The 109,048-nt window shown below is 65.8% G+C and carries 113 protein-coding genes and 1 pseudogene (1 of these 114 cut by a window edge); 45 read left to right on the forward strand and 69 right to left on the reverse strand.

The window, feature by feature from the left end:
• Positions 1-1,188: gamma-aminobutyraldehyde dehydrogenase (locus E8F12_RS13190; protein WP_280324903.1), on the forward strand; the 1,188-nt coding region annotated here is incomplete at its 5' end.
• Between the two features lie 168 nt (positions 1,189-1,356).
• Complete coding sequence (locus E8F12_RS13195) at positions 1,357-1,833, forward strand: ester cyclase (protein ID WP_280325703.1); 477 nt, start codon at positions 1,357-1,359, stop codon at positions 1,831-1,833.
• A 99-nt stretch (positions 1,834-1,932) separates the two neighbouring features.
• On the opposite strand, the gene E8F12_RS13200 is transcribed toward E8F12_RS13195, so the two are convergent.
• The 8 genes from E8F12_RS13200 to E8F12_RS13235 all read right to left on the reverse strand — a co-directional run bounded on the left by E8F12_RS13200 (position 1,933) and on the right by E8F12_RS13235 (position 10,087).
• Positions 1,933-2,925: a cysteine synthase A gene (locus tag E8F12_RS13200; protein ID WP_280325704.1), complete on the reverse strand. Its 993-nt coding sequence runs from the start codon at positions 2,923-2,925 to the stop codon at positions 1,933-1,935.
• A gap of 60 nt (positions 2,926-2,985) precedes the next feature.
• Positions 2,986-3,423, reverse strand: a complete 438-nt coding sequence (locus E8F12_RS13205) for a nucleoside deaminase (protein ID WP_280325705.1) — start codon at positions 3,421-3,423, stop codon at positions 2,986-2,988.
• 34 nt (positions 3,424-3,457) lie between these two features.
• Entirely contained in the window at positions 3,458-5,173 is a 1,716-nt protein-coding gene (locus E8F12_RS13210; protein WP_280325706.1) for a SulP family inorganic anion transporter, read from the reverse strand.
• Between the two features lie 83 nt (positions 5,174-5,256).
• Positions 5,257-5,670 (reverse strand): VOC family protein, encoded by a 414-nt coding sequence (locus E8F12_RS13215; RefSeq protein ID WP_280325707.1) that lies wholly within the window; start codon positions 5,668-5,670, stop codon positions 5,257-5,259.
• 29 nt (positions 5,671-5,699) lie between these two features.
• Entirely contained in the window at positions 5,700-6,122 is a 423-nt protein-coding gene (locus tag E8F12_RS13220; protein ID WP_280325708.1) for a YciI family protein, read from the reverse strand.
• 376 nt (positions 6,123-6,498) lie between these two features.
• On the reverse strand, positions 6,499-8,214 hold the full coding sequence (gene recJ / locus E8F12_RS13225; RefSeq protein ID WP_280325709.1) for a single-stranded-DNA-specific exonuclease RecJ: 1,716 nt from the start codon (positions 8,212-8,214) through the stop codon (positions 6,499-6,501).
• A gap of 98 nt (positions 8,215-8,312) precedes the next feature.
• Positions 8,313-8,852: a YaeQ family protein gene (locus E8F12_RS13230; protein ID WP_280325710.1), complete on the reverse strand. Its 540-nt coding sequence runs from the start codon at positions 8,850-8,852 to the stop codon at positions 8,313-8,315.
• 80 nt (positions 8,853-8,932) lie between these two features.
• Positions 8,933-10,087 (reverse strand): GGDEF domain-containing protein, encoded by a 1,155-nt coding sequence (locus E8F12_RS13235; protein ID WP_280325711.1) that lies wholly within the window; start codon positions 10,085-10,087, stop codon positions 8,933-8,935.
• 200 nt (positions 10,088-10,287) lie between these two features.
• Between E8F12_RS13235 and E8F12_RS13240 the strand changes: the two genes are divergently transcribed.
• Entirely contained in the window at positions 10,288-11,487 is a 1,200-nt protein-coding gene (locus E8F12_RS13240) for a CaiB/BaiF CoA-transferase family protein (protein ID WP_280325712.1), read from the forward strand.
• A 196-nt stretch (positions 11,488-11,683) separates the two neighbouring features.
• On the opposite strand, the gene thrC is transcribed toward E8F12_RS13240, so the two are convergent.
• The 4 genes from thrC to xerD form a co-directional block, all read right to left on the reverse strand.
• Positions 11,684-13,093 carry a threonine synthase gene (gene thrC / locus E8F12_RS13245; RefSeq protein WP_280325713.1) on the reverse strand — a complete coding sequence of 470 codons (1,410 nt, stop codon included), beginning with the start codon at positions 13,091-13,093 and terminating at the stop codon, positions 11,684-11,686.
• 88 nt (positions 13,094-13,181) lie between these two features.
• A complete protein-coding gene (locus E8F12_RS13250; RefSeq protein ID WP_280325714.1) occupies positions 13,182-14,486 on the reverse strand; it encodes a homoserine dehydrogenase in 1,305 nt (434 codons plus the stop codon).
• A gap of 110 nt (positions 14,487-14,596) precedes the next feature.
• Positions 14,597-15,325, reverse strand: coding sequence for a thioredoxin fold domain-containing protein (locus tag E8F12_RS13255; protein ID WP_280325715.1), 729 nt, complete (start codon positions 15,323-15,325; stop codon positions 14,597-14,599).
• A 250-nt stretch (positions 15,326-15,575) separates the two neighbouring features.
• Positions 15,576-16,472, reverse strand: coding sequence for a site-specific tyrosine recombinase XerD (xerD, locus tag E8F12_RS13260; protein ID WP_280325716.1), 897 nt, complete (start codon positions 16,470-16,472; stop codon positions 15,576-15,578).
• 278 nt (positions 16,473-16,750) lie between these two features.
• Here xerD and E8F12_RS13265 point away from each other — a divergent pair, with 278 nt between their 5' ends.
• A complete protein-coding gene (locus E8F12_RS13265; protein ID WP_280325717.1) occupies positions 16,751-17,431 on the forward strand; it encodes a hypothetical protein in 681 nt (226 codons plus the stop codon).
• Between the two features lie 62 nt (positions 17,432-17,493).
• On the opposite strand, the gene E8F12_RS13270 is transcribed toward E8F12_RS13265, so the two are convergent.
• From E8F12_RS13270 to E8F12_RS13300, 7 genes are all read right to left on the reverse strand, one after another.
• Positions 17,494-17,925 carry an acyl-CoA thioesterase gene (locus E8F12_RS13270; protein ID WP_280325718.1) on the reverse strand — a complete coding sequence of 144 codons (432 nt, stop codon included), beginning with the start codon at positions 17,923-17,925 and terminating at the stop codon, positions 17,494-17,496.
• A gap of 193 nt (positions 17,926-18,118) precedes the next feature.
• On the reverse strand, positions 18,119-18,469 hold the full coding sequence (gene rplS, locus E8F12_RS13275; protein WP_077526761.1) for a 50S ribosomal protein L19: 351 nt from the start codon (positions 18,467-18,469) through the stop codon (positions 18,119-18,121).
• A gap of 44 nt (positions 18,470-18,513) precedes the next feature.
• Positions 18,514-19,266 (reverse strand): tRNA (guanosine(37)-N1)-methyltransferase TrmD, encoded by a 753-nt coding sequence (gene trmD, locus E8F12_RS13280; RefSeq protein ID WP_280290416.1) that lies wholly within the window; start codon positions 19,264-19,266, stop codon positions 18,514-18,516.
• Positions 19,267-19,275: 9 nt separating this feature from the next.
• Positions 19,276-19,812 (reverse strand): ribosome maturation factor RimM, encoded by a 537-nt coding sequence (gene rimM, locus E8F12_RS13285; RefSeq protein WP_280325719.1) that lies wholly within the window; start codon positions 19,810-19,812, stop codon positions 19,276-19,278.
• 8 nt (positions 19,813-19,820) lie between these two features.
• Positions 19,821-20,072 carry a 30S ribosomal protein S16 gene (gene rpsP, locus E8F12_RS13290; protein WP_280325720.1) on the reverse strand — a complete coding sequence of 84 codons (252 nt, stop codon included), beginning with the start codon at positions 20,070-20,072 and terminating at the stop codon, positions 19,821-19,823.
• A 148-nt stretch (positions 20,073-20,220) separates the two neighbouring features.
• The gene (gene ffh, locus E8F12_RS13295; RefSeq protein ID WP_280325721.1) at positions 20,221-21,594 is read right to left on the reverse strand and encodes a signal recognition particle protein; all 1,374 of its coding nucleotides are present in this window, start codon (positions 21,592-21,594) and stop codon (positions 20,221-20,223) included.
• 126 nt (positions 21,595-21,720) lie between these two features.
• Entirely contained in the window at positions 21,721-21,861 is a 141-nt protein-coding gene (locus E8F12_RS13300; protein WP_280325722.1) for a hypothetical protein, read from the reverse strand.
• Positions 21,862-22,120: 259 nt separating this feature from the next.
• On the opposite strand from E8F12_RS13300, the gene ccsA reads away from it, so the two are divergent.
• The 3 genes and pseudogenes from ccsA (at position 22,121) to E8F12_RS13315 (ending at position 25,322) form a co-directional block, all read left to right on the forward strand.
• Positions 22,121-22,921, forward strand: a complete 801-nt coding sequence (gene ccsA / locus E8F12_RS13305) for a cytochrome c biogenesis protein CcsA (RefSeq protein ID WP_280325723.1) — start codon at positions 22,121-22,123, stop codon at positions 22,919-22,921.
• A gap of 151 nt (positions 22,922-23,072) precedes the next feature.
• Positions 23,073-23,753 (forward strand): annotated as a pseudogene (locus E8F12_RS13310) (transporter associated domain-containing protein); the annotation flags it as partial.
• A 255-nt stretch (positions 23,754-24,008) separates the two neighbouring features.
• The gene (locus E8F12_RS13315; protein ID WP_280325725.1) at positions 24,009-25,322 is read left to right on the forward strand and encodes an MFS transporter; all 1,314 of its coding nucleotides are present in this window, start codon (positions 24,009-24,011) and stop codon (positions 25,320-25,322) included.
• Here E8F12_RS13315 and E8F12_RS13320 read toward each other — a convergent pair.
• Genes E8F12_RS13320 through E8F12_RS13340 form a run of 5 tightly spaced genes read right to left on the reverse strand, consistent with a single transcriptional unit; the run spans position 25,312 to position 28,637 of the window.
• Positions 25,312-26,085: an SGNH/GDSL hydrolase family protein gene (locus E8F12_RS13320; protein WP_280325726.1), complete on the reverse strand. Its 774-nt coding sequence runs from the start codon at positions 26,083-26,085 to the stop codon at positions 25,312-25,314. The genes E8F12_RS13315 and E8F12_RS13320 overlap by 11 nt on opposite strands.
• The gene (purT, locus tag E8F12_RS13325; protein WP_280325727.1) at positions 26,082-27,263 is read right to left on the reverse strand and encodes a formate-dependent phosphoribosylglycinamide formyltransferase; all 1,182 of its coding nucleotides are present in this window, start codon (positions 27,261-27,263) and stop codon (positions 26,082-26,084) included. Before purT ends, E8F12_RS13320 begins: the two co-directional genes overlap by 4 nt.
• Before the next feature lie 16 nt (positions 27,264-27,279).
• Positions 27,280-27,489, reverse strand: coding sequence for a DUF1289 domain-containing protein (locus tag E8F12_RS13330; protein ID WP_280325728.1), 210 nt, complete (start codon positions 27,487-27,489; stop codon positions 27,280-27,282).
• Positions 27,489-28,013: a gamma carbonic anhydrase family protein gene (locus tag E8F12_RS13335; protein ID WP_280325729.1), complete on the reverse strand. Its 525-nt coding sequence runs from the start codon at positions 28,011-28,013 to the stop codon at positions 27,489-27,491. The genes E8F12_RS13330 and E8F12_RS13335 overlap by 1 nt, the downstream gene beginning before the upstream one ends.
• A gap of 21 nt (positions 28,014-28,034) precedes the next feature.
• Complete coding sequence (locus E8F12_RS13340; protein WP_280325730.1) at positions 28,035-28,637, reverse strand: CoA pyrophosphatase; 603 nt, start codon at positions 28,635-28,637, stop codon at positions 28,035-28,037.
• Positions 28,638-28,806: 169 nt separating this feature from the next.
• On the opposite strand from E8F12_RS13340, the gene E8F12_RS13345 reads away from it, so the two are divergent.
• Together E8F12_RS13345 and E8F12_RS13350 are read left to right on the forward strand one after the other, a co-directional pair.
• The gene (locus E8F12_RS13345) at positions 28,807-29,361 is read left to right on the forward strand and encodes an NUDIX hydrolase (RefSeq protein WP_280325731.1); all 555 of its coding nucleotides are present in this window, start codon (positions 28,807-28,809) and stop codon (positions 29,359-29,361) included.
• 42 nt (positions 29,362-29,403) lie between these two features.
• Entirely contained in the window at positions 29,404-29,907 is a 504-nt protein-coding gene (locus E8F12_RS13350) for a L,D-transpeptidase family protein (RefSeq protein WP_280325732.1), read from the forward strand.
• 171 nt (positions 29,908-30,078) lie between these two features.
• Here E8F12_RS13350 and E8F12_RS13355 read toward each other — a convergent pair whose 3' ends face one another.
• The 3 genes from E8F12_RS13355 to E8F12_RS13365 all read right to left on the reverse strand — a co-directional run bounded on the left by E8F12_RS13355 (position 30,079) and on the right by E8F12_RS13365 (position 31,376).
• Complete coding sequence (locus tag E8F12_RS13355) at positions 30,079-30,438, reverse strand: PilZ domain-containing protein (RefSeq protein ID WP_280325733.1); 360 nt, start codon at positions 30,436-30,438, stop codon at positions 30,079-30,081.
• A gap of 60 nt (positions 30,439-30,498) precedes the next feature.
• The gene (locus tag E8F12_RS13360) at positions 30,499-30,921 is read right to left on the reverse strand and encodes a DUF4124 domain-containing protein (RefSeq protein ID WP_280325734.1); all 423 of its coding nucleotides are present in this window, start codon (positions 30,919-30,921) and stop codon (positions 30,499-30,501) included.
• Between the two features lie 83 nt (positions 30,922-31,004).
• On the reverse strand, positions 31,005-31,376 hold the full coding sequence (locus E8F12_RS13365; protein WP_280325735.1) for a tetratricopeptide repeat protein: 372 nt from the start codon (positions 31,374-31,376) through the stop codon (positions 31,005-31,007).
• 168 nt (positions 31,377-31,544) lie between these two features.
• Between E8F12_RS13365 and E8F12_RS13370 the strand changes: the two genes are divergently transcribed.
• Positions 31,545-32,348 carry a tetratricopeptide repeat protein gene (locus E8F12_RS13370; RefSeq protein ID WP_280325736.1) on the forward strand — a complete coding sequence of 268 codons (804 nt, stop codon included), beginning with the start codon at positions 31,545-31,547 and terminating at the stop codon, positions 32,346-32,348.
• 110 nt (positions 32,349-32,458) lie between these two features.
• The gene (pyk, locus tag E8F12_RS13375) at positions 32,459-33,910 is read left to right on the forward strand and encodes a pyruvate kinase (RefSeq protein ID WP_280325737.1); all 1,452 of its coding nucleotides are present in this window, start codon (positions 32,459-32,461) and stop codon (positions 33,908-33,910) included.
• Positions 33,911-34,102: 192 nt separating this feature from the next.
• On the opposite strand, the gene E8F12_RS13380 is transcribed toward pyk, so the two are convergent.
• The 3 genes from E8F12_RS13380 to E8F12_RS13390 are packed head-to-tail and all read right to left on the reverse strand — an operon-like array spanning position 34,103 to position 36,965.
• The gene (locus tag E8F12_RS13380) at positions 34,103-34,876 is read right to left on the reverse strand and encodes an enoyl-CoA hydratase (protein ID WP_280325738.1); all 774 of its coding nucleotides are present in this window, start codon (positions 34,874-34,876) and stop codon (positions 34,103-34,105) included.
• A 27-nt stretch (positions 34,877-34,903) separates the two neighbouring features.
• Positions 34,904-35,845 carry an iron-sulfur-binding ferredoxin reductase gene (locus E8F12_RS13385; RefSeq protein WP_280325740.1) on the reverse strand — a complete coding sequence of 314 codons (942 nt, stop codon included), beginning with the start codon at positions 35,843-35,845 and terminating at the stop codon, positions 34,904-34,906.
• Positions 35,838-36,965, reverse strand: coding sequence for a GGDEF domain-containing protein (locus E8F12_RS13390; protein ID WP_280325741.1), 1,128 nt, complete (start codon positions 36,963-36,965; stop codon positions 35,838-35,840). The genes E8F12_RS13385 and E8F12_RS13390 overlap by 8 nt, the downstream gene beginning before the upstream one ends.
• 214 nt (positions 36,966-37,179) lie before the next feature.
• On the opposite strand from E8F12_RS13390, the gene E8F12_RS13395 reads away from it, so the two are divergent.
• Together E8F12_RS13395 and E8F12_RS13400 are read left to right on the forward strand one after the other, a co-directional pair.
• On the forward strand, positions 37,180-38,703 hold the full coding sequence (locus E8F12_RS13395) for a fumarate hydratase (protein ID WP_280325742.1): 1,524 nt from the start codon (positions 37,180-37,182) through the stop codon (positions 38,701-38,703).
• 124 nt (positions 38,704-38,827) lie between these two features.
• Positions 38,828-40,717, forward strand: coding sequence for an acyltransferase family protein (locus tag E8F12_RS13400; RefSeq protein ID WP_280325743.1), 1,890 nt, complete (start codon positions 38,828-38,830; stop codon positions 40,715-40,717).
• A gap of 45 nt (positions 40,718-40,762) precedes the next feature.
• Here E8F12_RS13400 and E8F12_RS13405 read toward each other — a convergent pair whose 3' ends face one another.
• The gene (locus E8F12_RS13405; RefSeq protein ID WP_280325744.1) at positions 40,763-41,647 is read right to left on the reverse strand and encodes a carbon-nitrogen hydrolase family protein; all 885 of its coding nucleotides are present in this window, start codon (positions 41,645-41,647) and stop codon (positions 40,763-40,765) included.
• A complete protein-coding gene (locus tag E8F12_RS13410) occupies positions 41,644-42,234 on the reverse strand; it encodes a GNAT family N-acetyltransferase (protein WP_280325746.1) in 591 nt (196 codons plus the stop codon). Before E8F12_RS13410 ends, E8F12_RS13405 begins: the two co-directional genes overlap by 4 nt.
• A 113-nt stretch (positions 42,235-42,347) precedes the next feature.
• On the opposite strand from E8F12_RS13410, the gene E8F12_RS13415 reads away from it, so the two are divergent.
• Positions 42,348-42,746 carry a nuclear transport factor 2 family protein gene (locus E8F12_RS13415; protein WP_280325747.1) on the forward strand — a complete coding sequence of 133 codons (399 nt, stop codon included), beginning with the start codon at positions 42,348-42,350 and terminating at the stop codon, positions 42,744-42,746.
• On the opposite strand, the gene E8F12_RS13420 is transcribed toward E8F12_RS13415, so the two are convergent.
• From E8F12_RS13420 to E8F12_RS13455, 8 genes are all read right to left on the reverse strand, one after another.
• Complete coding sequence (locus E8F12_RS13420; RefSeq protein WP_280325748.1) at positions 42,747-43,049, reverse strand: ribbon-helix-helix domain-containing protein; 303 nt, start codon at positions 43,047-43,049, stop codon at positions 42,747-42,749. It lies immediately after the preceding gene.
• 138 nt (positions 43,050-43,187) lie between these two features.
• Positions 43,188-43,769 carry a DJ-1/PfpI family protein gene (locus E8F12_RS13425; RefSeq protein WP_280325749.1) on the reverse strand — a complete coding sequence of 194 codons (582 nt, stop codon included), beginning with the start codon at positions 43,767-43,769 and terminating at the stop codon, positions 43,188-43,190.
• Between the two features lie 110 nt (positions 43,770-43,879).
• Complete coding sequence (locus E8F12_RS13430) at positions 43,880-44,491, reverse strand: DUF2846 domain-containing protein (RefSeq protein WP_280325750.1); 612 nt, start codon at positions 44,489-44,491, stop codon at positions 43,880-43,882.
• Between the two features lie 91 nt (positions 44,492-44,582).
• Positions 44,583-45,740 carry a phosphatidylserine/phosphatidylglycerophosphate/cardiolipin synthase family protein gene (locus tag E8F12_RS13435; RefSeq protein WP_280325920.1) on the reverse strand — a complete coding sequence of 386 codons (1,158 nt, stop codon included), beginning with the start codon at positions 45,738-45,740 and terminating at the stop codon, positions 44,583-44,585.
• Positions 45,737-46,318 (reverse strand): YceI family protein, encoded by a 582-nt coding sequence (locus tag E8F12_RS13440; protein ID WP_280325752.1) that lies wholly within the window; start codon positions 46,316-46,318, stop codon positions 45,737-45,739. The genes E8F12_RS13435 and E8F12_RS13440 overlap by 4 nt, the downstream gene beginning before the upstream one ends.
• A gap of 345 nt (positions 46,319-46,663) precedes the next feature.
• The gene (locus tag E8F12_RS13445) at positions 46,664-47,713 is read right to left on the reverse strand and encodes an alkene reductase (RefSeq protein ID WP_280325753.1); all 1,050 of its coding nucleotides are present in this window, start codon (positions 47,711-47,713) and stop codon (positions 46,664-46,666) included.
• Positions 47,714-47,728: 15 nt separating this feature from the next.
• Complete coding sequence (locus tag E8F12_RS13450) at positions 47,729-48,892, reverse strand: MFS transporter (protein ID WP_280325754.1); 1,164 nt, start codon at positions 48,890-48,892, stop codon at positions 47,729-47,731.
• Between the two features lie 44 nt (positions 48,893-48,936).
• Positions 48,937-49,245 (reverse strand): helix-turn-helix transcriptional regulator, encoded by a 309-nt coding sequence (locus E8F12_RS13455; protein WP_280325755.1) that lies wholly within the window; start codon positions 49,243-49,245, stop codon positions 48,937-48,939.
• 122 nt (positions 49,246-49,367) lie between these two features.
• Here E8F12_RS13455 and E8F12_RS13460 point away from each other — a divergent pair, with 122 nt between their 5' ends.
• Both E8F12_RS13460 and E8F12_RS13465 read left to right on the forward strand, forming a co-directional pair.
• Entirely contained in the window at positions 49,368-49,949 is a 582-nt protein-coding gene (locus E8F12_RS13460) for an ACP phosphodiesterase (protein WP_280325756.1), read from the forward strand.
• A gap of 69 nt (positions 49,950-50,018) precedes the next feature.
• Positions 50,019-50,900 (forward strand): universal stress protein, encoded by an 882-nt coding sequence (locus tag E8F12_RS13465; protein WP_280325757.1) that lies wholly within the window; start codon positions 50,019-50,021, stop codon positions 50,898-50,900.
• A gap of 26 nt (positions 50,901-50,926) precedes the next feature.
• Here the strand turns inward: E8F12_RS13465 and E8F12_RS13470 are convergent, their stop codons facing one another.
• Positions 50,927-51,697 carry a lysophospholipid acyltransferase family protein gene (locus E8F12_RS13470; RefSeq protein ID WP_280325758.1) on the reverse strand — a complete coding sequence of 257 codons (771 nt, stop codon included), beginning with the start codon at positions 51,695-51,697 and terminating at the stop codon, positions 50,927-50,929.
• A gap of 8 nt (positions 51,698-51,705) precedes the next feature.
• A complete protein-coding gene (gene olsB / locus E8F12_RS13475; protein WP_280325759.1) occupies positions 51,706-52,476 on the reverse strand; it encodes an L-ornithine N(alpha)-acyltransferase in 771 nt (256 codons plus the stop codon).
• Positions 52,477-52,612: 136 nt separating this feature from the next.
• Here olsB and E8F12_RS13480 point away from each other — a divergent pair, with 136 nt between their 5' ends.
• From E8F12_RS13480 to E8F12_RS13495, 4 genes are all read left to right on the forward strand, one after another.
• On the forward strand, positions 52,613-53,500 hold the full coding sequence (locus tag E8F12_RS13480) for an acyl-CoA dehydrogenase family protein (RefSeq protein ID WP_280325760.1): 888 nt from the start codon (positions 52,613-52,615) through the stop codon (positions 53,498-53,500).
• A gap of 179 nt (positions 53,501-53,679) precedes the next feature.
• The gene (locus tag E8F12_RS13485) at positions 53,680-54,465 is read left to right on the forward strand and encodes an MBL fold metallo-hydrolase (RefSeq protein ID WP_280325761.1); all 786 of its coding nucleotides are present in this window, start codon (positions 53,680-53,682) and stop codon (positions 54,463-54,465) included.
• A gap of 108 nt (positions 54,466-54,573) precedes the next feature.
• Positions 54,574-55,686 (forward strand): serine hydrolase, encoded by a 1,113-nt coding sequence (locus E8F12_RS13490; RefSeq protein WP_280325762.1) that lies wholly within the window; start codon positions 54,574-54,576, stop codon positions 55,684-55,686.
• Positions 55,683-56,015 carry an amidase gene (locus E8F12_RS13495; protein WP_280325763.1) on the forward strand — a complete coding sequence of 111 codons (333 nt, stop codon included), beginning with the start codon at positions 55,683-55,685 and terminating at the stop codon, positions 56,013-56,015. The genes E8F12_RS13490 and E8F12_RS13495 overlap by 4 nt, the downstream gene beginning before the upstream one ends.
• A gap of 25 nt (positions 56,016-56,040) precedes the next feature.
• Here E8F12_RS13495 and E8F12_RS13500 read toward each other — a convergent pair whose 3' ends face one another.
• The 4 genes from E8F12_RS13500 to E8F12_RS13515 form a co-directional block, all read right to left on the reverse strand.
• Positions 56,041-56,673 (reverse strand): PAS domain-containing protein, encoded by a 633-nt coding sequence (locus E8F12_RS13500; protein WP_280325764.1) that lies wholly within the window; start codon positions 56,671-56,673, stop codon positions 56,041-56,043.
• A gap of 80 nt (positions 56,674-56,753) precedes the next feature.
• Positions 56,754-57,878 carry an FAD-binding oxidoreductase gene (locus E8F12_RS13505; RefSeq protein ID WP_280325765.1) on the reverse strand — a complete coding sequence of 375 codons (1,125 nt, stop codon included), beginning with the start codon at positions 57,876-57,878 and terminating at the stop codon, positions 56,754-56,756.
• An 8-nt stretch (positions 57,879-57,886) separates the two neighbouring features.
• The gene (locus E8F12_RS13510) at positions 57,887-58,843 is read right to left on the reverse strand and encodes an ornithine cyclodeaminase family protein (protein ID WP_280325766.1); all 957 of its coding nucleotides are present in this window, start codon (positions 58,841-58,843) and stop codon (positions 57,887-57,889) included.
• Positions 58,844-59,023: 180 nt separating this feature from the next.
• A complete protein-coding gene (locus tag E8F12_RS13515) occupies positions 59,024-59,878 on the reverse strand; it encodes an ATPase (RefSeq protein ID WP_280325767.1) in 855 nt (284 codons plus the stop codon).
• 305 nt (positions 59,879-60,183) lie between these two features.
• Here E8F12_RS13515 and E8F12_RS13520 point away from each other — a divergent pair, with 305 nt between their 5' ends.
• Positions 60,184-60,447 (forward strand): hypothetical protein, encoded by a 264-nt coding sequence (locus E8F12_RS13520; protein WP_280325768.1) that lies wholly within the window; start codon positions 60,184-60,186, stop codon positions 60,445-60,447.
• Here E8F12_RS13520 and E8F12_RS13525 read toward each other — a convergent pair.
• Positions 60,444-61,433, reverse strand: a complete 990-nt coding sequence (locus E8F12_RS13525) for an NAD-dependent epimerase/dehydratase family protein (protein WP_280325769.1) — start codon at positions 61,431-61,433, stop codon at positions 60,444-60,446. The genes E8F12_RS13520 and E8F12_RS13525 overlap by 4 nt on opposite strands.
• 194 nt (positions 61,434-61,627) lie before the next feature.
• On the opposite strand from E8F12_RS13525, the gene E8F12_RS13530 reads away from it, so the two are divergent.
• Positions 61,628-62,671, forward strand: a complete 1,044-nt coding sequence (locus E8F12_RS13530) for a saccharopine dehydrogenase NADP-binding domain-containing protein (protein ID WP_280325921.1) — start codon at positions 61,628-61,630, stop codon at positions 62,669-62,671.
• 33 nt (positions 62,672-62,704) lie between these two features.
• Here the strand turns inward: E8F12_RS13530 and E8F12_RS13535 are convergent, their stop codons facing one another.
• The gene (locus tag E8F12_RS13535) at positions 62,705-63,601 is read right to left on the reverse strand and encodes a LysR family transcriptional regulator ArgP (RefSeq protein ID WP_280325770.1); all 897 of its coding nucleotides are present in this window, start codon (positions 63,599-63,601) and stop codon (positions 62,705-62,707) included.
• A gap of 99 nt (positions 63,602-63,700) precedes the next feature.
• Here E8F12_RS13535 and E8F12_RS13540 point away from each other — a divergent pair, with 99 nt between their 5' ends.
• From E8F12_RS13540 to E8F12_RS13555, 4 genes are all read left to right on the forward strand, one after another.
• Positions 63,701-64,108, forward strand: coding sequence for an ACT domain-containing protein (locus E8F12_RS13540; RefSeq protein WP_280325771.1), 408 nt, complete (start codon positions 63,701-63,703; stop codon positions 64,106-64,108).
• A gap of 5 nt (positions 64,109-64,113) precedes the next feature.
• Positions 64,114-64,716 carry a LysE/ArgO family amino acid transporter gene (locus E8F12_RS13545; RefSeq protein ID WP_280325772.1) on the forward strand — a complete coding sequence of 201 codons (603 nt, stop codon included), beginning with the start codon at positions 64,114-64,116 and terminating at the stop codon, positions 64,714-64,716.
• 204 nt (positions 64,717-64,920) lie between these two features.
• Entirely contained in the window at positions 64,921-65,502 is a 582-nt protein-coding gene (gene sodB, locus E8F12_RS13550; RefSeq protein WP_280290364.1) for a superoxide dismutase [Fe], read from the forward strand.
• A 285-nt stretch (positions 65,503-65,787) separates the two neighbouring features.
• On the forward strand, positions 65,788-67,854 hold the full coding sequence (locus E8F12_RS13555; RefSeq protein ID WP_280325773.1) for a GGDEF domain-containing phosphodiesterase: 2,067 nt from the start codon (positions 65,788-65,790) through the stop codon (positions 67,852-67,854).
• Between the two features lie 48 nt (positions 67,855-67,902).
• Here the strand turns inward: E8F12_RS13555 and E8F12_RS13560 are convergent, their stop codons facing one another.
• Entirely contained in the window at positions 67,903-68,805 is a 903-nt protein-coding gene (locus tag E8F12_RS13560; protein WP_280325774.1) for a GIDE domain-containing protein, read from the reverse strand.
• A gap of 1 nt (position 68,806) precedes the next feature.
• Positions 68,807-69,379 carry a LemA family protein gene (locus tag E8F12_RS13565; protein ID WP_280325775.1) on the reverse strand — a complete coding sequence of 191 codons (573 nt, stop codon included), beginning with the start codon at positions 69,377-69,379 and terminating at the stop codon, positions 68,807-68,809.
• Positions 69,380-69,580: 201 nt separating this feature from the next.
• Between E8F12_RS13565 and E8F12_RS13570 the strand changes: the two genes are divergently transcribed.
• The 7 genes from E8F12_RS13570 to E8F12_RS13600 all read left to right on the forward strand — a co-directional run bounded on the left by E8F12_RS13570 (position 69,581) and on the right by E8F12_RS13600 (position 79,779).
• On the forward strand, positions 69,581-70,918 hold the full coding sequence (locus E8F12_RS13570; RefSeq protein ID WP_280325776.1) for an imelysin family protein: 1,338 nt from the start codon (positions 69,581-69,583) through the stop codon (positions 70,916-70,918).
• A 246-nt stretch (positions 70,919-71,164) separates the two neighbouring features.
• Positions 71,165-72,592 carry a di-heme oxidoredictase family protein gene (locus E8F12_RS13575; protein WP_280325778.1) on the forward strand — a complete coding sequence of 476 codons (1,428 nt, stop codon included), beginning with the start codon at positions 71,165-71,167 and terminating at the stop codon, positions 72,590-72,592.
• Between the two features lie 10 nt (positions 72,593-72,602).
• Positions 72,603-73,667: an imelysin family protein gene (locus E8F12_RS13580; protein ID WP_280325779.1), complete on the forward strand. Its 1,065-nt coding sequence runs from the start codon at positions 72,603-72,605 to the stop codon at positions 73,665-73,667.
• Between the two features lies 1 nt (position 73,668).
• A complete protein-coding gene (locus tag E8F12_RS13585; RefSeq protein WP_280325780.1) occupies positions 73,669-74,766 on the forward strand; it encodes a DUF1513 domain-containing protein in 1,098 nt (365 codons plus the stop codon).
• A gap of 293 nt (positions 74,767-75,059) precedes the next feature.
• A complete protein-coding gene (locus tag E8F12_RS13590; protein WP_280325926.1) occupies positions 75,060-75,305 on the forward strand; it encodes a hypothetical protein in 246 nt (81 codons plus the stop codon).
• Between the two features lie 242 nt (positions 75,306-75,547).
• Positions 75,548-76,702 (forward strand): efflux RND transporter periplasmic adaptor subunit, encoded by a 1,155-nt coding sequence (locus E8F12_RS13595; RefSeq protein ID WP_280325781.1) that lies wholly within the window; start codon positions 75,548-75,550, stop codon positions 76,700-76,702.
• 23 nt (positions 76,703-76,725) lie between these two features.
• Positions 76,726-79,779 (forward strand): multidrug efflux RND transporter permease subunit, encoded by a 3,054-nt coding sequence (locus tag E8F12_RS13600; protein ID WP_280325782.1) that lies wholly within the window; start codon positions 76,726-76,728, stop codon positions 79,777-79,779.
• Positions 79,780-80,004: 225 nt separating this feature from the next.
• On the opposite strand, the gene E8F12_RS13605 is transcribed toward E8F12_RS13600, so the two are convergent.
• The 7 genes from E8F12_RS13605 to E8F12_RS13635 form a co-directional block, all read right to left on the reverse strand.
• The gene (locus E8F12_RS13605) at positions 80,005-80,229 is read right to left on the reverse strand and encodes a hypothetical protein (RefSeq protein ID WP_280325783.1); all 225 of its coding nucleotides are present in this window, start codon (positions 80,227-80,229) and stop codon (positions 80,005-80,007) included.
• Between the two features lie 345 nt (positions 80,230-80,574).
• Positions 80,575-81,864: a HAMP domain-containing sensor histidine kinase gene (locus E8F12_RS13610; protein ID WP_280325784.1), complete on the reverse strand. Its 1,290-nt coding sequence runs from the start codon at positions 81,862-81,864 to the stop codon at positions 80,575-80,577.
• A complete protein-coding gene (locus E8F12_RS13615; protein ID WP_280325785.1) occupies positions 81,854-82,537 on the reverse strand; it encodes a response regulator transcription factor in 684 nt (227 codons plus the stop codon). The genes E8F12_RS13610 and E8F12_RS13615 overlap by 11 nt, the downstream gene beginning before the upstream one ends.
• Before the next feature lie 192 nt (positions 82,538-82,729).
• Entirely contained in the window at positions 82,730-84,370 is a 1,641-nt protein-coding gene (groL, locus tag E8F12_RS13620; protein ID WP_280325786.1) for a chaperonin GroEL, read from the reverse strand.
• A 48-nt stretch (positions 84,371-84,418) separates the two neighbouring features.
• Positions 84,419-84,712, reverse strand: coding sequence for a co-chaperone GroES (locus tag E8F12_RS13625; protein WP_028628402.1), 294 nt, complete (start codon positions 84,710-84,712; stop codon positions 84,419-84,421).
• A gap of 198 nt (positions 84,713-84,910) precedes the next feature.
• Complete coding sequence (locus E8F12_RS13630; RefSeq protein WP_280290350.1) at positions 84,911-85,363, reverse strand: FxsA family protein; 453 nt, start codon at positions 85,361-85,363, stop codon at positions 84,911-84,913.
• Positions 85,364-85,428: 65 nt separating this feature from the next.
• Positions 85,429-86,160, reverse strand: coding sequence for a HugZ family protein (locus E8F12_RS13635; RefSeq protein ID WP_280325787.1), 732 nt, complete (start codon positions 86,158-86,160; stop codon positions 85,429-85,431).
• A 104-nt stretch (positions 86,161-86,264) separates the two neighbouring features.
• On the opposite strand from E8F12_RS13635, the gene E8F12_RS13640 reads away from it, so the two are divergent.
• Positions 86,265-87,023 carry an SDR family oxidoreductase gene (locus E8F12_RS13640; protein ID WP_280325788.1) on the forward strand — a complete coding sequence of 253 codons (759 nt, stop codon included), beginning with the start codon at positions 86,265-86,267 and terminating at the stop codon, positions 87,021-87,023.
• A 203-nt stretch (positions 87,024-87,226) separates the two neighbouring features.
• Here E8F12_RS13640 and E8F12_RS13645 read toward each other — a convergent pair whose 3' ends face one another.
• Positions 87,227-88,189 carry a PA2778 family cysteine peptidase gene (locus tag E8F12_RS13645; protein WP_280325789.1) on the reverse strand — a complete coding sequence of 321 codons (963 nt, stop codon included), beginning with the start codon at positions 88,187-88,189 and terminating at the stop codon, positions 87,227-87,229.
• Positions 88,189-88,596, reverse strand: a complete 408-nt coding sequence (locus E8F12_RS13650) for a PA2779 family protein (RefSeq protein WP_280290346.1) — start codon at positions 88,594-88,596, stop codon at positions 88,189-88,191. The genes E8F12_RS13645 and E8F12_RS13650 overlap by 1 nt, the downstream gene beginning before the upstream one ends.
• Before the next feature lie 167 nt (positions 88,597-88,763).
• On the opposite strand from E8F12_RS13650, the gene E8F12_RS13655 reads away from it, so the two are divergent.
• The 3 genes from E8F12_RS13655 to E8F12_RS13665 all read left to right on the forward strand — a co-directional run bounded on the left by E8F12_RS13655 (position 88,764) and on the right by E8F12_RS13665 (position 92,975).
• Entirely contained in the window at positions 88,764-89,285 is a 522-nt protein-coding gene (locus E8F12_RS13655; protein ID WP_280325790.1) for a sigma-70 family RNA polymerase sigma factor, read from the forward strand.
• A gap of 1 nt (position 89,286) precedes the next feature.
• Positions 89,287-90,249, forward strand: coding sequence for a FecR family protein (locus E8F12_RS13660; RefSeq protein WP_280325791.1), 963 nt, complete (start codon positions 89,287-89,289; stop codon positions 90,247-90,249).
• Between the two features lie 179 nt (positions 90,250-90,428).
• Positions 90,429-92,975, forward strand: a complete 2,547-nt coding sequence (locus E8F12_RS13665) for a TonB-dependent receptor (RefSeq protein WP_280325792.1) — start codon at positions 90,429-90,431, stop codon at positions 92,973-92,975.
• A 148-nt stretch (positions 92,976-93,123) separates the two neighbouring features.
• Here the strand turns inward: E8F12_RS13665 and E8F12_RS13670 are convergent, their stop codons facing one another.
• The 4 genes from E8F12_RS13670 to E8F12_RS13685 all read right to left on the reverse strand — a co-directional run bounded on the left by E8F12_RS13670 (position 93,124) and on the right by E8F12_RS13685 (position 95,919).
• Positions 93,124-93,633 carry a DUF3016 domain-containing protein gene (locus E8F12_RS13670; protein ID WP_280325794.1) on the reverse strand — a complete coding sequence of 170 codons (510 nt, stop codon included), beginning with the start codon at positions 93,631-93,633 and terminating at the stop codon, positions 93,124-93,126.
• Between the two features lie 143 nt (positions 93,634-93,776).
• Complete coding sequence (locus tag E8F12_RS13675; RefSeq protein WP_280325795.1) at positions 93,777-94,103, reverse strand: DUF3325 domain-containing protein; 327 nt, start codon at positions 94,101-94,103, stop codon at positions 93,777-93,779.
• Positions 94,103-95,626 carry a PepSY-associated TM helix domain-containing protein gene (locus E8F12_RS13680; RefSeq protein ID WP_280325796.1) on the reverse strand — a complete coding sequence of 508 codons (1,524 nt, stop codon included), beginning with the start codon at positions 95,624-95,626 and terminating at the stop codon, positions 94,103-94,105. Before E8F12_RS13680 ends, E8F12_RS13675 begins: the two co-directional genes overlap by 1 nt.
• Complete coding sequence (locus E8F12_RS13685) at positions 95,623-95,919, reverse strand: DUF3649 domain-containing protein (RefSeq protein WP_280325797.1); 297 nt, start codon at positions 95,917-95,919, stop codon at positions 95,623-95,625. Before E8F12_RS13685 ends, E8F12_RS13680 begins: the two co-directional genes overlap by 4 nt.
• Before the next feature lie 284 nt (positions 95,920-96,203).
• Here E8F12_RS13685 and E8F12_RS13690 point away from each other — a divergent pair, with 284 nt between their 5' ends.
• A complete protein-coding gene (locus E8F12_RS13690) occupies positions 96,204-96,515 on the forward strand; it encodes a DUF3509 domain-containing protein (RefSeq protein ID WP_280325798.1) in 312 nt (103 codons plus the stop codon).
• Positions 96,516-96,537: 22 nt separating this feature from the next.
• On the opposite strand, the gene E8F12_RS13695 is transcribed toward E8F12_RS13690, so the two are convergent.
• Positions 96,538-97,029 carry a phosphate-starvation-inducible PsiE family protein gene (locus tag E8F12_RS13695; protein ID WP_280290339.1) on the reverse strand — a complete coding sequence of 164 codons (492 nt, stop codon included), beginning with the start codon at positions 97,027-97,029 and terminating at the stop codon, positions 96,538-96,540.
• A 458-nt stretch (positions 97,030-97,487) separates the two neighbouring features.
• On the opposite strand from E8F12_RS13695, the gene E8F12_RS13700 reads away from it, so the two are divergent.
• Both E8F12_RS13700 and E8F12_RS13705 read left to right on the forward strand, forming a co-directional pair.
• Positions 97,488-97,751: a YebG family protein gene (locus tag E8F12_RS13700; RefSeq protein ID WP_280290337.1), complete on the forward strand. Its 264-nt coding sequence runs from the start codon at positions 97,488-97,490 to the stop codon at positions 97,749-97,751.
• Between the two features lie 121 nt (positions 97,752-97,872).
• A complete protein-coding gene (locus E8F12_RS13705; RefSeq protein ID WP_280325799.1) occupies positions 97,873-98,769 on the forward strand; it encodes a sterol desaturase family protein in 897 nt (298 codons plus the stop codon).
• On the opposite strand, the gene E8F12_RS13710 is transcribed toward E8F12_RS13705, so the two are convergent.
• Positions 98,752-99,429, reverse strand: coding sequence for a helix-turn-helix domain-containing protein (locus tag E8F12_RS13710; RefSeq protein WP_280325800.1), 678 nt, complete (start codon positions 99,427-99,429; stop codon positions 98,752-98,754). The genes E8F12_RS13705 and E8F12_RS13710 overlap by 18 nt on opposite strands.
• Positions 99,430-99,964: 535 nt before the next feature.
• Here E8F12_RS13710 and E8F12_RS13715 point away from each other — a divergent pair.
• Positions 99,965-100,774, forward strand: a complete 810-nt coding sequence (locus tag E8F12_RS13715; RefSeq protein WP_348532423.1) for a DMT family transporter — start codon at positions 99,965-99,967, stop codon at positions 100,772-100,774.
• Between the two features lie 129 nt (positions 100,775-100,903).
• Here E8F12_RS13715 and E8F12_RS13720 read toward each other — a convergent pair whose 3' ends face one another.
• From E8F12_RS13720 to E8F12_RS13735, 4 genes are all read right to left on the reverse strand, one after another.
• Positions 100,904-102,010: a dihydrolipoamide acetyltransferase family protein gene (locus E8F12_RS13720; protein WP_280325802.1), complete on the reverse strand. Its 1,107-nt coding sequence runs from the start codon at positions 102,008-102,010 to the stop codon at positions 100,904-100,906.
• A gap of 15 nt (positions 102,011-102,025) precedes the next feature.
• Positions 102,026-103,027 carry an alpha-ketoacid dehydrogenase subunit beta gene (locus tag E8F12_RS13725; RefSeq protein ID WP_280325803.1) on the reverse strand — a complete coding sequence of 334 codons (1,002 nt, stop codon included), beginning with the start codon at positions 103,025-103,027 and terminating at the stop codon, positions 102,026-102,028.
• Positions 103,020-104,186, reverse strand: a complete 1,167-nt coding sequence (pdhA, locus tag E8F12_RS13730) for a pyruvate dehydrogenase (acetyl-transferring) E1 component subunit alpha (RefSeq protein WP_280325804.1) — start codon at positions 104,184-104,186, stop codon at positions 103,020-103,022. The genes E8F12_RS13725 and pdhA overlap by 8 nt, the downstream gene beginning before the upstream one ends.
• Before the next feature lie 92 nt (positions 104,187-104,278).
• Positions 104,279-105,298 carry a Glu/Leu/Phe/Val dehydrogenase gene (locus tag E8F12_RS13735; RefSeq protein WP_280325805.1) on the reverse strand — a complete coding sequence of 340 codons (1,020 nt, stop codon included), beginning with the start codon at positions 105,296-105,298 and terminating at the stop codon, positions 104,279-104,281.
• Between the two features lie 164 nt (positions 105,299-105,462).
• Between E8F12_RS13735 and E8F12_RS13740 the strand changes: the two genes are divergently transcribed.
• The 4 genes from E8F12_RS13740 to E8F12_RS13755 form a co-directional block, all read left to right on the forward strand.
• On the forward strand, positions 105,463-106,266 hold the full coding sequence (locus E8F12_RS13740) for a transglutaminase family protein (RefSeq protein WP_280325806.1): 804 nt from the start codon (positions 105,463-105,465) through the stop codon (positions 106,264-106,266).
• Positions 106,267-106,320: 54 nt separating this feature from the next.
• Entirely contained in the window at positions 106,321-107,109 is a 789-nt protein-coding gene (locus E8F12_RS13745; RefSeq protein ID WP_280325807.1) for a helix-turn-helix domain-containing protein, read from the forward strand.
• Between the two features lie 211 nt (positions 107,110-107,320).
• On the forward strand, positions 107,321-108,727 hold the full coding sequence (locus tag E8F12_RS13750) for an FAD-binding oxidoreductase (protein ID WP_280325808.1): 1,407 nt from the start codon (positions 107,321-107,323) through the stop codon (positions 108,725-108,727).
• Between the two features lie 101 nt (positions 108,728-108,828).
• On the forward strand, positions 108,829-109,048 hold the 5' portion of the coding sequence (locus tag E8F12_RS13755; protein WP_280325809.1) for a cupin domain-containing protein. The gene runs 125 nt beyond the window's last position; the window shows 220 of its 345 coding nt (coding positions 1-220); it begins with the start codon at positions 108,829-108,831; its stop codon lies off the right edge, out of view.

Genomic DNA, 109,048 nt, shown 5'->3' on the forward strand with positions numbered 1-109,048 from the left:
GAACTCGCCCGCCTGGAATCGCAGAACTGCGGCAAGCCCTACACCGCCGCGCTGAACGACGAGCTGCCGGCCATCGCCGATGTGTTCCGCTTCTTCGCCGGCGCCAGCCGCTGCATGAGCGGTTCCGCCGCTGGTGAATACCTGCCCGGCCACACCTCGATGATCCGCCGCGATCCGATCGGCGTGGTCGCCTCCATCGCGCCGTGGAACTACCCGCTGATGATGGCCGCCTGGAAACTCGGCCCGGCCCTGGCCGCCGGCAACACCGTGGTGCTGAAACCCTCCGAGCAGACTCCACTGACCGCCCTCAAGCTCGCCGAATTCATCAACGAGCTCTTCCCCGCCGGCGTGGTGAACCTGGTCTTCGGCCGCGGCCCGAGCGTCGGCGAACCGCTGACCACCCACCCGAAAGTGCGCATGGTCTCCCTCACCGGCTCGGTCGCCACCGGCTCGCGGATCATCGCCGGCACCGCCGACAGCGTGAAACGCATGCACATGGAACTGGGCGGCAAGGCCCCGGTGATCATCTTCGACGATGCCGACATCGACGCCGCCGTGGAAGGCATCCGCACCTTCGGTTTCTACAACGCTGGGCAAGACTGCACCGCCGCCTGCCGCATCTACGCGCAGCAGGGCATCTACGACAAGTTTGTGGCCAAGCTCGGCGAGGCCGTGGGCAGCATCCAGACCGGCCTGCAGGACGACCCGGCCACCGAACTCGGCCCGCTGATCACCGAGCAGCACCTCGCGCGCGTCGAAGGCTTCGTCCAGCGCGCCAGCGCCGTGCCGCACATCCAGGTGGTCACCGGCGGTGCGCGCGTCGCCGGCCCCGGCTTCTTCTTCCAGCCCACGGTGCTGGCTGGCGCCCGCCAGGACGACGAGATCGTCCGCCGCGAGGTGTTCGGCCCGGTGGTCTCGGTCACCGCCTTCGACGACGAGGAGCAGGTACTGGCCTGGGCCAACGACTCCGACTACGGCCTGGCCTCCTCGCTGTGGACCGCCGATGTCGGTCGCGCCCACCGCCTGTCCGCGCGCCTGCAGTACGGCTGCACCTGGGTCAACACTCATTTCATGTTGGTCAGCGAAATGCCCCATGGCGGGGTCAAGCACTCCGGCTACGGCAAGGACATGTCCATGTACGGCCTGGAGGACTACACCGCCGTGCGTCATGTGATGTTCAAGCATTAATCGGCTGTTCGCTCTTCCTTGTGGGGGCGACTTCAGTCGCTAAGCAGGCCGCAGGCCTGCCCTGGGAGCAACCAGGGGGCAGCTGCGTCGCCCTTCGCGAATGAATTCGCCCCCACAGGAAGAACAGATTCGCTTCACCGGCACCATCACTCACCAGGAGAACGATCAATGCGTAACACCTTGCGTAATTTCAGCTTCATCCTGCTTTGCGCCATGGCCGGGATGGCCCAGGCGGCCGACGATGCCAAGGCCATAGTCGACGGCTACATGGCCGCCTGGAACGCCCACGACGTCGACAAGGCCGCCAGCTTCCTGGCCGAGGACGCCGTCTACTTCGACGCCACGGTCGGCACCCCGCAGCAGGGCCGCGCGGCCGCGCGCGACAATGTGATCAAGGTGTTCATCACGGCCGTGCCGGACCTCAAGTGGAAGATGACCAGCCAGCCCATCGTCAGCGCCGATGGCATCGCCTTCCAGTGGGAGTTCGCCGGCACCAACAGCGGCGCGTGGAGTGCCGAGACCCCGGCCACCAACAAGCCGCTGAAATTCGAAGGTGTCAGCTTCGTGCGGGTCAAGAACGGCAAGATCACCTACCAGGGCGACTACTACGACGCCCTCGGTTTCAACAAGCAACTCGGCTGGTAAGGTCTTCCCCCTTCTCCCTGACGGGAGAGGGGGGCCTTTCGTAGGGTGCGCTGCGCGCACCAGAACTTCCGCGCGGACTATCGGTGCGTACGGTGCACCCTACCCGACGGCAATACCGGCGGCTTCCGCCAATCCCTTCTCCTGCAACCACTGCGAATTGAACAGGCGCCCCGCATAGAGCCCGCCACGGTCGCACAACAGCGTGACGATGGTGTGCCCCGGCCCCAGCTCGCGGGCCACCTGCACGGCAGCCGCCAGGTTGATGCCGGAGGAGCCGCCGACGAACAGCCCCTCCTCTCGCAGCAGGCGGTAGACCATGGCCACGCAGGCCGGGTCGTCCACCTGCACCGCGTCGTCTATCGGCGTGCCTTCGAGGTTGGCGGTGACCCGGGTAGTGCCGATGCCTTCGGTGATGGAGCTGCCCTCGGCCAGCAGTTCGCCCGTTTTCACCCAGTTGTACAGCGCGCTGCCCATGGGGTCGGCGAGGACGATGCGCACCTTGGAATCACGCTCCTTGAGGTAGCGCGCCACGCCGGCCAGGGTGCCGCCGGTGCCGGTGGCGCAGACGAAGGCATCCACGCGGCCGCCGGTCTCGGCCCAGATTTCCGGACCAGTGGTCGCATAGTGGGCCTGGCGGTTGGCGATGTTGTCGAACTGGTTGGCCCAGATGGCGCCCGGCAGTTCGTCGGCCAGCCGGCCGGCGATCTTCTGGTAGTTGTCCGGGTCCTTGTAGGGCTTGGGCGGCACTGGCCGCACCTCGGCACCCAGGGTGCGCAGCAGGTCGAGCTTTTCCGGAGACTGGTTGTCCGGGATCACGATGATGCAGCGGTAGCCTCGCGCCGCGCAGATGTGCGCCAGGCCGATACCGGTATTGCCGGCAGTGCCTTCGACTACTGTGCCGCCCGGTGCCAGGCGGCCCTGGCGCTCGGCGTCTTCGAGGATGAAGCGGGCGGCGCGGTCCTTGACCGAGCCGCCGGGGTTGAGGAATTCGGCCTTGGCCAGGATCTCGCAGCCGGTCTCGTCACAGAGCCGGCCGAGACGCAGTAGCGGCGTGTTGCCGACGCTGCCGATAAAACCGTCGCGGATCGCCATGCCGCACCTCCGGGAAGTCGCATGGGGACGAACAGTTTCAGTCTAGACCCCACCCTCCTCTCACTCCCCGATGTCTTCGTTCCACAACTCCGGCCGGGCCGCGATGAAATCCTCCATCAGCTTCACGCACTCGGCGTCCTGCAGAACCTCCAGTTGCACGCCACGGGAGCGCAGCAGTTCTTCCTCGCCCAGGAAGGTACGGTTCTCGCCTATCACCACCCTGGGGATGCCGTAGAGCAGGATGGCGCCACTGCACATGGAGCAGGGCGAAAGCGTGGTGTAGAGCACCGCCTCGCGATAGACGCTGGCAGGCTGGCGCCCGGCGTTCTCGAAGGCGTCCATCTCGCCGTGCTTGATCGCACTGCCCTCCTGGATGCGGCGGTTGTGGCCGTGGCCGATGATGCGGCCCTTGTGGACGATCACCGAGCCGATGGGAATCCCGCCCTCGGCCAGGCCCTGACGGGCTTCTTCGATGGCGGCTTGCATGAAGGGGTCCATGGTCATTCCTTGTGTGAATTGCCTGTTGTCCTGTTTACGCGACCGGATCGGGCTCCTGCAAGGCTTGCCCGCCCTGCTTCGCCAACCAGATCCGATAGGCGTTGATCCCCGCCCGCACCGAGCTGAACACCAGCGGCGGTTTCAGCTCGCCCAGCTGCCCCGAGCGCTGCAGCAGGTCGTAGGTCGGCCCCAGCAGCCGGGCGAAACCCAGGTAGACGCCCTTGGCCGCCAGGGTCTGCTGCACCTCATACAGGGTGGCCAACCCCGTGAGGTCGAGGTTGATCATGGTTTCGGCGTTGATCAGCACGGCGCGGGGGTGGTCTGTCTGCTCCACCAGGCGCAGCAGGCGCTGCTTGAAGTAGTCGGCGTTGAAGAACAGCAAGGGCGCATCGAAGCGGTAGATCAGGAGGCCCGGCAAGGTGCTGGCCTGTGGGAAACGCCCCAGCTCCACCTGCCCGTCCACTCCCTCCATCCAGCCAAGCAACGCGTCGCTGGGGCGGTAGGTGAAATACAGCATGCGCAGCAGGGCCAGTGCCACGGCGACGAAGATGCCGGGCAGCACGCCGACGCCCAGCACACCCACCGTGGTCAGCAGGCAAAGGCCGCACTCGAAGCGGCTGAGACGCCAGAACGCCTTCATCGCGCCGACGTCGATCAGCCCCCAGCCCGCCAGCATCAGCACCGCGCCCAGTGCGGCGATGGGTACCCAGCCGAGGGGCTCGTGGAGGAACACCAGCACCGCGACTATCACCAGCGCCACCACCACGCTGACCATCTGGGTCTTGCCGCCCACCAGGTCGTTCACCGCGGTGCGCGAGTCGGCGCCGCTGATGACGAAGGCCTGGGACACCCCGGCGCCGACGTTGGCCAGGCCCAGGGCGAAGAATTCGTGGTTGGCGTCGATGGCGTAGCCGTGGCGGGCGGCGAAGCTACGAGCGGTGAGCATGGCGCTGCAGAAACTGACGATAGTGATGCCGGTGGCGTCGCGCAGCAGGCCGAGCAGCTCCTGGTAGTTGGTGCGCGGCCAGCTCAGCTCCGGCAGGCCGGCCGGGACCTCGCCCAGCAGCGCCACGCCGTGGCGGTCCAGTTGCAGCCAGGCGGCAGCCACGGAAGCCAGCACTATCGCCACCAGGGCCGTCGGCAGCCTCGGCCAGCGCCGCGGCAGCAGGATCATCAGCAACAGGGTGGCGGCGCCCAGGGCGAGCGTCGGGAGGTGGGTGCTGGCCAGATTGCGGATCATCGCCAGCAGACCGGCGATGAAGCCGCTGGTCTCGCTCTGGTAGCCCAGCAGCTTGCCCAACTGGCCGGCCAGCAGGCTGAGGCCGATGCCGTTGAGGTAGCCGACCAGGATCGGCCGCGACAGGAAGCTGGCGATGAAGCCGGCGCGGATGAAGCCGGCGAGGATCGACAACAGGCCGACCATCACCGCGACAATCATCGACAGGTGCATCAGCCGTTGCGGATCACCGGCCGCCAGTGGAGTGATGGCGGCGGCCACCATGGCCGCAGTGGCGGCATCGGGCCCGACCATGAGCTGCCGGGAGCCGCCGACCAAGGCGTAGATCAGCATCGGCAGGATGCAGGCGTAGAGCCCGACCTGGGCCGGAAAACCGATGATCTGGGCGTAGGCGATGGCGGTCGGAATCTGCACGGCGGCGACCGACAGGCCGGCAGTGAGGTCGGCCCGCAACCAGTCGCGACGATACTGGAAATTGCTGGCGCGCTTGCGCAGCCGTTGAAGCGGTCGCATCGGATCGGTCCTTGGGCGGTTCGATCCTGAAAAGCTTATCAACGGCGCCGGGATTTTCCCGGCGCCGCGCTCACTTTTGAGAATTATTGATCCTTCTCGCAGTTGATCATCCAGGGCACTCCGAACTGGTCCATCAGCATGCCGAAGCGTGCAGCCCAGAAGGTCTTCTCCAGGGGCATCTGCACCTGGCCACCCTCGGCCAGGGCGTTGAACACCCGCTCGGCCTCGGCAATGCGGTCGACGTTGATCGAAATGCTGATGCCACTGATGCCCTCGAACGGCGCCTGGGGCGGGCAGTCAGAACCCATGATCACCTGGTCGCCCACCGCCAGGCGGGCATGCATGATCTTGTCGCGGAACGCCTCGGGCACCTCATTGCAGGCCGGGCTTTCAGCGAAGGTCAGGAAGGCTTCCAGGGTGCCGTTCAGCACCTTGGCGTAGAACTGAAAGGCGGGGCCGCATTGGCCATCGAAGGTCAGGTAGGGATCGATTTTCATGACTGTCTCCTGTCGTCGGGTTACAGCGGTCACTGCTGTTTGGCTTTCTCGAAGACGCGCTTTTCCTGCTCGCGCAGCTCGGGGGTGAATTCTTCACCGAAGTCCTCGGCTTCGAACACCTGGCGGATTTCTATTTCCGACTCGGTCGGCATGGGGTTGGGGCAGCGCTTGACCCATTCGATGCACTCTTCCAGGGAGTTGACCTTGAACAGCCAGAAGCCGGCGATCAGTTCCTTGGTTTCGGCAAAGGGGCCGTCAATCACGCTGCGGTCCTTGCCCTTGAACACGACCCTCGCCCCTTTGGAGCTGGGGTGCAGACCCTCGCCAGCAAGAAGGATGCCGGCATTCACCAACTCTTCGTTGTACTGGCCCATGGCCGCGAGCAGCTCGGTGCTGGGCATCTCGCCGGCTTCGGATTCCTTTGTGGCTTTGACTATCACCATGAAGCGCATTGTTGTTCTCCTGTCGGGTGGCATGAACGCCAGACTGAGGCCCTTTCCTGCTGGCTGTGCGTATTGGTCGTTGGGGAAACGACGGGATCGACAGCAACCCGAAAATTTATTCGGGGGCGCGGGACTGGATCAGCGTAGACCCTGACGGGGAGGATGCGAGGACGGGGTGACGGGTGAACGGAGGCGGGGTGATCGAATGGACGGAGCCAGCGGGGTCCCAGCTTCCGTCCGGGCTACGGCGCGTCGTAGGTTGGTGCTGAGCCTGCGAAGCCCAACATTCTCTGGCAGGGCTTCGTTGGGCTTCGCTTCGCTCAGCGCCAACCTACAAGAGCTTCGCGAACGAATTCGCTCCTACAGGAGAACAGCTGGCGCGGGATCAACGCGGGGCTATGTGCGCCACCATCAGCTGCACGCTTTCCTGGCCGCGGTACTCGTTGACGTCCAGCTTGTAGGCCAGTTCGGCCCAGCGCACGGTGGGGTTGGGCCACAGCTCGCGGTCGATGTTGAAGGCGATGCCATCCAGCTGCAGGGAGCCGCATTCGCTTTTCAGCACCAGCTTGAGGTGGCGTTCGCCGACGAGACGTTGCTGGACGATCTGGAACACGCCGTGGAACAGCGGCTCGGGGAAGTGCTGGCCCCAGGGGCCGGCCAGGCGCAGGGCGCGGGCCAGTTCCAGGTGAAACTCCTGGATGCTCAGCTGGCCATCGGAAAGCAGGCGGCCGGTGAGGTCGTCCTCACAGAGCTGGCGGCGGGTCTCGGCGTCGAAGGCGGCGGCGAAGGCGCCGAAGTTTTCCACAGGCAGAGACAGGCCGGCGGCCATGGCATGGCCGCCGAACTTGCTGATCAGGCCCGGATGGCGCGCGGCCACCGCGTCCAGCGCGTCGCGGATATGGAATCCCGGTACCGAACGCGCCGAGCCCTTGAGCAGGCCGTCGCCGGCATCGGCGAAGGCGATGGTCGGGCGGTGATAACGCTCCTTCAGGCGCGAGGCGAGGATGCCGATCACGCCCTGGTGCCAGTCCGGCTCGAACACGCATAGGCCGAAGGGCATGTCCTCGATGGGCAGGTTCTTCAGTTGGGCCAGGGCCTCGCGCTGCATGCCCTGCTCGATGGCCTTGCGGTCCTGGTTGAGCTGGTCCAGCTGCACCGCCATGTCGCGGGCCAGGGCTTCGTCCTCGCAGAGCAGGCATTCGATGCCCAGGCTCATGTCGTCCAGGCGGCCGGCGGCGTTGAGGCGCGGGCCGAGGATGAAGCCGAGGTCGGTGGAGGTGATGCGCCCGGCCGGCCGCCCGGCGACTTCAAGGATCGCCTTGAGACCCGGCCGCGCACGACCGGCGCGGATGCGCGCCAGGCCCTGGTGGACCAGGATGCGGTTGTTGGCGTCCAGCGGCACCACGTCGGCGACGCTGCCGAGGGCGACCAGGTCGAGCAATTCGCCCAGGTTGGGCTCCTTGAGGCCGGCACGGGCGAACCAGTCCAACTCGCGCAGGCGCGCACGCAGGGCCAGCAGCACGTAGAAGATGACGCCGACGCCGGCCATCGCCTTGCTGGGGAACTCGCAGCCTGGCTGGTTGGGATTGACGATGGCGTCCGCCGCGGGGAGCTCGTGGCCCGGCAGGTGGTGGTCGGTGACCAGCACCTTGAGCCCGGCGGCCTTGGCCGCGGCCACACCTTCGACGCTGGAGATGCCGTTGTCCACGGTCACCAGCAGGTCGGGTTGGCGCGTCAGGGCGACGGCGACGATTTCCGGGGTCAGGCCGTAGCCGTACTCGAAACGGTTGGGGACCAGGTAATCCACATGGGCTGCGCCGAGCATGCGCAGGCCGAGCACGCCCACGGTGCTGGCGGTGGCGCCGTCGGCATCGAAGTCGCCGACATAGAGAATGCGCTGGCGCTGCTCCAGGGCCTCCACCAGCAGGGCCACCGCGCCCTCGATGCCCTTGAGCAGCTGGTAGGGGATCAACCGCGCCAGGCTCTTGTCCAGTTCGGCCGCGGACTGCACACCACGGGAGGCGTAGAGGCGGGCCAGCAGCGGCGGCAGGTCGCCCAGGTCGGGCAGGACATCGGGCAGGGCGCGGTGTTCGATACGCATGGACGATCCAATCGTTGACTCGACTTCCCCTCTCCCTCCCGGGAAAGGGCCTAGGGCAAGGACCTGGGCCCTTGCCCGGAAATCCTCCGGATTTCCGCTCAGCGTTCCCCGGCCAGCCACTCCAGGGGAATTTCGTGCTGGCCGCGCTCATCGGTGATGAACAGCGAACCGTCGCTGATCATCACGCTCCAGCTGACCGAACGCGGCAGGTCGCGGGCCAGCTCTTCCAGGGCTTCCTGCTGCACGGCAACGACGTTGATGTTCTTCAGGCTGCGCACGCCGTCCAGCACCTTGGTCTGCCAGACCCGCAGGTTGCCGTAGGTCACCAGGCTGAAGCGCTCGGTACGGCGCGAACACCAGGTGATGCGCTCAGCGTCCGGCTGGCCCACTTCGATCCAGTGCAGCACGCGGTCGTCCAGGCTCTTTTCCCACAGCGCCGGCTCGTCCACATCCGACAGGCCACGGCCGAAAGCCAGTTGCTCGTGGTACCAGAGGACGTAGGCGATCAGGCGCACGGCCAGACGCTCCTCGGTTTCCGACGGGTGCTTGGCGACGGTGAAGCGCAGGTTCTCGTAGACGCTGCGATCGAGGTCGGTGAGGTTGAGTTCGACTTTGTAGGGGGTCGCTTGGAGGGCCATGGCGGGCTTCTTGATGATCAGCGGAGGGCGGCAAGTCTACCTTGAATCCACCACCTTGGCTGGGCCATCCGGCTATTCGGCTATTCGGCAGGATATCGCTGGATGCGGTTGCGGCCCTTGTCCTTGGCTACGTAGAGCGCGTCGTCGGCCATGGAGAGCAGGCGGAACAGGTCGTATCCGGCGTCACTGGAGCTGACGATGCCGATGCTGACGCTGAGCTCGCCCGGTTCCTGGAACGGCAGCTCGGCGAACTCCCGGCGGATGCGCTCGGCCACCTGGGCGCCGGCCTCGTCGTCGGCGTCGGCCAGCAGGCAGGCGAACTCCTCGCCGCCGATGCGGCCGAACACGTCCTGCTTGCGCATGCTGCCGACCGCGATGCGGCTGAAGGCCACCAGGGCTTCGTCGCCGGTGGCATGGCCATAGTTGTCGTTGAGGCGCTTGAAGTGGTCGAGGTCGCAGAGCATCAGGGCGACGGGCTCGCCGCGGTGCTCGCAGCTTTCCAGCAGGTACTCGCCGGAGGTCATGAAGGCGCGGCGGTTGCCGACGCCCGTCAGCGGATCGCAATAGGCGGCCGCGCGGAACTTCAGCTCGGCGCGCTCCTTGACCATGGCCAGGGTGACGAAGGCGATGCCGATGGCGTAGAGCAGGGTCTCGAACACCAACAGGGAGAAGAAGCTGGTGCCCTGCCCGGCGCTGGCCACCGCCTGGTCGAAGGGCATGCCGCGGTCGACCACTATGCGCACGCAGTAGAAGGCCGTGTGAAAGAGCGTCAGCACCAGGGCCGGCATATAGGCCACTTCCAGGCTCTTGCGGCTGCGCCAGAGTTCGAAGGCGCTGAGCCCGGCGTAGGTGACGGTCATCATCGAGCCGAGCACCACCCGCACTGTCAGTGACTCGTAGAAGGCCGGGTTGAGGCAGAGCAGTACCCAGATCGCCGCGCCGGCGCAGATGCCCGGGAGGTGCGGCTGGCGCCCGGCGAACACGCGCATGGCGGTCCAGTTCATCGCCCCGCAGAGCTGCAGCGCCACGTTGCCGATGACCAGGGGCACGAAGTCCATGCCGATGCCGCGCAGGCTGCCGAGCACCGTGGCCAGCGCGCCGAGCAACAGCATGGCGGACAGGTAGCCGAGGGTCGGCTCGCGGCGGCCACGGCGCCAGGCGTGGAGCATGAGGATGCCCACCAGGGCGAGGATGTAGATATCCACAAGCACCAGGGTGGGGATGTTCAGTTGCATGTGCCCTCCTCCCAGTGCGGACCGGGCGACAAGTGGCAGGGCATTGCACGGCGGGTTGGCATGGCGGTCGGCGCGCGCGAATGAGGGTCCTGCAAGAACTTTAAGTCGGCCTGGAAGGGGGCGCCAGCGGCAATCCGGGCTGTTCGCTGTCGGCCCCACGGGGTAGAGTCGCCGCCATCGCCTGGCCCATGGAAATTCCGATGAACGCCCCTGCCAAACCCCTCGCCGGTCTCAAAGTGATCGAACTCGGCACGCTGATCGCCGGCCCCTTCGCCTCGCGCCTGTGCGCCGAATTCGGTGCCGAGGTGATCAAGATCGAGTCGCCCGACGGCGGCGACCCGCTGCGCAAGTGGCGCAAGCTCTACGAAGGCACCTCGCTCTGGTGGTTCGTGCAGGCCCGCAACAAGAAGTCCCTGACGCTGAACCTCAAGCATCCCGAGGGCCAGGACATCCTCAAGAAGCTGCTGAGCGAGGCGGACATCCTGATCGAGAACTTCCGCCCCGGCGTGCTGGAGAAGCTGGGCCTGGGCTGGGAGGTGATCCACGCCCTGAACCCGAAACTGGTGATGGTGCGCCTTTCCGGATTCGGCCAGAGCGGTCCCTACAAGGACCAGCCGGGCTTTGGCGCGGTCGGTGAATCCATGGGCGGGTTGCGCTACATCACCGGTTTCGAGGACCGCCCGCCCGTGCGCACCGGCATCTCCATCGGCGACTCCATCGCCGCCCTCTGGGGCGTGATCGGCGCGCTGATGGCGCTGCGCCACCGGGAAGTCAACGGCGGCACTGGCCAGGTGGTGGACGTGGCGCTCTACGAGGCGGTGTTCGCCATGATGGAAAGCATGGTCCCGGAGTTCGACGTGTTCGGCTTCATCCGCGAGCGCAGCGGCAACATCATGCCGGGCATCACGCCCTCATCCATCCACACCGCCGCCGACGGCCGGCATGTGCAGATCGGCGCCAATGGCGATGCCATCTTCAAGCGCTTCATGCAGGCCATAGGCCGCGATGACCTGGCCAATGACCCGACGCTTGCCAGCAACGATGGCCGCGACGCACGCCGCGACGAGCTCTACGGCGTGATCGACCGCTGGGTGGCATCGCTGCCCCTGGAAGACGTGCTGGCGGTGCTGAACCGCGCAGAAGTGCCGGCCAGCCGCATCTTCTCCGCCGAAGACATGTTCAACGACCCGCAATTCCTCGCCCGGGAGATGTTCGTCTCGGCAAAGCTGCCGGACGGCAAGCCCTTCAAGATGCCGGGCATAGTGCCCAAGCTCTCCGAGACCCCAGGCTCCAGCGAATGGATAGGCCCGGAGCTGGGCGAGCACAATGCCGAGGTGCTCGGGGCCCTGGGCTACAGCGCCGAGCAAGTGGCGGCGCTGAAGGCCGACGGGGCGATCTGATCGCTCTGTAGGTTGGGCTGAGCGCAGCGAAGCCCAACCTACAGAGCACCGTTGGGCTTCGCGTAGCTCAGCCACAACCTACGGGGCAGCTGCGCGTCCCTTGGTGAATGAATTCGCCCCTACAAGGAATCTCCTCACACGCACAAAAAAGGCCGGCCCCTTGCGGGAGCCGGCCTTTTCGTTTCTGAAGCCAGGCTTACAGCGGCTTGCCGCGGTTGCCATGCTGGCTGACGAAGGCCTGAATCTGCTTCAGGTCGTTCGGCAGCACGGTGCAGCGTTCCTCGCGCTGGAACAGGTCGGCGAGGTGCGGCGGCAGCGCCGGAGACTGGCCGACGCCGGCCTTCTCCACGGCTTCCGGGAATTTCACCGGGTGGGCGGTGCCCAGGGTGACCATCGGGGTGGCCAGGCTGCGGCGACATTCGCGGGCGGCGCGGACACCGATGGCGGTGTGCGGGTCGAGCAGCTCGCCACACTCGTTGAACACCTCGGCGATGGTCTCGCAGGTGGCTTCGTCATCCACGGCCAGGGAATCGAACAGCTTGCGCGCTTCGGTCCAGCGGTCTGCCTCGACGCTGAAGCCGCCGCCCTGCTTGAAGGTATCCATCAGGCTGGCGATGGCGGCACCGTTGCGGCCGTGCAGGTCGAACAAGAGGCGCTCGAAGTTGGACGACACCATGATGTCCATGGATGGCGACAGGGTCGGGTGCAGGGTGTCTTTGACGTACTGGTTGCCGCTCATGAAGCGGTGCAGGATGTCGTTGCGGTTGGTGGCGACGATCAGTTGGCTGATGGGCAGGCCCATGTTGCGCGCCAGGTAGCCGGCGAAGATGTCGCCGAAGTTGCCGGTCGGTACCGAAAACGCCACGGAACGGGCCGGGCCGCCGAGCTGGATGGCCGCGTGGAAGTAGTAGACGATCTGGGCCATGATCCGCGCCCAGTTGATCGAGTTGACCGCCACCAGCCGGGTGCCCTTGAGGAAGCCCTGGTCGGCGAAGCTGGCCTTGACCATCTCCTGGCAGTCGTCGAAGTTACCCTCGACCGCGATGTTGTGGATGTTGTCGCCGAGGATGGTGGTCATCTGCCGGCGCTGCACTTCGGACACGCGGTTGTGCGGGTGCAGGATGAAGATGTCGACGTTCTCGCAGCGGCGGCAGCCTTCGATGGCAGCCGAACCGGTGTCGCCGGAGGTGGCGCCCAGGATTACCACGCGCTCGCCGCGCTTGACCAGCACGTGGTCGAGCAGGCGGCCGAGCAGCTGCAGGGCGAAGTCCTTGAAGGCCAGGGTCGGGCCGTGGAACAGTTCCAGCACCCACTCGTTGCCGTTCAGCTGGCGCAGCGGCGCCACGGCGTTGTGGTCGAAGGCGCCGTAGGTTTCTTCGAGGATCTTCTTGAAGGCGGCGTCATCGATGCTGCCGGCGACGAAGGGGCGCATCACACGGAAGGCCAGCTCAAAGTAGGGCAGACCGGCCCAAGAGGCGATTTCTTCCTGGGTGAAGCGCGGCAGGTTTTCTGGTACGTAGAGGCCGCCGTCGCTGGCCAGGCCAGCCAGCAGCACGTCTTCGAAATTCAGGGCAGGTGCCTGGCCGCGAGTACTGATATAGCGCATGTCTTAAAACCTTGGTTTCGAGCTGCCGGCAGCGGCGGGTCGCTCGAGGGATCGCCCCGGCGTCGCCCCGCCACTGCCTGGCGGCTGCTTAGTTCAGTTGCTCGACGCGGATGCGCACTACGCTGCCTACCACGTCATCCAGAGCTTCCAGCGCGGCGATGGCGTCGTTGACGCGCGCTTCGACGACCCGGTGGGTAACCAGGATCATCGGCACCAGGCCGTCGTGCTCTTCGACTTCTTTCTGCATGATCGATTCGATGTTGATGCCGCGCTCGGAGAGGATGGTCGCGACCTGCGCCAGCACGCCCGGGTGGTCCTTGGCCTGGATACGCAGGTAGTAGGCGCTCTCGCAGGCCTCGATCGAAAGGATCGGGTGGTCGGACAGGGAGTCCGGCTGGAAGGCCAGGTGCGGCACGTGGTTTTCCGGGTCGGTGGTCAGGGCACGGACCACGTCCACCACGTCGGCGACCACGGCGGAAGCGGTGGCTTCCATGCCGGCGCCGGCGCCGTAGTACAGGGTGCTGCCAGCGGCGTCGCCATTGACCATCACCGCGTTCATCACGCCGTTGACGTTGGCGATCAGGCGGTCGGCCGGGATGAGGGTCGGATGCACGCGCAACTCGATGCCGCTGTCGGTACGGCGGGCGACGCCCAGGTGCTTGATGCGGTAGCCCAGGGCTTCGGCGTAGTTGACGTCGGCGCTGGTCAGTTTCGAGATGCCTTCGGTGTAGGCCTTGTCGAACTGCAGCGGGATGCCGAAGGCGATGGATGCCAGGATGGTCAGCTTGTGGGCGGCATCGATGCCTTCGACATCGAAGGTCGGATCGGCCTCGGCGTAACCCAGGGCCTGGGCTTCCTTCAGCACGTCTTCGAAGGCGCGGCCTTTTTCGCGCATTTCGGTGAGGATGAAGTTGCCGGTGCCGTTGATGATGCCGGCCAGCCAGTTGATGCGGTTGGCCGAGAGGCCTTCGCGGATTGCCTTGATCACCGGGATGCCGCCGGCTACGGCGGCCTCGAAGGCGACCATGACGCCTTTCTCGCGGGCCTTGGCGAAGATCTCGTTGCCGTGCACGGCGATCAGCGCCTTGTTGGCGGTGACCACATGCTTGCCGTTCTCGATGGCTCTCAGGACCAGCTCGCGGGCCTGGGTGTAGCCACCGATCAGCTCGATGATGATGTCGATTTCCGGGTTGTCGACCAGCTCGAAAATGTCCGCGGTGATGGGGGTGGCACCGGTATCGCATTTCGGGTTCGGACGACGGGCGGCAATCTGCGCAACCTCGATTCCACGCCCGGCACGGCGGGCAATCTCCTCGGCGTTGCGATTGAGTACGTTGAAGGTGCCGCCACCGACGGTCCCCAGGCCACAGATGCCTACTTTTACCGGCTTCACGCTGAACTCCCCATCATCACTGCGAAAACGGCCGGGAGTGTCCCGGCCGAGGAAAAGAGCCGCACTTTACGAAGCGGCTGTTTATTGGTCAATCAAGCTGGATACCCGGATTACTTGGCTTCGAGGGCAAGTTTGGCCAGCTGCGGTGCCGGCTGGTAACCGGGGATCATCTGGCCATTGCCGAGCACGATGGCCGGGGTGCCGTTGACGCCGATCATCTGGCCCAGCTGGAACTGCTTGGCTACCGGGTTTTCACAGGTGGCGGCCGGCAGTTCTCCGCGGGACTTGGCCTTGTTCATGGCGGCCTGGCGGTCCTTGCTGCACCAGACGCTGACCAGGCTGTTATAGCCGTGGCTGCCGATGCCCTGGCGCGGGAAGGCGACATAGCGCACTTCGATGCCACGACGGTTCAGCTCGGGCACTTCGCTGTGCAGCTTCTGGCAGTAACCGCAATCGGTGTCGGTGAACACAGTGATATGGGCCTTGGCCGGCTCCTTGGGCGAGAACACCACCATCTCGCTGGCGGGGATGGCATTGATCTCCTTGGCGATGGAGCGGCTTTCGGCCTGCTCAGTGAGGTTCACCGGCTTCCCGTCCTTGACCTGGTAGAGATAGCCCTGCATCAGGTACTGGCCGTCGGCGCTGGTGTACAGCATGCGGCCGCCCTTGAGCTGGACCTGATAGACGCCGGTCATCGGGCTTTCGCCGATGGATTCGATGGGCAGGCCAAGCTCCAGGGCGGCAAGAGTCTTGCGGATGGCCTGGTCCGGGTCGTCGGCGAGGCTGAAGGTGCTGGCCAGGCCGAGGGCCAGACCGGCGATAAGACGGGTCACGCGCATGGGTACTCCTGTCGAGCGGCGGACGTAAGGGAATCGGCCAAGCCTACCACAGAAGGCCGTGGGCGCAGCCGCCGGATGCCCGGCGGGCGCTATCGGTGGTTCGCAGGGCGACGCAGAGTCAAGGTCAGCTTCCTTCCCGACATCTTCCTTCTCGGCATCCCTGCCGCCGCTTAATCGCAGGACTCGCCCCCGGCCCGGCGATCCATGGCCGGGCGTTCGCCGGCGCGACGCATGCGTCGCCTTTTCCGGCTCACCCACGGGGATGATGGCGAGCGTGCAGCTCCTGCAGGCGCGCCTGGGCAATGTGGGTATAGATCTGGGTCGTGGAAAGGTCGCTGTGGCCGAGCAGCATCTGCACCACGCGCAGGTCGGCGCCATGGTTGAGCAGGTGGGTGGCGAAGGCGTGGCGCAGGGTGTGCGGCGACAGGGATCTGGCGATACCAGCCACCTGGGCCTGGTGCTTGATCCGGTGCCAGAAGGTCTGGCGGGTCATCTGCTCGCCGCGCAGGCTGGGGAAGAGCACATCGCTGGGCTTGCCATCGAGGAGGAAGGGCCGCGCTTCGCGCTGGTAACGCTCGATCCAGGCGATGGCTTCCTCACCCAGGGGTACCAGGCGCTCCTTGCTGCCCTTGCCGAACACCTTGAGCACGCCCTGGCGCAGGTTGACCTGCTCCAGGGTCAGGCCCACCAGTTCGCTGACCCTCAGGCCGCAGGCGTAGAGCACCTCGAGCATGGCGCGATCGCGCAGGCCGATGGGGTCTTCCAGGTCGGGGGCTTCCAGCAGGGCTTCGACATCCGCCTCGGACAGCGACTTGGGCAGCGGCCGCCCCAGCTGCGGCAGGTCCACCTGCAGGGTGGGGTCTTCGGTTATCAGGTTCTCGCGCAGCAGGAAGCGGTAGAAGCCGCGCAGCCCGGAAAGAAAACGTGCCGTGGAACGGGCCTGGTAGCCCTCGCCCAGGCGCCAGGCCAAGTGGTCGAGAATGAGGTCGCGACCGGCCTTGTCCAGTTCCAGGCCACGCTCATGGAGCCAGCCGTTGAAATGCGCGAGGTCGCTGCGGTAAGCCGAGCGGGTGTGGGCGGACAGGCCTTTCTCCAGCCACAGGGCGTCGAGGAAACGGTCGATCAGGGGATGGTCTAGCGCGGGCATGGATGACTGCTTCAAATAGGCGACGCGCTAGTCTTTCATAGCGCTGCATTGCATTTCATCCCTGACATGGAGTCCTGATGAGCGAACACCATCCCGAGAAGGACCGGACCCTGGTGTCTCTGATGGAAACCGAAATGGAACCCGGTGTTACCGCCGATCGTGTCCTGGCCCAATCACACTGACAGGCGGCAAGGCCAGCCTATCCTTAGTCTGGTGACAGGGTCGGGCCGGCAGCGGATGATTTCACCTTGATATCACATCACCGCCGGTATCGGACCATGGCCAACCAACAGAACTCCCGCCTGGGACAGATCCTCGTCAGCAAGGGTCTGATCACAACCCAACAGCTGGACGCCGCAATCAAGATGCAGCTCACCAGCAGGATGCGACTGGGTGAAGTACTGATAGCGCAAGGCCTGCTGACCCAGAAGCAACTGACCAAGGCCCTCAAGAAGCAGAGCAACCTGCGTCTGGCGGCCACCCTCGTGGCCGCGTTTATGAGCCCCTTCCAGATGGCCGGCGCCGACATCCAGCGCATGCAGCCCCCTACCAGCATCAGCCGCCAGGAAACCCCTCGCGGCCTGCGTCCGCTGAGCGACCTGGAAATGAGCCGTGTCAGTGCTCAGGGACTGGACGAAGTGCTGCAGGGCCTGTTCCTGCAATCGGAGAGCGGCGATGGCCTGGGCGCAGTGAAGCAACTCGCGAAACTGGTAATGCCGGTGCTGGACAGCCTCGACGCTGAGACTTCGATGCAGGACGTGGTCTACGACACCAGCAGGATGACCTCGGTGGTCAACCCGGACGGCTCGGTGAACCTGCGCCTGCCCAGCTCCATCGGCGAACTGCGCCTGGAGAACATCCGCGTGGCCGGTTCAGCGCAAAACCAGAGCTTCGGCAGCCTGACGCTGAACAACATCGATCTGACCCAGGCGTCGCTGAAGATCAGCATGCGCAACTGACAGGAAGCTACTCGTGGAGCGAATTCATTCGCGAAGCAATTCGCTCCCACTGTTGCCCGCGATCAGTTCGCTGCCTCGGCCGCCTGGGGAAACTCCGGCAGGACCCGTACGGGGCGCTTGTCGTCGTCGATGGCGACGAAGCTGAACAGGCCGCTGATGGCCTTCTCGCGGGTGGCGTTGTACATCTCCTCGACGAACACCTCGACCTCCACCTTGAGGCTGGTGTTGCCCACCTTCACCACGCGCCCCACCAACTCGACTATGGAGCCGGCCGGGATCGGGTGCTTGAAGTCGATGCGGTCGCTGGACACCGTCACCAGCGGCAGGCGGCAGAAGCGCGTGGCGGTGATGAAGGACACTTCGTCCATCCAGGCCAGGGCGGTGCCGCCGAACAGGGTGTTGTGATGGTTGGTGCTGGGCGGGAATACCGCCTTGGTCACCCGGCTTTCGGACAGCGCGGTCCGGCGGGCGATTTCTTGCTCTCTCGGGGTCATGCCACTACTACCTGAATCGACTCTATGTGGCTGCCATTCTTGCGGCGACTCTTGTCGTTGTTGTGCGCTGCCGGATCGGGCAGGAACTTGGCACGCCAGTGGAGGCGTGCGGGCGCGGATCATCCTCCGCGCGCAGGCAAGAAAAAACCCGCCGAGGCGAACCTGGGCGGGTTTTTCCGGAAAGCTGAGCCGATTAGGCCAGCTTCTCCTTGATACGAGCTGCCTTGCCGGACAGGTCGCGGAGGTAGTACAGCTTGGCCTTGCGCACGTCGCCGCGGCGCTTGACGCTCAGGCTGTCGACCAGCGGGGAGTAGGTCTGGAAGGTACGCTCAACGCCTACGCCGTTGGAGATCTTGCGCACGGTGAAGGCGCTGTTCAGGCCGCGGTTACGCTTGGCGATGACCACACCTTCGAAGGCCTGCAGACGAGCACGGTCGCCTTCCTTCACTTTCACTTGAACGATTACGGTGTCGCCCGGGGCGAAAGCCGGAATCTCTTTGTTCATTTGTTCAGCTTCGATCTGCTGAATGATCTTGTTGGTCATCGCTATGCTCCTAAGACAGGCCTTCTGGGCGTGCCATCGATACGTTAACTATCGTTCCGCTGGCGGATGTATTCCTCCAGCAGCTTTTTCTCTTCTCCAGAAAGCGAGCGGCAATCCAGAAGATCGACCCGACGTTCCCAGGTGCGCCCAAGCGCCTGCTGCAAACGCCATCGCCGGATGTGTTCGTGGTTGCCGCTGAGCAGCACCTCAGGAACACGCTTGCCTGCATACAACTCCGGTCGGGTGTAGTGCGGGCAATCGAGCAGGCCATCCGTGAAGGAGTCCTCCTCGGCGGAGTCCGCGTGGCCCAGCGCGCCGGGCAGCAACCGCGTCACCGCATCGATCAGCACCATGGCCGGCAGCTCACCGCCGGACAGGACGTAATCGCCAATCGACCATTCCTCATCGACGTGCTCCTCGATGAAGCGTTCGTCGATACCTTCGTAGCGCCCGGCAATGAGGATCAATGCTTCCTCGTTCGCCAGCTCGCGCACGGCCGCCTGCTTCAGCTGGCGCCCTTGCGGCGAGAGGTAGATCACCTTCGCCCGTTCCCCCGCCGCTGCCTTGGCTGCCGCCAGGGCCCGTTCCAGGGGCTGGATCTTCATCACCATGCCGGGGCCACCGCCGAAGGGCCGGTCGTCCACTGTCTGGTGGCGGTCCTCGGTGAAGCTCCGCGGATTCCAGCAGTTGAGCTTGAGCAGCCCCTGCTTCACCGCACGGCTGGTGATGCCGTATTCGCTGATGGCGGCGAACATCTCGGGAAAGATGCTGATGACTTCGACCTGCATGCTCTTCATGTCAGGCCCTCAGAAATCAACGTCCCATTCCACCCGCATCTCACCGACATCCAGATCGATCGACAGCACGCACTGCTCCGTGTAGGGCAGCAGGCGTTCACGATCGTCGAGGCTGCCAGCACAGGGCTTGACCACCATCACATCGTTGGCACCGGTCTCCAGCAAATGATCGATCCGGCCGAGCAATTGCCCGTCCTGGTTGATCACGTTGAGACCTTCCAACTGGTGCCAGTAGAACTCGTCATCGTCGAGCTCCGGCAGTTCGCTGACGGGAACGCAGACTTCGAAACCTGCGTAGGTACGGGCGACTTCGCGGTCGTCCAACCCCTTCAGCCTTACTACCAGGACCTTGCCGTGCACGCGTCCGCTGACGACTTCGACCTGCTTTACCTCGTTGTCACGCTTGAGCGTCCAACGGCGGTAATCGAGCACGTTATCCAGCGGATCGGTGAAGGAGTAGACCTTCACCTCGCCACGTACGCCATGCACCGAGAAAATCTTGCCGAGAACGATGAGTTCATCGGCGGGAGCCGGCGTCGTGCTCATAAGGATGCTTAGGCAGCAGCCTTGGCAGCTTCCTTCAGCAGCTGAGCAACGCGCTCAGACGGCTGGGCGCCCTGGCTCAGCCAGTAGCTGACGCGCTCCTGGTTCACGGAGAGCTTCACTTCCGAACCGGTGGCGACCGGGTTGAAGAAGCCGATGCGCTCTACGAAGCGACCGTCGCGCGCATTGCGGCTGTTGGTCACGGTCAGGTGGTAGAAGGGGCGCTTCTTGGAGCCGCCACGGGCAAGACGGATGGTTACCATTGAACTTCGTTCCTATAGTCGGTGCTTTTCAAGCTGTGCACACACATGGGCCATGGGCCCGAAAGGCCGCATATTCTAAGGATTATCCGGCCGATTGCAAATCTCTTTTATGGGCCACCTGTCGGTGGCGGTATCAGGAGCCCGAATCTCACATCTTCGGCATGCCGCCGGGGAACATGCTGCCCATGCCGCGCATCATCTTGGCCATGCCGCCCTTGGCGGTGACCTTCTTCATCATCTTCTGCATCTGCTTGTGCTGCTTGATGAGACGGCCGACATCCTGCACCTGGGTGCCGGAGCCCAGCGCGATGCGGCGCTTGCGCGAGCCGCTGATCATTTCCGGGTCGCGGCGCTCGCCCGGGGTCATGGAGTTGATGATCGCCTCCATCTGCTTGAACTGCTTCTCCGCCGCGCCCTGGGCATTGCCCATCTGCGCGAGGTTGACGCCGCCGAGCATCGGCAGCTTGTCCATCAGGCCACCGAGGCCGCCCATGTTCTTCATCTGTTGCAGCTGGTCGCGGAAGTCTTCAAGGTCGAAGCCCTTGCCCTTCTTGATCTTCTTCGCGAGCTTCTCGGCCTTCTCCCGATCCATGGTCTGCTCGGCCTGCTCGATCAGGCTGAGCACGTCGCCCATGCCGAGGATGCGCGAGGCCACGCGGTCCGGGTGGAAGGGGTCGAGGGCTTCGGTCTTCTCGCCCATGCCGAGGAACTTGATCGGCTTGCCGGTGATGGCACGCACCGAGAGCGCGGCGCCGCCACGGGCATCACCATCGACCTTGGTCAGCACCACGCCGGTCAGCGGCAGTGCGTCGTTGAAGGCCTTGGCGGTGTTGGCAGCGTCCTGGCCGGTCATGGCGTCGACCACGAACAGGGTCTCGACCGGCTTGATGGCGGCGTGGACCTGCTGGATCTCGCCCATCATCTCGGCGTCGATGTGCAGGCGACCGGCGGTGTCGACGATGACGACGTCGATGAACTTCAGCTTGGCCTCGCGGATCGCCGACTGGGCGATATCCACCGGCTTCTGGCTGGTGTCGGAGGGGAAGAAGGTGACGCCGATGTCAGTGGCCAGGGTTTCCAGCTGCTTGATCGCCGCCGGGCGGTAGACGTCCGCCGAGACCACCAGCACCGACTTCTTCTTGCGCTCCTTGAGGAAGCGCGCCAGCTTGCCGACGGTGGTGGTCTTGCCCGCGCCCTGCAGGCCGGCCATCAGGATCACCGCCGGCGGCGCGGCGTTCAGCGCCAGGTCTTCGTTGGCGGCGCCCATCAGCTCCACCAGCTCGGCCTGGACGATCTTCACGAAGGCCTGGCCGGGGGTCAGGCTCTTGGAAACCTCGGTACCGACCGCGCGTTCCTTGATCTTGTTGACGAAGTCCTTCACCACCGGCAGGGCGACGTCGGCCTCGAGCAGGGCCATGCGCACCTCGCGCAGGGTGTCCTTGATATTGTCCTCGGTCAGCTTGGCCTTGCCGGTGACATGGCGCAGCGTCTGTGAGAGGCGATCTGTTAGGTTTTCGAACATGCGCGGACCTATTCGGCTCGATGCGGACATCGGAGGATTTGCGGAGGCCGCGAGGCAGCGGCTGAATAGCGCGTCATTCTAGGTATTTTCTGGTGCGGGGGAAATCCCGCCGCCCGTCGGCCCGGATCAGAACTGCAGGCGGAGCATGTCCGCCAGGCGTCGATTCTCGGCCTGCGGCGAGCGCACGCAGGCCTTCAGCGTGCGCCGCAGGCAATCGATGAAGCACAGCGAAGCCTGGTCCAGCGCCTGGTCACGCAGCCAGATCACCGACTTGTCGCCCGGCTTCGCGCAGTGCTTCGCCGCCGGCCTGGTACATCTTCGCGGCCAGCCTGCTCGCCCTGGTCGGCTTGCGGCTCGCCCCGGAAACCGCCGGCAAGGACCTCGACTAGCACCCTCGCTCTGGCCGACCCGCCCTGCGCGGACCGGCGCCGGTGCGCTCGCTCGGTCCAAGCGGGCGCGACGTCTTTAAGCTGGGCGCGGTCTGTGCCACACTCACCGACTTTCGGGCCCGCGATTACAAGGACTTATGCATCCCCTGCTGCCCAGCCTCATCGCTGCTGTTCTCTACCTCGGCGCCACCACCTACCAGAGCTTCAACCTGGCCAGGCGCACCTCGCCGAGCAAACCCCTGCTGCTGCTGCTCGCCGCCCTGGCGCTGGCGACCCAGGCCGCCTGCCTGTCCCAGCAGCTGCTGACCCCTGCCGGACTGGTGCTGGACTTCTTCAATGCGGCCAGCCTGATCGCCGCCGCGGTGATCCTGCTGACCCTGCTGTCCTGCCTGCGCATACCGGTGGAAAACCTGCTACTCCTGCTGCTGCCCCTCGGCGCCCTGACGGTGCTGGCCGCAGCCCTGGTGCCCGGCGGCACCGTCCAGGCCATCAACGAAGGGCCGGGAATCCTGGCGCACATACTGCTGTCGATCCTGGCCTATGGCCTGTTGACCATGGCGGTGTTCCAGGCCCTGCTGCTGCTCCTGCAGGACCACCAGCTCAAACACAAGCACCCGTCCGGGCTGATCAAGAACTTCCCCGCGCTGCAGACCATGGAAAGCCTGCTGTTCGGCTTCCTCTGGGCCGGCTGGGGCCTGCTTTCGCTGTCGCTGCTGTCAGGCTGGCTGTTCGTCGACAACCTGTTCGCCCAGCACCTGGCGCACAAGACCATCCTTTCCTGCATCGCCTGGGTCGTATTCGGCGTGCTGCTCTGGGGCCGCCACCAGCTCGGCTGGCGCGGGCACAAGGCCATACGCTGGACCCTGGCGGGCTTCTGCCTGCTGATGCTGGCCTATTTCGGCAGCAAGCTGGTCCGCGAATTCATCCTTCACGTCTGAGCCGCACATGCACGGATTGCTCGCCGGCCTCCTCCTTGGCATCACCCTCTCCCTGGTTGCCGGCGCGATAGTCGCCTGGCTGGCGACCCGGCGCCGCCACGGGGTGGAGATCCAGCCACAATCGCGCCTGCCGGTGGCAGTGGCCGATGCGCTGCAACGGGTCACCATCAGCTCCATCATGATTCCCCGCAGCGAGATCCAGGGCATCGACCTGAATGCCTCGCCGGAGGAACTCCTCGCCCAGTTGCAGAACGCCACCCACACCCGCCTGCCGCTCTACCGCGAAGACATCAACCAGATCGAAGGCATCCTCCACTTGCGCCAGTTGCCGCGGCTGCTGACCGAAGGCCTGCCGAGCGCCGAGACCTTGATGACGGTGAGCCGGGACACCTACTTCGTGCCGGAAAGCACGCCGCTGCTGACCCAACTGGTCAATTTCCAGAAACAGAAGCGCCGCCTCGGCATCGTGGTGGACGAATACGGCGACGTGGTCGGCCTGGTCAGCCTGGAGGACATCTTCCAGGAACTGGTGGGCGAGTTCGGCAGCCTGGAAGACTTCGCCCCCAATCCCGGCATCCAGGCCCGCGACGACGGCCGCTACGAGCTGGACGGATCCCTGCACCTGCGCGAACTGAACCGGGTGCTCGGCTGGCACCTGCCCTGCGACGGCCCCAAGACCCTCAACGGCCTGGTCACCGAAGCCCTGGAACAGATTCCCGACTGCAGCGTGTGCCTCAAGGTCGGCCCCTACCGCCTGGAAATCCTCCAGTCCGGCGAAAACCGCGTACAGCGCGTGCTCGCCTGGCGCGCCGGCCTTACACCAAAGGCCTAGTGGCCGGGGCTCGGCCCCCTTCCTATAATCGGCCGAGGCTTACCTGCCCTCCCCCGGCCCCAGTCGCCACCCGCGACGCCATGCCATTCGCCGCACCTCGCGGCCACCTGAGAACCACCTGTAGCGGCCACCCCCGCCGCCAGTCTGGGTCCTGATGCCGGCAACCCTCCGCATCCCTCAGCATCCGACCGCACCAATGACCCGCCGGGCATTCCGCAGGGAGCACGCCCGGCCCATGCAAAGGGAATTCCACAGATGACCAGCGCCACCTTGAGCGACTCGTCCAGCAGCACGCCCGCCAACTCCCCCGCGCACGTGGCCACCGCCAGTTTCATCGGCACCGCCATCGAGTTCTACGACTTCTACGTCTACGCCACTGCCGCCGCGCTGGTGATAGGCCCGGTGTTCTTCCCGCAGACGTCCAGCACCGCGCAGATGCTCTCCGCCTTCCTCACCTTCGGCATCGCGTTCCTCGCCCGCCCGCTGGGCTCGGCGCTGTTCGGCCACTTCGGCGATCGCGTCGGGCGCAAGTCGACACTGGTCGCCTCGCTGTTGTTGATGGGCGTCTCCACCACCCTGATCGGCGTGCTGCCCGGCCACGACAGCATCGGCGCCTGGGCGCCCATGCTGCTCTGCGTGCTGCGCTTCGGCCAGGGCCTGGGGCTGGGCGGCGAATGGGGCGGCGCGGCGCTGCTCGCCACGGAGAACGCCCCGCCCGGCAAACGCGCCTGGTACGGCATGTTCCCGCAACTCGGCCCATCCATCGGCTTCCTCGCCGCCAACGGTCTGTTCCTCAGCCTGGCCATGCTGCTCAGCGACGAACAGTTCCGCGACTGGGGCTGGCGCATCCCCTTCCTGCTCAGCGCCGTCCTGGTGCTGGTGGGCCTGTATGTACGCCTGAAGCTGGAGGAAACGCCGGTCTTCGCCCAGGCCATGGCGCGCCAGGAGCGGGCCCGGGTGCCGCTGGTGGAAACTTTCGGCAGCCACTGGAAACCCACGCTGCTGGGCGCCCTGGCGATGGTGGTGTGCTACGCGCTGTTCTATATCTCCACGGTGTTTTCCCTGAGCTACGGGGTGACCAGCCTGGGGTACAGCCGCGAGACCTTCCTCGCCCTGCTCTGCTTCGCGGTGCTCTTCATGGCCCTGGCGACGCCAATCTCGGCCTGGCTCAGCGACCGCCTCGGGCGCAAGCCGGTGCTGATCGGCGGCAGCATCCTGGCGATCCTGTCCGGCTTCACCATGGAACCGCTGCTGACCCAGGGCACGGCCTACGGCGTCGCCCTGTTCCTCTGCATCGAGCTGTTCCTGATGGGCGTGACCTTCGCCCCCATGGGCGCGCTGCTACCGGAGCTCTTCCCCACCCGCGTGCGCTACACCGGGGCTTCGGCGGCCTACAACCTGGGCGGCATAGTCGGCGCCTCGGTTGCGCCCTTCTTAGCCCAGAAGCTGGTGGCCATGGGTGGACTCTCCTGGGTCGGCGGCTATGTATCGGCGGCAGCGGCAATCAGCCTGCTGGCGGTGCTCTGCCTGAAGGAAACCCGCGACAGCGACCTCAGCCTCACGCGCTGAGTCCGAGTGCCAGGCCCTCCGCCTCCCGGGGCGGCGAGGCCGCGGCGACGAACCAGTCCGCCAGCGACTCGCCCCAGACCCGGTAGCCCAGGGACGACGGATGGTAGCCATCCAGCGCCAGGAACTCCGCGCGCATCTCCAGGCGCGTGGCGCAACAGCCCACCCCTTCCCGCTTGGCCAGGTCATGCAGCTGCCGGTCCAGCAACTGCGCGCGCCAGCCAAGCAACTGGCGCAGCAGCCAGGGCAAGGCGCTGAAGTGCTGCAAGGGCGGGACCCCGGCCAGGAGGACCCGCGCGCCGCGACCAGCAAAGTGCCGCGCCAGGCCTTCGAGGGACTTCCGCCAGCGGCGGCTGGAACTGAAGTGGGTGGTGTCGTTGACGCCGAAGACCAGCAGCACCAGGTCGGCAGGTTCTTCCGCCACCAGGGGCAGCAGGCGTTCCAGGGCACCGCCGGCGGTAATCCCGTTCTCGCCGCAAGCACGCCAGGCCACGGGCCGGCCCAGGCGGGCCGCCAGGGCGCCGGCCAGCTGCCCGGCCAAGGCGAACTCCAGGCAGGAGGTGCCGACCCCGGCCACGGTGGATTCACCTATCAATAGAAGGCGCAGCGGCTCGCCATCGAACCCTGCGCCGGCAAGGCCCTGCCCCGGCCCGGCGGCAGGCGTCAGGCGCAGGGCGGTACGGCGGGTATGCACGGCCATTGGCAGGACCAGCGGCAGCAGCGGCAGCGCCGCCACCCACCAGCACAGCCCGGCCAGGCGGCTCACAGCTGGACGTCGACGGCCTGAGCTGAACGGGTCGCCTTGGCTCGCGCCAGGTCGGTGGACTCGTCCCGCGCCAGGGCCACGCCCATGCGGCGCTGGCCGTCCACTTCCGGTTTGCCGAACAAGCGCAGGGCAGTGTCCGGTTCGCTGAGGGCCGCGCCGAGATTGCCGAAGCTGACCTGGCTGGACGTGCCTTCTACCAGTATCACCGCCGAAGCCGACGGCCCCTGCTGGCGAATGGCCGGGATTGGCAGGCCGAGGATGGCGCGAGCATGCAGGGCGAACTCGGACAGGTCCTGGGAGATCAGGGTGACCAGACCGGTATCGTGGGGACGCGGCGAGACTTCGCTGAACCACACCTGGTCGCCCTTGATGAACAGCTCGACGCCGAACAGGCCACGACCGCCCAGGGCCTCGGTAACCGCCTGGGCGATGCGTTCGGATTCGGCCAGGGCCTTCGGGCTCATGGCCTGGGGCTGCCAGGACTCGTGGTAATCGCCCTTCACCTGGCGGTGGCCGATGGGGGCGCAGAAGCTGGTGCCGCCGACATGGCGCACGGTGAGCAGGGTGATCTCGTAGTCGAAATCGATGAAGCCTTCGACAATCACCCGCCCCTTGCCGGCGCGGCCGCCTTCCTGGGCATAGTCCCAGGCAGTCTTGAGGTCGGCGTCGGACTTAAGCACCGATTGGCCCTTGCCGGAGGAGCTCATGATCGGCTTGACCACGCAGGGGTAGCCGACGCTGGCCACGGCGGCGCTGTAGTCCTCGAAGCTGTCGGCGAAGTGGTAGGGCGAGGTGGGAACGCCCAGCTCTTCGGCCGCGAGACGGCGGATGCCCTCGCGGTTCATGGTCAATTGGGCGGCGCGGGCGGTCGGCACCACGGTGAAGCCTTCGGCTTCCAGCTCCACCAGGGTGGCGGTGGCGATGGCCTCGATCTCCGGCACGATGTAGTGCGGCTTCTCCTGCTCGATCACCGCCCGCAGCGCGGCGCCGTCGAGCATGCTGATGACGTGGCTGCGATGGGCCACCTGCATGGCTGGGGCATCGGCGTAGCGGTCGACGGCGATCACTTCACAGCCGAGGCGCTGCAGTTCGATCACCACCTCCTTGCCGAGCTCGCCGGAGCCGCACAGCAGTACACGGGTCGCGCTGGGCGACAAGGGGGTTCCAATACGGGGCATGGCGTTTCCTCGGGGGTCAAGAAGCCTGGGTCGGGGGCGTGATGAACAGGCCGCTGGCCTTGGCGCGCTCGAAACAGCGGACCAGCACCTCGCGGCGCTCGGCGTTGTCCATGCGACCCCAGCGGGTGATTTCGTCGGCGCTGCGCTGGCAGCCGCTGCAGATGTCATGGTCGTCCAGCACGCAGACCTGCACGCAGGGCGAGCGGACGGGGCGTTCGGCATCCATCAGTCGTCCTGCTCTGCCAGGTCGCGGGCGTAACGCTGGGCGTTGTGCACATAGTGGGCGGCGCTGGCCTCGAGCATCTTCTTCTGCTGCTCGCTCAGCTCGCGCACCACCTTGCCGGGGGAGCCCATGACCAACGAGCCGTCGGGAATTTCCTTGCCTTCGGGGATCAGCGCATTGGCGCCAATGATGCAGTACTTGCCAATCTTGGCACCGTTGAGCACCACGGCGTTGATGCCGATCAGGCTGTAGTCGCCCACCGAGCAGCCGTGGAGCATGGCGTTGTGGCCAATGGTGACCGAGCGGCCGATGTTCAGCGGGTAGCCCATGTCGGTGTGCATCACGGTGCCGTCCTGGACATTGCTGTTCTCGCCGATGTGGATCAGCTCGTTGTCGCCGCGCAGCACGGCGCCGAACCAGACGCTGGCACCGGCGTCGAGCCGCACCTTGCCCACCAGGGTGGCGGTGGGGGCGGCCCAGCTATCGGGATGGGCTTCGACCTGGGCGGTTCCAAGGCGGTATTTCATCAGGCGCTCCTCGAACGGGGCTTATTTGAGTTTTATGAAGCTGGCGGGCGCGCGGGTCATCTCGATCCCGGCGTCGTAGACCAGGTTGACCAGCTCGACGACCATGATCGCGGTCAGGCCCCAGATCTTGAATTCGCCGTACTGATAGCTGGGCACGTACCAGCTGCGGCCGAGGTAGTCGATGCGGTGGGTCATCTGCCGCGGATCGTCGCGGAAGAACTCCAGCGGCACGCTGAACACCGAGTCGATCTCGCCGTCGTTGGCCTTGTACTGGACGAAATCCGGAACCAGCCCCACATAGGGCGTGACCTTGATGCCATGGCGGGAGACCAGGGTGCTGAGCGGGCCTATGACTTCCACCAGGCCGGGCGGCAGGCCGACTTCTTCTTCCGCCTCGCGCAGGGCGGTGCGGATCAGGTCCGCGTCTTCGGGATCGCGACGGCCGCCGGGGAAAGCCACTTCGCCGCCATGGGTGGACAGGCCGCTGGCGCGCAGGGTCAGGATCAGCTCGGGCTCGTCGCTGCGGGTAATCGGCACCAGCACCGCAGCTTCAGGGAAGTCGCGATCGGTCTCCAGGGTTTTCGGGGAGTAGCTCTGCACACGACGGAGCAGGTCATCCAGCATGGACTTTCTCATTGTTCTCGACTGCCCGGCATCATGGCATGAACCATTGGGCCGCCCAACCCCCGTACCGACAGGTCGCACCATTCACCACCTTTGGTTGGCCCCGCCCGTGGCTTGCCGTGCGACACCATGCCGCGCCAAGATGGATGCCCGACCTTGAGGAACTTTGATGAAATTCTGCAGCCAGTGCGGCGGCCCGGTCGTCCAGCGCATCCCCGATGGCGACAACCGGCTGCGCCATGTGTGCGAAAGCTGCCACACCATCCATTACCAGAACCCGCGCATCGTCGCCGGCTGCCTGCCGATATGGGGCGAGCAGGTGTTGCTCTGCCGCCGCGCCATCGACCCGCGCAAGGGCTACTGGACGCTGCCCGCCGGTTTCATGGAGAACGGCGAGACCATGCAGCAGGCGGCCAGCCGGGAAACCCTCGAGGAAGCCTGCGCGCGCGTGCGCAACCTCAGCCTCTATACCCTGTTCGATCTGCCGCACATCAGCCAGGTGTACACCTTCTTCCGCGCCGAACTGGTGGACCTGGACTTCGCCGCCGGCAACGAGAGCCTGGAAGTGCGACTTTTTCACGAACGGGAGATTCCCTGGTCCGAGCTGGCTTTTCCGACAGTGGGCCGTACCTTAGAATGCTACTTCGCCGACCGCGCCGGCCAGGTCTTCCCGGTGCGCAACGAGCCGATCGCACCGTTGCTGGCCTATTACAAAAAAGCCTGACCGCTAATCTGCTTACTAGAACACTGTGGGGATGTTGTGCCGATGCGCTGGTTGCTAGTCGTACTTTCCATGAGCCTCGCCGCTCTCGCCCAGGCCAGCACTACGCCGTCGCTGGGCGGCAAATCCATCGACAAGGTCCTGGTGGTGAAATCGGAGCGCTCGCTGCTGCTGATGAACCGTGGCGACGTGCTCAAGTCCTATCGCATCTCCCTCGGCAAGCAGCCCAGCGGGCCCAAGATTCGCGAGGGCGACCAGCGCACCCCGGAAGGCTTCTACTGGATCGACTGGCGCAAGACCAGCGACAAGTTCAACCTGGCCCTGCACATCTCCTACCCCAATGCCCGCGACGCCGCCAAGGCCCGGGAAAAGGGCGTGCTGCCCGGCGGCATGATCATGATCCACGGCACCCCGCTGGATGAGGAATACCCGGAGTGGTATTTCCATTCCCTGGACTGGACCGAGGGCTGCATCGCCATGAAGAACTCAGACATGCGCGAAATCTGGAGCCTGGTGAGGGACGGCACGTTGATCGAGATCCGCCCCTGAGCCCAACTGCTACGAAAAAAGGCGCCTTCTGGCGCCTTTTTTCTTGCAAGTGGGAGCGAAGCGTCCTGGTAGGGTGCGCTGCGCGCGCCGATGTACTTGCGCAGACTGCCCGGTGCGCGCGGCGCACCCTACGGGATGCCTCGGCGAAGAATTCGCGTTTTTCAGGCAGATTTAGGCCGAGGCGGCCAAAGGGCGAAAGCTGAAATAGAAACGCAAGGCATCGATGAGATCGGCGTATTCCGTCGGCGGGGCCACCAGGGAGAATCCCGAATCGTAGTTTCCGGGGGTCACATCCTCGTGGCACCACTGGCAAGTGGCGTAGAAATCGATGAAGTGCAACTGCCCGTCCTGGCCTGGAATCTTCAGGCGCATATCGAAACGGGCACCCACCAGCATGGGCAACTGGCTGATCAGCATCAGGCCGTCCATGGAGACATTGCCCAGGTACCCCATGGGCTTGTCTGTGAAGCGATTGAACACCTTCAGGTAGTAAGGCAGCTGATGGCGTTCGATACGGCGCTTGGTAGGCATGATATCAAATCGCTATTAATGGCACTTCAGTATGGACTCATTGCCGGCCTGGACCAACCTTCACTGGCATTCGCGCGCCATGCTCTGTGCGAGCTGGCGACGGATGGTCTCGATCTGCCCATCAGTGTAGTAGTGTCGCTCGCCCCGCTCGTCGAGCCGATAGAAAGGCCCGCCGTCGCTCAGCTGATCCTGTTGCTCGCGCAGTTCGCCGCACCTTTTCTGCAGCTGCTCGCGCGCCTGTGCGGCCCGGGTGGCGGCGACCGCCTGCTCGTCGCGACGCGCGTCGTAGAATTTCGCTGCGCGCTCCTCGCGCTCCCGGGTGGCCTGGTCCCGCTCCACCACCTGGGGTTTCACCGTCACCTGCTCGGCCCCGGCCCGGGGCTTTTCGCTGAAATGCACTTGCCCCTGGGCATCGGTCCAGCGATAGATCTCGGCACTGGCAACCGCGGGAGCCAGCAGCAGGCAACACAACAGGTGACGCATTCCATGTCTCCTTGGGTAGAGGGTCAGCTTAGCCATGGCCAGGCGCGGCTCAAGCCGGCAACGACCGACGGCCTTGCGGGAGGTCAGAGCGGCGCAGAATGGGTCCTTGCCGTGCTGCTACCCAGGCGGCCGAGCTGCTGCAGTGTCTCCAGGCGCGCCTTGGCCCGGTAAGCGTACTCGCTGGTCGGGTAACGGGCGATGATGAACTGGTAGGTCTGCGCCGCATCGACGAAGAGTTTCTGGCGCTCCAGGCACTGCCCGCGCAGCAGCGAGATTTCCGGCTGCAGGTACTGACGGGAACGGCTCTTGCGCTCGGCCTTGGACAGCTCGAGCATCACGTCCGCGCAATCGCCATCCTCATAGGAGCTATAGGCATTGTTCAGGTGATGGTCGAGGGACCAGCGGGTGCAGCCCGCCGTGGCCGCCAGCAGGGTGAGGATGATCAGGGTTCGCATGGGTAATTCCTCCGTCCACGAGGATATCGGCCAGGCGCGCCGCTTCTTCAGGCCGCCGGGCAAAAGCCGTCGCCAAGCATAACCTCCGATTGGTCCTGCCGGCTCCTACCGCAGGTGGCGACCGGCCACTGCTAGACTGCCGGGGTCGCCAACGGCCCCGGTCCAGCCATGCATTCCAAGCGTCCTGCCCTGCTCGCCCTCTGCCTCCTGCTGGGCGCCTGTTCACCCACCACCCCGCTGTTCATCGCCCAGGTCACTACCAACGAAGTGGTGGAATACAAGGCCATGAAGAGCAAGCGCATGGCCGCCGCGGTGGAGGAGGAAGGCGACCTGCTCACCTACAGCGCCATTGCCATACGCGACGCCAAGAGCCCTGAGGCGGAAGAGCTCTACCTGGTGGGCTACCGCGACGACAAGTTCAGCGATGACGTCCGCGCCATCGCCCTCTACCAGATCGGTCTGATCTACATGAGCCGCTACAACGACCAGCGCGACGATGCCAAGGCGCTGGCCTACCTGGAGCGGGTACTGAACGAATTCCCCACCAGCCGCGCCGCCGAACGGGCCGCGGCGCGCATCCTGATCATCGGCCAGCGGGCAAGGGAGCCGGTGCAGAAAAGCTCCCGCGAGCTGCTCGCAAGCTGGCAGCCGAGCGACAACCTGGACCTCTACCAGGCGGGCCTGGACCCCGACATGACCCTGCTGTCCCGCCGCGCCGTGCTCAAGGACCGCGTCGCCGAAGCCGAAGAACTCTACCTGCTGGCCCTCTCCGACGCCCATGTGCAGCCGGATATCAAGGAGAAGGCGCTCTACCAGCTGGGGCTGATGTACCTGGCGCCGGACAATCCCCATGCCAACCGCGACAAGGCCATCGGCTACCTGCGCCGATTGCTGGTGCAGTTCCCCGCCAGCGACCTGGCCGGCAAGGCCTCGCGACACCTCGACCAGGCACTCAACCAGGACCGTCCCTGACACCGTCTGGCGGGCCACCTGAAACAATTCAGCGGGTAGTGAAAAGTAACAATGACTACAGTTTCCTCGCGTAGTAGCCTCGGGCTCTGCTTGAAAAATGGAGTCTTCGCATGCCCTTCCGCCGCACCAAAATCGTCGCCACCCTCGGCCCGGCCAGCAACTCCCCGGAGGTCCTGGAGCAACTGATCATCGCCGGGCTGAACGTCGCCCGCCTGAACTTCTCCCACGGCAGCCCCGAGGAACACAAGGCACGCGCCCGACTGGTCCGCGAGCTGGCCGCCAAGCACGGCCGCTTCGTCGCCCTGCTCGGCGACCTGCAGGGGCCGAAGATCCGCATCGCCAAGTTCACCAACAAGCGCATCGAACTGAAGGAAGGCGACACGTTCCGCTTCTCCGTCACCCATCCGCGCGACGCCGGCAACCAGGAAGTGGTGGGCATCGACTACCCGGACCTGGTCAGGGACTGCGGCGTGGGCGATGAACTGCTGCTGGACGACGGCCGCGTGGTCATGCGTGTGGAAGGCACCAGCGCCGACGAACTGCACTGCCGCGTACTGATCGGCGGCCCGCTGTCCGACCACAAGGGCATCAACCGTCGCGGCGGCGGCCTCACCGCCCCGGCCCTGACCGCCAAGGACAAGGCCGACATCAAGCTGGCTGCGGAAATGGAACTGGACTACCTGGCCGTGTCCTTCCCCCGTGATGCCGCCGACATGGAACTGGCCCGCCGCCTGCGCGACGAGGCCGGTGGCAAGGCCTGGCTGGTCGCCAAGATCGAACGCGCCGAAGCCGTGGCCGACGACGAAGCCCTCGACGGCCTGATCCGCGCCAGCGACGCGGTGATGGTGGCCCGTGGCGACCTCGGCGTGGAAATCGGCGATGCCGAGCTGGTGGGCATCCAGAAGAAGATCATCCTGCACGCCCGCCGCTACAACAAAGCCGTGATCACCGCGACCCAGATGATGGAGTCGATGATCCACAGCCCGATGCCGACCCGCGCGGAAGTCTCGGACGTAGCCAACGCCGTGCTCGACTACACAGACGCCGTGATGCTCTCGGCCGAAAGCGCCGCCGGCGAATACCCGGTGGAAGCCGTGCAGGCCATGGCGCGCATCTGCCAGGGCGCCGAGAAGCACCCGGACACCCGCCGCTCCGGCCACCGCATCGGCAATACCTTCGAGCGCTGCGACGAGAGCATCGCCCTGGCGTCGATGTACACCGCCAACCATTTCCCCGGCATCAAAGCCATCATCTGTCTGACCGAAAGCGGCTACACCCCGCTGATCATGTCGCGCATCCGCTCCTCGGTGCCGATCTACGCCTACTCTCCGCACCGCGAGACCCAGGCCCGCGTGGCGCTGTTCCGTGGCGTCGAGACCATCCCCTTCGACGCTGCTGCACTGCCCCCGGAAAAGGTCAGCCAGATGGCCGTGGACGAATTGCTGCAGCGCGGCGTGGTGACCAAGGGCGACTGGGTGATCCTGACCAAGGGCGACAGCTACACCACCCAAGGCGGCACCAACACCATGAAGATCCTCCACGTCGGCGACCTGTTGGTCTGACCCGGACTGGAACGAAAAAGCCGCCCTTCGGGGCGGCTTTTTTCATGGTGTGGACTGAAACCCTGTAGGGGCGAATTCATTCGCCAAGCAGGCCGAAGGTCTGCCCCGCAAAGCCGAGGGGGGCAGCGGAGCTGCCCTTGGCGAATGAATTCGCCCCTACAAGCCAGGTTCGCCCCGGCAGGCCCTTCAGGTTCACACGAACTTCGAGAAATCCGGCTTGCGCCGCTGGGTGAAGGCCGACAGCGCCTCCACCGCTTCCGGCGAACGCAAGCGCTGGCCGAACAGCTCGCCCTCCTCGCTGATCACCCGGCGCAGCTCCTCGCGTCCCGGCGCCTGCATCAGGCGCTTGCTGTCCTCCAGTGCCGAAGGCGCCAGATCGAGGAAGCGCAGCGCTGCTTCCTTGGCACGAGCAAAGGTCACGGCGCCATTTTCCAGGGCGGAGTTGGCGATGCCCCAACTGGCCGCCTGCTCGCCGGTGAACCCCTCGCCCAGCAGCAGCAGCTCTGCCGCCTTCGCATGGCCGAGCAGGCGCGGCAGGATCAGGCTGGAGCCGAACTCGGGGCACAGGCCGAGGTTGACGAAGGGCATTTTCAGCTTGGCGTCGCAACTGACGTAGACCAGGTCGCAGTGCAACAGCAGGGTGGTGCCGATGCCCACCGCCGGACCGCTGACCGCTGCCACCACCGGCTTGCGGAAATCGAACAGCGCGCGCATGAACTGGAACACCGGGCTGTCCATGCTCGACGGCGGCTCCTGAAGGAAGTCGACAATGTCGTTGCCGCTGGTGAAGCACTCTTCACTACCGGTGATCAGCACCGCGCGGACCTCTCGATCCTCCTGCGCCGCATCCAGCACCTCGGCCATGCGGCTATACATCGCGCGGGTCAGGGCGTTCTTCTTGTCCGGACGATTCATACGCAGTGTCAGCAGGCCCTGCTCGCGCTCGACCAGAATGTGCTCGCTCATGGAAATCCTCGATGTTCTAGTGCCCGCTCAGACTTCGCGGGTCAGGAAGGTATCGGCCAGCAACTGGTTGCGCGGCAGGCCGGCCAAGTAGAGCCGGCGCGCGAAATCCTCGACGCTGGCGGGATCGCCGCAGAGTAAGGCGATGGTCTGGCGGGAAACAAGGCGGAATTGCGCCAAAACCTCCGGCAGCTCGGCCGGAGTAATCAGCTGCAATGCCAGGCCGGGGTGGGCTGCGGTCAGCTCCGCCAAGGGCTCGGCCAGGTAATGCCCGCTGGGCCCATGGGCCAGGTGAATGACGCGGATAGGCCCCTGGTGATGGTGCCGCAGGGCTTCGCGCAACAAGCCCCAGAGCGGCGCCAGGCCAGTGCCCGAAGCGAGGAACAGCAGGGGTCGCGTGTCCCAGGCCGGGTCGTAGTGAAGCGCGCCGCCATGCAGCTCGCCGAGGCGCAGCCGGTCGCCCGGCGCCAGGCGCCGCGCGCGGTCGCTGAACAGGCCGGGACTTCGGCAATCCAGGTGGAATTCCAGCCAGTCCTCGACGCCGGGCAGGCTGGCCAGGGAATAGGGCCGGGCGATGCCCTCATCGTTCCACAGCAGCAGGTGCTGGCCCGCGCTGTAACGCAGCGGCCGGGAAGGTGCGAGACGCAGGCGCAGGACATCCGGGGCTGGCCAGTCGAGGCTCGCCACCTGCGCCTCGATGCCATCGCGGGCCGGGTCGAACACTTCCACCACCAGGTCCTGCACCACCAGGCACTGGCAGGACAACCGCCAACCTTCGGCGCGCTGGAGGCGGTCGAGGGCTTCCGGCTTGGCGTCCGCCGGCTCGCCGGACAGGCAACGGACCAGGCAGGCATGGCAACTGCCCGCACGGCAACTGTAGGGCACCTTGCAGCCCCCTGCATTGAGTGCATCCAGCAGGTTGCTGGCAGGCGCCACGGTCCAGCGTTTTCCGGCAACTTCGAGTTCAGGCACCCTGCCCCTCCCAGGCGGCGTCGCAGCGGTTACGTCCGCCGCGCTTTGCCCGATAGAGTGCCTGATCCGCACGCTGCAGCGCATCATCCAGATCTTCCCCGGCGACCAGCAGGGTCATGCCCGCCGAGAGGCTCAACCGCTCGACCTGCACGCCCACCGGCTCGGCGCAGGCAAAAGCTTCGCGCAGGCGCTCGCAGCAGGCGGTGAGGCGGTCCGCGTCGCCGTTGGGCAAGAGCAGCACGAACTCCTCGCCGCCGTAGCGCGCCAGTACATCACCGTCGCGCAGGCAGGCCCGCGCTACCGCGGCGAAGGTCTGCAGCACCCGGTCACCGGCGGCGTGGCCGTGGACATCGTTGATCCGCTTGAAATGGTCGAGGTCGATCAGCGCCAGGCCGTGCTGGCGGTTCGGCGCCAGGCTGTCCAGCTCGCGACTGGCCAGACGCAGGAAGTGGCGGCGGTTGAACAGCCCGGTCAGCTCGTCGGTGGCCACCAGGTCCTCCAACTGGCGCATCATGCCCCGCAGGGTGTCCTGGTGCGCCTGCAACGCGAAGCGGCGCTGGCGCATGCGCTGACGCAGGGCCTGAACATAGCTGGCGAACAGGCTCAGCCAGACCATCAGCACGAACAGCACACAGACCTGCAGCAGTGCCAGTGCCGGCTCGGCCAGTTGCATCCGATAGGCTTCGAACAGGTTGAGGCCGGCGAAGGCGAAGAAGGCGAACGCCGCGCAGCGGGTGAAGACCCTCGGTTTGAGCTGGAATATGCCGAACAGCATGATCAGCACGTAGATCACTACCAGCGCACCGCGGGCGCTGTCGACCATGGACATCAGCCAGGTATGCCAGCCGAGGGCGAGCAGGACCTGTAGCTCGGTCAGGCTGGGGTCGCTGAACTGCAGGTTGCGCCCGCTGCTGAACAGCCAGAACAGCACGAGCTGGGAGAGGGCCACCAGACCGACGCCAAGCATGGCGGTGGATGCCGGGACTCGGAACAGGCCGCCCAGCAGGGCCACCGAGCACAGCAGCAGAATCATCGTGTAGGTGGCCACGGCCATGCCAAAGCGCTTCAGCAGCAGACTCTGCAAGGCTCTATGGCTTATCCGCTGGCTGGATGGGCTCATGGGCTCCCTCCCGTGATGGCACCATGCCTTCAATGTACCCTTGTGATCACAAATTTCATAGTGCGTAGGAAGTGTCCGACAACCGACCAAGGTCGACTACCGACGACTGTGCCCGGCCGGTACCACGCGCTATACTGCCGCGCCTTTTTAGCCTCGCGCGCCGGGTCGTGGTCCGGCGCTTCCCTGATGTTCCCGTTCTAAGAGGAGCGCACCCATGACCGTGATCAAGCAAGACGATCTGATCCAGAGTGTCGCCGACGCCCTGCAGTTCATCTCCTACTACCACCCCGTGGATTTCATCCAGGCCATGCACGAGGCCTACCTGCGCGAAGAGTCGCCCGCCGCGCGCGATTCCATGGCGCAGATCCTGATCAACTCGCGCATGTGCGCCACCGGCCACCGCCCGATCTGCCAGGACACCGGTATCGTCACCGTGTTCGTCCGCGTCGGCATGGACGTGCGCTGGGACGGCGCCACCATGAGCGTCGACGACATGATCAACGAGGGCGTGCGTCGCGCCTACAACCTGCCCGAGAACGTCCTGCGCGCGTCCATCCTGGCCGACCCGGCCGGCGCCCGTAAGAACACCAAGGACAACACCCCGGCGGTCATCCACTACTCCATCGTCCCCGGCAACACAGTGGAAGTGGACGTCGCAGCCAAGGGCGGCGGCTCCGAGAACAAGTCGAAGATGGCCATGCTCAACCCGTCCGACTCCATCGTCGACTGGGTGCTGAAGACCGTCCCGACCATGGGCGCCGGCTGGTGCCCGCCGGGCATGCTCGGTATCGGCATCGGCGGCACCGCCGAGAAAGCCGCGGTGATGGCCAAGGAAGTGCTGATGGAATCCATCGACATCCATGAGCTGAAAGCCCGCGGCCCGCAGAACAAGATCGAGGAAATGCGCCTCGAGCTGTTCGAGAAGGTCAACCAGCTGGGCATCGGCGCCCAGGGCCTGGGCGGCCTGACCACCGTGCTCGACGTCAAGATCATGGACTACCCGACCCACGCCGCCTCGCTGCCGGTGTGCATGATCCCCAACTGCGCCGCCACCCGTCACGCCCACTTCGTGCTCGACGGCTCCGGCCCGGCTGAGCTGGAAGCACCGCCGATGGACGCCTACCCGGAAATCGTCTGGGAAGCCGGCCCGTCCGCGCGCCGCGTCGACCTGAACAGCATCACCCCGGAAGAAGTGCAGAGCTGGAAGCCGGGCGAGACCATCCTGCTCAACGGCAAGATGCTCACCGGCCGCGACGCCGCGCACAAGCGCATGGTCGACATGCTGAACAAGGGTGAAGAACTGCCGGTGGACCTGAAGGGCCGCTTCATCTACTACGTCGGCCCGGTCGATCCGGTCGGTGACGAAGTGGTTGGTCCGGCTGGCCCGACCACCGCGACCCGGATGGACAAGTTCACCCGCCAGATCCTCGAGAGCACAGGCCTGCTGGGCATGATCGGCAAGTCCGAGCGCGGCCCCATCGCCATCGACGCGATCAAGGACAACAAGGCCGTGTACCTGATGGCCGTCGGCGGTGCTGCCTACCTGGTGGCCCAGGCGATCAAGAAGTCCAAGGTCCTGGCCTTCGCCGAACTGGGTATGGAAGCCATTTACGAGTTCGACGTGAAAGACATGCCGGTGACCGTTGCGGTCGACACCAACGGCGAGTCGGTGCACATCACCGGCCCGGCGATCTGGCAGAAGAAGATCGCCGAGAACCTGGCGGTGGAAGTGAAATGATCCACTGACGCAAGAAAAAATGCCCGGCACAATGCCGGGCATTTCATTTGCCATGCACTTCCCGGCCACCCCGGAAACCTGCCGGCGCGAATGACTACCGAATTTCCAGGATGATCTGCCCAGCATGAACACCTATGTCGGCTCAACTGTCCGCAAGGGCGCCGCGGCCTCCAATCCTGGCAACCTGCCACTGGCCGATCTCTCGATGCGCAGTGACATCCAGGGGCTACGCGCCATCGCCGTGCTGGCGGTGATCATCTTCCATGCGAACAAGGCCTGGCTCCCGGGCGGATTCATCGGCGTCGATATCTTCCTGGTGATTTCCGGCTTTCTGATTACCTCCATCATCCTGCGCCAGCGGGCGGACGGCCGCTTCAGCTTCAAGGATTTCTACCTGGGCCGGTTAAGGCGCATCGTCCCTGCCTACCTGGTGCTGCTGACGGTGGTGGCTGGCGTGATGTCCGCACTGCTGACTCCAGCCGATTTCAGTTACTTCAAGAAGAGCCTCAACGCGGCGCTCTACTTCAACAGCAACCATTATTTCGCCGGCTTCGGCGACTACTTCGCCCCCAGTGCCCATGAGCTTCCCCTGCTGCACATCTGGTCCCTGGCCGTGGAGATGCAGTTCTACCTGATCCTGCCGCTGTTTCTGGTCCTGATCCCGGCACGCCTGTACAAGTGGTTGCTACCCACCCTGGCAGTGCTGGTGACGGCCTACGTGAGTTACCGCCTCGCCGATGCCGCAAACCGCCAGGCCACTTACTTTTCCCTCCTGGCGCGCATCCCCGAATTCCTCGTCGGCTCCTGCCTTACGGTATTGCGGCCCGGCGGCCTGTCTTCCCCCCGCCTTGCCAGCGCCCTGGCCTGGCTCGGCCTGGCGGCCGTGATCGGCAGCCTGGTTTGGATCGACGAATCCCGCGCCTTCCCGGGCTGGATAGCGCTTCTGCCCTGCCTGGGCGCGGCGCTGATGATGGCCTCGCGGCACGGGCCGGTCAGCCGTTTCCTGTCCACGCGCCCCATGGTCTGGATCGGTGGCCTCTCCTACTCGCTCTACCTCTGGCACTGGCCAGTCCTGGCGGGGATCCGCTACTACACCGGACGGTATGAGCTCCTGCCTGTCGAGTTGCTGTGGTTCGCGCTGCTCACCCTCGGCTTATCCTACCTGTCCTACCGCTGGATCGAGCGGCCTTTCCGCTCCGCCCGCGATCGTCGCGCCACGCTGGCGCGGGTCCTGGTGCTGGGCATCGTGGCGGTTCCACTGATCGCCACCTCCAGCAAAGTCAATCGCTCCATGGTCGCGCCGCTCCCCGTCGAACAGACGCGCTATGCGGTGGATGCGGAAATCTGCCACGGCAAGATAGTCGGCGACTGCATCCGGGGTGACCGGGCGGGCAAGGAGACGCTCCTGGTCCTCGGCGACAGCCACGCAGCGCAATTGAATCTATTCTTCGACCAGTTAGGCAGGATCAACCACTCCGCTGCCCGGATCATTACTGGCAGCAGCTGCGTGACTATCCAGGGATTCGACTTCGCACGCCTGCCCGACTGGGCCCAGCCAGCGTGCACCGCCCAGATCGCCGCTGCGGCGCCCTTGATCCGCAGTGCGGACAAAATCGTGATCGCAGCAATGTGGCAGTACCAGGTCCAGAGCCCGGCATTCCTGCAGGCCTTCGAGCAATTCCTCGAAGCTACCGACGCCAGGGACCAGAAGGTGCTTGTGATGGCTCAGCTACCGATGTTCGACTCGGACATGCAGCGCATGGACCGGTTCGCCCAACTGCACCTGCCGATCAGCCGCAAGCTCAACGACCAATGGCAGGCAGCCAACCGCACAATCGCGGACATTGTCGCCAGGCACCCGTCCGCACGTTTCCTCGACCTTTCCGCAGCGCCGCTGTTTTCCTCGGCGCCGTTCTTCGACAACACCCTCATCTACTACGACAAGCACCACCTGAACGAAACCGGTGCGCGTCGCTACGCCGAACTGGCGGCCCCCTTCTTCCGGGACTTCTGACTGCAAGCTGTCGCGCCAGCCCGGAAGGCGCGGCAGCACGGGAGATCAGCCTGCAATTGGGCGCGCCTGCTCGAACTGCTCCGGCCAATCGCGGCGGGTGAATACCTGGCCTTCGGCGCGCACCCGGCGGACCGCCTCCAGATCCAGGTCGCAGACCAGCCAGCGGCTGGTGGCCGGACAGAGCTCGGCGCTCTCGGCGATCACCCCGTCGCTCGGCATGCCGTAGTCCGGCGGCACGTAGAGGCCGGCGCGGCCGATATTTTCGTCCAGGGCCGGCGACCAAGGCGCCAGGCCCACGGTGGGCGCCTGCAGCACGGCGATCTGGTTTTCCAGAGCGCGGGCCTGGGCGCCAATGCGCACCCGGTGGTAGCCAGCCTCGGTGTCGGTGCAGCTGGGCGCGAGGATCAGGTCGGCGCCCCCCTCGGCCAGGGTGTGCGCCAGCAGTGGGAATTCGTTGTCATAGCAGATCAGGATGCCGAGGCGTCCCAGGGTCGTGTCGAACACCTTGAGCCCCTCCCCCGCCGCAATGCCCCATTGCTCGCGCTCGAAGCGGGTCATGATCAGCTTGTCCTGGAAGCCCAGTTCGCCGCCCGGACCGAACAGCCAGGCGCGGTTGCGGTAGCGCCCATCGGCATCGCGCACCGGCAGGCTGCCAGGTTGCAGGTAGACGCCGAGCCTGGCCGCGATACCGGTGCACAGGGCCCGCCAATCCTGCAACAACGGTTGGATGCCGGCGATGGACGCCTGCAGATCACCGCGCTCCGCCTGCGGCAGCTGCCCCGCCAGAACCAGGCCAGCGTATTCCGGTAGCACCAGCAGCTTCGCGCCCCGAGCCGCCGCTTCAGCGCAGAGGCCTTCCAGGTGGGCGGCATAGGCCTCCCAGCTTTCGTGGAGCTCGATGGCGTACTGGCAGGCGGCGATCCTGATCATGGGGTGAGCTCCTTGAGCCAGAAGGACATGGGTTTGGCCGATTCGCTTTGCTCGTCCAGGTCGCGCCAGTGGTACTCGGTGCGCAGTTCCGGGTGGTGGCGATAACCACGCCGCGCCCAGAACTCATTGAGCGGCTGGTAGCCGGGTGGGCGCCGCGGGTGGTCGGCCGGCCGCTCCACCGCACAGAAGGCGCAATGCCCGAAGCGTCCCAGATGTCGCGCATAGGCTTCGCGCTCGGCGAAGAAGCGCACACCGAGGCCACTGCCACGGTATTCAGGCAACAACACCGACTCGCCGAAGTAGAAGATTCGCTGCGGGTCCCAGCCCTTCTCGCGGAAGGGGCGCTGGAACTCCTCGGTCTCGTCCGCCATGGGCAGGCCGGTGGAGGCTCCCACCACCCGCTCGCCGTCCTGAGCCAGGACGAACAGGCTTTCTGGGGACTCGGCATAGGTGGCCAGGTAACGTGCTTCGTATTCCAGCGAGCCGTCGTAGAGGTAGGGATATTCGCGGAACACCGTAAGACGCAGACGTGCGAGGTCATCGATATGGGGCGCGATCGCGGCGCCCTGGAGCAGGCGGATATGCATGGAAGCGGTCGTTCTGGCGATGTGGGTGACGCCCCTGGCTAAGCCGGGTATGGGCCAAGAACCTATCATGCCCGGCACGGACCGACTGACCCCATTGCGACAGGAACCCAACCATGACCGCTACCGAACTGGTGCAAGCCTATTACGATGCCTTCAACGCCGGGAACATGCCGGCCTTTCTCGCCCTGCTCAGCGAGGACGTGGTGCACGACATCAACCAGGGTGAACGGCAGATGGGCAAGGCCGCCTTCGCCGCCTTCATGGACAAGATGAACCGCTGCTACAAGGAACGGCTTTCCGACATCGTGATCATGCAGAACGCCGACGGCAGTCGCGCCGCCGCCGAGTTCGTGGTGCACGGCCAGTACCTGGCCGACGACGAAGGGCTGCCGCCGGCCAAGGGCCAGACCTACGTGCTGCCGGCCGGGGCCTTCTTCCATATCCACGTTGGCAAGATCGCCCGCGTGACCAACTACTACAACCTGAACGACTGGGTGGAGCAGGTCTGCTGATCAGGACGCGCTCCGCGCCTTCGGCAGTTCGACGACCGTGGCGCGGCGCTGGGCCAGGTAGCGGGTGCAGCTGACGCGCAGGAAGGAAGCGAAGTTGACCACCTCGCCGCGGTAGTCCATCACCTCTTCGTAGAGCTTGGTGATCAGTTGGTTGGTGGTCATGCCCTCCAGCTCGGCGATCTCCCGCAGGATGTCCCAGAACTGGTTCTCCAGGCGCAGGGTGGTCACCACCCCGCGGATGCGCAACGAGCGCGAGCGGGACTCGTAGAGGATCGGGTCGGCCTTGACGTACAGCTCGCACATGGCGCGCCTCCTGGATGACGGTTTGCCGCAACGCAGCCGATGAACTTTGTGTAGGGTGGATCACGCTTCATCGATCCACCACCGGAGTCCGGCATGACATCGACGGTCGAGACAAAGAGCGGTTTCCACCCACGCGCTTTACAGTTCGATCTTCGTCCCCAGCAGCTTGAGGAAGCCCGCCAGCCAGGCGGGATGGGCTGGCCAGGCCGGGGCGGTCACCAGATTGCCCTGGGTGTGGGCGGCATCCACCGGGATATCCACGAAGGTGCCACCGGCCAGGCGCACTTCCGGCGCGCAGGCCGGGTAGGCGCTGCACTCGCGCCCTTCCAGCACACCCGCCGCGGCCAGCAGCTGAGCGCCATGGCAGACGGCGGCGATGGGCTTGCCGGCCTTGTCGAACTCCTTGACCAGTTCCAGTACCCGGGCATTCAGGCGCAGGTACTCCGGCGCGCGGCCGCCCGGGATCAGCAGGGCGTCGTAGTCCGCCGCCTTGACCGTGGCGAAGTCGAAGTTGAGGGCGAAGTTGTGGCCAGGCTTCTCGCTGTAGGTCTGGTCACCTTCGAAGTCATGGATGGCGGTGCGCACACTCTGCCCGGCGATCTTGTCCGGGCATACGGCATGCACCGTGTGGCCGACCATCGACAGGGCCTGGAAGGGCACCATGGTTTCGTAGTCTTCGGCGTAGTCGCCTACCAGCATCAGAATCTTCTTCGCGGCCATGTCGCATCCTCCTCCTGGATTGGAAGCCCTGGGCTTCAAAGGTTAGCCAATTATCCCCGGGCTCATTCGGACCGGGGTAATAGGCCCCTACTACAGGGACGGGCGGTGCTTCAGATGCCGATCTTGTCCAGGGCCCGGCCGACGCCGCGCCAGAAGCCCTGTTGCGGTCGCGCCCGCTGGCCGCTGGCGGCGATGCGCTCGTTCGGCTGCACCTGGCGGGTGGCGGTGATCTCATCGCCACCCAGCGATTTATCCACCAGCCGCAACGGACCGTTGCCGGCAGCGGGCTGCTCGCTGTTCTTCGGCGGCGGATCCAGTTCGTCGTAGCGCAGGTAGTAGGTGCGTCCTGCCGTCGCATCCAGGGCAAAGGAGGTGATCAGGGTGAAGTCCAGCGGGCCGTCGGCAAGCAGGGTCCAGTAGCTGCCGAAGAGCGGCCGGCGCATCTCCAGCTGGTAGCTGGCAGCATCGAACTCCAACACCAGGTAGCCATTGCTCGGCAGACTGCCAATCAGCTCGTTGTCGAGGAAAATGCCGGGGGCTTCCAGCTCCTGGTCCGCCCATTCGCTCTGAGGCCGATAGAGGTAGACCAGCGCTTGCTCGCCGTCACTGGGCACCGCCGTCTGGAACTGCGGCCCTTCAGTGGCACCGAAGAACGCACCCGGCGTTGAACAGCCGCCGAGCACGGCACAAAGCAGCAGGATCGGCAGGTATCGGCGGCCCATGCAGCCACTCCCTCTCGTTGTGGTGGAGCAAGCCTAGCCCGGCGTCGACCTGCGCACACCCGACGAAAGTGCGGCCCCTGCTTCCGAGCGCCTAGCGGCGGCGGTCGAGCAGGTTCACCACCAGCCGGTCCAACCATCCCCAGAGCCGTTGGCGCAGGCGCTTGATCAGGGGCCTGGCATGCCAGTCATCCATGGTGATTTCGCGGCTATCGGAGAAGTCCTGGCGCATGCAGGCATCCACCGCCTGGGTGAACTGCGGGTCCAGTGCTTCGAGGTTGGCTTCCAGGTTGAAGCGCAGGTTCCAGTGATCGAAGTTGCAGGAGCCGACGCTGACCCAGTCGTCCACCACCACCAGCTTCAGATGCAGGAAGCGCTGCTGGTATTCGAAGATCCGCACCCCGGCGCGCAGCAAGCGTGGGTAGTAGCGCTGGCCGGCGAAGCGCACGGGCGGATGGTCGGTGTGCCGGCTGGTGAGCAACAGGCGCACTTCGACGCCGCGTCGAGCGGCCTTGATCAGGGCGCGACGGACCTTCCAGCTCGGCAGGAAATAGGGGGTCGCCAGCCACACGCGATTGCGCGCCGTGCGGATGCTGCGCACCAGCGACTGGACGATGTCGCGGTGTTGGCTGGCATCGGCGTAGGCCAGCCGGCCCAGGCCCTCGCCCACCGCAGGGTAAGGCGGCAGGTGCGCCAGGCCCGGGGCTTCGCTCGGTTTCCAGGGACGGCGGCCGAGGTTGGCCAGCCACTGGTAGTCGAAGATCAGCTGCCAGTGCGCCACCAGCGGTCCTTCGATGGCCACCATCACCTCATGCCAGCGACTGGTCTCCTGGCTGGGGTCCCAGAATTCGTCGGTGGAGCCGGTGCCGCCGATGAAGGCCAGGCGGTCGTCCACCACCAGGATCTTGCGGTGGTCGCGGTACAGGTTGCTCAGCCCGCGCCGCCAGCGAAGGGGGTTGTAGTACTGCAACAGCACCCCGGACTCGGTCAGGCGCTCGCGCAGCCCCGCGCCCAGGCGCAGGCAGCCGAAGCCGTCGAACAGGCAACGCACCCGCACGCCACGCACCGCGGCGACGCAGAGAGCGTCCACCAGGGCATCGCTGCACTTGCCGTCTTCCACCAGGTAAAGCTCCAGCGCGACCTGATACTCGGCACGGGCGATGGCCGTGAGCATGGTCGGGAAGAACTGCGGGCCGTCGATCAACAGCTCGAAGCGGTTGCCGGACTTCCAGGGGAAGATCTGCCCCATCAGCGCGCCGTGAAGATCAGCACGGCGCCCACCGGCACCGACAGGCTGATGCCCGGCAGGCCGGCCAACTTGCGCAGGCCATCCAGCGCTGCGGTCAGGCCGAAGTCCTCCACCTGCAGCACCAGCGGCGCGAGGGTCACCACCTGGAAGCGACGGTCATCCAGGCGCGTGGCCAGCAGCTCCGCTCGGTACTCGTGCTCCTGGTCCCTGAGCTTCACCTTCAAGGGCAGGCCGAGCTCCAGCTGGGCGCCGGGGGCCAGGTCGGTGATGGGACGCAGGTCGAGCTGGGCGCTGACCTCGGCCTCGGGGTACTTGCCGATCTCGAAGAACTGCTCGCGCAGGCGCTGGTCGCGCAGGGGCACTCCAGTACTGACCGACTCCAGCTCGACGCTGATATGCGCCTTGCCGCCGTTGTCGATCTTGCCGTGCAGGGTGAGGAAACGGTGCACCTCGGAGATGCTGCCGGCCTTGGTGGAGATGAAGGAGATCCGCGACGACTCGTTGTCCAGGTACCAGCTGGCCTGTACCGGCAGGGCCAGGGCGCCGAGCAGGGCAATGAGGGGGCGTATCGATCTGTGCATGCGGGCTTCCTTTGGCATGTCGCTGACGGCGGAGAGACTCCGGCCGGACTCCATTGGTCACACGGATCGCGGCTGGGTTCCGCCGCAGGCCGGCGAAAATCCAGCCGGGTTGGCAGGCGATGGGTGCAAAGCTACCAGAGGATGACGGATTCGTGCGCAGCACAACTCCTGTAGGGGCGAATTCATTCGCCAGGCAGGCGGAAGGTCTGCGCGTGCGGAAATGTCTCGGGACCGCTGCGCGGTCCTTGGCGAATGAATTCGCCCCCACAACGCCCGACCCCAGATCTGTCCCTGAACAAAAAAGCCCCGGCCTTGCGGCACGGGGCTTTGCTGGACAACTGACGTTTACAGGCGCGGATAGTCGATGTAGCCCACCGGGCCCTTGGCGTAGAAGAGCTCGGGGCGCGGCTCGTTCAGCGGCGCGTCCAGGCGCAGGCGCTCGGGCAGGTCCGGGTTGGCGATGAAGGGGACACCGAAAGCCACGGCATCGGCCTTGCCGCTTTCCAGCCAGGCTTCGGCGCTGCCCTTGGTGAAGCGTTCGTTGGCGATGAACACGCCGCCAAAGGCTTCCTTGAGCTGCGGCGACAGGCTGTCCTCGCCTTCCTTCTCGCGGGCGCAGATGAAGGCCACGCCACGCTTGCCCAGTTCGCGGGCGACGTAGCTGAAGGTGCCACCCAGGTCGGAATCGCCCATGTCGTGGGAATCCGCACGTGGGGCCAGGTGCACGCCGACGCGGCCGGCACCCCAGACCTTGATCGCCGCATCGGTCACTTCCAGTAGCAGGCGCGCGCGGTTTTCGAGGGAGCCGCCGTACTGGTCGTTGCGCTGGTTGGTGCTGTCCTGGAGGAACTGGTCCAGCAGGTAGCCGTTGGCGGCGTGGATCTCCACCCCGTCGAAGCCGGCGGCCTGGGCGTTCTCGGCACCCACGCGGTAGGCCTCGACTATGTCGGCGATCTCTTCTGTTTCCAGGGCGCGCGGCACCGGATAGTCACGCAGCGGGCGCAGCAGGCTAACGTGGCCCTTGGCGGCGATGGCACTGGGTGCCACCGGCACTTCGCCGTCCAGGTAGCTGGGGTCGGAGATGCGACCGACGTGCCAAAGCTGCAGGACGATCTTGCCGCCGTTGGCATGCACCGCCTTGGTAATGTTGCTCCAGCCCTTCACCTGGTCGTCGGACCAGATGCCGGGGGTATCCGGGTAGCCGACGCCCAGCGGGGTCACGGAAGTGGCTTCGCTGATGATCAACCCGGCGGAAGCACGCTGGGTGTAGTACTCGGCCATCAACGCGTTGGGCACGCGGCCCTCGTCGGCGCGGCAGCGAGTCAGCGGCGCCATGATGATGCGGTTGGCGAGTTCCAGGTCGCCGATCTTGATCGGGTCGAAGAGCGTGGTCATGTCAGTTACCTCGGGTCAGTCGAGAGCTGCTTGCAGCTCGGGAGTACGGTTGCTGAAGGTGAGCAGGGTCGCTATCAGGGCGAGGATCGCCAGCACGGCAGCGGCCAGGGGAACAGTGGTGAGGCCGAAGCCCTGGCTGATGACCAGGCCGCCGATCCAGGCGCCGAGGGCGTTACCCACGTTGAAGGCACCGATGTTCAGGGTGGAAACCAGGTTCGGCGCGGCGCTGCCGAAGGCCACCACATTGACCTGCAGGGCCGGCACCGCGGCGAAGGCGGCCGTGGCCCAGAGGAACAGGGTGATTTCCGTGGGGATCAGCGCGGCGATGGTCCAGGTCAGCACGCTGGAGGCGATGGCCAGGGCAACGAACACGCCCATCAGGGTCTGCGCCAGCTTCCAGTCAGCCAGGCGGCCGCCGATCACATTGCCCAGGGTCAGGCCCAGGCCGATCAGCAGCAGGCTCCAGGTCACCCCACGGGGCGAGACGCCGGTCACCTCGCCCAGCAGCGGTGCGACATAGGTGAAGATGCAGAACACCGCCGCGGAGAACAGCACGGTGGTGGACAGTGCCAGCCAGAGCCCGGCACCGCGCAGGGCGGCGAACTCGGCACGGATATCGGTGGCCTCCTCGTCATGCTGGCGGGGCAGCACGCGCCAGAGACCGATCAGCGCGACCACACCGATCAGGGTCACCGCCCAGAAGGTGGAGCGCCAACCCGCGGCCTGGCCCAGGGCGGTGCCGAGCGGCACGCCGAGCACGTTGGCCAGGGTCAGGCCGGTGAACATCAGGGCTACGGCGGAGGCCTTGCGGTTGGCCGGCACAAGGCTGGCGGCCACCACCGAACCGATACCGAAGAAGGCACCATGGCAGAGCGCGGTAACGACCCGCGCCAGCATCAGCAGACCGTAGTCGGCCGCGATGGCGCAGAGCAGATTGCCGATGATGAACACGCCCATCAGCACCAGTAGCGCCTTGCGGCGTGGCAGCCTGGCGGTGGCCATGGCCATGATCGGCGCGCCGATGGCCACGCCCAGTGCATAACCGGTAACCAGCCAGCCGGCACCCGGAATGGATACGCCGAGATCAAAGGCCACCTCGGGCAACAGGCCCATGATGACGAATTCGGTGGTGCCTATCGCAAACGCGGACAAGGCGAGGACGAGAAGCGCAGTAGGCATGGGCCTGCTCCTTGGAAATTTCGGGTTGTAGGCAGGTGCTGCAGTTACAGCTCGTCGCTCATCTGGCGAAGAAATTCAGCGATGACGGCTTCATTGCGCTTGAAGAAGTTCCATTGGCCCACCTTGCGGCTCGTAACCAGCCCAGCGCGCTGCAAGGTCGCCAGATGCGCCGACACGGTTGACTGGGAAAGCCCGCAGCGCTGGTCGAACTTGCCGGCGCAGACGCCGATCTCGAAGGGGTGGTCCTGTTCGACGAAATACTTCTCCGGGTCCTTGAGCCACTGCAGCATCTCCCGCCGCACCGGGTGGGCCAGCGCCTTGATGATTTCGTCGAGGTCTATGGACGTGCTCATGGTCGGGTTCGTATATCGAGATGGAGCGAACTTTATATCGATGAAAGACGATACGCAGATCGTTTGTGCCGATAGTCATCATCGACCGTCATGATAGAACGCCCTTGGGTTAAGCTCGGCCAATGAACTACCTCGCCCACCTCCACCTCGGCGGCTCGCAGCCCGCGCAACTGCTTGGCAGCCTCTATGGCGACTTCGTCAAAGGGCCGCTGGACGGGCGCTGGCCGGCGGACATCGAAGCCGCCATTCGCCTGCATCGGCGCATCGATGCGTTCACCGACAGCCATCCCCTAATCACCCTCGCCAAGCAGCGTTTCCCCGCCGAACGGCGACGCTTCGCCGGCATTCTGATGGACGTCTTCTTCGACCACTGTCTGGCCCGCGACTGGGGGCAATACGCCGCTGAGCCGCTGGACGACTTCACCCGCCACGTCTATCAGGTGCTGGTCGCGGAACCGCAGCTGCCCGGCCGCCTGGCGCTGATCGCCCCGCGCATGGCCGCCCAGGACTGGCTGGGCAGCTATCGCGATTTCGAGACCCTGGAGCTGGTGATTGCCGGCATGGCGCGACGCCTTTCGCGTCCCGAGGCGCTGGCCGGGGCCATGGACGAGCTGGAAGCCCTGTACCAGCCCTTGAGCGAAGATTTCCGCCGTTTCTATCCACAGCTCCAGCAATTCGCAGGCAGCCAGCCGAACATCGTTTGACCTGCATCAAGGGAAAATTCCTACACCTGCAGTGGAATGGGGTCAGAAGCCCGATTCCGGAGGTGCACGATGAAAGCGCTGATGTTGGCGACAGACCTTTCCAACCGCTCCGACCGCGCCCTGCGGCGAGCGGCTCGCCTGGCCCGGCAGTTCGACTGCCCTTGGTTCATCCTCCATGTGGTCGACGAAGACCAGCCGCAGCTGCGGATCGAGTTGGAAGTCGAGCAGGTCCGTCGCTATCTGAATGAGCAGCTGGACTTCTTCACCGAACTGGCCGGGCGTGCCCCGGAAATCTGGGTGGAAGTCGGCGACCCGGCCAAGCACATCGCCGACTGCACCCGCTTTGCCGACGTTGACCTGCTGGTGGTCGGCAGCCATCGCAAGAACCCGCTGCGCGACGTCATCGTCGGCACCACCCTGGAACGCCTGGTGCGCACCAGCCATGTGCCGGTGCTATTAGCGAACCAGGCAGCCGACGCCGACTACAAAATGCCCCTCCTGGCGCTGGACTGCTCCCCTGCTTCCGCCCAGGCCGCGCGCGTCGCCCATGAGCTGGGCCTGCTGCCCAGGGCCGGCGCCAAGGCGTTGCATGCCTTCGACCCGCTCGGCGGCGCCATGCTGCTGGCGACTGGCGCCGGAGCCGGCTCGATTCCAGGCGACTATGCGGCCGATGAGCGCCGTCGCGCCGGGGCGGCGCTGGACGAATTCCTGCTTCGCGAAGAACTGGAGGCCTTCGTCGACCAGCGCCTGGTCGAGGAAGGCCAACCGATGACGGCCCTGCGCCGGGTAGTGGAGCGTGACGCCATCGACCTGCTGGTGACGGGCACGCGCGGGCTCACGGGGATGAAACGCCTGCTGATCGGCAGCGTGGCCGACGCAGCCCTGCGCGAGCTGGGCTGCGACATCCTCACGGTGCCGCCGATCCACTGGCGGTCGAGCGGCCAGGGCTGATCGGTAATAGCGACGCTGGGGCCCCTTCAGGCCGCCAGCGCCTCTTCTTCCTCGCCGAAGAGCGCCCGTTGCACGGCGCTCTTCGCCTTCTGGCTCAACACAGTACGACTGAGGCCCTGGCTGGGGATGGGCTCGAGCAGCTGGATCTGCACCTCCGCCAGGTCACTGCGCAGCAGCCGTACCAGATGCGACAGCAGGTCGTCCTCGCCTATGAAAGGCGCGACCCCATCGCGCTCGCCATCACGCAGGTAGCGGATGGCTACCGGCTGCACCGGCACTTCGGTTTCCACCGCGCTGGTCAGCAGGCGGCTGTGGAAGGTCTTCAGCAGGCTACCGTCGGTGGTCGTGCCTTCCGGGAAGATCAGCAGGTGACGCCCCTCACCCAAGTGACGGCCGAGTTGCTGCCCCACCAGGCCGCTATCGCCCGAACCGCGGCGGATGAACAGGGTACCGGCCTTGTGCGCCAGCCAGCCGGCGACGGGCCAGGTGCGCACCTCGGCCTTGGACAGGAACGACAGCGGCGCCAAGGCGCCGAGCAGCGGGATATCGGTCCAGGACACATGGTTGCTGACCCAGAGCATCGGTTCCTCGGGCAGGCGACCGTTGATGCTGACGCGGAACGGCAAGGCGCCGGCCAGGCGGGCGAGGAACCAGCGGGTCAGGCGTTGCCGGGTGGCCATCTGGTCGCCGCGGGCGAAACGCTCCAGCAGGCCGACCCAGACCGCCAGCGAGAGGCCCAGGCCGATCACGGCGAGCAGGCGGGCGACACGCCCGTAGAAGCGCGCGGAATTCAGCATGGACAGCCTCAGACCGCGGCCTTGAAGTGACGGGCGTAGCGCGGGCAGAGCTCGTCGCGCTTGAGCAGGATGAACACGTCGGCCACCTGGAAGTCCGGGTCCCAACAGGGTTCGCCGCAGATCTTCGCGCCCAGGCGCATGTAGGCCTTGAGCAGCGGCGGCAGCTCGGCGATCACGTTGCCCGGCAATTCCAGCGCCGGCAGCGGGTTCTTCGGCTCGGCACGCAGGTGCTCGGTGCAGAGGTGGCGCTCGCGCAGGCGCTGCATGATGGCCCTGGCCTGGATGCCGCCATCCTGCATGGGAATGCTGGCGCAGCCCATCAGGTAGCTGTAGCCGCCCTGGTTCAGCACTTCGGCCAGCTCACCCCAGAGCACGGCGATGGTGGCGCCGTTGCGGTAGGTCGGGGCGACACAGGTGCGGCCGATCTCCAGTACCGGGCCCTGCAGCTCGCGAAGGCCGTGGAGGCGGAACTCCTCTTCGCTGTAGAAGCGGCCTAGGTCGCGGGCGGCCTGGTGATCGAGCAGGCGGGTGGTGGCGACCAGTTCGCCGCTGTCCAGGTCGCGCACGCCGATGTGCTGGCAGTGCGGATCGTAGTCATCCATGTCGAGACCGAACTCGGCGCCTTTCAGCTTGGCGTCGAACTCGGCGCTGAACACGGCAAAGCGCAGGGCTTGCGCCTCGCGCATCGCGGCTATGCCTTCCAGGCGCTCGGCCCGCAGGCGGCGAGGGCTCTTCCCGTGGGGTGCGACGCTGTCGCGGGTCATGGCGATCTGGGTCATGAATAAGCCTCCGTAGGCCGGCTAGATCCCGGTTGCAGCCGGACGATCTTGTTGTGCAAGCTCAGGCTAGGTAGACCCGGTGTCACCACCGTGACGGTCCCATGATGCTTGTATGACAGCCCCCAAGGAGCCTTCCATGCCCTGGCAACGCCTGCTCGAAGCCACAGCCCGCCTGCCTTCCGGCCAACCCCTGGACGATTGGTACGGCGCCCTGCTCGACCGCCTGGGCGAGGTCACGCCCTTCGAACTGGCGGTGCTCGGCGGCAAGCTGGCCCCCACGCCGGGGCTGGCCTTCCTCGCCGGTTACCAGGGCGCCCTGCGCCTGCTCTGGCCGTCGGCGCCGCTGAGCCTAGGGGCCTTGTGCGTCACCGAGAACCGCAGCGTGCGCCCGGCGGACATGCAGACCCGCCTCAGCGGTCTCAGCCTCTCTGGACGCAAGGATTTCGTCACCGCCGCCGATGCCGCCGACTGGCTTCTGGTAGCGGCCCGCGAGGAGGCTGAAGGACAACCGCCGCGCCTGGCCCTGACCGTGGTGCGCAATGGGGACCCCGGCGTGCGCATCGAAACCCTCAAGCCGCTGCCGCTGATGCCCGACGTGCCCCATGCGCGCCTGCACCTGGACGGCGCCCATTGCGAACGCCTGGCCGGCGACGGCTGGGATGCCTACGTGAAGCCCTTCCGCAGCATCGAGGACCTCCATGTGCTGAGCGCGCTCTGCGCCTGGTTCTACGGCGTGGGCCGCGACAGCGCCTGGCCTCAGGCGCTGCAGTTGCGCCTGCTGGCCCTGCTCACCGGCGCCGCGGAAGTTTGCCGCCAGTGCGCCACCGCACCCGCCATGCACCTGCTGCTGGCGGCGCTGTTCGCCGAGTTCAAGACCGTGAAGCCCGAACTGGACGCCGCCTTCGCCGCCGGCCCCGCCGAATGGGCGACTCTGTGGCAGCGCGACCAGGGCGTACTGGATATCGCCAGCGGCCCTCGCGCCAAGCGCCTGGAGAAGGCGTTGTCCGCTCTGGGAATGGCCTGACTCACCCGTAGGTTGGGCTGAGCGCAGCGAAGCCCAACGATTGCCCGCGCCGACCTTGCGTGTTGGGCTTCGCGTAGCTCAGCCCAACCTACAGTCAGACCGTGCCTCTTGACCCAGATCAGCACGCCTCTATCGGAAATGCCTTACATCTGCGCGTCGCATTTCAACTCGAGGTTTCCATGCGTCGCGAGCCCATCGTGCTGTTCGATAACGGCACCCATCAATGCCTGATGTTCGACGATCTGGTCAGCGGCGACGGCGTGCAGTCCAACCAGTTCCTGATCACCGACCATGAGCAGTACCTGCTGCTGGACCCCGGCGGCGACCTGACGTACACCCCGCTGTCGCTGGAGCTGTCCAAGCACATGCCGGTGCAGGACCTGACCTACATCTTCGCCTCCCACCAGGACCCGGACATCATCGCCTCCCTGGACAAGTGGCTGCTGCACACCCGCGCGCGGGTGATCTGCTCCAAGCTCTGGGCGCGCTTCCTGCCGCACCTGACCGCCAACTACCTGGCCATCAGCCACGGCATCTCCACCTACGACCGCATCATCGCCCTGCCGGACCGCGGCGACTCCATCACCCTCGGTCGCTGCCAGCTCAAGGCGGTGCCGGCGCACTTCCTCCACTCAGTGGGCAATTTCCAGCTCTACGACCCCGTGAGCCGCATCCTCTTCTCCGGTGACATGGGCGCCTCCCTGGTGGACGACGCCACCCCGGTGCGCGACTTCGTCAACCATGTGCCGAACATGGAGAGCTTCCACCGGCGCTACATGGCCAGCAACAAGATCTGCCGCCTTTGGGCGGAGATGGTGCGCGGCATGGACGTGGAGATGATCGTGCCGCAGCACGGCCGGCCCTTCGTGGGCAAGGAAATGATCAGCGCCTTCCTTTACTGGATCGAGAACCTGGAGTGCGGCATCGACCTGATGGGCCCGGACGACTACCGGCTGCCGCGCTGAACTGACCAATCGCGCCGAACAGCCGTAGGAGCCGGCGCGTTCGGCGCTTTTTACCGTCATGAAGCCCGTGCTAGGTTGCGCCTTTTCATAATCAGAAGAGGCCCGCCGATGCCCTCCCCGCTGCTGCGCCGACTGAGTCTGGCCCTAGCCTTCTGCGCTGGCCTGGCCCAGGCCGAAACCTGGCCCGCCGCCGACTGGCAGCAGGGCGACAAGCCCGCCGGCGCTGTCGTGCATGCCTTCGAGGCCTATGCCTTTCCCCCGCGCGACGACGCCGGGCGCAAGGGCGTGCGCAGCGATGCGGTGGTGGTGATCCGCGACGGCGAACTCATCTACGAACACTACGCTGGGCCAACCCGCGCCGAGACGCCGCACCTGAGCTGGTCGGTGAGCAAGAGCCTGCTCGCCAGCGTCCTCGGCGTCGCCTATGGCGAGAGCCGATTCAAGCTGGACGAGCCGGCGGCACGCTACTACCCGGCCTTCGCCGGCCATCCCAACGTCCAGCTGGACCATCTGCTGCACTGGGCCTCGGGCCTGGCCTGGCAGGAGGACTATGAGTACGCGCCGCTGAAGTCCTCGGTAGTGGCCATGCTCTACACCCGCGGCCGCGGCGACATGGCCGCCTTCGCCGCCGAGCACCCGCTGGACGCCGTGCCCGGCAAACGTTTCCGCTACTCGAGCGGCGACACCAATGTGCTCTCCGCCGCCCTCCGCGGCATGATGGGCGAGCAGGCCTACGCGGACTATCCCTGGACCGCGTTGTTCGAACCCCTGGGCATCCGCTCGGCGGTGTGGGAAGCCGATGCGGCCGGCACCTACGTGGGCTCCTCCTACAGCTACCTGACCGCCCGTGACCTGGCCCGCGTCGGCCTTCTGATGCAGCGCGGCGGCCGCTGGGGTGATCGCCAGCTGCTGCCGACGGACTGGGTGGCCTTCAACCGCACCCCCTTCTCCGACTACCAGCCCGATCCGACCAAGCCGGGCGACGCCGTACCCGGCGGCCATTGGTGGCTGAACGCTCAGGTGCGGGGCGCCGCCAAGCCCTGGCCAGATGCGCCGGAAGACGCCTTCGCCGCGCTTGGGCACTGGGGCCAGGCGCTCTATGTGCTGCCCAGCGAGAAGCTGGTGATCGTGCGCTACGCCGATGATCGCGATGGCAGCTACCGCCACAACGACTTCCTCAAGCTGGCCCTGGCCGCGTTCGCCCCGGAGGTGCAGCCATGATCGCCCGCCGCCCCGCTCTCAGCCTGCTGGTACTGGCCCTGATCCTGCTTGCCGGCCTCGCCTGGCAGAACCGCGCCCACCTGGCCGCCTTCCCCGGCATCATCAGCGCCTACACCGCCAAGGAGTACTGCTCCTGCCGATATGTGATGGGCAATGAGGCCGACTATTGCCAGGGCTATGTGAAGCAGTACGTGCCCACCAGCGGCTTCCTCGACGACGCCGAACGCAAGCGCGTGACCGCCAGCGGCCTCGGCCGCAGCAACACCGCCGCATGGGTCGGCCCGCACCAGGGTTGCCGATTGATGCCGGAGGCCGACAACACCCCCTGAGTGGTTCTGTGTTACGAGAGCCTCGTCAGACCGACTCTTCCTTGAGTTCCTTGAGGTGCTTGTAGACGGTGGCGCGGCCCATGTTGAGGACGTTGGCCACGTAGTTGGCGGCGCTCTTGCCCTTGAAGGCGCCTTCGGCGTGCAGGGCCAGGACCAGTTCGCGCTTGTGTTCGCGGGTCAGCAGGTTGAGGCCGAGCTGACGCTGGCGCAGCCAGTTGTGCAGGAAGGTGTTGATGCGCTCCTGCCAGTCGTCGCGGAACAGGGCGTCGGGCTGGGGGATGAGCTTGCTGGAGGACAGGAAGAGGTCCAGCGCGGCCTTGGCCGCTTCGAACATGGAGATATTCAGGTTGACGCAGAGCACGGCCATCGGCGCGCCCTGGGCGTCGCGCAGCACGGTGCTCATCGAGCGGATCTTCTGGCCGTCCCAGTTGAGCTTCTCGTAGGGGCCGATGTTCCGCTCGCCCACCTCTTCGCCGAGCAGGTCCTCCAGCGCGGCGTCGTCGCCTATGCAGCGCTTGGAGATGTTGTTGGCGATGTAGTCGATCTTCTGCGTGCGCAGGTCGTGCAACACCACCTCGGCGTGGGGGAAGAACAGGGTGGCGATGGCATCGGCGATGGCCCGGTAATTGTCCAGGACTGGATCTGGGCGGGGCGTCATGAGGGCGGCTCCTGGAGCAGAAGAATCAGCGCCGGGCGTAGGCACCGGCGCTGCGAGTTTGGCGCAAAGCACCTGCGTCGTCACCCCAGCCGCACGGGGGAAAGCATGGCCTCGTTCAGGCCGAAGCGGGTGAGGTGCTCCGGCAGCGGCTGGTGCAGGATCAGGCAGGCGCTGGCCTCGCCCATGGCGGCGGAGGTCTGAATGCCGTAGCCGCCCTGCCCCGCGACCCAGTAGAAGCCCGGTGTGCGCGGGTCGTAGCCGGAGACCAGGTCGCCATCGGGGAAGAAGGAGCGCAGCCCGGCCCACACCCGCGCGGGGCGGCGGATGCTCATGCTGGTGTGCTCTTCGATCTGATAGATGCCCAGCGCGATATCCAGCTCTTCGGGCTGCACGTCATGGGACTCCACCGGATCGGCATTGGCCGGCGATCCCAGCAGCATGCCGGCGTCGGGCTTGAAGTAGAAGGATTCGTCCAGGCTCACCAGCGCCGGCCACTGGTGCACATCCACACCTTCCGGCGGCGCGAAGATAAAGGCGGCGCGGCGCTTGGGCTGCAGGCCCAGGGGGCGAACACCAGCCAGGCCGGCGAGTTGATCGCACCAGGCGCCGGCGGAATTGACCAGCACCGGCGCCTGGAATACGCCCTGGCTGGTGCTGACCTGCCATTGCTCGCCCTGGCGCTGGATGGCGGTGACTTCGCAGCTGAGCTGTACCTGTCCACCGTTGCGACGAATGCCGCGCAGGTATCCCTGGTGCAGGGCGTCGGTGTCGATGTCGGCGGCGCTGGGATCGAGCATGGCGCCCTGGACCTTGTCGCGGCGCAGTACCGGCACCAGCGCGCAGGCTTCATCGGCGCTAAGCATCTGCATGTTGGCCACACTTTCGAGGGCGCTGTCGAACTGGCGTTGCAGCTCTTCGGGGTCGCCGGTGAAGTCCACCACCATCTCGCCGCGCGGGGTGAGCAGCGGGTGTTCGCTGAATCCCTCCGGAGGCGCGTCGAAGAATGCGCGGCTGGCGGCGGTCAGGGCGCGTACCTGGGGCGTGCCGTAGGCCACGGTATAGAGTGCGGCGGAGCGCCCGGTGGAGTGGTAGCCGGCGTGCTCTTCGCGTTCCAGCACCAGCACGCGACCGTGGCGCGACAGCCAGTAACCGGTGGAGGCGCCGGCGATTCCGGCGCCGATGATGATGAAGTCAGCCTGGTTCATGGAATGCCTCACTGTCCTTGGCGCAGCAGTTGATAGAGGGCGTTGGCCAGGGCCATGTCTTCCAGGCCGAGACCGATGGAGCGGAAGAATACCGGACGGCGGTAGTCCGGGCGCGGGGCGCTGCCGCTGACCAGTCCGGGCAAGTCGCCACGGATGGCCTCTCGGCTCCAGCCGTGGCGTTCGGCGGCCAGCACCATCTCACCGGCTGAGCCCGGCGTAGTGGCGCGGTAGTCGCAATAGACATCCATCTCGCCCAGGGCCTCGGGCGGGACTTCATGGGCGCGCGGGGCGTTGGTGCTGATGGAGGTGACCAGCGCCGGCCTGGCCAGGCTGCGCGGGTCCAGCACCGGGCCGGCGGAAGAGGTGCAAAGCATCACCACGTCTGCATCGTTCACCGCTGTTTCCAGGCTGGAGGCGATCTCGACGCGCGGGTCCTGGGCGCGCAACTGGGCCTGGGTCTCGGCATCCGCGACGAGGGCTGGCGAGAAGACGGCGATGCGCTGCCAGTCGCGCAGGCCTTTCACGTAATGCAGGTGGGCGCGGGCCACCGGGCCGCTGCCAATCACGGCGAGGGTGCGCGCCTGCTCGGGTGCCAGGACCTCGACCGCCACGGCCGTGGTGGCGGCGGTGCGGGCGGTGGTTAGCTCGCCGGCATCGCAAAGCAGCAGCGGCTGGCCGCTGTCCATGGACATCAACAGGGTCCAGGCGGTGACCAGGGCGTCATCGGGCGTCTTGATATAGGGCGAGGTCTTGACCCCGTAGACATGCTCCTTGGCCAGCACGCCGAGGTAGTTGATGAAGTCGCCGGCGGCGTGGGGAAACTCCACCAGTTGCTGGGCCGGCTGCAGGGCTTCGCCTGCGGCGAGGTCCAGAAACATGCGGCGCATGGCCTGATGCACGTCCACCTGCTGGAGCAGACGGCGGGCTTCGGCGTGCTGGATGATGAGAGGCGGGGTGCTGGACATGGAGACGCTCCCTGGGCAGGAAATAAACAATATGTCCATCTTGGACTTTACAGTACAGAGCCGCAAGGGCCGGGCGTCCGCATGTACGGGAATGGCGCCTGGGTGTAAGGCAGGCTGGCCCATAACGAAAAAGCCCCCGGGCCATCACAGCCTGGGGGCTTCTCGTCCAGCCTCGATACCTCAGCGCATGTCGAGCTGCTGCTGCAGGTTCTGCATCTGGCTCTGCAGGGTGCTGATGTTGCGGGTCATCTGGGCGCGGAAGGCGTCGAATTCGGCGGTGTTGGTGCTGGCCGCCGGGCGATTGTCCAGTTCGCTGCGCAGCACCAGCAGGTCCTGCTCCAGGCTCCGGATCGCCTGATTCGGATTGCCCTGCTTCTTCAGCGCCTCGATATCACTAGCCAGCCCCTTCAGACGGCTGTCGAACTGGGCGATGTCGCCTTGGCCGGCCTTCAATCTGGCCTGCTCGGCAGCCAGGCCATCGATCTTGCCGCCCAGTCCGTCGAGCTTGCCGCCCAGCTGGCTGGCAGCGCCCTGCTGGGCCTTGAGGTCGGTGGCCAACTGGTCGACGCGCTTGCCCTGGCTACCCAATTGCGCGCTGGCGTTCTGCTGTTGTTTGCCCAGCTCGGCCACCCTGGCCTGCAGCTGCTTGATCTGCAGCTTCATGGACTCGCTGCCGCTGGTGACATTGGATTCGGTGGCCACCACCTTGCCGCTGATATCCTGGATGCGGCCGGCGGCCTCTTCGCTGATACGGGCAAAGCTTTCCTGGGTCGCTACCAGTTGCTGCTCCATCAGGTTGATCTGCTGGAAGCTCCACCAGCCCAGGCCACAAAGGGCGACCAGGAGCGCCACCACCAGCGCCCAGAGCGGACCGGTGCTGACATTGCGGACTTTGGGGGCGACCGTGGCATAGCCGTTGCCGTTGTGCCGCAACACGGGCTCGGGAGCCGGGTGATGGCCGAACTCGTCGCGATCGCGGGAATCGGTGGTCAAGCTGGGAACGTCATCCACTTCGTCGAGAGCATCGTTGCGCATTGGGGAACCTTTGGAGAGAAAACAGAACCGCTGATGGCCGGCAGTATACCGGTTCGCACGGCGCTCTTCAGCGTCGCGCCAAGGCGGTGCGGGTTGCACCGGACGGGAGCGATACCTCTCGATTGACCTCGCTGAAGCCCAGCGGTTCCGGGGGTCAGAGCTTGGTACGAGGCTTGCTAGCCAGTTGCCAGCCCCGGTACGGGGCCATGCCAGGAAGACACAAGGCGGAGCATTTGGCTCCGGCAAGCTCCGAGCCCTTCAGGACGAAGGGAACGGTGCGCTCTTCGACCATGGGGGAAGAAGGAGTGGAACTGACCAAGGCTGTGCTGGATTGCATGCAGTCCCTGCGGCGCCAGCTGCGTGACGAACAGGCTGTGGATATCCGCCTCAGCCAGCCCGACGCCATCCTGTCCATGCTCAACGCCTGCGCCGGGTCGCAGTGCGATGCGACCCGCGAGCTGGGCGAGCACCTCAGCACCTTGACCGGCGTGCGCCTGAAACCGCCGGTGCTCAGCGAAGAGGAACTGGTGCGCAAGTACACCCAGTACGCCGGTCCCCTGCGCGGCTAAGGATTCTGTGCGCCCCACCAGGCACAGAACTCGTCCAGCGCCGTCCAGACGCTCACCTGCGGGTCGTAGTCCAGGTACTGTCGCGCGCGGCTGATATCCAGGGAGAAGTCCTTGGCCATCACCGCCACGGCCAGGCGGTAGAGCGAAGGCTCCGGCCGTCCGGGCAGCAGCTTGCAGGCCGACTCGTTGAGCAATGCGGCAGTGTAGGCCAGCCCATAGGGGACGTGTCGGGTCACCTGGGGCTCGCCGAGTTTGCGAAACACGTAGTTGATCACGTCCCAGATCGGCACCGGCCGGCCATTGCTGATGTTGTAGACCTGCCCCAGCGCCGGGCTGGCGGCCAGCAGCCCGCTGAAGAGAGCGTCGTTGAGGTTCTGCACGCTGGTGAAGTCGACCTTGTTCAGGCCGTTGCCGATGATCTTCAGGCGGCCCTTGCGCTGCATGGCGATCAGCCGCGGGAAGATGCTGGTATCGCCGGCGCCGGTGACGAAGCGCGGGCGAAAGGCCATGACTTCGAGGCCGAACTCCGCCGCCGCGAAGACCTTCTGCTCGGCCAGGTACTTGGTCGCGCCGTAGTGATCGGAAAAGCGCTTGGGCACCTGTTCCTCAGTCACGCCGACATGGGAATTGCCGTCGAAATAGATGGAAGGCGACGACAAGTGCAGCAGGCGTCGCACTCGCTGCTTCAGGCAGGCTTCGACCACATTTTCGGTGACCTGCACATTAGCCTGGTGGAAGTGCTCGTACTTGCCCCACACGCCCACGGCTCCGGCGCAATGCACCACGGCTTCGACATCCTGGCAGAGGCGCTGCGTCAGCTCGGGATCGGACAGGTCGCCCTGGACGAAGTCGGCGCCACGCTTCACCAGATGCTCCACCCCCTCGGGACGGCGGCCGTTGACGCGCACGGCCAGCCCCTGCTCCAGGGCGAAGCGGGCGAAACGCCCACCGATGAACCCACTCGCCCCCGTCACCAGAATCTTCATCAATAGCCCCTCGGTACGCCTCGTGATGCCCGCGACTCTAGCAGCACCTCTGCTTTCACGGGGTGGCATCGCGAGCCAATAGAACGACTCTGAACGCTATCCCCCGCCATCGTTCCCGCCAGGCCCGAGCGCATGGGCTACCTTTGTCAGCTCATGCACAACCGAAGGAAGGCGCAGTGAGCAAGAACACCTGGATGATCTATGGCGCCTACGGCTACACCGGCCAGCTGGTGGCCGAGGAAGCCCTGCGACAAGGAATGCTGCCGGTCCTCGCCGGGCGCGACCCGGCCAAGGTCGAAGCCCTGGGCAGCCGCCTCGGCCTGCCGACGCGGGTCTTCGACCTGCACGACCCCGCGCACGTCGCCGAACGCCTCGACGGCATCGATGTGGTCGCCCACTGCGCCGGCCCCTTCTCCGCAACCAGCACGCCGATGATCCAGGCCTGCCTGGCGAGCGGAACCCACTACCTGGACATCACCGGCGAGATCACGGTGTTCGCCCTCGCCCATGCCCAGGACGCGGCAGCCCGGCGTGCCGGCATCGTGATCTGCCCCGGCGCGGGTTTCGACGTCATCCCGACCGATTGCCTGGCCGCTTGCCTCAAGGCGGCCCTGCCCGACGCCACGCACCTGGCGCTGGGGTTCGACTCCGACAGCGGGCTCTCGCCGGGCACCGCCAAGACCAGCGTCGAAGCCCTGGCCATGGGTGGACAGGTGCGTGAGAACGGCCGCCTGCGCCCGGTGCCCCTGGGTCACAGGCGCCGCGAGATCGACTTCGGCCGCGGCCTGAAATCCGCCATGACCATTCCCTGGGGGGATGTGGCCACCGCCTTCTATTCCACCGGCATACCCAATATCGAGGTCTACCTGCCGGCCCCTGTGCCCTTGGCATTGGGCATGCGCCTGGCCGATCCGCTGCGCGCTCTGCTGGCCGCTACCTGGGCGCAGGACTGGCTGAAGGGACTGGCCGCAAGGCACCTAGGCGGACCTGACGAGACGATGCGCGCCCGCCGACCCACCTGGGTCTGGGGCGAGGCGCGCAACGCCGCCGGCGATCGGCGCACCGCGCACCTGGAGACCGCCAATGGCTATCAGGTGACCGTGCACGGCGTGCTGTTCACGGTGCGCCATCTACTCGACTACCAGGGTGAAGGTGGCTACTTCACGCCGTCGCGCCTGCTGGGCGAGCGTTGCGTGGAGCAGTTGCCGGGCTCGGGGTCGATTCGCATCAGCCAGTAGGGTGCGCCGGCGCACCCCCGGTCCAGGCCCGCTTCAGCGCGGCAACGGCACCAGCCAGCGGCCGGCGGCCCGAGCCAGCTGGTCGGTGAGCAGGCCCAGCAATTCACCCCCGTGACGCCAGTGGTGCCAGTAGAGCGGCACGTCGATGGGATGGTCGGGGATCAGTTCCTGGAGTTCACCCCGCGCCAGCTGGGCACCGACCTGCTGCTCGGGCACCAGGCCCCAGCCCAGGCCGCCTTCGGTCAAACGCACGAAGCCTTCGGACGAGGGGCAGAGGTGGTGGATGAAGCCACCCTCGACACCCAACTCCGCCAGATAACGATGCTGCAGGAGGTCATCCGGGCCGAAGACGATCGCCGGCGAGCGGGCCAGGGCCGCCGCCGTCACTCCCCGTGGAAAGTGCCGCTCGATAAAAGCCGGGCTGGCCAGGGCGCGGTAGCGCATGGCGCCCAGGGGCAGGCTGCGGGCGCCGGCCACCGGGCGCTCGGCGCCGCAGACGCAGGCCGCCACCTCGCCAGCCCGCATGCGCTTGAGCCCCACCTCCTGGTCTTCCACCACCAACTCCATCTGCACCTGCTGCTCGGCGCAGAAGTCCCCCACCGCGGCGGCCCACCAGGTGGCCAGGCTGTCGGCGTTGAGGGCGATGCGCAGGCGCTCCGGCATGCCGCCCTCTTCCAGGGCCGGTACCTGGCGCTGCAGGTCCCGCTCCAGCAGGCGCACCTGCTGCACATGGTTGAGCAGGCGGGTGCCGACCTCGGTGGGCGCCGGTGGCGTGGCGCGCACCAGCACCGGCTGGCCGACCCGCGCTTCCAGCAGCTTGATGCGCTGTGACACCGCCGACTGTGACAGCCCGAGGATCTGCGCCGCACGCTCGAAACCACCCTGCTCCACCACCGCCGCCAGGGCGGACAGCAACTTGTAGTCGAACAAATCAGTTTTCCTAATGAGAGATCAGCATGATTCGTTTTCCTTATACATCGTCGCGCCCCAGACTCGCCACATCCCACCGATCATCCCGAAGGAAACACCATGGCCGGCGAAACCACCCTTTCCACCCTGATCCGCAACATGTCGCCGCAGCTCAATCCCGGCGAATACGTGTTCTGCACCCTGGATGATGCGACCCGGCTCGAAGGCAGCGCGCCCCTCGGCAGCTTCCGTGAGCGTGAGGGGCTGACGGTGATACTGGAACGCGGCGAGGCCGATCGCCTCGGTCTTTCCTACGACTACAGCGCCGCCTGGATCACCCTGGAGGTGCATTCATCCCTCAGCGCCGTGGGCCTTACCGCCACCTTCGCCGGCGCCCTGGCGCAGGCGGGCCTCAGCTGCAATGTGGTCGCCGGCTATTTCCACGACCACCTGTTCGTCGCCAGCAAGGATGCCGAGCGCGCCCTGTCCACCCTGCGTGCCCTCGCGGCCAACGCCCAGGCGGAGTGAAGGCCATGTGGCAGAGCTACCTGAACGGACTGCTGATGGCCGCCGGCCTGATCATCGCCATCGGCGCACAGAACGCCTTCGTTCTCGCCCAGAGCCTGCGCCGCGAACACCACCTGCCGGTGGCCGCGCTCTGCGTGCTGTGCGACGCGCTTCTGGTCAGCGCCGGGGTCTTCGGCCTGGCTACCCTCCTGGCGCAGAACCCGACGTTGCTGGGCATCGCCCGCTGGGGCGGCGTGGCCTTCCTGCTCTGGTACGGCGTCCAGGCCCTGCGCCGCGCCCTGAGCCCGAGCACCCTGGACCAGTCCGCCGAGACCGGGCCGCGCTCGCGCCGGACGGTGCTGCTGGCAGCCCTGGCAGTGACCCTGCTCAATCCCCATGTCTACCTCGACACGGTACTGCTGATCGGCTCCCTCGGCGCCCAGCAGACGGTGCCCGGCGCCTACGCCCTGGGCGCGGCCAGCGCGTCGCTGGTGTGGTTCTTCGCCCTCGCCCTGGGTGCTGCCTGGCTCGCCCCCTGGCTGGCCCGGCCGGCTACCTGGCGCCTGCTCGACCTGGCGGTAGCGCTGATGATGTTCGGCATGGCAGCGCAATTGGTGAACGGAATCTGACTTCCTCGGGTCCATCTTCAGGGATGCGCCAGAGCCCCTGGCGCAGGCATTTCCACACAGTTGCTGCGTGGTTATGCCCCCTCCCCGGTGCTATGATCCGGAGTTCGCGGCCATAAAGAGTACAAACTCGCAGCCGCACATTCGGCCGACCGTGAACGGCCCCGCGCCTGGCGCAAAAATCCCGACCTGATGAAGGAGATAGACATGGCTTTCGAATTGCCGCCGCTGCCTTACGAGAAGAACGCTCTCGAGCCGCACCTGTCCGCCGAGACCCTGGAATACCACTACGGCAAGCACCACAACGCCTATGTGGTGAACCTGAACAACCTGGTTCCGGGCACCGAATTCGAAGGTAAAACCCTGGAAGAGATCATCAAGACCTCCTCCGGCGGCATCTTCAACAACGCAGCCCAGATCTGGAACCACACCTTCTACTGGAATGGCCTGAAGCCCAACGGCGGTGGCCAACCCACCGGCGCCCTGGCTGACGCCATCAACGCCGCCTTCGGTTCCTTCGACAAGTTCAAGGAAGAGTTCACCAAGACCGCCATCGGCACCTTCGGCTCCGGCTGGGCCTGGCTGGTGAAGAAGGCTGACGGCTCCCTGGCCCTGGCCAGCACCATCGGCGCCGGCTGCCCGCTGACCAGCGGCGACACCCCGCTGCTGACCTGCGACGTCTGGGAACACGCCTACTACATCGACTACCGCAACCTGCGTCCGAAGTACGTAGAGGCCTTCTGGAACCTGGTCAACTGGGACTTCGTAGCCAAGAACTACGCAGCCTGAGACCTGCTCCAGCGCTTCATGGAAACCCGGCAATTGCCGGGTTTCTTCATTTCTGGGCGTCATTCGTCGCCTTGTCGCGATACGGGAAAAATAGTCGGACACCCCTCAAGCTCGGCCTGGTTCGCACCGACATAGAAAGGAGGAAAGCGCTGGCAGCGTGGGTGACGATGGAAAACTGGCGCCATGAATAGTGGCATTCACATACTGGCCCTTTGACGGCCAAGGCCTGTTTGCCAATACTCACACCCGTCTGACGCCTGGCGGCATCGAACAAGGAATCTCCATTTGAAGCTGGATCTCAAACACAGCTTGTCACTGAAGCTGCTGCGCGTGGTGCTGCTGTCCGCTCTGGTGGTCGGGGTGGTGCTGAGCTGTGCGCAGATCGTGTTCGACATCTACAAGACCCGTCAGGCCGTTTCCAACGACGCCAACCGGATCCTCGGCATGTTCCGCGACCCGTCCACCCAGGCCGTCTACAGCCTGGACCGCGAGATGGGCATGCAGGTGATCGAAGGCCTGTTCCAGCACGAATCGGTGCGCCAGGCCTCCATCGGCCATCCCAACGAGCCCATGCTGGCGGAGAAGGACCGGCCGCTGATGGAGCTCCCCACGCGTTGGCTGACTGACCCCATCCTCGGCAAAGAGCAGACGTTCACCACCCAACTGGTCGGCCGCAGCCCCTACAGCGAGTACTACGGCGACCTCAGCATCACCCTCGACACCGCCCCCTATGGCGAAGACTTCGTCACCAGCTCGGTGATCATCTTCATCTCCGGCGTGCTGCGCGCCCTGGCCATGGGCCTGGTGCTCTATCTCGTCTACCACTGGCTGCTGACCAAGCCGCTGTCGAAGATCATCGAGCACCTGACCAGCATCAACCCCGACCGTCCCAGCGAACACAAGCTGCCCATGCTCAAGGGCAACGAGAAGAACGAGCTGGGCCTGTGGATAACCACCGCCAACGATCTGCTGGCCTCCATCGAACGCAACACCCACCTGCGCCGCGAAGCCGAGAACAGCCTGCTGCGCATGGCCCAGTACGACTTTCTCACCGGCCTGCCCAATCGCCAGCAGCTGCAACAGCAGCTCGACCAGATCCTCGAAGACGCCGGCCGCCTGCAGCGCCGCGTGGCGGTACTCTGCGTCGGCCTGGACGACTTCAAGGGTGTCAACGAACAGTTCAGCTACCAGACCGGCGACCAGCTGCTGATCGCCCTGGCCGACCGCCTGCGCAGCCACAGCGGCCGCCTGGGTGCACTGGCGCGCCTGGGTGGCGACCAGTTCGCCCTGGTCCAGGCCGATATCGAGCAGCCCTACGAGGCCGCCGAACTGGCCCAGAGCGTCCTGGACGACCTGGAAGTGCCCTTCTCCCTGGAACAGCAGGAAGTGCGCCTGCGCGCCACCATCGGCATCACCCTCTTCCCCGAGGACGGCGACAGCACCGAGAAGCTGCTGCAGAAAGCCGAGCAGACCATGACCCTGGCCAAGAGCCGCTCGCGCAATCGCTACCAGTTCTACATTGCCAGCGTCGACAGCGAGATGCGCCGCCGCCGCGAACTGGAAAAGGACCTGCGCGAAGCCCTCAACCGTGGCGAGATGCACCTGGTCTACCAGCCGCAGGTCGACTATCGCGACCACCGCGTGGTGGGCGTCGAGGCGCTGCTGCGCTGGCAGCACCCGCAGCATGGCTTCGTCCCGCCAGACCTGTTCATCCCCTTGGCCGAACAGAACGGCTCCATCATCCCCATCGGTGAATGGGTGCTCGACCAGGCCTGCCGCCAGCTGCGCGAATGGCACGACCAGGGATTCAGCGAGCTGCGCATGGCCATCAACCTCTCCACCGTGCAACTGCATCACGCCGAGCTGCCTCGGGTAGTGAACAACCTGCTGCAGGTATACCGCCTGCCCCAGCGCAGCCTGGAGATGGAAGTCACCGAAACCGGCCTGATGGAAGACATCTCCACCGCCGCCCAGCACCTGCTGAGCCTGCGCCGCTCCGGCGCGCTGATCGCGATCGATGACTTCGGGACCGGCTACTCGTCCCTGAGCTACCTGAAGAGCCTGCCGCTGGACAAGATCAAGATCGACAAGAGCTTCGTCCAGGACGTGCTGGAAGACGTGGACGACGCCACCATAGTCCGCGCCATCATCCAGCTGGCGCGCAACCTGGACATGCAGGTAATAGCCGAAGGCGTGGAAACCGCCGAGCAGGAGGCCTACATCATCGCCCAGGGCTGCAACGAGGGTCAGGGCTACCTCTACAGCAAGCCGCTCCCGGCCCGCGAACTCACCCTCTACCTCAAGCAGGCCCGGCGCCTGAGCAACGCGGCCTCGAACCCCGCCACGCTTTGAAACCCTGAGGTCCTCGTAGGATGGTGGATCGGTGGAGCGTGATCCACCCTACAAGAGCCCAGTCGCCCGAAGCAGGTACACGGTCGCCACCGCCCCACCCACGCAGAGCACGGCGCCGAACAGGGCCTGCCAGCGGAACTGCCGGGCCAGCACATCCTCACCATGGCTGGCCAAGAGGAAAGGCTGGGACTCGGCTGGGCGGCGCATATGGTTCATGGCGGGCGCCGAGCTGGTACGGCGATGACGGTCTTCGGCTTCCAGCTGCGCGGCCAGGCGCACGCGACCCCACTCGGCCTCGTCCAGCTGACCATCGCCATTGCTGTCGAAGCGCGTCAGCAGGCCGGAGAAATCACCTTTCCATTCGCGGATCACGGCGCCCTGGGCCGCCACCAGGTCCAACCCCTGGCGGCCGCCGCCACTGGTGTGGAAATCACCGATGGCGTAGAGCGGCTCCCCGGCCTGCAGGCGCTCCTCGGTGTAGCGGTATTCGCCGCCGCCGATCCAGGAGCCCAAACCGCTCCTGCCCAGCCCGCGCGGATGGCGCGAGCTGCCCTTCCAGACTTCCCGGGTGGCCGGACGCACCTCGGCGCCGCGCGGATCGATCAGGCATTCGCCGGTTGCATCGGCCAGGCGCAGCCAGGTATCGCTGACGCCGCTGTCCACCACCCGCCAGCTCTTGCTCTTGCCGTTCTCGCTGTACTCCTCGATGCGGTAGCGCCACCAGAGGCAGGGTTTACCCGTCAGCGGCGCGGCCAGGGGTGCGTCGCCATGCAGGTGGAGCATGCCGTAGAGCTCGACATAGCCCTGGGCCGCCGAGCGGATCTTCGATGTCGGGGTATCCAGGAGCAGCCGCGCCTGGGCCAGGCGGCGCAGGCACCACCAGCCGCCGCCGGCAAAGGCGCCGAGGCTGAACCCCAGGCTGATGGCCAGCCCGGCCACGTCCACGGCCATCTCAGCCGAACAGGCTCTTGAGATCGACGTCGGCCTTCTCGGCCTCGCTGAACTCCAGCAGCTCCCCAGCCTTGAAGCCGAACAGGCCCGCGATGATGACGTCCGGGAACTGTTCGATGCGCACGTTGTTCAGGTTCACCGCCTCGTTGTACAGCTCGCGGCGATCGGCGATACCGTTCTCCAGGCCGCTGATGCGCTGCTGGAGGAACTGGAAGCTTTCATTGGCCTTGAGCTGCGGGTAGTTCTCCGCCAGGGCGAAGAGCTGCCCGAGGCCGGCACGCAGGCCGCTCTCGGCCTGGCCGAGGGCACCGATGTCACCTTTCTCGCGGGCACTGGCCACGGCGTTGCGCGCGGCGATCACCCGCTCCAGGGTGGTGCGTTCGTGCTGCATGTACTGCTTGCAGGTCTCCACCAGCTTGGGCAGCTCGTCATGCCGCTGCTTGAGCAGCACCTCGATGTTCGACCAGGCCTTGCCCACTCCATGCTTGAGGCGCACCAGAGCGTTATAGAGGACCACCGCATAGGCGGCGACGAGGAGCAGGACCACGATCAGGGCAACGCTGGTCAGACTCATGCAGGCTTCTCCTTCAGGCTGCGGGTCATAAGGGCCCTGGCGATTCTAATGGCAATTTGCCGATGCCGCGGAGACCTTGCACACAGCTGCTGCAAAACGCCCGAAAACGGCTTTCCAAAAATGAAAATCTTTCGCATTATGTCGCGGTTTTACGTTGCGCAACTTCACATTGCCATCACCCAGAAGCAAAGGACCTCGCACATGATTCGTATGCCCCTGGCCACCGCCAGCCTGCTCGCCGTCGCCATCTCCCTCGCCGGTTGCGGTGACGACAAGAAAGAAGCCGCACAGCAAGCCGCCGCCCCGGCCGCCACCAGCACTGCGCCGGCTCCGGCTGCAACCGCCAAGGTCGACGAGGCCGAGGCCAAGAAGGTCGTCGCCCATTACGCCGACCTCGCCCTGGCGGTCTTCACCGATGCCCACAGCACCGCCGTGAACCTGCAAAAGGCCGTTGACGCCTTCCTCGCCAAGCCCGATGCCGACACCCTGAAGGCCGCCCGCGAAGCCTGGCTGGCCGCTCGTGCGCCCTACATGCAGACCGAAGTGTTCCGCTTCGGCAACCCGGTGGTCGACGACTGGGAAGGCCAGCAGAACGCGTGGCCGCTGGACGAAGGCCTGATCGACTACGTCGCGGGCGACTACCAGCATGCCCTGGGCAACCCCGGCGCCACTGCCAACATCATCGCCAACACCACCATCCAGGTCGGCGAAGACAAGATCGACATCACCGAGATTACCGGCGAGAAACTGGCCAGCCTGAACGAGCTGGGCGGTTCCGAAGCCAACGTCGCCACTGGCTACCACGCCATCGAATTCCTCCTCTGGGGCCAGGACCTGAACGGCACCGGCCCGGGCGCCGGCAATCGTCCCGCCACCGACTTCGTGGTCGGCGAAGGCGCCACGGGTGGTCACACCGAGCGCCGTCGCGCCTACCTGAAGGCCGCCACCGACCTGCTGGTGAGCGACCTGGAATACATGGTCGGCCAGTGGAAAGCCGGCGTTGCCGACAACTACCGCGCCAAGCTGGAAGCCGAACCGGCCGACGCTGGCCTGCGCAAGATGCTCTTCGGCATGGGCAGCCTGTCCCTCGGCGAACTGGCTGGCGAGCGCATGAAGGTCGCCCTGGAAGCCAACTCCACCGAAGACGAGCACGACTGCTTCAGCGACAACACCCACAACTCGCACTTCTATAACGGCAAGGGCATCCGCAACGTCTACCTGGGCGAGTACAAGAAGGTCGACGGCACCACCCTGACCGGCCCGAGCCTGTCCTCCCTGGTGACCAAGGTCGACGCCCAGACCGACACCACCCTGAAGGCCGACCTGGAAGCCACCGAAGGCAAGCTGCAGGCCCTTGTGGACAGCGCCAACAAGGACATGCACTTCGACCAGCTGATAGCCGCCGACAACACCGCCGGCCAGCAACTGGTGCGGGATGCCATCGCCTCCTTGGTCAAGCAGACCGGTGCCATCGAGCAAGCCGCCGGCAAGCTCGGCATCACCGACCTGAAGCCGGACAACGCCGATCACCAGTTCTGATCAACGCTGCGTTGGACGAAGCGGATGCGGCCTAGTGCCGCATCCGCTTTTTTGTGGGCTGATGCCTTGTAGGGGCGAATTCATTCGCCAAGCAGGCCGCAGGCCTGCCCTGACATCCTGATGGGGGCGCTTCGCACCCCTTGGCGAATGAATTCGCCCCTACAGCCAAACGCAAATCCCTCTTATTCAAACGCCCCCGTCCTGATAAGCTTGCGCGCCTGTTTTCCAGCCGTCCGGAACCCGCCAATGCTCGCTCCATCGGCCATTCGCCGCCTGTCTCCCCTGCTGCTGGCCCTCGGCCTCAGTGCCTGTGACGACGCGCCGCGGTTCACCCAGGCCGAACCCGGCGAACACCTGTCCGGCGGTGCGGCGACCGTACGCCAGTTCGACCAGAACGCCTTTTCCATGCCCTCGGCCAATCTCACGCCGATGCGCCGGCTGGACTTCAGCGTCGGCAACAGTTTCTTCCGCAACCCCTGGGTGATCGCCCCCGCCACCACGACTGCACGCGATGGCCTGGGCCCACTGTTCAACACCAACGCCTGCCAGAACTGCCACGTGAAGGATGGTCGCGGCCATCCGCCGGCGCCTGGGGCGAACAATGCCGTGTCCATGCTGGTGCGCCTGTCGATTCCCGCCGACGCCTCGGCCGAGCATGCGCGCCTGCTGGAGCGCCTGGGCGTGGTGCCGGAGCCGGTTTACGGCGGCCAGCTGCAGGATGTCTCCATCCCCGGCGTCGCTCCCGAAGGCAAGGTGCGGGTCAGTTACCAGCCAGTACCGATGACCTTCGCCGATGGCACCAGGGTCGAGCTGCGCAAGCCGCGCCTGGAAATCAGCCAGCTCGGCTATGGCCAGATGCACCCAAACGCCCTGTTCTCGGCCCGCATCGCCCCGCCCATGATCGGCCTGGGCCTGCTGGAAGCCATTCCCGAGGCCGCCCTGCTGGCCAATGCCGACCCGGACGACGCCAATGGCAACGGCATCCGCGGCCGTGCCAACTGGGTCTGGGACGATGTCGCCGGCAAGACGGTGCTTGGCCGCTTCGGTTGGAAGGCTGGCCAGCCGAACCTGAATCAACAGAATTTTCACGCCTTCTCTGGTGATATGGGCCTGACTACCACGCACCTGACCCAGGACGATTGCACGGCGACGCAGACCGCCTGCAAGGCCGCGGTGCATGGCGGCGAACCGGAAGTCAGCGACAACATCCTGTCCCTGGTGCTCTTCTACACCCGCAACCTGGCCGTGCCGGCGCGGCGCCAGGTGGAAGACCCGCAGGTGCTGGAAGGCAAGGGCCTGTTCCACCAGGCCGGCTGCCAGTCCTGCCATACCCCCAGTTTCACCACTGCGGCGGACGCCGCCGAACCCGAGTTGGCCAACCAGGTGATCCGCCCCTACAGCGACCTGCTGCTCCATGACATGGGCGAAGGCCTGGCCGACGGCCGCGCCGAGTTCCAGGCCGGCGGCCGCGACTGGCGCACCCCGCCGCTCTGGGGCATCGGCCTGACCCAGACGGTGAACGGCCATACCCAGTTCCTCCACGACGGCCGCGCGCGCGACCTGCTGGAAGCCATCCTCTGGCACGGCGGCGAAGCGGAGGCGGCGAAGCAGAAGGTCCTGAAATACGACGCCCAGCAGCGTGCCGCGCTGCTGGCCTTCCTGAATTCCCTATAAGGAGCTCCGCATGTTCCGCCCGAAACTGCTGTTCACCAGCCTCGCCGCCCTGGCCCTGGGGGCCTGCGCCCCGCAGGATCCGCAGGCGCAGACCGCCGCCGCCCTGGCCAAGCAGGTGATACTGCCGACCTACAGCCGCTGGGTCGAAGCGGACCGCCAGTTGGCCAGCAGCGCCCTGGCCTTCTGCTCCGGCAAGGAAGACCTGGCCAAGGCGCGCGCCGATTTCCGCGCCGCGCAAAAAGCCTGGGCCGAGTTGCAGCCGCTGATGGTCGGCCCGCTGGCCGAAGGCAACCGCGCCTGGCAGGTGCAGTTCTGGCCGGACAAGAAGAACCTGGTCGGGCGCCAGGTGGAGCAGCTAATCAAGGCCCAGCCTCAGGTCGACGCCGCCGCCCTGGCCAAGGCCAGCGTGGTCGTGCAGGGTCTCTCCGCCTACGAATACATCCTCTTCGACAGCAACCTGGACATGGCCGACAGCGCCCAGAAGGCCCGCTACTGCCCGCTGTTGGAGGCCATCGGCGAGCGCCAGAAGGGCCTGGCCGAGGAAATCCTCGCGCGCTGGAACAGCAAGGACGGCATGCTCGACCAGTTGAGCAAGTTCCCCAACCAGCGCTACGCCGACTCCCACGAGGCCATCTCCGAACTGCTGCGGGTCCAGGTCACCGCCCTGGACACCCTGAAGAAAAAGCTCGGCACCCCCATGGGCCGCCAGACCAAGAGCCTGCCCCAGCCGATGCAGGCGGACGGCTGGCGCAGCGACTCCTCCCTGGAAAGCCTGGGCGCCAGCCTGGCCAGTGCCGAAAGCTTGTGGAAAGGCGTCGACCAGCACGGTATCCGCAGCCTGCTGGGCGATGACCAGAAAGCCCTGGCCGAGAAGATCGACGCGGCCTACGCCGAATCCCGCGGCAAGCTCGACGCCCTCGGGCAGCCTCTGGGCAAGCTGCTGGCCAGCGAAGAAGGCCTGAAACAGCTGAACGACTTCTACGACAGCCTGGACCGCGTCCAGCGCCTGCATTCCGGCGAGCTGGCCAAGGCCCTCGGCGTGCAGCTCGGCTTCAACGCCAACGACGGTGACTGAGATGCTCCGTCGCCAGGTCCTCACCCTTGCCAGCCTGCTGCTCGGCGCCGTCGGCCTGGGCGGCTGGACCCTCAGCCGCAGGGGCGACGGCTCGCCCCTGTTGCTCTCCGCTCGCGACGATGCCGACGGCCATCACTACGCCGTGGGCTATCGCCTGGACGGCAGCCAGGTGTTCGCCACCCGGGTCGCCCAGCGCTGTCATGACATAGTCGAGCACCCCAGCGAACCGGTGGCACTCTTCGTCGCCCGCCGGCCGGGCACCGAGAGCTACCTGGTCGACCTGCGCGACGGCCGCCTGCTGCAGACGCTCAAGTCGCAGGCCAACCGCCACTTCTACGGCCACGGGGTGTTCCACCGCGAGGGCGAATGGCTCTACGCCACCGAGAACGACACCACTGACCCCGGCCGTGGCGTGCTCGGGCAGTACCACTACCAGGACGGCCAGCTGCACCATGCCGGCGAAGTCCCCACCCACGGCCTGGGCCCGCACCAGGCGGCATGGTTGCCCGACGGCGAGACTCTGGTGGTGGCCAACGGCGGTATCCGCACCGAGGCGGAAAGCCGAGTGGAGATGAACCTCGACGCCATGGAGCCGAGCCTGGTACTGATGCGCCGCGATGGCAGCCTGCTGTCGAAGGAAACCCTGCCGCAACAGATGAACAGCATTCGCCACTTGGCGGTGGGCGCCGACGGCACCATAGTCTCCGGACAGCAGTACATGGGCGAGGCCAGCGACCACGCCGACCTGCTCGCCATCAAGCGTCCGGGCCAGCCCTTCCAGCCCTTCCCGCTGGACGAGGAACAGCGCCTGGCGATGACCCAGTACACCGCCAGCGTCGCCATCCACGACGAGCTCCGCCTGGTGGCCCTGACCGCGCCGCGCGGCAATCGCTTCTTCATCTGGGACCTGGACAGCGGCGCCGTGCGCCTGGACGCGCCCCTGCCGGACTGTGCCGGCGTCGGCGCGGTGAAAGACGGCTTCGTGGTCACCTCCGGCCAGGGCCGCTGCCGCCTTTACGACTGCCGGGGCACAGAGTTCACCGCCACCCCGCTGCAACTGCCGGCGAGCTTCTGGGACAACCACCTCCACCTGGCCTGACCTCACAAGGGTGGACATCGTTTTTCATGTCCACCAGCGGCGCCATGCTCATCACCGATGGTGGACCGATGAAGCGTGGTCCACCCTACGCAAGCCCCTCTACCAAGGGTCCCGTGGCGCTTTCGTACCCCACAAACTCCCGACATCCGGCCTTCAGCGCCCCTCTACCTTGCCGATCGAGTAGGGGCCCGCCTGGCGGTCCCCGCGCTGGCGCCGGCATAGCGCCCGACGTACTGCAATATCCGTCTGGTAGAGAGCCGACATCACCCCCTTTCTCCTTGAAGCGCACCATCATGTCCCTGCGACGCTCCCTGCGCGGCCAGATCCTCACCATGCTCGGTGGCAGCCTATTGCTGCCCCTGCTGATCACCCTCGGCTGTTTCCACTTTCTCTCCAGCGGCATCTCACGCAACCTCACCGAGATCACTGCCATCGCCAGCACCAACGAACAGAACGTGCAGCGCACCCACGGCGCCAGCCAACACCTCCACGGCCTGTCCGGCGACCTCTCCCAGCTGACGGCGCGCCTCCACGCCTGATGGAAGAACGGCACAGGGAGGTGCCGCACAGTCCTGCCCCATTGATCAGGAAAGGACGAGTTCCTACACAGTTAACCGACACGAACTGACTCGATCTTCGGCGATCTACGCACGTCATAACCAACTACATCCCCGGAAGCAACGTTCTGCAATTTCTTGTCTTTGACTTGGTCTAACTCTGGTACTAAGGTGCTTCCCTCGCCTATTCCCAGGCCTCTTTTTCCCTGCCAAGGAACCGGAATATGTTGCTCCGCCGCATGCTCATCATGCTGGGCGTGGTTATCCTCGTGGTGCTCGCCCTAGCCGCCTACAAAGGCTTCTCGATCTACCAGCAGATCCAGCAGTTCTCTGCGCCTCAGCCGCCCATCAACGTCTCCGCCGAGAAGGCCGTCGAACTGCCTTGGCAGAGCCGCCTACCCGCCATCGGCACACTGAAGGCCTTCCAGGGCGTCGACCTGACCGTGGAAGCCAGTGGCACCGTTCAGGACGTGCTCTTCCTCTCCGGCGAGAAGGTCAAAGTGGGCCAGCCGCTGATCCAGATGGACAGTGACGTGGAACGCGCCACCCTGGCGACGGCCGAGGCCGAGTTGAGCCTGGCGCGCGTAGAGTTCGAGCGCGGCCGCAGCCTGGTCAGCCGGCAGAACATCTCCAAGAGCGAATTCGACCGCCTGGCCTCGGAACTCCAGGCCGCCACCGGCAGGGTCGGCCAGCTCAAGGCCATGCTGGACAAGAAGCGCATCATCGCGCCCTTCTCCGGCACCATCGGCATCCGCCAGGTGGACGTGGGCGACTTCCTCTCTTCCGGTACCACCATCGCCACCCTGCAGGACCTGAACACCCTGTTCGTCGACTTCTTCCTGCCCGAGCAGGCCGCTCCTCTGCTGGCCGTCGGGCAAAAGGTGCGCATCAGCGTCGCCGCCTTCCCGGGCGAATTCTTCGAGGGCGACGTTGCTGCGCTGAACCCCAAGGTCGAGGAAAGCACCCGCAACCTGCAGGTGCGCGCCATGCTGCAGAACCCCGACGGCAAGCTCCTGCCAGGCATGTTCGCCAACCTCGACGTACTGCTGCCGGGCGAGCAGGAGCGCGTGGTGGTGCCGGAGAGCGCCATCACCTACACCCTCTACGGCAACTCGGTGTACGTGATCTCCGAGAAGAAGAACGCCGAGGGCCAGCCCGAGAAAGGCCAGGATGGTCAGCCTCAGCTGGTGGTGGAGCGCCGCTTCGTCGAGACCGGCGAGCGCCGCGACGGCAAGGTAGTGGTGCAGAAGGGCCTCGAGCCCGGCGAGCGGGTGGTGACGTCCGGCCAACTCAAGCTGGATAACGGCTCCCACGTCGCCGTCGTACCCGACCAGTCCCTGGCCACCAAGCCGGACAACCAAGCCCGCGCCCCGCAATAAGCGCTCGCGCGAAGGAACGGAACATGGCTTTCACAGATCCTTTCATCCGTCGCCCGGTACTGGCGACAGTGATCAGCCTGCTGATCGTGCTGCTGGGCATGCAGGCCTTCAGCAAGCTGGTGATCCGCCAGTACCCGCAGATGGAGAACGCCCTGATCACGGTGACCACCGCCTACCCGGGCGCCAACGCCGAGACCATCCAGGGCTACATCACCCAGCCGCTGCAGCAGAGCCTGGCCAGTGCCGAAGGCATCGACTACATGACGTCGTCGAGCCAGCAGAATATGTCGGTCATCCAGATCTACGCACGCATCGGCGCCAACTCCGACCGCCTCTTCACCGAACTGCTGGCCAAGGCCAACGAGGTGAAGAACCAGCTGCCCCAGGACGCCGAGGACCCGGTGCTGTCCAAGGAGGCCGCCGACTCGACGGCGCTGATGTACATCAGCTTCTACAGCGACGAGTTGTCCAACCCCCAGATCACCGACTACCTGTCCCGCGTGATCCAGCCCAAGCTGGCCACCCTGCCGGGCATGGCCGAAGCGGAAATCCTCGGCAACCAGGTCTTCGCCATGCGCCTCTGGATGGACCCCGTGCGCATGGCCGCGTACGGCATCACCGCCACCGATGTCAGCGACGCCGTGCGCAAGTACAACTTCCTCTCCGCCGCCGGCGAAGTGAAGGGCCAGTACGTGGTGACCAGTATCAACGCCGCCACCGACCTCAAGTCACCGGAGGCCTTCGGCGCCATCCCGGTCAAGACGGTGGGCGACAGCCGCGTGCTGCTGCGGGACATCGCGCGGGTGGAAATGGGCGCGGAGAACTACGACTCCATCAGCTCCTTCGATGGCATCCCCTCGGTCTACATCGGCATCAAGGGCACCCCCAGTGCCAACCCGCTGGACGTAATCAAGCACGTGCGCGCCATCATGCCCGAGCTGGAATCCCAGCTGCCGCCGAACCTCAAGGCGTCCATCGCCTATGACGCCACCCGCTTCATCCAGGCGTCCATCGACGAGGTGGTGAAGACCCTGGGCGAAGCGGTGCTGATCGTGATCGTCGTCGTGTTCCTCTTCCTCGGTGCCTTCCGCTCGGTACTGATCCCGGTGATCACCATCCCGCTGTCGATGATCGGCGTGCTCTTCTTCATGCAGCTGATGGGCTACTCCATCAACCTGCTGACGCTGCTGGCGATGGTGCTCGCCATCGGCCTGGTGGTGGACGACGCCATCGTGGTCGTGGAGAACATCCACCGGCACATCGAAGAGGGCAAGACGCCCTTTGACGCGGCCATCGAAGGCACCCGCGAGATCGCCGTGCCGGTGGTCTCCATGACCATCACCCTGGCGGCGGTCTATGCGCCCATCGGCTTCCTCGAAGGCCTGACCGGCGCGCTGTTCCGCGAATTCGCCCTGACCCTGGCGGGCGCGGTGATCATCTCCGGCGTAGTCGCCCTGACCCTGTCGCCGATGATGTGCTCCAGGCTCCTGCGCCACGACGAGAATCCCACAGGCCTGGCGCATCGGCTGGACCTGATCTTCGAACGCCTCAAGCAGCGCTACCAGCACGCCCTGCACGGCACCCTGAACACCCGCCCCGTGGTGGTGGTGTTCGCCGTGATCGTGCTGTGCCTGATCCCGGTGCTGCTGAAGTTCACCAAGAGCGAGTTGGCGCCGGACGAGGACCAGGGCATCGTCTTCATCATGTCCAAGGCCCCGCAGCCGACCAACCTGGACTACCTGAACGCCTATACCCAGCAGTTCGTCGAGATATTCAAGGCCTTCCCCGAGTACTTCTCGTCGTTCCAGATCAACGGCTTCGACGGCGTGCAGTCGGGCATCGGCGGCTTCCTGCTGAAACCCTGGAACGAGCGCGAGCGCACCCAGATGGAGCTGCTTCACGAGGTCCAGGGCAAGCTCAACCAGATTCCCGGCCTGCAGATCTTCGGCTTCAACCTGCCGTCGCTGCCCGGTACCGGTGAAGGCCTGCCCTTCCAGTTCGTGGTCAACACCCCCAACGACTACGAGTCGCTGTTGCAGGTGACCGAGCGCATCAAGCAGCGCGCCCTGGAGTCCGGCAAGTTCGCTTTCCTCAACGTCGACCTGGCCTTCGACAAGCCGGAAGTGGTGGTGGATATCGACCGCGCCAAGGCCGCACAGATGGGCGTATCCATGGAAGACCTGGGCTCGACCCTGGCCATCCTGCTGGGCGAAGGCGAGATCAACCGATTCACCATCGACGGTCGCAGCTACAAGGTGATCGCCCAGGTGGAACGTGCCTACCGCGACAATCCGGGCTGGCTGAGCAACTACTACGTGAAGAGCGAAGGCGGCGCCATGGTGCCCCTGTCGAGCCTGATCAGCGTGCACGACAGCGCCCGGCCGACCCGCCTCAAGCAGTTCCAGCAGCTCAATGCGGCGATCATCGAAGGCGTTCCCATGGTCAGCATGGGCGAGGCCATCGACACGGTGACCCAGATCGCCCGCGAGGAAGCCCCGCGCGGCTACGCCTTCGACCACGCCGGCGCCTCGCGCCAGTACGTGCAAGAGGGCAGCGCGCTCTACGTCACCTTCGGCCTGGCGCTGGCGATCATCTTCCTGGTGCTGGCGGCGCAGTTCGAGAGCTTCCGCGACCCGCTGGTGATCCTCGTGACCGTGCCGCTGTCCATCTGCGGCGCGCTGATCCCGCTTTTCCTCGGCTGGTCGAGCATGAACATCTACACCCAGGTGGGCCTGGTGACCCTGATCGGCCTGATCAGCAAGCACGGCATCCTGATCGTCGAGTTCGCCAACCAGCTGCGACGGGACAAAGGCCTCTCCGCCCGCGAGGCGGTGGAAGAAGCCGCTGCCATCCGCTTGCGCCCGGTGCTGATGACCACAGCGGCCATGGTCTTCGGCATGGTGCCGCTGATCCTCGCCACCGGCGCCGGCGCGGTCAGCCGCTTCGACATCGGCCTGGTGATCGCCACCGGCATGTCCATCGGCACGCTGTTCACCCTCTTCGTCCTGCCCTGCGTCTATACGCTGCTGGCTAAGAAGGACCTGCATCCGGCGAGTCAGGTGGCGGCCAGCCACTGAGCCGGCGACGGATGGAAAAAGCCCCGCAATTGCGGGGCTTTCTTTTGCTGGCGAGGTGGGCCGGATGCTTTTGCAGGTTGTGGCTGAGCTACGCGAAGCCCAACGTGCGGGACCAGTGCTTGGCAATGTTGGGCTTCGCAGGCTCAGCACCAACCTACGAAAAGTCCGTGCATTTCCGAACCAACAAAAAACCCCGCTTTCGCGGGGTTTGCTTTCGATCCTGCCTCACTCCTGGCCGCGCAAGCCCTGGGACAGGCCGAACATGAACAGCAGCAGGTTCTGGTCAGCCCGGACCTGATCTTTCAGCCGGACGTTGGGCGGTAATGGGCAATAGCCCAGCCCGTTGGCACTGACCACTGAGGGCGAAGGCTCATGCCAGGCAGCCACCGCCAAAGAGGCTATCCCCAAGGCGCCGACGAGAAATAAAGCTCGCGTGACTTCTAACTTCATGATCGCAACCCCTTGATAGCGCTGCCAAACGCTGCTTCATAACCCTAGATCAGTATCTGCCGTTCCGCCTCATCCAGTGACGAATGGCGCCTAAACTGCCACAGCTCGCGCGGAATCGCTCGTTTGATCGACAGTCGGCACCAGTTCCGGCGGGGCCATCGCGGGCCGGTCGCCCTCCCCCACCGCCCGGATGCAGGCGGTGGAGGTTAGCCGGCAAATGTTGCAGAAAGAGGTCGTCGGCGCGCTTCCCCAAGCCAGCGCTCAGGGCAGCGATTGGCCGGAATGACAGTCCCCAGCGTACTCGTCCCCTGGTCAAGAAGTGGTCACGCGCAGGTGAAAAAAACGTCAAGACGCAACGTCAGGATGCCCTTTGAGATCCACCTGGAAGCGGCAGCCGGTAGGCTCCACTGCGCTCAGGCTGACCGTCCAGCCCTGGTTGTCGCAGATCCGCTGCACCAGGGACAATCCCAGCCCAACGCCGTCACCACGCCGCGCCGCGCCACGGACGAAGGGACGGAACATGGCCTCGCGCTCCTCTTCCGGAATGCCGACGCCGCTGTCCTCCACCACGAAGCCGCACTCCCCCAGCACCAGGCGGATACTGCCGCTGTCGGTGTAGTGCAGGGCGTTGCGCAGCAGGTTGCCCAGCACCGAGCGCAGGAATGATGCGTTGAAGCGTTGTTCATGAGGATCGCCGGGCTGGTATTCGAAGCGCAGCCCCTTGTTTTCGATGGGTTCGCGCCACTGGTTGGCCAGGTCATCGGCCACGCTGCGCAGGCTCGCCCGGGGCGCCAGGCGGGCTTCGTCGTGCTGGGCGCGCGCGAGCATCAGGAAGGTCTGCACCAGGTCGCGCATCTCCTCAGTGGCACGGGTGATCCGCTGCAGCTGGGCGCGGCCGCGCGGGTCGAGGTTGGGATTGTCCGCCAGCAGCTCGCATGAGCTGGCCAGCACCATGAGCGGGGTACGCAGTTCATGGCTGACATCGCTGGTGAACAGCCGCTCGCGATTGAGCACCTCGCGAAGGCGGCCAAGGGTGTCGTCGAAGGCCTGGGCCAGCTGGCCCACCTCATCGGCGGCATAGTCCGGCGCCAGCGGCGGCGCCATGCCCAGCAACTGGTCGCGGTGGCGCACCTGGCGGGCCAGGCGCACCACCGGCTTGATCACCTTGCGCGCCAGTACCCAGCCCAGCAACAGGGAGAGCAGCACGCTGAGGCCGAAGCCGACCATTACCACCTGGTAGAGCACCTGCTCGCGGGCCTCGAAGTCGCTCTGGTCCTGCAGCATCACGTAGCGGCGGCCTTCGATCTCGCGGACCAGTGCATGGTAGGAGTTCTCGCCCTCGAAGACTTCGTGGAAGCCCAGCTCCAGGTTGGCCAGATTCTCGGGGATGGCGTAGGGCACGGGCCCGGCACTGCTGTAGAAGCGCGTATCGCTGTCCAGGCTCGGCGGCCGGCCCCTGGCGATGTTCTGGGTGAGAACGCGGTTCAGCTCGTTGTTCAGGTCACGGGAGATCAGTTGCTCCTCGATCAGGTGCACGACCTCGATGATGCCCACCGCGAAGGTGCCGCCCACCAGGGTGGTCATCAGCACGAAGGCGATAAGGATCCGCCGCGCCAGGCTCTGCTTAAACTCCATCGGTGGACTCCGCCAGGCGATAGCCGAGGCCGTGCAAGGTGTGCAGCAACGGCTTGCCGAACGGCTTGTCGACCACCTGGCGCAGTTGGTGTATATGGCTGCGCAGGGCATCGCTGTCAGGGCAGTCGTCGCCCCAGAGAGCTTCCTCCAGCGCCTCGCGCCGCACCAGGTGGGGACTCTTCTGCATCAGCACGGCGAGCAGCTTGAGGCCGATCGGGTTGAGCTTGAGCGACTTGCCCGCGCGGCTGACCTCCAGGGTGTCGAGGTCGTAACTGAGGTCGGCCACCTGCAGGCTGCGCTTGCCGCCGCCCTGGGAGCGGCGCAGCACCGCCTCGATGCGGGCGGCCAGTTCGGAAAGGGCGAAGGGTTTCAGCAGGTAGTCGTCGGCCCCGGACTTGAAGCCCTGCAGGCGGTCGTCCAGAGCGTCGCGGGCGGTGAGCATGATCACCGGGGTATCGCGTCGCGCCTCCTCGCGCAGGCGGCGGCACAGATTGTAGCCGTCCAGCCCCGGCAACATGATGTCCAGCACGATCAGGTCGTAGTGCTCGCTGCTGGCCAGGTGCAGCCCGGACAGGCCGTCACGCGCGCAGTCGACGCTGTAGCCCTTGAGCTCGAGGAAATCGACCATGTTGGCCAGGATGTCGTGGTTGTCTTCGACTAGCAGGATCCGCATCGGCTCAACTCCATTCGTCAATCCACTGACGGCCAGTTGCCGGCCAGCGCACCTTCGACCGGCAATCCCGCTGGAGTTCCGATCGTCGAGGTATCGCTGGATCATACCCATCCCGCCCGGTCGGTACATTTCTCCGGACAAGAAAAAGCCCCGCACGGGGCGGGGCTTCTTCGGACCGGATGGCCGGGTAGCTTACATCATGCCGCCCATGCCGCCCATGCCGCCCATGTCAGGCATGGCCGGGCCAGCCTTGTCGTCAGCCACTTCGGCAACCATGGCCTCGGTGGTGACCATCAGGCCGCCGATGGAAGCAGCAGCTTGCAGTGCGGAACGGGTGACCTTGGCCGGATCGAGGATACCCATCTCGATCATGTCGCCGTACTCACCGGTAGCAGCGTTGAAGCCGAAGTTGCCGGAGCCTTGCTTGATCTTGTCGACCACCACGCTCGGCTCGTCACCGGCGTTGGCGACGATCTGGCGCAGCGGCGCTTCGACAGCGCGACGCAGCAGGGCGATACCGACGTTCTGGTCTTCGTTGTCGCCCTTCAGGCCTTCGATGGCCAGCAGAGCGCGTACCAGGGCAACGCCACCGCCGGGCACCACGCCTTCTTCCACCGCTGCACGGGTAGCGTGCAGGGCGTCTTCAACGCGGGCTTTCTTCTCTTTCATCTCGACTTCGGTCGCGGCACCAACCTTGACCACGGCAACACCACCAGCCAGCTTGGCCAGGCGCTCTTGCAGCTTCTCGCGGTCGTAGTCGGAGGTGGTTTCCTCGACTTGCTTGCGGATCTGCGCAACGCGGGCTTCGATATCAGCCTGGGCGCCGGCGCCGTCGATGATGGTGGTGTTTTCCTTGCTCAGCACAACGCGCTTGGCGTTACCCAGGTGCTCCAGGGAGGCGCTTTCCAGGGAGAGGCCGACTTCTTCGGAAATCACGGTGCCGCCGGTCAGGATGGCGATGTCCTGCAGCATGGCCTTGCGGCGGTCGCCGAAGCCCGGAGCCTTGACGGCCGCGACCTTGACGATGCCACGCATGTTGTTCACCACCAGGGTGGCGAGGGCTTCGCCCTCGACGTCCTCGGCGACGATCAGCAGCGGACGACCGGCCTTGGCGACCGATTCCAGCACCGGCAGCATTTCGCGGATGTTGGAGATCTTCTTGTCGACCAGCAGGATCAGCGGGCTTTCCAGCTCGGCGACCATGGTGTCCGGCTTGTTGATGAAGTAGGGGGACAGGTAGCCGCGGTCGAACTGCATGCCTTCTACAACGGACAGTTCGTTTTCCAGGCCCGAGCCTTCTTCAACGGTGATCACGCCTTCCTTGCCGACTTTTTCCATGGCTTCGGCAATGATGTTGCCGATGGACTCATCGGAGTTGGCGGAGATGGTGCCTACCTGGGCGATGGCCTTGGTGTCGGCGCAGGGCTTGGCCAGCTCTTTCAGCTGGGCAACGATGGCAACGGTGGCCTTGTCGATGCCGCGCTTCAGGTCCATCGGGTTCATGCCGGCAGCAACGGCCTTCAGGCCTTCGTTGACGATGGCCTGGGCCAGGACGGTGGCGGTGGTGGTGCCGTCACCGGCAGCGTCGTTGGCCTTGGAGGCAACGTCTTTCACCAGCTGGGCGCCCATGTTCTCGAACTTGTCTTTCAGCTCGATTTCCTTGGCAACGGAAACGCCATCCTTGGTGATGGTCGGAGCGCCGAAGCTCTTGTCCAGAACCACGTTGCGGCCTTTCGGGCCCAGGGTGGCCTTGACGGCGTCGGCCAGTACGTTCACGCCGACCAGCATTTTCTTGCGAGCGGAATCGCCGAATTTGACTTCTTTAGCAGCCATGTTGATTGATCCTCAATTCTTGGATGTTTAAACGGAGATTCGCGGAACTCAGGCTTCGACGACGGCGAGGATTTCGCTCTCGCCCATCACCAGCAGTTCTTCGCCATCGACCTTGATGGTGTTGCTGCCCGAGTAGGGGCCGAATACCACCTGGTCACCGACCTTGACGGCCAGCGGACGCACTTCGCCGTTGTCCAGCAGGCGACCGGTGCCTACAGCGACGACTTCGCCACGGTTCGGCTTCTCGGCAGCCGAACCCGGCAGCACGATACCGCCGGCGGTTTTGGTCTCTTCTTCGCTGCGACGGATGACGACGCGGTCATGCAGAGGACGAAGCTTCATTGTCGATCTCTCCCAATAATGTTGTTACTTGCTACCGGTGCGGGCACCGGCGGGTTGCTAATGTCCGGCGGGGCCGGTTGCGGCGCATCAGGCGCGCCGCTGGATTCTGACCTGCCATCCGGCAGGAAACCTTGCGGTGACCGATACATAGGGGCGTGCGGAGGCATTTCAAGGGTCACGGGCAAAAAAATTCAGTTTTTATCGGTCGCGGCGCTCGTACTCGCCTTCGATCACGTTGGGGCGGGTCTGGCCGCTGCGGGCGGCCAGGTCATCGGCGAAGGCGCGCTGACGCATGGCTTGTTCCTGAGCACGCTGGAGCAGCTTGCGGATGAACAGGCGACGGGTGAAAGGAATCAGGCAGAGCAGGCCGAACACATCGCTGATGAAGCCCGGCAGCAGCAGCAGGCCACCACCGACGGCGATCAACAGACCCTCGAGCATTTCCTGCTCGGGCACTTCGCCGCGAGCCAGGCGCTCACGGGCGCGCCACGCGGTTGCGACCCCGGCCACCCGCAACAGCACGCTGCCGAGCACGGCGGTGCCGATGACCAACAGCAGGGTCGGCAGGACGCCGATCACGCTGCCGACCTGGATCAGGACGGCCAGCTCGATCAGCGGGAAGAGCAGGAACAGGAAGAGAAAAGCGCGCATCAGGGTTTCCTTGCTGGAAGAACAGCTTCCGATATCCCCCTAGATGAAGCCAGCCTTCCGCCAATTCAAGCCTCGCGCGCTCCGCCGATCGGCCAGGATTCGGCGCGAGCCAGCTGTACCAAGGCCTGACGGACCGCACCTGGGTTGTTACAGGATGTTGGGAAGGGCAACCAGTGAAGCGTCTGACCAATACGTAGGTGGAAGCCCTCAGTGTCGATTCCGACCATCTCCGCCGCCGGTTCCGCGGGCAGCCCGGCCAACGCCACATAGTGGGCGATGGCATTGGCGTGGTCGCTGTTCATGTGCTCCAGCATGCCGATTTCCGCCTCACCGGCGAAGGCATTGGCCAGCACCAGCTGGTCGACCCAGTGGATGGCGCCGAAGCCGCCGATGAAACGCGCGCGTACCGGCTCCAGGCGCCAGAAGCCGAAATCGTGGGTGCGGTGGTAGTCCACCGCCTGGGGGAAGTAACGGTAATAGCGGGTTGCTGCGGCTTCCACCTCGGCAGCCTCGGTGATCTGCCGTGCTTCGGCCAGCAGGGTCAGGCGCCCGGCGGCCTGTACATCTTCGGCGCCGCGCTCGCCCACCAGCAACGAACATTTGGCGTCCTTCTGCAGGTTATGGGTGTGCTGGGCGATGCGGCTGATCAGGATCAGCGGGCGGCCTTCAACATCCAGGCAATAGGGCACCACTGATCCGAAAGGAAAGCCCGGCATGGCCTTGGAATGGGTGGACAGCACGCCACGGTATTCCTTGAGCAGCAATTCTCGTGCATGCTTTGCGGCTTTCACGCTCACCTTATGACTCCTCGCAAAGAATCCGTCGAAAACGGACGAGCGACCAGAATAGCGGTTTCAGGTCGCAAGCGGGGGCAAAGCGACAGTTATTCGAGGGGAATCACATGCAACTGAAAGACAAGGTCATCATCATCACCGGTGGTTGCCAGGGCCTCGGCCGCGCCATGGGTGAGTACCTGGCGGCCAAGGGCGCGAAGCTGGCCCTGGTGGACCTCAACCAGGAGAAACTCGATGAGGCCGTGGCCGCCTGCAAGGCTGCCGGCGGCGACGCCCGCGCCTACCTGTGCAACGTGGCCAACGAAGAGCAGGTGACCCACATGGTCGCCCAGGTGGCCGAAGACTTCGGCGCCATCAACGGCCTGGTGAACAACGCCGGCATCCTGCGCGACGGCCTGACCATCAAGGTCAAGGACGGCGAAATGACCAAGATGAGCCTGGCCCAGTGGCAGTCGGTGATCGACGTCAACCTGACCGGCGTCTTCCTCTGCACCCGCGAAGTCGCCGCCAAGATGATCGAACTGAACAACGAAGGCGCGATCATCAACATCTCTTCCATCTCCCGCGCCGGCAACATGGGCCAGGCCAACTACTCCGCCGCCAAGGCCGGTGTGGCTGCCGACACCGTGGTCTGGGCCAAGGAACTGGCTCGCTACGGCATCCGCGTGGCCGGCGTGGCCCCGGGCTTCATCGAGACCGACATGGTCGCCAGCATGAAGCCGGAAGCCCTGGATAAGATGACCTCCGGCATCCCGCTCAAGCGCCTGGGCAAGCCGCTGGAAATCGCCCACTCGGTGGCCTACATCCTGGAGAACGACTACTACACCGGTCGCATCCTGGAACTGGACGGCGGCCTGCGCCTGTAAGGCCCTTGGCCTGATGAAAAGCCCCGCATTCGCGGGGCTTTTTCGTTTCAGAGATAAGGCAGGCTTGTCGAATACGCGATCCGGATGGACGGAATCCTGTAGGGGCGAATTCATTCGCCAAGGGCAACGCAGTTGCCCTGTCGGACACAGCCGGGCAGACCTTCGGCCTGCTTGGCGATTGAAATCGCCCCTACAGGTCCTTTTTATTGGCGAGTCGCCGCGCCCTCCCCGCACGCTGGCAGCGCACCGCACTGCCCTTTGCCCCCGGCGCCCGCCAGCGGCGCTGCCAGGCGCGGGTCATTGGGCGCCAGTTGCCGGGCGCAGGCCCTGGCCTGGCTGGCCTGGCTGGCGCAGCCCTTCTCGTTGAGCACCTCGGACAGGTTGAACCAGCCCAGGGCGTAGTCCGGCTTGCGCTTCAGGCTTTCGCGCAGGGCCTGTTCCGCACCGTCGCGGTCGCCATCGGCATAGCGCGCGTTGGCGAGGGCGAAGAACGGCAAGGCTTCCTGCGGCCAATGCTCGGCGGCCGTGCGGTAAGCGCGTTCGGCCACCGGGCGCTGGGAGGTTTCCTCCAGGTCGCTGGCTGCCTTGATCCAGGGTTCCAGGCGCGCCTCCGCCGGCAGCTGCTCCGCCGGCAAGGTCACCACGGCCCAGCGTTCGGCGCGTTCCCAGGTGCGGTCGAAGCTGCGCAGGTCGGTCACCCAGCGCTTCTCGGTGCCGGAACGCAGTACCAGCTCATCCCGGTCCCGGTCGAAGCCCACCACCACCGCGAAGTGCCAGCGCGGCAGCCAGTCCAGGCCGAGGTTCTGCATCACCAGCACCGGGTTGCCCGCCGCTACCTGGGCCAGCAATGCGTCCAGGTTCGGCTCCAGCGGGTAGACCAGCATGCCGTGCTGGCGCGCGGCAGCCACCAGCTCCAGCTTCAGGCTGCCCTGCCGGGTCGGCAGGTAGACCTTGGGGGCCAGCACTTCGGGTGAGGTCCTCACCCCACGCTGCACCAGTACGGTGGCCAGCGCGGCAGGACCGCACTGGTAGATTTCCTGCGGGTAGAAAGGCGTCTGGGTGAGCTCCACCCGTTGCGGCAGGCGGTCGCTCTGCGGGGGCAGCATGGGTTGCTGCCCCGCGCAGCCGGCCAGGGCCAGGATCACCACGGCCAGCCAGGGGCGCATCAGTTGATGCACTTGATGAAGCTGAAGATGTCAGTGGCGCAGAGCATGTCGGTGATGATGAAGATCACCAGGAACAGCACGATGATGCCGACCCAGCCACCAACCGGTTCCTGCTCCAGGCGCTGGTTGAACTGCTGCAGTTCCGCCGGGGTCAGGCTGGCGATCCGGGCTTCCACCTGCTCGCGCGGTACGCCGAGGGATTCGAGTTTCTGCTGGACCTGCTGGTCGTCGAGCATGGCGCGCAACTGTTCGCGGTCGACCGGCTGGTGCTGCGGCAGCTGTTGCTCCTGCATAGCCTGAGGCGTGCCGATCATGGCGGCCTGGGCCAGGGGCATCTGGGCGAGGAAAGCGAACTGGCTGGCAATCAGGACGGAAGCCAGACGACGGTTGCAGGGACGCGAAAGCATGGGGGGTTTCTCCAAGGATTGTTACCAATTGACCACACGTCGGTTTTCGCGGTTCCTACATTCCTACACTAAGAATGCAGACTTCATCGCGATTTTCAGATTATTGCTGAAATCCGGCTGGCAACGATAGAATGCGAAACATTCCCATTTGCTTCCGGATCCAGCCCTTGAATCACGGCGCCGACGCTCTTCCACCCCCGCCGGCCGAATCCCTGCACCAGCTGTACAGCGACCACCACGGTTGGCTGACCGGCTGGCTGCGCCGCCGCCTGGGCTGCCCGCAGAATGCCGCGGACCTGGCCCAGGACACCTTCCTCCGTGTGCTCCTGGCCCGGGAAAAGCCGACCATCCTCGAGCCCCGCGCCTTCCTCACCACGGTGGCCAAACGCGTATTGGCCAACCACTACCGCCGCCAGGACATCGAACGCGCCTACCTCCAGGCCTTGGCCGCGCTGCCGGAAGCCGAAGCGCCGAGCGAGGAAGAGCGCGCCATCATCCTGGAAACCCTGGTGGAACTGGACCGCTTGCTGGACGGCCTGCCCCCGCTGGCGAAAAGGGTCTTCCTGCTGGCCCAGGTGGACGGCATGACCTACGCCGAGATTGCCGCCCAGCTCGATATTTCCCTCTCCACCGTCAAGCGCCACATGGTCAAGGCCGCCCAGCGCTGCTACTTCGCGGAGAGCTTCTGAAATGGGCCTGCACGCAGTGGATCGCCGCCGCATCGCCCCGGCCGTCGCCGAACAGGCGGTGGAGTGGCTGGTGGAACTCCAGGCTGGCGATATCAGCGAACAGCGTCGCCTGGCCTGGCAAGCCTGGCGCGCCGCGGATGCCGAACACGAGCGCGCCTGGCAGCGCATCGAGACGGTCAACCTCGGCCTGCGCGGGCTGGACACACCGCTGGCCCTCACCGCTCTCGACGCCCCCTGCCGTCGCAGCCGCCGCGATGCGTTGAAGGTGCTGATGCTCTTCGCTCTGGTTGGCGGCGGCGTGGCGGGCCTGCAGGGCAGCGCCCCCCTGCTGGCCCTGCGCAGCGACGAAGCCACGGGGGTGGGCGAGCGCCGCGCGCTGAAACTGGCCGATGGCTCGCGCCTGGAACTGAACACCGCCAGCGCCGTGGATATCCGCTTCGATGCCGGCCAACGGCTGATCGAGATGCGCCGGGGAGAAATCCTCCTCGACGGCATCGCCGATGCACGCCCGCTGCGCATCCACACTCCCCAGGGGCTGATCGAGAGTCAGGGCGGCCGCCTCAATGTCCGTATTCTCGAGCGCAGCAGCCGGGTCAGCCTGTTCGCCGGCAGCGCCGACCTGCTTGCCGAGGGCCAGCGCCAGTCGCTGCTGCCCGGCCAGCAGGCGAGCTTCACGCCTGCGCGCATCGAAGCGCCCCAGGGCGCAAGCGAAGACAGCGTGGCCTGGACGCAGGGCATGCTGGTGGCCAGTGGCATGCGCCTGGACGACTTCCTCGCCGAACTCGGCCGCTACCGCCGTGGCCACCTCAGCTGTGACCCGCAGGTGGCTGGATTGCTGATTTCCGGCAGCTACCCGCTGGACAACACCGAACGCATCCTCGCCATGCTGCCCAAGGCCCTGCCGGTGGAGGTGCACAGCCTGACCCGCTATTGGGTCAAGGTGCATCCGCGCGCCACGGGTTGAGGAGGCAGGCCGGGCTTCTGCGTTGGGCTTCGCTCCGCTCAGCCCAACCTACGGAGGAGTACCCCGTGTCATGGCGATACCCATCGGTGACCTCATTTTTTTGCGAAAGCTGAGCCTTTTTTCCGATCTCGCGTGACAAGGCAGGCATAGACCTTCCAATTCACCAACGAGTCGCCCCCATGCAGTCCCCGTTCAGCCTCCGCCGCTTCACCCGCAAGCCCCTGGTCCGCACCATGCAGCCGCTCTTGCTGAGCCTCGGCCTGACGGCCGCTGTCCCCTCCCTGGTCAGCGCGGCCAGCCTGGAAGTCGGCGCAGAAAGCCGCCGGCAGAGCTTCGACATTCCCGCCGGTTCGCTGGAAGCCGCACTGAACCAGTTCGGCCGCGAAGCGGGCGTGCTGCTCTCCTTCAGTCCCGAGCTGACCACCGGCCGCCAGACCCAGGGCCTGCACGGCCAGTACGGCGTGGATGAAGGCCTGCAACAGCTGCTGGCTGGGAGCGGCCTGCATGCGGTGGCCCAGGATGGCGGCTACAGCCTGCAATCATCCGGAGCCGCGCTGGAAGTGGACCGCCAAGTGGTGGTTGGCTCCCGCGCGCCCACCAGCATCAGTGAATTGCCAGGCACGGTGTGGATCATCGAGAGCGCCCAACTGCAGGAGCAGACCAAGGGCGGCGTGCCCTTCAAGGAAGCCCTGGGCCAGCTCATCCCCGGCCTCGACGTCGGCCCCCAGGGCCGCACCAACTACGGCCAGAACATGCGCGGCCGTAGCGCCCTGGTGATGATCGACGGCGTATCCCTGAACAGCTCCCGTGGCATCAGCCGCCAGTTCGACTCCATCGACCCGTTCAACGTCGAGCGCATCGAAGTGCTCTCCGGCGCCAGCGCGGTCTACGGCGGCGGCGCCACCGGCGGCATCATCAACATCGTCACCAAGAGGGGCGAAGCCGGCGCGGCGCGCTTCAACAGCGAAGTCGGCCTGCGCAGCGGCTTCGAAACCAGCCAGGACCACGACTGGCGCGCAGCCCAATCGGTCAGCGGCGGCAACGAGCAGATCAAGGGCCGCGCCTCGGTGGCCTACCAGAAGAACGGCGCCGCCTATGACGGCAGCGGCGACCAGGTGATGCTCGACATCACCCAGACCGACCTGCAGTACAACCAGTCGGTGGATGTAATGGGCAGCCTCGACTTCAACTTCGCCAATGGCCACAGCCTGAGCCTCGGCGCCCAGTGGTACGACTCCGGCTATGACGGCGACAAGGGCGTCGACCTCGGTCGCAACTTCAGTGCCCTGCGCGGCCAGGAGCCCTTCGAGATCGAGGGCGGCGCCAGCTTCGACCGCGAACCGCGCACCGAACGCAGCCAGTTCAACGCCACCTACCACGCGCCGGAAGTGCTGGGCCACAACCTCTACCTGCAGGCCTACTACCGCAGCGAGGAAATGGCCTTCCAGCCCTATCCGAGCGTCGCCTTCACCGGTAGCGGCGCGATCAATCCGGGCCGTTCCTACTATTCCGCGTCCCAGCAGGACACCGATTACTACGGCCTGAAAGCCGTGCTGGTGAAGGAGTGGGACCGCTTCACCCTGACCTACGGCGCCGACATCGAGCGCGAGAGCTTCGACTCCGACCAAGCCCTGTTCGACCTCGATACCGCCGCCCAGACCGGCGGCCTGGTGGCCTCCAAATACGCCAAAGTAGGCCGCTACCCGGGCATCGACACCGACAGCGATTCGCTCTTCGCCCAGGGCAGCTGGAAGGCTACCGACGCCCTCACCCTGTCCGGCGGCGTGCGCCGCCAGCGCACCAACAACGAGGTCGGTGACTTCGTCGCGGCTGCCCAGCAGATCCAGATCAGCAAAGGCAACGGCACCAGCGCCGACGCCATCCCCGGCGGCGAGAAGGACTACCAGGTCGACCTCTACAACTTCGGTGCCGTCTACAAGCTGAGCAAGGCCCAGCAGGTTTGGGCCAACTACTCCGAAGGCTTCGAGCTGCCCGACCCCGCCAAGTACTACGGCCAGGGCACCTACTCCGCAGCGCCGGTCAACGGCCATTGGGTGCTGCAGAAGGGCGTGAACGTCGAAGACTCGGCCCTGGACGGGATCAAGACCAAGCAGGTGGAACTCGGCTGGCGCCACTACGACGGTAGCCTGGATGCCCAGCTGGCGGCCTTCTACGCCTGGTCCGACAAGAGCATCACCTACAACCGCACCACCCTGCTGGTGGAGCAGTTGGACAGCAAGAAGCGCAACTACGGCCTGGAAGGTCAGGCCAACTACTGGCTGACCGACAACTGGCAGGTCGGCACCAGCGCCCTGGCCATCCGCTCCCAGCAGAAGATCGATGGCCGTTGGGAAAAGCAGGACGTGACCGCCGCCAGCCCATCCAAGCTGACCGCCTTCGTCGGCTGGCAGGACGGCGACACCAGCCTGCGCCTGCAGGGCGTGCGCACCTTCAACCTCTCCGACGATGGCAACGTGCTCGCCAACGGCCAGCTCGACGGCAAGGACCACAAGATCGACGGCTACGCCGTGTTCGACCTGCTGGGCAGCCAGGCCTTGCCAGTGGGCACCCTCAACTTCGGCATCCAGAATCTGCTGGACAAGGACTACACCACCGTCTGGGGCCAGCGCGCGCAGGTGTTCTACAGCGCCAACATCCCCGCCGAGCTGTTCGACTACCACGGTCGCGGCCGCACCTACAGCCTGAGCTACAGCGTGGAGTTCTGAGGCTGAGACCAGTGCCAAGGGCTGCGCAGCAGCCCCGTAGGTTGGCGCTGAGCGAAGCGAAGCCCAACGATGCAGCCTCAGCGTTGGCACATGTTGGGCTTCGCGTAGCTCAGCCACAACCTACAGGGTTCTGTGGCTGCAAGGCCGCTCAGTAGGAAACCGTCTTGTCCTTCCGCCCGATGTTCCAGCGGAACCAGTCGTCCAGCATGGTCTTCTCGTAGCGCAGGCGGTCGTTGCTGAAGTAGTAGTTGCCGTGTTGCAGGTAGGACTGGTCGATCACCGTGACATCACGGCTGACCAGGGTCTTGCCGTCCTGTTCCAGGCTGTAGTGCAGCTTGATCCGCGGCCAGGTCACCTCACGCATGAAGCGCACGTCCCGGAAGTCGATCCGCCAGGGTTCGTACCGGCCGGCCAGGTCGATATCGAGGATTTCCATCTTGAGACTCTGCCCGGGCTGCAGGTAGCGCTGGCCCAGCTTCTCGATATGGGCCTTGAGATCCTTGAGCACGAAGTCATCCGCGCCGCGCCCGTAATCACGGTTCAGGCGCGCGTCGCTGTACTTCTCCGGATGGGTGAAACTGACCTCGGTGGAGGATGCCAGCACGGTGGGGGAAAGGATCACCAGGGCCAGTACGACGAGGGGCAGCGTGGCTCGCATGGAACGCCTCCTGACGGTGACGACTGGCTCACCGCCAGCACCAGTTTACGCTTGGCGATGCGAACGGGAAGCGGCTTCAGTCGGACGGCAAGGCACTGCCGCAGGAGGTCGAAGGGCGGATCTTCCGACCCGCCCTTCGCGCTTCATCCCACCAGCGCCAGGAGGCCTCCGCCCACCGGCAGCAAGGCCACCAGAGGCACGACCCAGCGAGCTTTCCACGCCAGCAGGACGACCAGCAGGAGGCCCGCGAGCATCAGTTGCAGCAGCCAGATCACGCCGCCGATTTCCCCACCCAGTTCAGTGATAGTGAGCGCCAGCGCAAGGATCATCGCCAGCACCGCGCCGATCCGCAGCAGGCGGCTGCGGCTTTCGCTGGGAGCGCCAGTGAGGACCAGCTTGTGCTGGCGCGACATGGCCAGGGCCAGGCCAGTCATGGCCAGGTAACATAAGGCAAAGCTCAGGACCAGCATCAGGCGCTCTCCTCCACCAGGCGGTGGCGGACCCGCACGGCCCTTTCAACCTGCGGTTGCGAGCGGCGCCAGGCCAGCAGGCCGCAGAGCGCTCCGGAAGCGAGCAGCACCAGGTCGATGCCGGCCATGTCCCAATCACCGCGGCCGAGGGTCGCCAGGAGGCTGCCCTCAGACGTGACCAGAACGTTCAACACCGGCAGCCCGAGCGCCAGCACGGCGACAGTGGCCAGCACGTCGCGGGCGACCTTGCCGCTGTTGCGACGCAGGATGGCCCAGACCGCCACCAGCAGCCAGACGCCGACGAAGGTCCAGGTTTCCGCGCTGGCGCGCTCGGCCATGCTGGCCGGCAGCAGGCGGTTGCCATAGAGCAGGCCCAGGCTGGCGACAGGCAGGCCGCCGATCACCGCGCCGTTGAGGGCACGGACCAGGCCGATGCCACGGCTGCTGCGCGCCTCGCGCTTGCGCAGCCACACCTGCAGGCCGGCCACCAGCATGGCGCAGCCCATCAGGCCGAGCAGCAGGTATAGCGCGCGGACGATCTGGCCACCGAACTGCGCCATATGCAGGTTGGTCAGCCAGGCGTAGCTGTTGTAGCCGGGGCTGTAGGGCTTCTGTTCATGGAGCAGCTCGCCACTGGCGGCGTCGTAGGACATCGTCCACTGGAAGTCGACTATGCCGGTGCGGTCGTAGCGACGGATATCCACCACCGCCGCTGCATCGCCAGGATGGTGAACGCTGATCCAGCCGGTCTCCGAACCTCCCCAGCGACGGTGGGCGTCGGCCAGCAGGCTGTCGAGGGACGCGGCTGTCGGCGCCGGCTGCTTCACCTCCTCGCGGTGGTAGGCGCCCATGGTGTCGTTGAAGAAGGCTTCGGCATCGCCCTTGTAGGCCAGCTGGATGCCGGCGGGCATGTAGAAGGTCACGAAGATGGCCAAGCCCGTGTAGGCGATGACCAGGTGGAAGGGCAGCCCCACCACGCCGAACAGGTTGTGGGCGTCCAGCCAGGCGCGCTGGCCGTTGGCGTCCGGGCGCAGGGTGAAGAAGTCCTTGAAGATGCGGCGGTGGATGATGATGCCGCTGACCAGCGCCACCAGCATGAACATGGCGGCGATCGCCACTATGTACATGCCGATCATGCCGGCGTTGAGGTCGTAGTGCAGGGTGAAGAAAAACAACCCACCGACGGTTTCCGGCATGGGTTCGCCGGTGGCCGGGTCCAGGGCGAAGCGCACGAACTCGCTCTCGTCGGCCGGCTCATAGCCTGCCCAGTAGAACGGCTCGCGTTCGCTCGGCGGGCGAATCCAGATGGCATGGGCGTCCGGCGCCTTGGCCAGCATGGCCTCGCGAACCTGGTCCAGGGTCAGGCTGTGGCTGGAGGGTTCATGCAGCGCCGGGCGCATCCAGCGTTCCAGCTCCTTGTCGAAGCAGGCGATGCTGCCGGCGAAGAAGATGACGAAGAGCAGCCAGGACGGCAGCAGCCCGCCCCAAGTATGCAGCCCCGCCATGGATTGCCGCAGGCTCATGGGCGTACTCCGAAGTCGTTGGGTAGGTAGGCCGCCAGGGCCATCAGGGCGGTGAACCCCACCAGCACCAGCCAGGCGCGCAGGGCCGAGCGCGCGGCGAAGGCGTAGATGATGGCGATCGTGTAGACGGCGAAGCAGGCCAGGCTGGCGAATACCACCCTTTCACTGCGCACCAGCGGCAGATAGACGGACAGGAATGCGGTGGCCGCATAGGCCATCGCGTATCCGCCGAGGATCGCCGCCAACACCCGCGCGGTCACCTCCCAGCGCGTGGAGGTCTTGGCTTTACTCACGTTGCTACCTTCGTCGAGGGCGACCCTGGCCGCGGGCGTGCCGACCGGACTGTATCCCGCCACGGCCAGAGTGATCAGATAGTTCGGAAACAAACTTGAGAATTATTTACATGCGCGCTTTTATTGCAACCGGTAATTTGTATCAACAGAGCTGGCGCGGCTTGCTTCTGGCCATATGCGACACCTTGTCGATTTCCGGCTGCGCCGCCGGTCATAGCGGTTCGAACTTTGCAGTCTTCCTGGCAGTCCATCGACTCATCGCTCGATCAACCAGGTGACAGGCCATGTACAACCCCTTCCAGATTCTGACCGACGCCTTCCAGGCCGAATACCGGGTCAACCTCAGCCTGGAACGGCTGGACGGCAACATCATGCTGACCCTGACCAACGAGCACGGCGTGGCCGTGCGGCGCATGATCAGCCCAGCCCAGCGCAACGACCCGGTGCGGCTGCAGCGGGTGATCGAGAGCATTCGCCTGGGGATCGCCATCGAGAACGGACACAAGGTGGGCGAGATGCTCACCTCCATGACCGGCGGCCATGTCGCCCCGGTGCGCGCCGGCAGAGTCAACGCCGCACAGGTAGCGGGCAGCTGATGCCCGCATCCGGTGCGTCGGCTCAGGCCTCCTCTTCCACCTCGACCTGACGCCGCAGGCGCTGCCGGCGCGGCGAGGATTCGCTCTGCACCGAAGGGAAACGCGAGGACGCGAACCGCACCACGAGTATCGCCAGGGCCAGCAGCAGGATCGCGCCGGAGACGAAGACCACGCCCATGTCCGGCCGGTGGTGGTGCGACACGTCGGAGATCAGCAGGCGCGTCAGCGCCGTGATCGCCACGTAGATCAGGAAGCGCACCGGCATGTGGTTGGTCTTGAAGTAGATGCCGACCATGGCGCCCAGTTCCAGGTAGATGAACAGCAGGAGGATGTCATCGACCGTGATGTGTCCCTTCTCCACCATCCCCAGAAAGGCCACCACCGCGGCCCAGGCGGTGATCCCGCCGATAGCGAATAGCGCCAGGTAGTGGAAGCTTTCCACCAGCAGGTTGCCCAGCGATTCGGCCAGGCCATGCACGTTTTCGCGCAGCTCTTCAGCCCAGTTGATCTTCACGATAAAGCTCCTCGGTACGACGATCCCGATCTTGACGGGACAAGGTGACATTGGGGTGATGCAGGATGGGGGCCCGAGCGGGCGTCGCGCCACGGGACAGGTTGTCGCAGTCCTTGCCCGCAAGTGCGTGGACAGCGTGCTGCTCACCCACCTGCACTCGGACACGCCTGCTGACGGCCGGATGCCGAAGCCAAGCCGGCTTTCACCAACGCCGCCGTATTCGTCTGCCAGGATGAAGCCGGCTGCTGGTTGATCCCTTGGTGGAGGCGCCTCGGCCACATGCGCAACGAAGGCAAGGGCTATGCTTGGGTGCCAGCGGAATACGGTCCGATCCGCAACGATCGCTGAGGGTAGGCAGTTGGAAACTTCCTACGGGATATTCCCAATTGCCATCATTCCATATACTGTATGCGCATCCAGTATTTTCAAACCAATTGACCAAAGGTGAGGGGTGATGAATGGCCGTCGAAGTGGTGTACCGCAGCAGCCGCGATCCGGAGCGCCTGTTCATGGATAAGGCCGAAGCCGATCGTTACGACAAGATGCTCGAACTGGCCGAGTCCCTGGCCGAGGTCCTGCACAAGGCGGTACCGTCCCTGAGCGAACAGCAGGTGGAAGACATCGGCATCTTCATGGCCAAGCACCGCGACACCTTCGCCCGTGCCTTCAAGAACCAGCCGGATGCACTGGCCGAGCTGGAGCTGCCGGGCGGAGACGAGTAATACCGCCCGAAGTCCTGTTCAGACGCGGCTCAGTGCAACACCGGCTATTCTTTGCGTCGTTTCTTCAAGCCCCCACGCGGCAACGAACCGATGCTGGGGCACCCTCTATCAGGAGTGCCCCATGCGTATCCTCATATCCCGACTCTATGCCCCGACCTTTTTCTTCGGCTTCATCGCGCTCGCGCTATGGCTGAGCAGTGGGTATCCGCAGCAGCCCGGATGGCTGCTGGCGCTGCTCGCGCTTGCGATCGCCCTCTCCTTCCTGGCCGAAGCCTGTTTGCCCTATTGCCCGGCATGGAACCGGGACCATCGCGACCGCCAGCGGGACGCCCTCCACGCAGCCGTCAATGAAGGGCTGGGCAACCTCGGTCTGCTGGTCATCCCATTCACGGCGACGCTGCTCCCAACTTCAGGCATGTGGCCGGATGCCTGGCCCCTGTGGCTGCAGTTGCTGATGGCGGTGGCGGTGGCGGATCTGGGAATGACCCTCATGCACCTGCTCAGTCACCGCCTGCCAATGCTCTGGCGCCTGCATGCGGTGCATCACAGTGTGCGGCGGATGTACGGTTTCAACGGCCTGATGAAACATCCGCTCCACCAGACCCTGGAAGCCCTGGCAGGCACAGCCCCGCTGCTGATCCTTGGCATGCCGGAACAGGTCGCCTCCCTGCTGGCCTTCGCCATCGCCATCCAGCTCCTGCTCCAGCACAGCAATGTCGATATGCGCATCGGTGGATTGCGCCACCTCTTCGCCTGGGCTCCCATGCACCGCTTCCATCACATGAAGTACGGCAAGGCGGGAGACGTGAACTTCGCCCTGTTCTTCAGTTTCTGGGACAGGCTGCTCGGGACGTCCTTCTACCACCCGCATTACCGCATGGGCAGCGACGACCTCGGCATCGGCAGCCGACCCGACTACCCCGACGGCTACCTGGCCCAGTTGGCCGCCCCCTTCCGGCCACAAGGCCCGGTGGCGCCATGTCCGACGCCGCCGGACTCGCTACTCCAACAGCCTTAGCTGCAGATTGCCGAAGGTGCGGTCGGCGCGAACGCCGAAAGTGCTGCGCACCGTCCGTGAAAAGTGGGCGGCGTCGGCGAACCCCGCCGCATGGGCCGCATGGGTCAGCGGCTCCCCGGCCATGGCCAACGCGAGGGCGAGGCGCAGCCGGCGCCAGAGCACCAGGCGCCATACCGAAAGGCCGACCTGTTCGCCGAACAACCGCTCGAGCTGGCTGAGGGAAAGGCAGGCCGTTCGCGCCAGGGTAGCGGCGCTGACCTTTTCCGCCAGCAACTGGTCCACGGCCTGGAGCGCCCTGGCGATGCGCGGGTCCAGCGCCTGCCTGGGGGCGGCTTGCAGGCAGGCAGCCAACCTCTGAAGATCCGGTCCGGCCTGATCAAGCGCAGCACGCAGGCTATCGAGGCTGAATGCCAATGGCTCGGCATAGACCGCCACCATGGGTTGGCTGGCGTCTTCCAGCGCATGCGTACGCATCGACTCGACCAGCACCACACGCCCACTCACCGGCTGCCCATCCACCAGCAGGCGCAGGGGCTCATCCAAGGCCAACAGGGCCTGGTGAGCATAGTGGGCGTGGGGTCGGGTGGCGCCACTGGCACCGGCGATCAGGCAAAAATCGCGGGCCAGCCAGAGCACGCCCTGCCAGCGGGAGTCAGTCATGATGTGCAAGATACCGAAGACGAGGGGCAATCTCACTCCGCCGTAGGGTGGAAATCGCTTTTCATTTCCACCATTCGGAGTCCGGCCGAGCCGCGAAAGGCGGGCCGGTAAAGCGTAGTCCCCCCTACATCTGCTCCAGCTTCGCCGTGCCCCCGAGCGGTAATTGACGCCCCTGCGAAGAAGGTCTAGTTTTCCGCGGGCCCCATCCGGGGCCCACCACCTTCGGCGAATCCCATGATGTCCAGCGCAAGCGCCCAAATCGCGTCGTCCACCGATCCCCTCGGTGCCCGCCTGCGCGCCTGCCTGTCGCCGATGTCCCCACCTGTCGCACCGCCGCCTGCCGTACGGGCCGGCTTTCCGCCGCCGCCTCCGCACACGCTGCTCGGCTGATCACCAGCCACTGATGCCGCTCCGGCACTGACCGCACCTGGTCGGCGTTCGCACGCGCCGGAGCCTGTTGTCGTTCACTGACAGGTGAAATTTCATGACGTTGGAAAAATCCGTCTGGGGCGCCTTCGCCTAGACTTCGCTGTTCGTGCTGCTGTGGAGCAGTGGCGCGATCTTCGCCCGACTGGGCCTGGACCATGCCTCGCCCTTCGCCTTCCTCACCCTGCGCTTCGCCCTGGCATTCGCCATCCTGCTGCTGGTCTGCGGCTGGCGTGGCCAAGGACTACCGGAGCGCGGCAGCCGCCTGAAGGTGGCGGGCATCGGCCTGCTGCTGATCGGCGGCTACACCATCTGCTACCTGCTGGCGCTGGACAGCGGCATCACTCCCGGGGTGCTGGCCGCGCTGCTCGGAGTGCAGCCGATCCTCACCCTGGTGCTGCTGGAACGGCGTTACCCCCTGGCGCGCCTGCTGGGCCTGGGCTTGGCTCTGGGCGGCCTGGTACTGCTGGTGTGGCAGAGCATCGACCAGGCACGGGTTTCCGCCCTCGGCCTGGTGTATGGCTTCGCCTCCCTGGGCAGCATGACCCTGGGAGCCATCCTGCAGAAAGGCCTCAAGCAGTCTCCCATGCAGCTCCTGCCTCTGCAGTACGGCGCCAGCCTGCTGGCCTGCCTGCTGCTGGTGCCCTACAAGCCCTTCCACTTCGAGACCACGCTGGACTTCGCCATTCCCCTGATCTGGCTGGCGCTGGTGATTTCGGTGGTGGCGCAGTTGCTGCTCTACAAGCTGATGCAGGCAGGCAACCTGGTGAATGTCACCAGTCTGTTCTACCTGGTGCCGGTGGTGACGGCGGGGATGGATTACCTCTTCCTCGGCAACACCCTGGCACCGCCGGGCCTGGCCGGGATGGGCGGGATACTGGCGGGGTTGGTGCTGGTGTTCAGTGGGCGGAGCGCGTGACAAGCAGGATGCAATGAACCTGTGGGGGCGAATTCATTCGCTAAGGGCTGCGCAGCAGCCCCGGCAGACTCCACAGGGCAGGCCTGCGGCCTGCTTTGCGAATGAATTCGCCCCTACAAAAGACGCACCCTACGGCTGCTCCAATGCCTGCACCAACGCCTTGAGGAAGCGCGCCGCTTCGCCGCCGGTGACGGCGCGGTGATCGAAGGTCAGGGACAGGGGCAGCACCGGGTGGATTTCCACCTTGCCCTGCCAGGCCACCGGCTCTTCGCGGATGCCACCGGCACCGATGATCGCCACCTGCGGCGGCACCACCACCGGGTTCGCGTAGCGCCCGAAAAGGGTGCCGAAGTTGGACAGGGTGATGGTAGCGCCCATCATTTCCTGGGGCGGGATGGAGCGTGCCCTGACGTCGGCACGCAGGCGCGCCACGCCCTCCTGGAGGTCGTCGGCGCTGCGCCCGCCCACGTCCCGCAGCACCGGTACGAAGAGGCCGTCCTGGGTGTCCACGGCTATGCCGAGGTCGAGCTTCTGGTGCTGGCGGATCGACAAGGTGCGGCCGTCGAACCAGCTGTTGAGTATGGGTTCCACCTCGCAGGCGGCGGCGATGGCCTTGCCCAGGCGAATCAGCGGGTCGCGGGCTTCCGGCCAGCGGTGCAGGTCGGCATCCCCGACTATGGTCACAGGCACCACTTCGGCATGGGAGCGCGCCATGTTGATCGCCATGCTGCGGCGCACGCCGCGCAGCCGCTCGCCACCGAAGCTGTCGCGGGCGCTTTGTGCGGCCTGCTCCACATCGGCGCGAGTCACCAGGCCATCCGGGCCGCTGCCGGCCAGGGCGGCCAGCTCCACGCCCATCTGCCGGGCCAGCTGGCGCACCGCCGGGGTGGCGCGGGGCGCCATGTGTTCGCGGGTGGAGGGTGCAGCGCCGACGAAGAAGCTGTCAGCCTGGGCGTTGCCGCCGCCTTCCAGGCGACCGACCACGGTGCCGGCGTCGGTGTCTTCGCCTTCGTAGCCGAGCAGAGGTTCGCCCACATGGAGGATGTCGCCTTCCTTACCGAAGGTCCTGGCCACCACGCCGTCGTAGGGCGCCGGGATATCCACCAGGGCCTTGGCGGTTTCCACCGAGACCAGCAACTGGTCGGCCCTGACGCTGTCCCCCGCCTTCACGTGCCACTGGACGATTTCCGCTTCCTGCAGGCCCTCGCCCAGGTCGGGCAGTTTGAAGAATTTCATTGTGCGTTCCTCGTCTCAGGCGTAGTTCAGCACCAGCTCGCAGGCCGCGAGAATGTCTTCCGGGCCGGGGATGTAGAGCTGCTCGAGGCGGTACAACGGTGGCGGGATGTCCGGCGCGGTGACCCGCTGGATCGGCGCCTGCAGATCCAGCAGCGCACGCTCGTAGAGGCTGGCGGCAATCTCCGCGCCCACCCCGCAGCTGCGAGGTGCCTCGTGGATGATCACGCAGCGGCCGGTCTTGCGCACCGAGGCTTCCAGGGTATCCAGGTCCAGCGGCTTGATGCTGGCGACATCGATGACTTCAGCGGAGACACCCTGCTCCTCCAGCCTTGCTGCGGCCTGCAGGGTTTCATGGATGCTGGCGCCCCAACTGACCAGGGTGATATCCGAGCCCTCGCGGAGGGTGAAGCAGCTGTCAAGCGGCAGGCGCTTGCCGTCGTCGATGATCGGCTGCGGGTTCATCCGGTAGAGCCGGGTGGGTTCGAGAAAGATCACCGGGTCCGGGTCGTCGATGGCGGCGAGCAGCAGGCCGTAGGCCCGCGCCGGGGAGGACGGGATGACGACGCGCAGGCCGGGGATATGCGCGAACAATGCCTCGGTGCTTTCGCTGTGATGCTCCGGCGCGCGAATGCCGGCGCCCATGGGGCTGCGCAGCACCATGGGGCAGCTCAGCCGGCCACGGGTACGGAAGCGGATGCGGCTGGCGTGGGAGACCAGGTGCTCCATGGCCGCGTAGATGAAGCCGAGGAACTGGATTTCCATCACCGGCTTGAGGCCCTGGGCGGCCATCCCCACGGCCAGGCCAGCGATCATGGTTTCCGCCAGCGGCGTGTCGATCACCCGCTTGAAGCCGAAGCGGTCGCGCAGGCCGAGGGTGGCGCGGAACACGCCGCCGTTGACACCGACGTCCTCGCCCAGGACCACGACGTTCTCGTCTTCCTGCATGGCGCGGTGCAAGGCCAGGTTGACGGCCTCCAGCAGGGCGCGCTTTTCCGTGGTGGCATTGAGGTTACTCATGGCGACCTCCGCTGCTCGAAGAGCACATCTGCTTCCCTTCTACCGCTTGCGGGAGAGGGTGGCGCGCAGCGTCGGGAGAGGGCTCCTCCCGACGGGAGATCCGTTCCATCAGCATTTCGCGCTGATCCCCCAATGCCGCTGGCCAACGCGCGTAGACGTGGTCGAGGACGGACTCCGCCGGCTGGGTGCCGGCGGCTTCGAAGTTGTCCACCGCCACCTGCACCTGGCGCTGGCAATCGGCGACCAGTGCCTGTTCGCGGCCCTCGTCCCAGACCTTGTGCCCGGCAAGGAAGGCCTGCAGGCGCTTGATGGGTTCCTCCAGCCAGGCCGCCTTGACCTCCTCGGCGCTGCGGTAGCGGGTGGCGTCATCGGCGGTGGTGTGGTCGCCCAGGCGGTAGCTGACGCATTCGAGCAGCACCGGGCCCTTGCCGTGGCGGGCCCGCTCCAGTGCCCATTGCACGCGATCATAGACGGCGAGCACGTCGTTGCCGTCCACCTGTTCGCCATGGAAGCCGGCGCCAATCGCCTTCTGGGCCAAGGTCGGGGCGCCGCTCTGGATGCGGCGGGGCACCGAGATGGCCCACTGGTTGTTGTTCACCACGAACACCACAGGCAACTGCCAGGCACCGGCCACGTTGAGGGCTTCGAGGAAGTCGCCCTTGCTGGTGGCGCCGTCGCCGCAGGTGGTCACCACCGCCCGGTGCTGGCCGCGAATCTTGATCGCCGTGGCGACCCCGCAGGCGTGCAAGGCCTGGGTGGCGATGGGTACGCAGATGGGGAAGTCTTCCCGCGAACGCGGGTCGAGGAAGTCGCTGCCGCGCTCGTCGCCGCCCCAGTAGAGGAGGATTTCCTCCATGCGCACACCGCGCATCAATTGCACGGCGGTGTCGCGGTAATAGGGCACCAGTACGTCGTCGCCCTGCATCAGGCTGCCGATGGCGACGCCTATTGCTTCCTGACCCAGGGTCGGGGCGTAGGTGCCGATGCGCCCGGTGCGCTGCAGTGCCACCGCCTTCTGGTCGAAGAGGCGGGTCAGGACCATGCGTCGGTAGAGATCGGTGAGCAGGTTGAAATCGTCGGCCCAGGCCGGCAGCTCGCCGACCAGGCGTCCCTCGGGGTCGAGGACGCGCGTATAGGGCACTTCGATCCTGTTGGACATGGCATCTCTCCTTACACCTTGTGGGTGCCTGTGCAGAGCCCGGGGCTTGTGGCCCCGGGAGCTTGAGGGCCGGGCCGCTGGTTGGCGACCGGTCAGCCGAACAGCAGGCGCTCGGCCAGGGCGTCGGCGACCCGCGCGGGGGAACGCTTGTCGGCCTGGGCGTGCGCGTAGATCTCGGTGAGGCGCTGGCTGATCCGCGACATGTGCGCGGTGATCGCCGACAGCCCTTCGCCCTTGTGCTTGAGGGCGACGTAGATGAGCCCGCCGGAATTGATCACGTAGTCCGGCGCAAAGAGGATGCCGCGCGCTTCCATCTCGTCGGCGATCTCGGTGCTGGCCAACTGGTTGTTGGCCGCCCCGGCCACCGCCGCGCAGCGCAGTTGGCCCACGGTCTGGTTGTTGAGCACACCGCCCAGGCCGCAGGGCGCGAGAATGTCGCAGGGTGTGGTGAGCAGCGCCTCGCTGGCCACAGGGTGGGCGCCCAACTGCTCCACCGCCAGTTGCACGCGACCGGCGTCCAGGTCGCTGACCAGCAGTTCCGCACCCACCGCATGAAGCTGTTCGGCCAGGGCGTAGCCCACATGGCCAAGGCCCTGCACGGCGACGCGCAGACCTTCCAGGTCATCGCTGCCGAGGCGAGCATGGGCGGTGGCGCGGATGCCGGCGAAGACGCCGAGTGCGGTGTGCGGCGAGGGATCGCCGGCGGCCGTGGTGCTGGTGACATGGCGGGTCTGCTGGGCGATGCAGTCCATGTCGGCGCTGGAAGTGCCGCTGTCCACCGCGGTGATGTAGCGGCCGTTGAGGGATTCGATCATGCGCCCGAAGGCTTCGAACAATGCGGCGCGGTCATTCACATGGGCCGAGCGGATGATCACTGCCTTGCCGCCGCCCTGGTCGAGGCCGGCCAGGGCAGCCTTGTAGCTCATACCCTGGGCGAGGCGGATGGCGTCGCGGATGGCGCTTTCATCATCGGGGTAGGCGAGGTAGCGGCATCCTCCCAGGGCCGGACCGAGGCGAGTGTTGTGAATGGCGATGATGGCCTTGAGTCCGGTGACGGGGTCGTTGGCGAGGTGCAGCGCCTCCAGCCGGGCGGTTTCCATCATGGCGAACATGGCGGGCTCCCTTCCTGACGTTAGGGCCAGTATAGGACGAGCTTGGCCGTACGCCCCCTGGCATCCGGACATAAGCCTGCTCGCCGAGATAACCGGGCAATCGGCCAGCACTGGACGAAAATCGACCAGTTGGCTACAAGGAATCAGCCCTTCGGAGATGTCCCATGGACGCGCGCCAACACTGTCTCGCCTGCCTCGAACGCGACCCACCGGCGATGCTGGAGGCGGCCCTGTGGATAGCCGCCGAGCATAAACCTCGGCTGCGGCCCGACCAGGTGTTGCGGGAATTCGGCGGGCTGCTCCAGCAGGTGGCCGCGGGCCTGCCGCAGCTGCCGCCGGCCGAACTGGCGCAGCCCCTGCTGCGGCGCCTGAACGAGCTGGACTTCCATGAGGACGACGACACGCCCCTGCGCCCACGCGCCGCCCTGCTGCCCGAGGTACTGACGCGGCGACGCGGCCAGCCGCTGTCCCTGGCGCTGATCGCCCTGGAACTGGCCGCTCGCCTCGGCACTCCCCTGGCCGGGGTCAGCTTCCCCGGCCATTTCCTGCTGCGCGTGCCGGGTGCCGACCATCTGCTCGACCCTTGCAGCGGTCGACGTCTCTATACCCGCGACTGTCGCGACCTGTTGGTACGGGTATATGGCCCGCAGGCCGAACTCCAGGCCACCCACCTGCGGACCGCCAGCGCCCAGGAAATGATCCAGCGCCTGTCGCGCAACCTGCGCGTGCTGCACATGGAAGCCAGCGAGCCGCTGGCCGCCCTGAAGGACGCCGAGCGGGTCCTGCTACTCGGCCCGCCAACCATGCAGGACCACCTCGCCCGTGCCGACATCTACCAGCGCCTGGACTGCCCCCAGGCCGAGCGCTATGACCTGGAGCGCGCCCTGCTGCTCTGCGACGATGCAGCACAGCACCTGCAACTGGCCCAGCGCCTGAGTCGGCTCGGACGCAGCCAGGCGCTGCATTGAATACGCCGGGTCCGGTCGGGCATGCTGTCGCCCTCTCGCCGCCGTGACCGCCCCATGAGCTCACCAGACCACGCTTCCGACCCGCAGACCGCAGCCACCCGCGACGTGGTGATGCGCTACCACCTGAGCTGGAAGGCCCGCGACATCGAGGCGGTACTGGCGCTCTACCACCCTGAGGTGGAGTACAACGACTTTTTCCAGAACCGCTGCATGGGCTTCGATGAGCTGGGTGACTACATCCGCGCCACCATGCCCTGCGGGCCGGATGACTTCCTCGAGCACAGTGACCGCATCCGCATCGATGGCGACACCGCCTTCATCCAGTACGCCATCCGCGTCAGCGGCGGCGGCACCTTTCGCGCCAGCGAGGCGATCACCGTGCGCGACGGGCTGATCTGGCGGATCAACGAATACGCCCTGCTGGTCCAGCCCGTGAACCGGACCAAGGACTCTGCTCAGCGCCCGGCAGCCAGCCGCCTGGGTCTTTCCGCTCGCCAGCTGGGCATGCTGGCGCGGGACCTGGAAGAGTACTTCCAGCGCTCCCAGCCCTATCTCGACCCTGCCCTGGACCTGCACCAGGTGGCCAGCGCCACCGGCTATACCCGCAACCAGATTTCCTACCTGCTGAATCAGATGCTCGGCCAGAGCTTCTACCAGTACGTCAACCAGACGCGCCTGCAGCACCTGATCCAGCTGCTGGAGACCGCCGTGCCGCCGGTGCGCATCGACGAACTGGCCTTCAACGCCGGCTTCAATTCCCTCTCCGCCTTCTACCGCTGCTTCCGCCAGCACACCGGGATGTCGCCCAAGGCCTATCTCAAGCACCTGCACAAAAGCCTGTAGGGGCGATTTCAATCGCCAAGCAGGCCGAAGGCCTGCCCTGCCCAGCCGATGGGGCAGCTGCGCTGCCCTTGGCGAATGAATTCGCCCCTACAACCCGTCCCTCACCGGGACCATCGTCGCCCCACATTCCCAGCGTGCCCGCGCACACGACAAGCGCAATGCCAGCCTCTAGCCTTGCCAGCCACGACAACCTGTTAACGGGGACCTGCCTATGCAGCACTGGCGCTCGATCAGCCTGTGGATGGACCAGCTCGATGAAGACATTGCGCCGCGACCGGCGCTGTCCGGCTCGCTGGAGGTGGATGTGGCGATCATCGGCGCTGGTTACACCGGGCTGTGGACGGCCTACTACCTCAAGCACCAGGCACCTGAACTGAAGATCGCGATCATCGAGGCGCAGTTCGCCGGCTTCGGCGCCAGCGGCCGCAATGGCGGCTGGCTGATGGGCAACCTGCTGGGCGAGGATCGCGCCCTGGCGCCACTACCGGCCGAACAACGCAAGGCCTCCTTCGACCTGCTGCATGGCATCCCCGACGAAGTCGCCGAGGTGCTGCAACGCGAAGGTATCGATTGCCATTACCGCAAGGCCGGCATCCTCTATTGCGCCGCACGCTACCCGGAGCAGGAGAAGCGCCTGCGCGACCAACTGGCGGCCCTGCACGCAGAAGGTCTGAGCGAAGCCGACTACCGCTGGCTCAACCCTGATGAGCTGAACGGCCAGCTGCGGGTGGCCAATCCCTACGGCGGCATCCACACGCCGCACTGCGCCACCATCCAGCCGGCGAAGCTGGTGCGTGGCCTGGCGCGGACGGTGGAGCGCATGGGCGTACAGCTGCTCGAACAGAGTCCTGCCATTGATTGGCAGCCGGGCCTGGTCACCACCGCCCAGGGCCAGCTCAAGGCCCACTGGGTGGTGCCGGCCATCGAGGGTTATGCCGCCAGCCTGCCGCCGCTGGGACGCTACCAGTTGCCGGTGCAGAGCCTGCTGATCGCCACCGAACCGCTGAGCGAGGCGCAGTGGGCGGAGATCGGCCTGGAGCACGGCCAGGCCTTCAGCGAAAGCAGCCGCCAGGTCACCTATGGCCAGCGCACCGCCGACAACCGCCTGGCCTTCGGTGCACGCGGCGGCTACCGCTTCGGCGGCAAGCTGCGGGAAGACTTCCAGCTCAGCGAAGAAGAAATCGGCCTGCGCCGCTACCTGCTCGGCGAGCTGTTCCCGCAACTGCGCAACGTGCGTATCAGCCATAGCTGGGGCGGCAACCTGGGCATGGCGCGGCGCTTCCGCCCGCACATGCTGGTTGACCGCCGGAATGGCATCGCCCTTTCCGGCGGTTACGGCGGCGAAGGCGTCGGCGCGAGCAACCTGGGCGGGCGCACCCTGGCCGACCTGATCCTCGGCAAGGAAAGCCTGCTCACCCACCAGCCCTGGGTATTGGGCGATGGCCCGCTGAACCGCCTCAGTGCCTGGGAGCCCGAACCCTGCCGCTGGCTTGGCTACAACGCCATTATCCGCAGTTTCGTCCATGAAGACCGGGTCCTGGCCAATCCCCACAGCGCGCCCTGGCGCCGCGCCATGGCACTGAAATTGGCCGACCTGATGGAAGGCCTGATGCGCTGAACCCCACACAACAGCGTAGGAGCGAGCTTGCTCGCGAAGCTTTGCGCACCGATTCGCGAGCAAGCTCGCTCCTACAATCCAGTCACTTCGGGAGCCATACCATGAAAGCCACCCTGCTGAAAAACACCCACGAACATCCCCTGTCCGAGCCGAGCCCGGTGGCGGTGCCCATCGGCGAGCCGGTGCCGCATACCCGCGTGCATTCGGTGGAGCGCACCGACCAGGTGGAAACCGGCGTCTGGGAATGCAGCCCCGGCCGCTTCCGCCGGCAGATCCTCGAGCAGGAGTTCTGCCACTTCACCCACGGCCGCTGCACCTTCA

It is taken from the genome of Pseudomonas sp. BN102, assembly GCF_029871245.1.
Lineage (GTDB): Bacteria > Pseudomonadota > Gammaproteobacteria > Pseudomonadales > Pseudomonadaceae > Metapseudomonas.

Excerpts from the sequence above, each read along its gene's own strand:
- E8F12_RS13480 (WP_280325760.1), top strand. The coding sequence starts at position 52,613 with ATGCCCTGGCAACGCCTGCTCGAAGCCACAGCCCGCCTGCCTTCCGGC.
- xerD (WP_280325716.1), bottom strand. The coding sequence starts at position 16,472 with ATGCCCGCGCTAGACCATCCCCTGATCGACCGTTTCCTCGACGCCCTG.
- E8F12_RS13525 (WP_280325769.1), bottom strand. The coding sequence starts at position 61,433 with ATGAAGATTCTGGTGACGGGGGCGAGTGGGTTCATCGGTGGGCGTTTC.
- E8F12_RS13575 (WP_280325778.1), top strand. The coding sequence starts at position 71,165 with ATGCTCGCTCCATCGGCCATTCGCCGCCTGTCTCCCCTGCTGCTGGCC.
- E8F12_RS13725 (WP_280325803.1), bottom strand. The coding sequence starts at position 103,027 with ATGAGTAACCTCAATGCCACCACGGAAAAGCGCGCCCTGCTGGAGGCC.
- E8F12_RS13215 (WP_280325707.1), bottom strand. The coding sequence starts at position 5,670 with ATGAAAATCGATCCCTACCTGACCTTCGATGGCCAATGCGGCCCCGCC.
- E8F12_RS13205 (WP_280325705.1), bottom strand. The coding sequence starts at position 3,423 with ATGGACCCCTTCATGCAAGCCGCCATCGAAGAAGCCCGTCAGGGCCTG.
- E8F12_RS13705 (WP_280325799.1), top strand. The coding sequence starts at position 97,873 with ATGCGTATCCTCATATCCCGACTCTATGCCCCGACCTTTTTCTTCGGC.
- E8F12_RS13380 (WP_280325738.1), bottom strand. The coding sequence starts at position 34,876 with ATGAGCGAGCACATTCTGGTCGAGCGCGAGCAGGGCCTGCTGACACTG.
- E8F12_RS13680 (WP_280325796.1), bottom strand. The coding sequence starts at position 95,626 with ATGAGCCTGCGGCAATCCATGGCGGGGCTGCATACTTGGGGCGGGCTG.
- E8F12_RS13340 (WP_280325730.1), bottom strand. The coding sequence starts at position 28,637 with ATGCTGGATGACCTGCTCCGTCGTGTGCAGAGCTACTCCCCGAAAACC.
- E8F12_RS13700 (WP_280290337.1), top strand. The coding sequence starts at position 97,488 with ATGGCCGTCGAAGTGGTGTACCGCAGCAGCCGCGATCCGGAGCGCCTG.
- E8F12_RS13195 (WP_280325703.1), top strand. The coding sequence starts at position 1,357 with ATGCGTAACACCTTGCGTAATTTCAGCTTCATCCTGCTTTGCGCCATG.
- E8F12_RS13590 (WP_280325926.1), top strand. The coding sequence starts at position 75,060 with ATGTCCCTGCGACGCTCCCTGCGCGGCCAGATCCTCACCATGCTCGGT.
- sodB (WP_280290364.1), top strand. The coding sequence starts at position 64,921 with ATGGCTTTCGAATTGCCGCCGCTGCCTTACGAGAAGAACGCTCTCGAG.
- recJ (WP_280325709.1), bottom strand. The coding sequence starts at position 8,214 with ATGCGTATCGAACACCGCGCCCTGCCCGATGTCCTGCCCGACCTGGGC.
- E8F12_RS13430 (WP_280325750.1), bottom strand. The coding sequence starts at position 44,491 with ATGGGCCGCCGATACCTGCCGATCCTGCTGCTTTGTGCCGTGCTCGGC.
- E8F12_RS13630 (WP_280290350.1), bottom strand. The coding sequence starts at position 85,363 with ATGCGCGCTTTTCTCTTCCTGTTCCTGCTCTTCCCGCTGATCGAGCTG.
- E8F12_RS13645 (WP_280325789.1), bottom strand. The coding sequence starts at position 88,189 with ATGCGCCCCTGGCTGGCCGTGGTGATCCTGGCCCTGGCCGGCTGCGCG.
- E8F12_RS13580 (WP_280325779.1), top strand. The coding sequence starts at position 72,603 with ATGTTCCGCCCGAAACTGCTGTTCACCAGCCTCGCCGCCCTGGCCCTG.
- E8F12_RS13720 (WP_280325802.1), bottom strand. The coding sequence starts at position 102,010 with ATGAAATTCTTCAAACTGCCCGACCTGGGCGAGGGCCTGCAGGAAGCG.
- E8F12_RS13625 (WP_028628402.1), bottom strand. The coding sequence starts at position 84,712 with ATGAAGCTTCGTCCTCTGCATGACCGCGTCGTCATCCGTCGCAGCGAA.
- ffh (WP_280325721.1), bottom strand. The coding sequence starts at position 21,594 with ATGTTCGAAAACCTAACAGATCGCCTCTCACAGACGCTGCGCCATGTC.
- E8F12_RS13585 (WP_280325780.1), top strand. The coding sequence starts at position 73,669 with ATGCTCCGTCGCCAGGTCCTCACCCTTGCCAGCCTGCTGCTCGGCGCC.
- rpsP (WP_280325720.1), bottom strand. The coding sequence starts at position 20,072 with ATGGTAACCATCCGTCTTGCCCGTGGCGGCTCCAAGAAGCGCCCCTTC.
- E8F12_RS13450 (WP_280325754.1), bottom strand. The coding sequence starts at position 48,892 with ATGCCTACTGCGCTTCTCGTCCTCGCCTTGTCCGCGTTTGCGATAGGC.
- E8F12_RS13735 (WP_280325805.1), bottom strand. The coding sequence starts at position 105,298 with ATGTTCGCCATGATGGAAACCGCCCGGCTGGAGGCGCTGCACCTCGCC.
- E8F12_RS13390 (WP_280325741.1), bottom strand. The coding sequence starts at position 36,965 with ATGAGCCCATCCAGCCAGCGGATAAGCCATAGAGCCTTGCAGAGTCTG.
- E8F12_RS13240 (WP_280325712.1), top strand. The coding sequence starts at position 10,288 with ATGAACGCCCCTGCCAAACCCCTCGCCGGTCTCAAAGTGATCGAACTC.
- E8F12_RS13460 (WP_280325756.1), top strand. The coding sequence starts at position 49,368 with ATGAACTACCTCGCCCACCTCCACCTCGGCGGCTCGCAGCCCGCGCAA.
- E8F12_RS13595 (WP_280325781.1), top strand. The coding sequence starts at position 75,548 with ATGTTGCTCCGCCGCATGCTCATCATGCTGGGCGTGGTTATCCTCGTG.
- E8F12_RS13565 (WP_280325775.1), bottom strand. The coding sequence starts at position 69,379 with ATGAGTCTGACCAGCGTTGCCCTGATCGTGGTCCTGCTCCTCGTCGCC.
- groL (WP_280325786.1), bottom strand. The coding sequence starts at position 84,370 with ATGGCTGCTAAAGAAGTCAAATTCGGCGATTCCGCTCGCAAGAAAATG.
- E8F12_RS13670 (WP_280325794.1), bottom strand. The coding sequence starts at position 93,633 with ATGCGAGCCACGCTGCCCCTCGTCGTACTGGCCCTGGTGATCCTTTCC.
- E8F12_RS13530 (WP_280325921.1), top strand. The coding sequence starts at position 61,628 with ATGATCTATGGCGCCTACGGCTACACCGGCCAGCTGGTGGCCGAGGAA.
- olsB (WP_280325759.1), bottom strand. The coding sequence starts at position 52,476 with ATGACCCAGATCGCCATGACCCGCGACAGCGTCGCACCCCACGGGAAG.
- E8F12_RS13395 (WP_280325742.1), top strand. The coding sequence starts at position 37,180 with ATGACCGTGATCAAGCAAGACGATCTGATCCAGAGTGTCGCCGACGCC.
- E8F12_RS13440 (WP_280325752.1), bottom strand. The coding sequence starts at position 46,318 with ATGCACAGATCGATACGCCCCCTCATTGCCCTGCTCGGCGCCCTGGCC.
- E8F12_RS13690 (WP_280325798.1), top strand. The coding sequence starts at position 96,204 with ATGTACAACCCCTTCCAGATTCTGACCGACGCCTTCCAGGCCGAATAC.
- E8F12_RS13660 (WP_280325791.1), top strand. The coding sequence starts at position 89,287 with ATGGGCCTGCACGCAGTGGATCGCCGCCGCATCGCCCCGGCCGTCGCC.
- E8F12_RS13360 (WP_280325734.1), bottom strand. The coding sequence starts at position 30,921 with ATGCGTCACCTGTTGTGTTGCCTGCTGCTGGCTCCCGCGGTTGCCAGT.
- pdhA (WP_280325804.1), bottom strand. The coding sequence starts at position 104,186 with ATGTCCAACAGGATCGAAGTGCCCTATACGCGCGTCCTCGACCCCGAG.
- E8F12_RS13505 (WP_280325765.1), bottom strand. The coding sequence starts at position 57,878 with ATGAACCAGGCTGACTTCATCATCATCGGCGCCGGAATCGCCGGCGCC.
- E8F12_RS13545 (WP_280325772.1), top strand. The coding sequence starts at position 64,114 with ATGTGGCAGAGCTACCTGAACGGACTGCTGATGGCCGCCGGCCTGATC.
- E8F12_RS13270 (WP_280325718.1), bottom strand. The coding sequence starts at position 17,925 with ATGACCCCGAGAGAGCAAGAAATCGCCCGCCGGACCGCGCTGTCCGAA.
- E8F12_RS13255 (WP_280325715.1), bottom strand. The coding sequence starts at position 15,325 with ATGCGCGTGACCCGTCTTATCGCCGGTCTGGCCCTCGGCCTGGCCAGC.
- E8F12_RS13335 (WP_280325729.1), bottom strand. The coding sequence starts at position 28,013 with ATGAAATACCGCCTTGGAACCGCCCAGGTCGAAGCCCATCCCGATAGC.
- E8F12_RS13500 (WP_280325764.1), bottom strand. The coding sequence starts at position 56,673 with ATGACGCCCCGCCCAGATCCAGTCCTGGACAATTACCGGGCCATCGCC.
- E8F12_RS13455 (WP_280325755.1), bottom strand. The coding sequence starts at position 49,245 with ATGAGCACGTCCATAGACCTCGACGAAATCATCAAGGCGCTGGCCCAC.
- E8F12_RS13370 (WP_280325736.1), top strand. The coding sequence starts at position 31,545 with ATGCATTCCAAGCGTCCTGCCCTGCTCGCCCTCTGCCTCCTGCTGGGC.
- E8F12_RS13400 (WP_280325743.1), top strand. The coding sequence starts at position 38,828 with ATGAACACCTATGTCGGCTCAACTGTCCGCAAGGGCGCCGCGGCCTCC.
- E8F12_RS13485 (WP_280325761.1), top strand. The coding sequence starts at position 53,680 with ATGCGTCGCGAGCCCATCGTGCTGTTCGATAACGGCACCCATCAATGC.
- E8F12_RS13745 (WP_280325807.1), top strand. The coding sequence starts at position 106,321 with ATGAGCTCACCAGACCACGCTTCCGACCCGCAGACCGCAGCCACCCGC.
- E8F12_RS13465 (WP_280325757.1), top strand. The coding sequence starts at position 50,019 with ATGAAAGCGCTGATGTTGGCGACAGACCTTTCCAACCGCTCCGACCGC.
- E8F12_RS13445 (WP_280325753.1), bottom strand. The coding sequence starts at position 47,713 with ATGACCACGCTCTTCGACCCGATCAAGATCGGCGACCTGGAACTCGCC.
- E8F12_RS13570 (WP_280325776.1), top strand. The coding sequence starts at position 69,581 with ATGATTCGTATGCCCCTGGCCACCGCCAGCCTGCTCGCCGTCGCCATC.
- E8F12_RS13415 (WP_280325747.1), top strand. The coding sequence starts at position 42,348 with ATGACCGCTACCGAACTGGTGCAAGCCTATTACGATGCCTTCAACGCC.
- E8F12_RS13605 (WP_280325783.1), bottom strand. The coding sequence starts at position 80,229 with ATGAAGTTAGAAGTCACGCGAGCTTTATTTCTCGTCGGCGCCTTGGGG.
- E8F12_RS13365 (WP_280325735.1), bottom strand. The coding sequence starts at position 31,376 with ATGCGAACCCTGATCATCCTCACCCTGCTGGCGGCCACGGCGGGCTGC.
- E8F12_RS13350 (WP_280325732.1), top strand. The coding sequence starts at position 29,404 with ATGCGCTGGTTGCTAGTCGTACTTTCCATGAGCCTCGCCGCTCTCGCC.
- rplS (WP_077526761.1), bottom strand. The coding sequence starts at position 18,469 with ATGACCAACAAGATCATTCAGCAGATCGAAGCTGAACAAATGAACAAA.
- E8F12_RS13560 (WP_280325774.1), bottom strand. The coding sequence starts at position 68,805 with ATGGCCGTGGACGTGGCCGGGCTGGCCATCAGCCTGGGGTTCAGCCTC.
- E8F12_RS13710 (WP_280325800.1), bottom strand. The coding sequence starts at position 99,429 with ATGACTGACTCCCGCTGGCAGGGCGTGCTCTGGCTGGCCCGCGATTTT.
- E8F12_RS13220 (WP_280325708.1), bottom strand. The coding sequence starts at position 6,122 with ATGCGCTTCATGGTGATAGTCAAAGCCACAAAGGAATCCGAAGCCGGC.
- purT (WP_280325727.1), bottom strand. The coding sequence starts at position 27,263 with ATGCCCCGTATTGGAACCCCCTTGTCGCCCAGCGCGACCCGTGTACTG.
- E8F12_RS13640 (WP_280325788.1), top strand. The coding sequence starts at position 86,265 with ATGCAACTGAAAGACAAGGTCATCATCATCACCGGTGGTTGCCAGGGC.
- E8F12_RS13410 (WP_280325746.1), bottom strand. The coding sequence starts at position 42,234 with ATGCATATCCGCCTGCTCCAGGGCGCCGCGATCGCGCCCCATATCGAT.
- E8F12_RS13235 (WP_280325711.1), bottom strand. The coding sequence starts at position 10,087 with ATGCAACTGAACATCCCCACCCTGGTGCTTGTGGATATCTACATCCTC.
- rimM (WP_280325719.1), bottom strand. The coding sequence starts at position 19,812 with ATGAGCACGACGCCGGCTCCCGCCGATGAACTCATCGTTCTCGGCAAG.
- E8F12_RS13330 (WP_280325728.1), bottom strand. The coding sequence starts at position 27,489 with ATGGATGCCGAACGCCCCGTCCGCTCGCCCTGCGTGCAGGTCTGCGTG.
- E8F12_RS13650 (WP_280290346.1), bottom strand. The coding sequence starts at position 88,596 with ATGCTTTCGCGTCCCTGCAACCGTCGTCTGGCTTCCGTCCTGATTGCC.
- E8F12_RS13425 (WP_280325749.1), bottom strand. The coding sequence starts at position 43,769 with ATGGCCGCGAAGAAGATTCTGATGCTGGTAGGCGACTACGCCGAAGAC.
- E8F12_RS13210 (WP_280325706.1), bottom strand. The coding sequence starts at position 5,173 with ATGCGACCGCTTCAACGGCTGCGCAAGCGCGCCAGCAATTTCCAGTAT.
- E8F12_RS13315 (WP_280325725.1), top strand. The coding sequence starts at position 24,009 with ATGACCAGCGCCACCTTGAGCGACTCGTCCAGCAGCACGCCCGCCAAC.
- E8F12_RS13405 (WP_280325744.1), bottom strand. The coding sequence starts at position 41,647 with ATGATCAGGATCGCCGCCTGCCAGTACGCCATCGAGCTCCACGAAAGC.
- E8F12_RS13490 (WP_280325762.1), top strand. The coding sequence starts at position 54,574 with ATGCCCTCCCCGCTGCTGCGCCGACTGAGTCTGGCCCTAGCCTTCTGC.
- E8F12_RS13200 (WP_280325704.1), bottom strand. The coding sequence starts at position 2,925 with ATGGCGATCCGCGACGGTTTTATCGGCAGCGTCGGCAACACGCCGCTA.
- E8F12_RS13540 (WP_280325771.1), top strand. The coding sequence starts at position 63,701 with ATGGCCGGCGAAACCACCCTTTCCACCCTGATCCGCAACATGTCGCCG.
- E8F12_RS13420 (WP_280325748.1), bottom strand. The coding sequence starts at position 43,049 with ATGTGCGAGCTGTACGTCAAGGCCGACCCGATCCTCTACGAGTCCCGC.
- E8F12_RS13355 (WP_280325733.1), bottom strand. The coding sequence starts at position 30,438 with ATGCCTACCAAGCGCCGTATCGAACGCCATCAGCTGCCTTACTACCTG.
- E8F12_RS13675 (WP_280325795.1), bottom strand. The coding sequence starts at position 94,103 with ATGCTGGTCCTGAGCTTTGCCTTATGTTACCTGGCCATGACTGGCCTG.
- E8F12_RS13470 (WP_280325758.1), bottom strand. The coding sequence starts at position 51,697 with ATGCTGAATTCCGCGCGCTTCTACGGGCGTGTCGCCCGCCTGCTCGCC.
- E8F12_RS13615 (WP_280325785.1), bottom strand. The coding sequence starts at position 82,537 with ATGCGGATCCTGCTAGTCGAAGACAACCACGACATCCTGGCCAACATG.
- E8F12_RS13665 (WP_280325792.1), top strand. The coding sequence starts at position 90,429 with ATGCAGTCCCCGTTCAGCCTCCGCCGCTTCACCCGCAAGCCCCTGGTC.
- E8F12_RS13740 (WP_280325806.1), top strand. The coding sequence starts at position 105,463 with ATGGACGCGCGCCAACACTGTCTCGCCTGCCTCGAACGCGACCCACCG.
- E8F12_RS13345 (WP_280325731.1), top strand. The coding sequence starts at position 28,807 with ATGAAATTCTGCAGCCAGTGCGGCGGCCCGGTCGTCCAGCGCATCCCC.
- E8F12_RS13495 (WP_280325763.1), top strand. The coding sequence starts at position 55,683 with ATGATCGCCCGCCGCCCCGCTCTCAGCCTGCTGGTACTGGCCCTGATC.
- E8F12_RS13515 (WP_280325767.1), bottom strand. The coding sequence starts at position 59,878 with ATGCGCAACGATGCTCTCGACGAAGTGGATGACGTTCCCAGCTTGACC.
- E8F12_RS13265 (WP_280325717.1), top strand. The coding sequence starts at position 16,751 with ATGGCCAACCAACAGAACTCCCGCCTGGGACAGATCCTCGTCAGCAAG.
- E8F12_RS13610 (WP_280325784.1), bottom strand. The coding sequence starts at position 81,864 with ATGGAGTTTAAGCAGAGCCTGGCGCGGCGGATCCTTATCGCCTTCGTG.
- thrC (WP_280325713.1), bottom strand. The coding sequence starts at position 13,093 with ATGCGCTATATCAGTACTCGCGGCCAGGCACCTGCCCTGAATTTCGAA.
- E8F12_RS13230 (WP_280325710.1), bottom strand. The coding sequence starts at position 8,852 with ATGGCCCTCCAAGCGACCCCCTACAAAGTCGAACTCAACCTCACCGAC.
- trmD (WP_280290416.1), bottom strand. The coding sequence starts at position 19,266 with ATGAAGAGCATGCAGGTCGAAGTCATCAGCATCTTTCCCGAGATGTTC.
- E8F12_RS13600 (WP_280325782.1), top strand. The coding sequence starts at position 76,726 with ATGGCTTTCACAGATCCTTTCATCCGTCGCCCGGTACTGGCGACAGTG.
- E8F12_RS13510 (WP_280325766.1), bottom strand. The coding sequence starts at position 58,843 with ATGTCCAGCACCCCGCCTCTCATCATCCAGCACGCCGAAGCCCGCCGT.
- E8F12_RS13750 (WP_280325808.1), top strand. The coding sequence starts at position 107,321 with ATGCAGCACTGGCGCTCGATCAGCCTGTGGATGGACCAGCTCGATGAA.
- ccsA (WP_280325723.1), top strand. The coding sequence starts at position 22,121 with ATGCATCCCCTGCTGCCCAGCCTCATCGCTGCTGTTCTCTACCTCGGC.
- pyk (WP_280325737.1), top strand. The coding sequence starts at position 32,459 with ATGCCCTTCCGCCGCACCAAAATCGTCGCCACCCTCGGCCCGGCCAGC.